The organism is Desulfospira joergensenii DSM 10085, from assembly GCF_000420085.1.
Taxonomy (GTDB): domain Bacteria; phylum Desulfobacterota; class Desulfobacteria; order Desulfobacterales; family Desulfobacteraceae; genus Desulfospira; species Desulfospira joergensenii.
The window spans coordinates 1,552,883-1,668,225 of the sequence record NZ_ATUG01000001.1 but is presented as its reverse complement, the minus strand read 5'-3'; the positions used below and the strand labels follow the sequence as shown (position 1 = coordinate 1,668,225).

Below are 115,343 nucleotides of genomic sequence, written 5' to 3'. Positions count from 1 at the left end.
GCTTGCTTATCTTTATGGGCATATTGGTATTTCCTTTGATATACGGCCGATGAAGGGAGATGGAGAGCGGGATTTTCCATTTCCCTTCATTTAAATTCCCTTTGCCCGGCATGGGTGCGAATGGACAGGGCAGAGGTCCCCTTTGAGCTTTGTCCCTAGGATTATGGTTAACACAAGTATGGGCTGAAAACAAGGGCCGGGGATGGGCGGCGGCCGGCCGGGATTTCATGGCTCCGGTCTCCTTCTTGGCCTTGCAAAAGGACCCTTTCCAAAAAAAATAATATTATTTCACAAATTGCGAAACATTCGATATAAGCAGTAGTTACAGGGAAGATATCATGTTGAATCGAACGGGTGAAAGCCTATATGGATTTTTAAGGGAAAACGCATGGAAACCCATCCCGGAGAAGACAAAAAAAGGGCAGATGAATCATCTTGTTTTCCATACAGGAATGAAGTCGACTATGAACGGATAAAACTCTTATACCAGGCCGGCCGGCACGGTCTGATCAGCGGTATTTTAATCATTTCCTGCTTCCCTTTTTTCATGATCAACCGGGTGGATCATACCATCCTGACAATATGGACCCTTATGATCCTCGGGGTTAATATCCCCAGGTTCTTTCTTATGCGCTCCTTTTACCGGGGCCTGGCCGACAAGACCATTACACCCCAAAATATAAAGCGCTGGGAACATTATTTTATTTTGGGGTTCTGCATTTCCGGTGTTGCCTGGGTCGTCACCGCTTTTCTCCCCTATTCCGGAGATATTGTCCTGTGCCTCTTTTTTGTGGTGGTCGTACAGGTGGGAATCAACGCCGTGGTGGTGACCATGTATTCTTCTTCAAAAAATATGGTCTTCCTTTATCTGGCAATTACCCTCATTCCAACCGATTTAAAGATCTTTATGACGGGAGAGAGGCCTTTGATCGTCGTCGGGATTATCGGCATTATTTTTTTTATTATCCTCATCCGTGCGGTAAAACTCCACAACCAGAAGTTCATTAAGATCATCCGTTTGAAAATAGAAAATGACGAGCTGTCCAAAAAAGACAGTCTCACCGGACTATGGAACCGCAGGCTCTTGTACAGTGCCGTTGAAAAATTAATATCCCGTAGCATAAGACATAATGAATCCTTTTCGATTTTACTCATGGATGTTGATTATTTTAAGAAATACAATGATTCCAAAGGGCATGCGGCAGGAGATGCCCTATTGCAAAAAATATCAGGATTGATTCAGAGAACCATCCGGGAAGAGGATTTTGCCGTCCGGTACGGGGGAGAGGAATTCTTATCCATTCTCCCCCTGGCAGGGATTCATGAAACCTATGCCATCGGAGAGAGAATCCGCAAGGCCATTAAATCGGAAACCAATGTAACCATCAGCGGCGGCGTTGCCTCCTTTGAACCCTCCAAATCCTTTGATGAGATCCTGGTTGAAGCGGATAAACGACTCTACAAAGCCAAAAAATCCGGAAGGGACAGGATTTTTCCTCCGTTTATGGTCCAGGAGATGTGTCAATCCGCAGGCTGATCCCTTTCCCTTCACCGTTCCGGCAGTGACCCCTCAAAGTCTGAATACTATTTGGGAACGCTTTTTTTGCCCAAGGGTGCAAAACAGACCCCGGCCAGCCTGAAGTGGGCAAATCCAAAGGGGATGCCGATAATGGTCAGGCAAAGGCTTATCCCGGCAATGACATGGGATACGGCCAGCCAGATTCCGGCCAAAATAATCCACAGAAAATTGGCCAGAGAGGTGCCGGTAATTCTTTTCTCACCCAGGACCCGTGCATCCACGAGTTCTTTGCCAAAGGGAAAAGCCGCAAAGCCGGCAATCCTGAAGGCGGCATAGCCAAAAGGAATCCCGATCACAGTGATAAAGAGAAGGGAGCCCAGCAGGACCCAGAGCAGGAAGGCCAGAAATCCGCCGCCAAGGATGAACCATAGAATATTGAGTATCAGTGTCATTTTTTCTCCGGATAAATTGTTTGTATGATGCAAATTCAAACCGGTCTTACCGATCTTATGGATAAGGTAATACAAAATACGTCCGGGGCAATAAAAGAAACCAGGGCCGGATCCTGAAACCGCTTTTTTGAGTCGTCCCATGGGAATGTAAAGGGGGATCCGGGTCTGGGAACTAGGCTTTTTTCAGCAGTAATTTATCCAGGTTTGCCGCAAATAAATTTGAATTTTTCCGGCTGAGGGGTGGAGGCCCTCCCGTTTCAATGCCGCTGGACCGAAGGGTCTCCTTAAAATCCCTCATCAAAAGGACGCCGCGAATGGTGTCCATGGAATAGAGGTCTCCCCTTGGATTCAGTGCATGCCCTTTTTTTTCCAGCACCTGGGCCGCCAAGGGGATATCCCCTGTAATGACAATGTCGCCAGGGCAGACCCTTTTTACGATTTCATTGTCGGCTTCATCAAAACCGGGGGCCACCCGAATCAGATGAATCCATTTTGAACGGGGGATATGCAACTGCTGATTTGCCACAAGGGTGAGACAAATTTTAAGCCGTTGGGCCGCTTTGAACAAAATATTTTTTATAACCACAGGGCATGCATCCGCATCAACCCATATCCTTCTATCCCCCATTAAATCCTCCGGATGTTATATTTTCGGCATCCCCTTGGCTCGGTGTGCCGTATTCTACCCGCTCATCTGTCTTTCTCTTGTCCTTGGACCCCCAAGAGACCCGGTCACCGTGATGATATGCAGTTTCCAGGAACTCCTTTTTCTTACAAGAAGGACGGTGCCCTCTCTTTTGCATGAGAATCCCGGCAAAATTTTTTTCTGTATTCTTTGGGCAGAAGATGGGTATGTTTTTTAAATATTTTTCTAAAAAACCGGGTGTCTTCATATCCGGCCATATAAGCGATCTCATTGAATGTCTTAGACGTTTGTTCAAGCAGGGTTTTCGCGATTTCAACCCGCGAACGCTGGAGATAAACAAGAGGCGTAATCCCTGTTGCCTTTTTAAATCTGCGTTCGAAAACCCTGCGGCTCAGTCCGAATTTTTCGGACAGCTCCCGGAGATCCACCCGGCGATTGTAATTTTTTTCGAACCATTGCTGAATTGATTTGATTTTAGAGTCAGCATGATCTTTTGCAAACGGAAACGCACAATAGGGTTTTTGAGAGTTCCGGCCGATATCGTGAAGTACGGCCTTTGAAGTCTCAAGGGCAATGTGCCTGCCGCAATATCTTTCAACCAGATAAATGGAAAGGTCAATATAGGAATTACAGCCTCCCGAGCATAATAAATTCCCTTCATCGACGATTATCTTTTCAGGCTTCAAATGAATTTTCGGATATCTTTGTTTAAAATCCTGTGCAAACCCCCAGTGGGTTGTGGCGGTTTTCCCATTGAGCAGCCCTGTTTCTGCCAGGATATAGGTCCCTGCACACACACCGGCCAGGGTTGTTCCTTGCCTGTATTGTTCTTTTAACCATTCAATGGCCTGTCCGCTGGTCTCCAATGTGCGGAAATCAGAAAATGAAGAGACAACAATCAGGTCTGTGGAGTCAATATCCCGGATGGAGCCCTTTGGATATAGGGCTGTCTGATGTTTGGTTCGGACAGGCTTCCCGTCCTGGGTCGCTATGGAAATATCAAAATAAGAGACTTCCTCCTGGCCGGCTATACAATTCCATGTCGCACCGGTCTGGCCCAAAATATCCATGGTTCCCATTACTGAAGAGGCCAAAACATGATCCAGTGCAAGCAGGGTCACTTTTATCATCGTGTCACTCCAAATTGACGCAATCGACTCATACTTAGTCGTTTTTGCCGCTTTCCCCATTTTTGTCAAGTGATAAGTAGATGTCAGGGAATGGGAAAAACAACCCCTTCCTTTTTACGGGTGATCAAAACCCACGACCATTTGAAAGGAGAAACTATGAAATCAACCTTGAAAGAAACCTATTATTGTGATTATTCCCACCCGGAAATTCAGAATCTTGCCGGGAAACTGTCCGAACAGGCCGATGATCCGGTAAAGATTGCAAAAAGAACCTTTTATCATGTCCGGGACAGTATCGTGACCGGATATGATCTGTACAGAATGAAAGCATCGGATATATTGAAAAAGGGCTACGGCATCTGCTGGGGAAAATCGACTCTTCTGGTTGCATTGCTCCGGTGCAACCAGATTGAAGCCCAGTTCGGTACAATACCGGTTCACAAAAAGTTTATCAAACCCCTGATAGGGAATTTTTATCATCTGGCAAATTCACCCTATAATCATTGCATTGTCCATGCTTTTTTAAATGAACGGTGGACGATTCTGGACCCGGTCCTTGATAAAACCACATATGAGGTCTTTTTTGCCCCTGAAAATGTTCCATGGGGCATCGACTGGAATGGAGAAGATGACTGCAGGTTATATACAGAGAGCGTTGTCGGTCAGCCCATGATCCATGGAGATCTGGATCTTACAATCGAAAAAAAAGCCGGGAATACCGAACTTCCGGAATTCCTGGCCGCCGGGGTAAACCGTTTTTTGAACCGGCGGATATGGAAAAAAACCCATTTTTTTAAACATCTTCATAAAGATCTTTCCTGAAAAGGATTTACTTTTTTACGGACACATTCTACATAAATCCTCAGATGCAAAATCCTAGGAGCGGCCATACAGACTCGGTGATCAGACGGAAAAATCCAGGGGGCAGGCAGATATGGAATCGGAGAACAGCAGCAAGATCAGCGGACGGATAGCAGGGGTAAATATCTCCTCCTTTTTGCAGATGATCGAAATGGAGCAGCAAACCTGCACCGTTAATGTGTTTATAAAAAAAAATATGGGGCAGATCTTTTTCCACAATGGTGTCATTGTAGATGCCTCCACAAGGAACCTGAAGCAGGTCGACGCCCTCTACGATATCCTTTCCTGGAAGAATTTCATCCTGGAGGTGGAAGAGAACCGGGACAGAAAACATAATGTCGTCAACCTGCCCCTGATGCATATCATCATGGAAAGTGCGCGCCGGGAAGATGAGAACGGCCAGGCAGATGCCGATCAGGCCGAAACCCTGACGGCAAAAAACATCCCCTTAAAAACAATGTCATCCAAAGAGTTCTGCCTGGAGATCGGCATCAAACTCCTGGTTGATTTTGAAGATCTTGACCTTTGCCTGCGCAGCACCCTCGTGGGGATCGAACATGGAAAATACCTGCTTTTAAAGGCCCCGGTCCCTTTTGAATCCCTTGAAAGGGACGGGATCCAGGGAGGAGAGCTGATCATCAAATCCCTGTACAAGGGAACCATCTACGCATTCCGCTCCAGGCTCATGGCCCTGATCTCAGAGCCTTCCAGGCTGATGTTTATCCAATATCCGGAAAGAATCGAGCATCATGAACTCCGGGCCCATAAACGGTTCAGATGCAGCATTGTGGCCCAGGCCCGGGTGGATGAATCCGAAAGGGGAGGGGTGATTGAAAACATCAGCATGGGCGGATGCCGTTGCGCCATTGAATCCTTTTCCTCGGATCAGGAACCGGCAAGAACCCTTTTGCAGGAAACCATCCCCTTCCGGTGCCGGTTTCCGGGAACCCAAAAAGAAGTCCGGTTCATGGGGCAGGTGAAAAACACCCAGCAAAAAACCGATGAGGTGGCCGTGGGTGTTGAATTCATGTACAGGGAGGATTCCGATGAAACCCGGGCTGTTATTGATGATTATATCCGGCTCATTGAGTACTCCAGCGAGAATGTATAAACGCGGCCAAAAATATCCTGGACCAGGACCCTGGAAAAAAGGGTTTTGTCCCGGAAGGTGAATTGACTTATCAACGCGGAGGATGCCCAGCGGCTTGACCCAGCTTAGAGGGAACCTGGAAACAGAAATAGGGGACACAATTATATAAATATGAACCTGAGCATTCAGAAGTTCTCTGTATGTTTCAATGGATTCTGTTGCCAGTGTTATAAGATCCTGGTGATCCCACGTATCGATCAGCGCATATGCAAGATAATCCGGACCATAACCGCGAATTCGAGATTTTTGATTCTCTCCCGGACAGGCTCAAATACATCTCCGGGCTTCTCTTGGAAGGTCAATACAAAATTTTGGTTCAAAAAAATAACTGGCCGGCCATAACCGGGATGCGCAATTCATAAAAAGAGCATACTTGACCGGAATTTTTTACCAACGTATATTGGCATATGTTTTCAACTATTTAAGGCTCTATTGATATTATCAAAATTACTGCCGTTATTTTCAGCTGTCTCAGCCTATGGATAACACCTTAACCCGAAAATAAAGCAGCAAGGAGAGTGGCATGCAGCGCGATTTCCAGCTGAACCAGATCAGGCAGGATCCGGGCAGGCAATGGGACATCATTGTCATCGGAGGAGGGGCAACCGGTCTTGGGATTGCTCTGGATGCATCATCCAGGGGGTATGAAACCCTTCTTCTGGAGCAATCGGATTTTGCCAAAGGCACCTCCAGCCGAAGCACCAAATTGGTCCATGGCGGAGTTCGATACCTTGCCCAGGGAGACGTCTCCCTGGTGCTGGAAGCCCTGCACGAAAGGGGATTGCTGCGCAGGAACGCCCCCCATCTTGTGAAAAATCAGGCCTTTATCATTCCCAATTATGACTGGTGGGAAGGGCCTTTTTACAATATCGGAATGAAGGTCTATGACATGATGGCAGGCCGGCTGGGCCTGGGGCCGTCGGAGAAAATTTCCAGGGAAGCGGTATTGAAGGCCATCCCGAATCTGGATGAGGCGCATCTGAACGGAGGGGTCATCTATTATGACGGCCAGTTTGACGACTCCAGACTGGCGGTCAACCTGGCCCAGACCGCAATTGAAAACGGGGCTGTGGTCCTTAACTATATGCCGGTCACAGGCCTGGTCAAGGATAAAAACAATATGGTCTGCGGAGTTGAGACCGTGGATGCAGAGTCCAGAGAGTGCCACACCTTGCTCTCCAAGGTGGTTATCAATGCCACAGGGGTTTTTGTGGATAATGTTCTGTCCATGGATGATCCAAATACTCCTGTCCTGGTCAGGCCCAGCCAGGGCATTCATTTTGTTCTGGACAAGTCCTTTCTCCAGGGTGACGCTGCCATCATGATCCCCAAGACATCGGACGGCCGGGTCCTGTTTGCGGTGCCCTGGCATGGAAAAGTGGTGGTGGGCACCACAGACACTCCCCTGGGACCGGATAAGATCAGCCTGGAGCCCAGGCCTCTGGACGAGGAGATTAATTTTATTCTCAAAACCGCAGCCCAATACCTTAAAAAGGATCCCAAAAAAGAGGATGTGCTCAGTGTGTTCGCCGGACTCAGACCCCTGGCAGCCCAACTGGACGGTCAGAGCCATGAAACCAAGGAAATATCCAGAAGCCACCGGCTCACGGTTTCCCTGTCCGGCCTGATCACCATTACCGGAGGCAAGTGGACCACATACCGGAAAATGGCCGAGGATACCGTGAACAAGGCCTGGATGGTGGGAGGGTTTCCTGAAAAAAAATGTGTCACCCAGACCATGCCCATCCATGGGTATGTTAAAAATATCAATTTTGATCTGCCGGATTATTTTTACGGGGCCGACCGGGTATCCATCAACGATCTTATTCAGGAGGATCCGGACCTGGGTAAACGGCTCCACCCGGATTACGAGTATACAAGGGCCCAGGTGGTCTGGGCGGTTCACCACGAGATGGCCAGAACTTTAGAGGATGTCCTGTCCCGGCGAATCCGGATGCTCCTGCTGGATGCCAGGGCCAGCGTGGCCATGGCCCCGGAGGTGGCCCGGATCATGGCCCGGGAACTCAAACGGGATGAAGGGTGGATACGGTCCCAGCTCACCCAATACCGGTCACTGGCGGATGGGTATATTCTAAAATGATCCTTAACCCCAAAAAACAGACTGATTTCCGCCGGATGCAGCACAGGCTCCATGAGATCATCTTTGAGGCCGATACCCGGGCCGGCAAATGGTTTGATGTAATCCTGATCCTGTCCATTCTCTCCAGCGTCCTGGTGGTCATGCTGGACAGTGTGGCAGCGGTTAAGGTCCGGTACGGGATTTTTTTGCATTGGATGGAATGGACCTTTACCCTATTGTTCACCCTGGAGTATCTTCTGCGCCTTTCCTGCGTCAGGAAACCGGGCCGATACGCCATCAGCTTCCTTGGGATTGTGGATCTTCTGGCCATATTGCCCACCTATCTGAGCCTGATGCTTCCCGGCAGCCAGTATATGATTGTGATCAGAATCCTTCGGGTGCTCAGGGTGTTCAGGGTGCTGAAACTGGCCCCCTATGTGGGGGAGGCCTCCATACTGATCCAGGCGCTTCTGGCAAGCCGGCGAAAGGTCGCCATTTTTCTACTGACCATTCTCACTCTGGTGGTTATCTTCGGCTCTCTCATGTATCTGATTGAGGGTGCCGGGAATGGATTTACCAGCATTCCCAGGAGTATCTACTGGGCCATTGTGACCATGACAACCGTGGGATACGGGGACATTTCCCCCAAAACAAACCTGGGCCAGGCCCTGGCATCGCTCATCATGATCCTGGGGTATGCCATCATTGCGGTTCCCACAGGGATTGTCACGGCTGAATTGAGCCGTGCCGGTCACAAAAAAATCTCCACCCAGGCCTGTCCGGCCTGTATGGCCCATGGACATGATGCAAACGCCGTGTTCTGCAAGTTCTGTTCGGAACGACTCAATCCTGAGAAGGAGAGCAATTGAAACACAAGGAAGAGGCCCTGATCGAACGGGGTCTCAAGTCACCTGGCCAGGGCGGTCCCAAAGCCGAACGGCTGAAGTTCCGTCTCCCCAAGGTATCAACCGAAGGGAGAAAGAGATAAACAAGGCAGGTCCTGAAATCACCCATAAGGCCATGGTTCAGGACCTGCCTTTGTCGTTTACAAGACCGCGGACAACCCATGGAGTGCTCTACCATAAGCAGATGATTTTTTTCCCTTCTTGAAGTTTTGCCCTCACCTTTTCCATATGCCGAAGGGTGGCGATTTCCCTTTCAAGGTCAGGCAGACTGATCTGAATCCTGTCCGAGATGACTTCCGGTTCCGCCCCTTTGCTTTCCTTTAAAAATTTGAGTATCTTTGCCTGGGTTTGGGTAAGGTCAATTTTGCGCTTGCTTTTCTCTGAAAAGGATTTCGCACTGTGCACAGCCCAGGGATCACAGGCTTTGGCAGGTGAAAGGGCCACCATATAGCAGTCTTCGCACAATGTCTGGCCGTGGAAGTCTCTTTCTTCGTTGTTTTTTATATTCTCTTGGCAGCGGTCACATTGCATGGGTTCTCTCCCTGATTTGAGGTAAAAAAATCCTGGGATTTAAAAATTTCATGCCCGGCATAAAAAGTCCATTTATATTAGAAACTGGCCAGTACACAATGAAAAGTCAATGGTCGTTTTTTCTTTTTCAGATCAGAGGTCCCTCTGCGGCAGGATTCTCCCCTTCTTCATCCGGCACTATCTTGTAATTTTCAGGATCGTCCTTATTTTATACATATCACAGCACGTAATGTATGATCCCTACGGCTGTTTTGAAAATGCCAGACGATAAAAGGAGGAATCATGAAATTCAATCGATGTGTTCTCCAAAAGGTATCCAAAAACATGCTGGCCGTTTTGATGCTGATCGCCACCATCGGCTTTGCCGTATCCGGCTTTACCATTGTTCCGGGTTTCGGCCTGGTCCTGGCCCTGCCGGTATCGGCCCTTTCACTCTATTTTTTCGGCGTCCATCTCAATGACCAGTGTGAAATAGATCTTTCAGCGCACTAAGCCTTAAGATATATCTTTTCAGGAATAGGGCTTTCCAGGGATGATCCCTGGAAAGCCCTTTTTGTTGGGAAATCCTGTCAGGCCTGTTTTTCGATTCTGACGGCGCAGGCCTTGTACTCGGCGGTCAGGGTGATGGGATCAAAGGCCGGATTGGTCAGCCAGTTGGAGTTGTTCTCCCGGAAATGGAAAGCCATCCAGACCATGCCCCTGGGAATCCGTTCCGATACATTGGCCTTGACCAGGACCTCTCCCCGCCGGGAAAGGACCCGGACGGTTTCTCCATGTACAATATCAAGATCTTTTGCATCCACAGGGGAGATGTCGGCGGTCTCCTCTCCCAGCAGGTCGTTGAGCCCTTTGCACCGGCCGGTCTGGGTCCGGGTGTGGTAGTGGTAGAGGCGCCTTCCCGTGCTCAGGACCAGGGGATATTGTTCGTCTGCCACCTCTGCAGGCGGGGTCCATTCGGCAGGGAGGAACTGGCCTTTGCCCCTTGTGAACTGGCCGTTGGTATGCAGGAATCCCGTTCCCGGATGGGTTTCGCTGGGGCAGGGCCATTGGAGGCCGTCCTGCTCGATTCTATTGTATTTTATGCCGCCCAGGCTGGGGGCCAGGACCGAGATCTCATTGTCCCAGATTTCCCGGGCGCTGTCAGACTCCCATTCCGCTCCAAAGCGCTTGGCAAGCTCCCTGAAGATCCACCAATTGGGCTTGGCCTCCCCGGGCGGGGGGCTGGCCGTCCTGACCCGGCTGACCCGGCGTTCGCTGTTGGTAAAGGTGCCGTCATTCTCGCTCCAGGCCGCGGCCGGGAAGACCACATGGGCGAATTTCGTGGTTTCATTGAAAAAGATGTCCTGGCAGATCAGGAACTCAGCCGAGGCCAGTTCGTGCTCCACCTTACGGATGTCCGGCTCGGTATTGGCCATGTTTTCGCCGAAGATGTAAAAGGCCCGGACCTTTTTGTCTATCAGCCCCTCCATCATCTGGGGGATCATGAGTCCGTTTTTATCGGCCAGATCCGTAACCCCCCAGGCAGCCTCGAATTTTTCCCTTGCCTTGGGATCGATCACGGCCTGGTATCCGGGAAAGACATTGGGCAGAGCCCCCATGTCGCAGGCTCCCTGGACATTGTTCTGCCCCCGCAGGGGATTGACCCCCCCGCATTCCACGCCCATATTGCCCAGGAGCATCTGGAGATTGGCCACGGAAACCACGTTGTTCCGGCCGCAGGTATGCTCGGTGATCCCCAGGGTATAACAGGCCATGGCCGGTTTGATGCCGGCCAGGAACCTTGCCGTTTCAATAATCTTTTCTTCCGGGACCCCGGAGATCTCAGCGGCCCGTTCCGGAGGATAGGTATCGGTTACGGCCTTGAGTTTTTGAAAGTCCTCGGTATGGTTTTCGATGAAGTCTTTATCGTATAAACCCTCTTTGATGATCACATGCATGAGCCCGTTGAGCAGGGCAATGTCCGATCCCACCTTGAGACCCAGGTGGATATCGGCAAAATCCGCCAGTTTATGGCGTCTGGGATCTACAACAATGAGCCTGGCCCCGTTCTGCACCGCATTTTTCAGGTAGGTGGCGGCCACGGGATGGGCCTCGGTCATGTTTGATCCGATCACGAAAAAGAGCTTGGCCTTTGAGAATTCCCCAAAGGAGTTTGTCATGGCGCCGGAACCGAAAGAAGCCGCAAGACCTGCGACAGTCGGCGCATGTCAAGTGCGGGCACAATGGTCGATATTGTTGGTCTTGAACACGGCCCGGAACAATTTCTGCATTTGATAGGAATCCTCGTTGATGGACCTGGCGCAGCTGACCCCGGCCAGGGCATCGGGCCCGGATTCCCGGATGATCTTTTTCAGGCGGTCGGCCGTATAGTCCAGGGCTTCGTCCCAGGAGACCTCCCGGAACCCGTCCTTTTCCCGGATGACCGGTCGTTTGATCCTCTCCCCGGAATAGATGAAATCATATCCGAACCTGCCCTTGACGCAGAGCCGGCCGTAATTGGGCGCCCCGTCCTCGGCACCGGTGACCTTGAGGATTTTCCCCTCCTTGACATGGAGGATCTGCTGGCACCCCACCCCGCAGTAGGGGCAGGTGGTCCGAATGGTTTCCGCATCCCAGGGCCGCCATTCTTTGCCCGGCTTTTTTTCCGTGAGAGCCCCCACCGGGCAGGCCTGGATGCATTCCCCGCAGAAAACGCACTCCGATTCTTCCAAGGTATTTCCCCGGGTGGTGACCACGGTTTCCTTTCCGTTTTGGGTTTCCATGGCAATGGCGTTGTTTACCTGGATTTCGGTGCAGGCCTTGACGCACCGGCCGCACCGGATGCACCGGGAAAAATCCCGGATGATCATGGGATTGGCCATACGGGGCATCTCATCCTTCCAGGCCGTATCAAAGATCTCCACCCGGGCCTGGTATTCATAGGCCAGATCCTGGAGCCGGCAATCCCCCCAGGAAGGGCAGAGATCAAAGGAAGTTTCCACTTTTCCGGCATCCATCTGGAAATCGGAAAAGCTGGTTTTCATCTTTCCGGCCACTCCGCAATTGTGGTTTCCCGAGGCCACCAGGGCCTCAATGGATTTTTGCCGGCCCTGGATGACCCCGGGGGAATCGGTCCGGATCTTCATATTGTCCTGGGCCGGGGTGGAGCAGGCCGGGACCAGACTGCCGTCGGCCTCGTCCTCCACCAGGCAGACGTTGCAGGTGCCGGTGGGGCTGGTTCCCTTAAGAAAGCAGAGGGTGGGAATGTGTATGGAATGGGCCTGGCAGACTTCAAGAAGGGTCTGGCCGGTCTGGAATTCAAGGGTACGGGTATCAATTTTAATGGACGCCATATCTGTCTCCTCATTAGAAAGTCGAATCATCCAAAATAGGAGATGGATATCATGGCAGATCCGCTATGTCAATATTGACATAGCGGAAAACATCCTTGTTTTTCAATCGGTTTTTATTTTGCCTATTCTTGGATCCGGGTGCCCAGCCCCTGGGCCCGGGTCAGGGCAAAATCGGCAATGGCCGTATCCTGGACACCGGTGCCGGACAGATCGCAGATGCTGATCTGGTCCTCGGCCTGCCTCCCCTCGGCCTTGCCCGAAACAATCTCTCCCAGTTCCAGGACCCGGGTGGCGTCAAGGTCAATGCCGGCCTTCCGGGTATTGTACAGCTCTCCCACGGAAAAGCTCTGGGCCCTGACATCGCAGGCGATGATGTCGGCTTTCAAGAAAACCTTCGGCATGATTTCCTGCTTTTCAGGCAGGTCGCCTCCCATGGCCGTGATATGAAGACCCGGGTGGAGAAAGTCGGGATCCATATAGGGAATTTTTGAGGGGGTGCAGGTGATGACTGCCTGGCTCTGGGCCACCAGTTCCCCGACATCTCCGGCCACAGCAACCGGGACCTTCAGCATCCGGGTCATGTCTTCGGCGTATTGATCCGCCAGGGACCTTTCCCGGTCATAGACCAGGACCCGGTCAAACTGCCTGACCTGTGCCAGGGCCGTGATCTGGTATCTTCCCTGGGCCCCGGCACCCACAACGCCGGCACAGGTCACGGTTTCAGGGGCCAGGTACCGGGCGGCCACCGCCCCTGCCGCCGCCGTCCTCACATCGGTAAGATAGGCATTGTCCAGGAGCACGGCCTCGGCCATTCCGGTTTTTGCGCTGATCACCACCATCATGGCCGGGGAAGAGGGAAGTCCCAGCCGGGCATTCTTAAAGAACCCGGCTCCGATCTTCACGGCAAACCGGTCCAGACCCTTTACGTAGGCGCTTTTGATGTCCACATCCCCCCCATGCTCCGGGATTTCAATATGCATGATGGGGGGCATGGAAACCTGTCCCGCCGAAAGCCATGCAAAGGCCTTTTCAACGGCATCAATTGAGGGAATGTCGATGTCCAAAATGGTCCGCAAATCTTTTTCCGTGAGAATGAGTACACCCATAATTCCTCCTTACATATACCCGTCATAGGTCCGGGGGACCAGGGCAGAAAACATCGTGTTGATCATGGTGGCATAGTCGAATACAGGCAGGCCGGTGGCTTCATGCACGGTAGCCGCATAGGGGGGCAGGACGCTGCATTCCAGAAGGATGGCCTTTACCTGCCTGTCCCGGGCAAGGTCAAGGGCCGCGGCGGTCACCTCTTTTTGAATTTTTCCGGGATCCAGGCTGCCTTTTTCCTCCAGGACGGCCGAGCTGAATTCCGGACAGGTTTCAAGGCCCCGGATCTTCAGATCTTCCCCCGGGGCAATGGAGATCTCTTCTAAAAAATCAGGGGTCAGGCTCTGGGCGCTGGCCGTGAGAATTCCTATCTTGGCCGATTCGGGCAGCAGAAGGCGCATAAAAGGGATCTGGAGCAGGGAGGATAAAAATACGGGGATGGTAAGTTCCTGTTTGAGCTTTTCCTGGTGCAGGGCCATGAACCCGCAGTCTCCGGTCACGGCCCTGACCCCGTTGGCCTCAAGGTCAAGGGCCGCGGCCAGCAAAAAGGGATAGATCCCCGGATCCTTGGCCAGGGCCTTTTCAACGGTGAATCCCTCCACCTTTTTGAACCGCACCGGGAAATCGTAGGAGGTTGCATTGGCCACATCCCCGGGGATAAAGGGAATGGGAGAATCCAGGAGAAGGATGCCGATGGCTTCCCCGTAGGAAACCTGGCTGTTTCTCCGGTGATAGATCATGGGGGCCTCCTTGGGTTATTTGATAAAGAGCTGTCTCGGGACCCGGGAAAAGGTCTCGCACCCGGTCTCCGTGACATAAACGGCTTCGCTGCATTCAAACCCCAGGGTGTCGGTCCAGATCCCCGGCATGACGTGAATGGTCATGCCCGGCTCCAGCACGGTGAGGTCCCCGGGCCTCAGGCTGATGGTATGCTCCCCCCAGTCCGGGGGATAGTTGAGGCCGAATGCGTACCCGATGCGGGATTCCTTGACCACCCGGGAGCCGGCAATGGATCTGCGCCACTCTTCCTCAATCTCCCGGGCCTGGATCCCGGGCCGGATAAAATCCACCACCCGGTTCAAGCCCTGGATAACGGTTTTGGAGATTCCGTCCAGTTCCGGGTCGGGACGCCCGGTGATCACGGTCCGGGACAGGGGCGCATGGTACCGGTGTTTGCACCCGGACAATTCCAGGAGTATGATTTCGTTTTTTTTATATCTTCTGTCGGTCCAGGAGAGATGGGCCGTGGTGGTCCGTTTCCCCGAGGGCATGATGGGAATGATGGCCGAATAATCCCCGGTAAATTCCGGGGTGCCGGAAATCATTGCACGGTAGACCTCGGCGGCCACATCCCCTTCTCTTACCCCGGGTTCAATGAGGCGGACCGCCGTGTCCATAACCCGCTCCAGGATCTGCCCTGCCATTTTCATATAATTTAATTCCGATGGGCTTTTTACACACCTGACCCAGTTTACAATGAGTTCTCCGTCCAGGAACCCTGCGTTGGGGAGACCTTTTTTAAGGTGCTCAAGGCATCGGGCCGTAAAATAGTAATTGTCCTTTTCCACACCGATTTTTTTGCTGCCAAAGCCTTTTTGTTGAATGAGATCCGCCACCACGTCATAGGGGTGGACGGTCCGGGACTGGACATAATGATCCTCGTAGCCCAGGATATGGTCCTCGTCCAGCCAGGTGGTGATCCTGGCCCCGTTGCTGTCCTGCTGCCGGCCGAACCAGATGGGCTGGTCCCGGTCCTGAAAAAGGACCAGGCCCTGGTGGACATAAAAGGACCATCCGTCGTAGCCGGTCAAATAGTTCATATTGGCCGGATCTGTGACAATGAGGATATCCAGCCCTTTTTCTGCCATGGCTGCACGGGTTTTTTCCATGCGCCGGCAATATTCGGATAATTTGAACAGCAAGGGGAATTCCTCCTAAAAAAGTACGGCCCTATTTTTTATGGCGGGACAGGATATCAAAGAGCAGGTCCGTATCCACGTTGCCTCCGGAAAGGATGCCGACAACACTCTTCCCTGCATCCGGATTTTTCAGCAGCCAGGCCAGGGTTACGGCGGCGGCCCCTTCAATGAGGATGCCCAGGGTGTCATGGGCAAAGATCATGCCCTCTTCAATCTCATTTTCAGAAACCAGGTCAATGCGGTCCAGATATCTTTCCACCATGGGATAGGTGTATTGGTTATCCAGGCCGATGCCGCCCAGAAGGGCGTCGGCCAGGCTGTCCTTTTCTTCGATTTCCACGGGTTTGCCGGCCTTTATGGAATGGTACATGGCCGGAGCCACTTCCATGGAAACCCCGATGACCCGGATGGCCGGGTCGGCCGCCTTCAAGACCCGGGCGACTCCTGCGGCAAGCCCGCCCCCGGACACCGGCACCACCAGGGTATCGATTTGCGGAATCTCCTCCAGGATTTCCAGACCCATGGTGCCCTGGCCGGAAATGATCTTCGGATCATCAAAGGGCTTGATCAGGGTCAGTCCCTGATCCCGTTCAAGCTTCAGGGCGACCTCGTAAGCCTGGTCCTGGCTGACACCCTCCTGGACCACCTTTGCCCCGAATTGTTCCATCACCTTCACTCGGTAGGAAGGCACCCGCCGGGACAGGCAGATTGTGCAGGAGATACCCATTCTTCCGGCCATCCAGGCCACGGCCCGGCCGTGGTTGCCCGTGGAAAAAGCCAGAACCCCTTTTTCTTTCCGGTCAGGGGGCAGGCCCAGCAGGGCATTGGCAGCCCCCCTCAGTTTAAAGGAACCGGTTTCCTGGAGATTTTCCAGTTTCAGGTAGACCGGATTCTCCTGTTTTTGGTCCGGGAAGGGGATCAACGGTGTCTTCCGAATGACAGGGGCAATGCGCTTCCGGGCCAGGTATACGGATTTCAGGGTGATGTCTGTTTTATTCATCTATCTGAAAGCCACATCTCTTAAATAGAGAGCAATTTCCGGGAAAAATATCAATGCCACACCTACGCTTAAAAGGATAAAAATAAATGGCGGCGTCCCTTTGATCACTTCAAGGTAGGGACGCTTAAATATGGCAATCGCGGTGAAAATGTCACAGCCAAAGGGCGGTGTTGCAGACCCGATGGCAACCTGAAGTGTGATAATCGTCCCCACCAGCACAGGATCGAGTCCCACATTTCTCACCACCGGTGCGAAAATCGGTACCAGGATCAGAATCACCACAATGGGATCAACAAACATACATCCGATGAAAAAGGCAATGGAGATCACAAAGAGAACGCCGTATTGGCCCATCTCGTCAATACCGATCATCCCTAAGATTTGCTGGGGGACCTGGGCATAGGACAACACCCAGGCAAATGCGGCCCCGGCACCGACCAGAATAAAGACAACGGCGGTGACCAGTCCGGTGGATAAAGCCGTGGCATAAAAGTCGCCGAGTTTCATTGTCTTAAAGACAAAGCCCTCCAGCAGGATGGCATATGCCACGCTGACGGCTGCGGCTTCCGTGGGGCTGAAGATCCCGCCAAAGATCCCGCCGATGATAATGACCGGAAATCCCAAGGGCCAGAGTGCGTGATAGACTGCCAGTCCCCGTTCGGCCCATGAGGCTTTCGGTTCGGTGGGGATCTTGTTCAGGGACGCATGGATCACGCTGTAGATGGAAAACAACAACAGGATCAACAGCCCCGGGCCGATCCCTGCGATAAAGAGTTCAGGTATGGATGTTTTTGCGACAATTCCATAGATAATCATCCCGATGCTGGGGGGAATCAGAAAAGCGATATCACTGGAGTTGACAATGAGTGCCAAAATAAATGAATCCTTATACCCTCCTTTGAGAAGCTCGGGGCGAAGGGGGGATCCAATGGCCACAACCGTGGCCTGGGTTGAACCGGAAACGGCACCGAATACCGTACACGCAGCAGCCGTACTCACGGCTAGCCCGCCTTTGATATGCCGGACAAAGGCCATGACCAGATCGATCAGTTTTTCAGCTGATTTGCCCCGGGTCATGATATCGGCGGAGAGGATAAACATGGGGACGGCAATGAGTGCGGCCGGGCGAATTCCGGCCATCATCTGCTGGATCATAAACTGTGTCTGGGACAGATCCCCCTCGTAGAGAAGGTAGACCCCAAGGGTTGCGCCGGCAATCAGGGGTATTTTCATGGGAAATCCGAGCAGCAGCAGCACGATCATCAGCAGGAAGATGGAAAGGGCAAAATGATTGTTTATAAAGTCCCTGAGACTGAAGCTGGTATCCAGGACCACAGAGGAAGCGGTTTGCGCCTGGATGTTTCCCCGGTCATCTTTTACCTCTGCCGTAATCTTGATCTGACCGTCTGCAAGGGTGCTGATGTCAAGGCCCTCAACCTCCCAATTGCCGAGTTTATTGATCCTGGGGGCCCGCTCAATAATTTTACCCTTCCCATCGGCCAGGGTGAGGGTGACCCTTTCCCATGGCTCCACATCTTCTGCAAATCCGTATACGGATAGACGCAGCTCCTGGTCAATGACCGTCTCTTCAATCACGACTCTGGCATTCTCTGAAGCAAAAACAGAAGATGCCCATATACAGCAGAGAATACATAACACCTGTATTTTATTTAATCGTTTCATTGTTCCTGGATCTCGATTGCCGCGTCAGCGTATCCGTCTTTAACATGGGTGGAAAGATAGACATCGGGTTGTGTCAGGTTCTTGACAGCCGTAAACCCATACTGCAGTCCTGTCATGATAAAGCCCACAGGCACCCACAGATAGATATAAAATACCGGCAGCCCCAGGGCCGGCAGAATCCGTCCGCTCTCGTACACCTCAGCAATATAGCGGCAGGCGTAAAAGGAGAGAAAGAACATAAAGGCTGAGGTCACCGATGTCATCAACACCATTAGAAATTTGCGCGCCTTTTCAGGCATGGCGTCATAAATGGCGGACATCCGGATATGACGGCCGTTTCGAGCGGCATAGCTCAGGCCCGCATAGGTCACCAGGACGATAAATATCACGTTCAGTTCATCGGTGAAAACAATCGCGCTGTTAAAAACGAACCGGCTGACCACTGCGGCAATGGTGTTGACCGTCATGGCGATCACCCCGACAGCCAGCATAAACCCTTCAATTCGGCTGATCTGCATATCAATAAAATCAAGGGCTTTGAGTAAAGGATTGCCGCTTTTTATTTCTGCTTCCTCCATTTTTTCTCCCGAACAGCAAAATAGATCGCCTGCAAAAGGCTCAATCTATTCTGCTGTTCTCAGGTTTTTTGGGGATTATTTTGTTTTTGCTTCAGCTTCTTTCAGGTCTGCCATCATTTGATCCAGTATTTTTTTGTTTGAAGCGCTCTTGGATGCAAAAGACTTTTGTACCGCCTTGGCCGCTTCCTTGAAGGGGGCACGTTCTTTTTCAGTGAGGGTCACAATTTTATAGTCCGGGTTGGTTCTGACAATACGGCCGATGCCGTATGCATCCAGTTTTTCAGCTTCTTCCAGGATAATCTTGTGTGCATGCTCAGCAGCGGAACGGATTAACTTTTTATCCCTTTCGCCAAGTTCGTCAAAAAACTTTTTATTGGCAGATGCCGAGGCGTTGAAGTGTCCATGGCCGGTATAGGTCAATACTTTTGTCAGGTTGTCCAGATCATAGGCTTCGATCCAGACCGTCGGGTTTTCCTGGCCGTCCACCATATTGGTTTTCAGTGCACCGATCAGATCGCCCCAGGTCATGGGAACCGGAGAGGCGCCAAAGGCCTTATAGGTTTCAACCAGGATGGGGGAACCGGGCATAACCCGCATTTTTTTGCCCTTCAGGTCGGCCGGGGAATGAAACTCTTCAAAGGTGGTCACGGCCATCTCGCCTTCCGGGAAGATGGAGAGCAGCTCCAGCCCGTGTTCGTTGAAAATCGGAGGAAGCATTTCGTTTATGGCTTTTGAATGTTTGAAAAAATAATCCAGTTGTTTGGTATCCGTCGGCATCACATAGGGCAGGGTAAACAGGTCCATCTCAGGAATCGTCCCCCCCATATATCCGGTGGATTGTCCTAGAAACTGCAGGATGCCGGCTTTGGTCTGTTCCATCATATCGGTCTCTTCGCCAAGGCTTCCCACGGGATAAATTTTGATTGTATGCCTGGAATTTTCCTCAATAAAATTTTTAAAGGCCATAGCATAGATCCCCTGGGGATCACTCTCGCCCTCTCCCATGGCATATTTCCACTCTGCCGCATAGAGGCTGATACTTGTTGCCGCAATCAGCAGGACTGCTGCAGTCAATGATTTTAACGCTTTTAAATTCATCCGTTTTTTCATTGTCCAACTCCTTTTCTCTTGGGTTAACATATGGTTTTATAATTGCATCGGTTTACAATAGTTTATTTTACCCGCTCTTTTTGGTTCTGTTTTAAAAATGACAATTGGTCTGCCTTTTCAAAGAAATGGAAGGCGCTCCGGACCAGCATCTCCACTCCCTTGGGGAGGATCGTCTCATCGATATTGAATTTGGGATGGTGGTGGGACAGGTTCGCCCCAAGGGCGTCATTCCCCGCACCAAGGAAAACAAACACCCCCGGCACCTGTCTGCTGAACTCTGAAAAATCTTCACTGGCAATGGTCTGATTGTCGATGAGATCTTTTTCAGAAGGGAAGACATCAAGGGCGGTTTCCCTGGCCAGGGCCGTCATTTCTGCATGATTGATCAAGGGTATGTTTTCATGGATGATGTCGATGTCACAGGTGCATCTGTGGGTTAAGCATACCTGCTCGGCAATACGGATGAAGCGCTGGGTCGGCTTTTCCTCACTCTCCGGACCGCCCGGGTAGAGAAAACGGATGGAGCCTTCCAGTTCCACTTTATCCGGGATAATATTGCTTTTGGTGCCCCCTTTGATTTTTCCGAACATGATAACCGTGGCTTTCAGGTTGCTGATCTCCCGGGTCTGGATGATCTGTGCGGTCTGTATGAGATTGGCCGCGGCAATAACCGGATCAACGGCGTCTTCGGGGACCCCGGTATGACCCCCTTTGCCGTGGATGGTGATCTTAAAAACATCCAGTCCCCCCATAACCGGACCCGGGGTGATGGCTATTTTACCCGAATCAACGGGTGTCCAGACATGGAGTCCCATTGCGGCATCGACTTTGGGGTTTTCCAGGACCCCGTCTTCGATCATATGGATGGCACCGGCGATCTCCTCGTTGGGTTGAAATACGAATTTGATTTTACCGGTTACAGGTGCTTTATTCTCTTTAAGTACCTTGGCAGCCGTCAGAAGCATGGCCATGTGGGCATCATGACCGCATGCATGCATGACCCCTTTATTTCTGGACTTGTACGGCAGATCCGTTTCTTCGGTGACGGGCAGTCCATCCATATCGGCGCGAAGCATCAGGCAGGGTCCGGGCCTGCCGCTGTCCAGGACGGCGACCACCCCTGTCTGGGTCATCCGCGTCGTTTTCAGCCCGATATCCTGAAGGAAATTTTCAATTTTGTCTGCGGTCTGAAACTCCTGGAACCCCAGTTCCGGGTTCATATGAAAATGCCGTCGGAGTTCCAGGGTTTCATTTTTAAGTTCCAGAATTCTTTTTTGAATATGGTCCATAAAATGTAAGCTTTTCCCTATTCAATGATAAACAGCTTGCGTTCAAAATCGGCAAAGGTCCGGGCTCCGGTATCCGTCACCCGGAAGGATTCCGAACATTCAAATCCGAAATCATCCATCCACATCCCTAAGATCATGTGAAAGGTCATGTTGGGAGCCAGCACGGTCTTGTCCCCGGGCCTTAAGGAGGCTGTATGTTCTCCCCAGTCCGGCGGATAGTTGAGACCCATGGAATAGCCGATGCGGGATTCCTTTTCAAATCCGTGTCTGGCGATGTGCTTTCTCCAGATCTTTTCCACATCCTCTCCGGTCATTCCGGGTGTAATGGCGTCCAGGGTGAGGTTGAGGCCGTCCACGGTGATGGCTGCCAGGGTGTTGAGTTTTTCGGGCGGGGTGGTGCCGATATAGGCGGTCCTGGCAATGGGGCAGTGGTACCGGTTGCGGCAGGCGGCAAGCTCCAGATTAACGGCCTGGTCGGGCTTATAGGGATCGTCGGTCCAGGTGAGATGGGGAGCGCTTGTCTTTTCCCCTGTGGGCATCATGGGCACGATGGCCGGGTAATCTCCGCCGAATTCCGGGGTCCCTGTCATCTGGGCCTGGTAGACCGCAGCCACGGCGTCGCATTCCCTGCGTCCCGGTGCCAGGTTGGACAGGGCCGTGGCCATGACCTTTTCTGCGATTTTACCGGCCTGCTCCATCATTCCGATCTCGGCATCGGATTTGACCAGCCTGACCCAGTTGACCAGGAGGTTTGCATCGATAAACTCGGACCGCCCCAGGGTCTGCTTGAGTGCACCGTCGCTTCTGGCCGTGTAATAGTAGGCATCCGTTTCAACACCCACGGCTTTTTGCCCCCATCCCCTTTCCTTGATCAGGTCTCCCATGTAATTCATGGGATGCTTGACTGTGGTCTGGATATAGTCTTCAGGATAGCCCTTCATGTTGTCCGGGCTTAAAAAAGCGGTATGGCGTGCGCCGTTGACATCCATTTGCCGGCCGATCCATACCGGTTCTTCCTGATCGTCGACAACCAGGACCGCCTGGGGCACGTAAAAGGACCATCCGTCGTATCCGGTAAGATAGTTCATGTTGGCGGGATCGCATACCACCAGGAGTTCAATGCCTTTATCTGCCATGGCGACTTTGGTATCGGCGATCCGCTCAAGATATTCTGCTCTGGAAAAAAGTGCCATTTTCCCTCCAAAAATTTCAGGTAAGCCGGGCCGTAAGAGGTTTTTTCCACGGCCCGGCACGGGCTATATTAATTGATAATTGAGGTTGCTTGGCACCCGTTACCAATGCCGGCCCGGAGGCCACCCTCAATTACTCATTCTCAATTCAAAGACCTGCCACACCCCTGGCAAGGCGTTTAAGTGCTTTTTCCAGGTTTTCCGAAGAGGTGGCAAAGGAGATGCGGACATACCCTTCTCCGTTTTCTCCGAATATGGATCCCGGCACCACGGCCACCTTGTGTTCCCTGGCCATATACTTGGCAAAATCCCAGGAACTCATCCCCAGGGACGAGATATTGGGAAAGGCGTAAAAGGTGGATTCCGGTTTGATGCAGGAGATCCCCGGAATGCTGTTCAAGCCTTCATAGACCAGTTCCCGGCGCCGGGCATACCGTTGGACCATCTGCTCTACACAGTCCTGGGAGCCTGTGATGGCGGCCAGGGCCGCCCGCTGGGCCACAGCGGTCACGCCCGAGACCATGTGCTCCATGAGTTTTTCCATCTCAGAGATAATGGCCCGGTGTCCGGCCACGTACCCTACCCGCCAGCCGGTCATGGCATAGGATTTGGACAGGGTATAGATGGAGACGGTCAGATCTTTCATCCCCTCAAGGGATCCCATGGATACATGTTCATTTCCGTCAAACAGAATATGTTCGTAGGGTTCGTCCGAGATTACCACGATCTCGTGTTCCCGGCAAAGCCCGGCCACCTGTTCCAGGATATCCCGGTCAAATACCGCACCCGTGGGATTGGAAGGGGTGTTGAGGATGATGGCCTTGGTTTTGGGGGTGATGGCCGCCTTTACATCGGCCGGGTCCAGCTTGAATTTATTCTCCTCCCTTGCCGGAATCCGGACGGGAACACCGCCGAAAAGCCGGATCTGGGAGTAGTAATCATAGCCGGGATCCACCACCATGACCTCGTCTCCGGGGTTGACCAGGTGGAGCATGACGTTGAAAATTCCCTGCATGGCGCCCACGGCGATAAATATCTCCGATTCAGGATCGGCCTTGATCTTGTTTTCCCGTGCAAGTTTTTCGGCCACGGCATCCCGTAAATCCTGGAAGCCGGCTGCCGGCGGATACCGGGTGTATCCCTGGTCAAGCCCTTTTTTGGCTGCATCCCGGATATGAACCGGGGTGTCGAAATCCGGCTGGCCTATTCCTAAGTTCACGATGCCGTCGATCTGGTCGGCCATGGCGAACATGATGCGGATGCCGGACCATTCCACGCCGGCATTCCTTTCTGCAAATAATGACTCAATGCTCATAGTATCACACTCGCTTTAGGGTTTGGCCAGTACCAGGTCTGCCGGCCCTTGGGGTGAGGTTTTCAGTTCAGGTGCATGCTTATCCATGATTTCCATGACAATGGAGGCGATTTTGACTTTTTCTGCGATAAATCCCTCATGCCATTCTTCGCTGATCCAGGGCATGTAGATTTCGTCCTCGGCCGTGCCCGGTTCAAATTTAAAATAGCAGGGTGAAGCCACTTTTGCAATTTCCGGTGCTTCCCAGGCCCTGAAGTTTCCCCCAAAGGAGTTGACTACGATGGTGTAGACATCCAGCGGGATATTGATGGCCTTGCGGATGGAGGCAAGGATGGGCCGGGAAACGTCTGAAATGGGATTCAGGGAGTTGGCCCCTAAACTTTCAACCACCTTGGCCCCGGCTGCAGAGCAGTAGCCGCCGAATACGGAGAATTTAAAGATGGTCTCCGCCGGGATCAATCCTTGTTCTCTCATCTTGTTCAGGATGAAGAGAACCCCTTCGTCATAGACCAGAAATCCCCTGAAACCGGCGTCAATGGCCCTCATGATGTCGGCGATGTGATAGGAGATATTGTCCGATCCCCTGAGGCGGAATCCCTGCATGCTGCCCTCGCGGGTGTTCATTTCCTTGGCTGCGGTGTCCCAGCCCTTGCGGTGTCCCACGGTGATGATGGTTTCGATCTTTGCATCCCTGGCCATCTGGGCCATTGACCGCAGTTCTTCGAAATCGCAATAGGTGCAGCCGCCCACCGTGGCAATGGCCCGGTGGATGGAGATCTGCCGTTTTTCCGCTTCCTTGATCATGGCTTCCATGGTGGAGGCCCGCTCCACCCCGGCAATCTCGATCCTGAAATTGGCGCCGTCGGGAAATGCCTTGCCCGAAGGAGCCAGATCATATCCGTCCCGTCCCGGGATGCCCTGTTTTTCCATGAAGTCTCTGATGGATGTAAGTCTGTCGCTCATTTGAGTGTCCTTTAATTTAGTTTGGTTTGTAGTTTTTCCAATTCACCTTCAACCATTTTATAGGTATGCTCCGGGGCCGGGAACCGGCCTTGTTTCACATCCTCTTTATAGGCTGAAAATGCCTGAATGGTTTTTTCCGCAAGGTTTTCATATTTTTTAACAAACTTAGGGGTAAAGGCCTGAAAAACCCCTGCTACGTCGGAAGAGATCATCAACTGGCCGTCGGCGTCAATGCCGGCACCGATACTGTAAACCGGTATGGTCAGCGTTGTCCTGATGATATCACATACTTCCGGAGGGACTGCTTCCACCAGGAGGGCAAAGGCGCCTGCCTCCTGGATGGCTTTGGCATCTTCGATGAGCTCGTAAGCGGCCCGGGCGGTTCTGCCCTGGGCCTTGAAACCGCCGAGCTGGCCGGAACTCTGGGGGGTGAGCCCGATATGTCCCATAACCAGCATGCCGCCGTCGCAAATGGCGCGGATCTGGGGGCAGACCCTTTTTCCACCCTCCAGCTTGATGGCATCCACACCGGCTTCTTTGTGGAACCGGCCGGCGTTCAATACCGCGTTTTCAACACTGACCTGGTAGGAAAGAAAAGGCATGTCCCCAATGATAAAGGTGGATTTTGCCCCCCTGCGAACGGCTTCACAATGACAGATGCACTGGTCCATGGTCACGGGAACCGTGCCCTCGTACCCATATACACACATGCCCAGGGAATCTCCCACCAGGATCATGTCCATTCCGGCTTTTTCGGCAAAGGATGCGTTCCAATAATCATAGGCCGTGATCCATACGGCTTTTTCTCCGGAATCCTTCATCTGCTGAAGATCCCACCGGGTCAATTTTTTCTTATCCATCTTGCCTCCTTCTGGAGTAAATCAGTGTTGAATCGGATTGTCACAAATAGCGTGACATATGTTGTTTATGTGTGACACTATTTTGAATAAAAGAATTACCCGGATATTGTCAAGGGTTTTTTGATTTTTTTTAAAGGAGGGGAGGGAAAATCGTTTCAGGGGGTTCCCAGCATCTTGGACAGCTCGTCCGAGGCGGTTAAAATGGTGTCTTTTATCTCTTCCAGGGCCCGGTGGGTCAGGCGCATGGATGGACCTGATATGCTCAGGGCATAGGCGGGATAGGAGTTGTGGTCGAAAATGGGGACGGCGATACAGCGAAGGCCCATGGCCATTTCCTCGTCGTCAACGGCATACCGGTTTTTTCTGATCCGGGTGAGTTCCGCCAGGAGTTCCTCTTTGTCCGTGATGGTATTGGGGGCCATCTCAGCCAGGTCCGTGTTCTCTAAATAGTGATCCAGCTCGTGTCCGGGCAGAAAGGCCAGGACGGCCTTGCCAAGGCCTGTACAATAGGCAGGCGCCTTGTCCCCCAGGGCGGAATCCATCCTCAATACCTCAAGGCTGTCGATTTTATCAATGTGAACGATCTCCCCGCCTTTGAAAAGACCCAGGTTGATGGTTTCCTTGAACATCATGGACAACCGGTGCATATAGGGTTTTGCGATTCTTCGGATTTCAAACCGGTTGGCCACCTTTGTGGCCAGGGTCATGATTTTGAGGGTGGGCTGGTATTTGTTGCTGGAATTTTTTTCCACATATCCCAGGTCCTTGAGGGTGGAAATGAACCGGTGGCTTCCGGCCCGGTTGGTCTCCATGAGCCGGGCCGCTTCGCTGACGCTCAACTCCCCGTGCTGGGCCAGAAGTTCCAGGATGCGGATGCCCTTTTCCAGGGAGGCTATTTTATAGTACTTTTTCTCGGCCATGACTCTCCTCAATACAATTGTCACACATACAAGTACACAGTTTTTTAATGAGAGACAGAATAGTAGGAGATTCCTCCGGGGATGTCAAGGAGGAAGAGAACCCGGAAAAAATAGGCTATGATTCTTCCTGCACAGGCAGGCCCGGCCATGGGAAAGGCCTTAAAATCAGAGGCCCAAAATGGTGGTTTTATGAGTTTTAAGGTTGACTTTTTTTGCTCTAACCCTCTATAGATTAAAGATTGTGATTTCTTAGGATAAAATTGGGGGGGAGGCTGAAATGAAGATACTCAAGATCGATCATTTGGGAATTGCTGTATCAAGCATAGACGAAAAGAAGAATTTCTGGACCGATGCCCTGGGGCTCACCTTTGAAGGAACGGAAACCGTGGAGGCCCAGAAGGTGACCACGGCCTTTCTGCCAGTGGGGGAAAGCGAAGTGGAACTGCTGGAATCCACGGCCGACGACGGGCCCGTGGCCAAGTATATCGAAAAAAAGGGAGAGGGCATCCAGCATGTGGCCTTTCGGGTGGAAAATATTGATGAGGCCCTGGAAGAGCTCAAGGCCAAGGGGATTCAGCTCATTGATCAGACCCCCCGCCAGGGAGCCGGCGGCGCCAGGATCGCCTTTCTGCATCCCAAGGCCACATCCGGAGTGCTGGTGGAATTGTGTGAACGAAAATAAGGTTTTAGATTCCAGGCCTGTTTGACTTTGGACCAAGCAATTGAAAAAAAGCAAAGCTGCTGTTCCCGCTGATAACCGTTCTCGCCGATAACGAAAGACTTTATAATTATAAATAGATAGACCGGAGGATAACCATGTCTCAAATGTCTGATATTCAAAACTGGGAAGAACTGGCTGCCAAACAACTCAGGGGAAAGCCCCTGGAGGCGTTGACGAAAAAAACGGCCGAGGGCATTGATATCAAGCCCCTGTATACGGCAAAGGATCTGGAAAAAGTGGAGTTCACGGACACGCTGCCCGGATTCGAACCCTATGTGAGGGGGCCCATGGCCACCATGTATGCGGGCCGGCCCTGGACCATCCGCCAGTATGCCGGGTTTTCCACGGCCAAGGAGTCCAACGATTTTTACCGCAAGAATCTGGCCGCGGGTCAAAAGGGATTGTCCGTGGCCTTTGACCTGGCCACCCACCGGGGATACGACTCAGACCATCCCCGGGTGACCGGGGACGTGGGCAAGGCCGGTGTGGCCATCGACTCGGTTGAGGATATGAAGATCCTCTTTGACCAGATTCCCCTGGATCAGATGTCTGTGTCCATGACCATGAACGGTGCGGTCCTGCCCATCCTGGCCGGGTTTATCGTGGCCGCCGAGGAGCAGGGAGTGAAACATGAGCAGCTCATGGGAACCATCCAGAACGACATCCTCAAAGAGTATCTGACCCGGAACACCTATATCTACCCCCCAGGACCGTCCATGCGGATCGTTTCCGACATCATCGGGTTCTGTTCCAACCACATGCCCAAGTTCAACACCATCTCCATATCCGGCTATCATATGATGGAGGCCGGAGCCGATTCGGTCCTCCAGGCCGCCTTTACCCTGGCCGACGGATTGGAGTACGTTCGGGCGGCCCTGGCGGCCGGCCTGGACATTGACAAGTTTGCCCCCAGACTCTCCTTTTTCTTTGGCATCGGCATGAACTTTTTTATGGAGATCGCCATGCTCAGGGCGGCCCGGTTTCTCTGGGCGGAACTCATGGACCAGTTCAATCCCAAAAACCCCAAATCCAAGATGCTGAGGACCCATTGCCAGACCTCGGGCTGGAGCCTGACCCAGCAGGACCCTTACAACAACGTCATCCGGACCACCCTGGAATGTCTGTCCGCAGTGCTTGGCGGCACCCAGAGCCTGCACACCAATTCCTTTGACGAGGCCGTGGGCCTGCCCACGGAACTCTCCGCCCGGATTTCACGGAACACCCAGATCGTTGTCCAGGAAGAATCCCATATCTGCGATGCCATCGATCCCCTGGGCGGATCCTATTATGTGGAAAGCCTGACCCAGAGCATTGTGGACAGGGTAAGGGAGATTTTAAAGGAGATCGAGGACCTTGGCGGCATGGCCAAGGCCATTGAGTCGGGCATGCCCAAGATGAGAATCGAAGAGGTGGCGGCCCGGCGCCAGGCCCGGATTGACCGGGGAGAAGATGTTATCGTCGGGGTCAACAAGTACCGGGTTGATGAAGAGACCCCTATTCCCGTGCGGGAAGTGTCTGAGACGGTCCGGGAAGAGCAGGTGGCAAGACTGAAGCAGATCCGGCAGGATCGGGACAGCCAGGCGGTTCAAAAAGCCCTGGATGAGATTACCAAGGCCTGTGAGACCGGGGACAATCTTTTGGAGGTCTGTCTGCCTGCCGTCCGGGCCCGGGCCACCGTGGGAGAGATCTCCGATGCCATGGAAAAGGTCTTTTCCCGGTACGTGGCCACCACCCAGTGCATCTCCGGTGTATATGCGGAGAGCGCGGATCCTGTCATCATGGAGTCCCTGAGAAAGCGGACAAATGATTTCAAGGAAAAGACCGGGCGAAGACCCAGGATCCTTCTGGTTAAAATGGGCCAGGACGGCCATGACCGGGGGGTCAAGGTCATTGCCACGGCCTATGCCGATTTCGGATTTGACGTGGACCTGGGACCCATGTTCCAGACCCCGGAGGAAGCCGCCAAAATGGCCGTTGAAAACGACGTTCATGTTGTGGGGGTTTCCAGCCTGGCCGCCGGCCATAAGACATTGGTTCCCAGGATTATTGAAGAGTTGAAAAAGCAGGGGGCATCTGATATTAAAGTCGTGGTCGGGGGAATCATTCCGCCGGGGGATTATGAATTTTTAGAAAAGGCAGGTGCGGCAGGGATCTTCGGACCCGGGACCGTGATCACGGAGGCTGCCAATCGAACGCTCAAGATCATGGAAGCGTAAAAGATATGGTCGTTAATGACCCGGACAGTCTGATCCAGGGGATTTTGGATCAAAACAGGCGGATGATTGCAAAGACCATGACCCTGATCGAGAGCAATCTGCCCGAACATAAGCAGGTTGCCTTCAAGATCATGGAACAGATTCTTCCCAGGACCGGAAAGAGCATCCGCCTGGGCATCACCGGGGTTCCCGGGGTGGGAAAAAGCACCTTCATCGAGAACCTGGGGGTTGAGCTTATCCGTGCCGGCCACAGGGTTGCGGTTCTGGCCGTAGACCCCACCAGCCAGAGAAGCGGAGGCTCCATTCTGGGGGATAAGACCCGGATGGAAAATCTGTCCGCCCATGAAAATGCCTTTATCCGTCCCTCCCCGGCAGGTGAGACCCTGGGAGGTGTGGCCGCCAAAACCCGGGAGATCATGCTGGTCTGTGAAGCGGCCGGCTTTGACGTGATCCTGGTGGAAACCGTGGGTGTGGGACAGTCTGAAACCAGTGTGGCCTCCATGGTCGATTTTTTTCTGGTGCTCATGATCGCCGGGGCCGGGGACGAACTCCAGGGCATTAAAAAAGGGGTTCTGGAACTGGCCGACGGGATCGCCATCAACAAGGCCGACGGCGACAATCTTCCCAAAGTGGAGCGGGCCCGGCTCGACCTTGAAATCGCCATGAAGATGATCTGCTCGGAGACCCCCACCTGGCGCACACCGGTCATGACCTGTTCTTCGGTCATGGACCGGGGAACCCTTCCCGTATGGGAGACGGTCCTGGACCACAGGTCAAAATTCAAGGAGACCGGCGAGTTTGATCAGAGAAGAAAACGCCAGGCCCTGGAATGGATGTGGACCCTGGTCAACGAGGGTCTCAAACAGCGATTTAAAGACAATGCAAAGATAAAGGAACAGATTCCAGTGGTGTCCCGGCAGGTGGAGAACGATAAGATCTCTCCTTCGGCCGGGGCTGAAACCCTGTTATCCTATTTATAAGCAAAGGAAAAATAATGAAGATACACGAATATCAGGCAAAGACGTTGTTCCGGCAGTACAATGTCCCCGTACCTGAGGGCAAGGCTGCCTTTTCCGTTGAAGAGGCCGGACAGGTCGCATCGGGCCTGGGAGGATTTCCCGTGGTGGTCAAGGCCCAGATCCATGCCGGGGGCAGGGGCAAGGGAGGCGGCGTCAAGCTGGCCCATTCCATGGAAGAGGTAAAGAGTCTGGCCGATGAGATTCTGGGAATGACCCTGGTCACCCACCAGACCGGTCCTGAAGGCAGACTGGTTCAAAAGCTTCTCATCGAGGCGGGCCAGAAGATTGAAAAAGAACTCTACCTTTCCCTGCTGGTGGACCGGGCAACGGCCACTGTGGTGATCATGGCCAGCCGGGACGGAGGCATGGACATCGAAGAGGTGGCTGAAAAGACCCCGGAACGGATCATCAAGGTCCATGTGAACCCGCTCATGGGGCTTTCGGGATATCAGATCCGCCAGGTGGGGTTCGGCCTGAAACTGCCGTCGGCGGCCATGAAGAAATTTTCCGGTCTTCTATCCAATCTATATAAATTCTTTGTGGCCAATGACTGCTCCCTGGTGGAGATCAATCCCCTTATCCTCACGGCCGACGATGATGTCCTGGCCCTGGACGCCAAGGTCGATTTTGATTCCAATGCCCTTTTTCGGCACAAGGATCTCCTGGAGCTGCGGGATCTTGACGAGGAAAACCCCCTGGAGGTGGAAGCCTCGAAATACAATCTCAACTATATCAACCTGGACGGGAATGTGGGCAATATCGTCAACGGGGCGGGCCTGGCCATGGCCACCATGGACATCATCAAAAACGCCGGGGCCACCCCGGCCAACTTCATGGACGTGGGCGGCGGGGCCAGTTCAGAGCAGGTGGAAAACGCCTTTCGGATCATCCTGGCCGATGAAAAGGTAAAGGCGGTCCTGATCAACATCTTCGGCGGGATCCTGCGGTGCGACATCTTTGCCCAGGGCGTGGTGGATGCGGCCAAGAAAACCGGGATCAACATCCCTGTGGTGGTCCGCATGGAAGGGACCAATGTGGATACGGGCAAAAAGATCCTGGCCGATGCCGGGCTCAACCTGACCAGTGCAGTCGATCTTTCCGATGCCGCCCAGAAAATTGCCGAAGCCGTCAAATAAAACCGGGAATTCCAGTCATTATAGGAGACTATTGTTTTGAGTATATTTGTAGATAAGAACACCAAGGTCCTGGTCCAGGGAATTACCGGCAACGAGGGCAGTTTCCATGCCAGGAATTGTATTGAATACGGCACCTCCGTGGTGGCCGGGGTGACCCCGGGCAAGGGGGGACAGAAAATGGATGATGTCCCGGTATTCAACACCGTGGCCGAGGCAGTCTCGGAAACCGGGGCCGATGCCTCCCTGATCTTTGTTCCCCCGCCCTTTGGGGCCGATGCCGTCATGGAGGCGGCCGATGCCGGCGTAAAGCTGATCGTGGCCATTACAGAGGGGATTCCCATCCTGGACATGGTCCGGGTGAAAAATTTTCTTGAATCCAGAGAATGCCGGCTCATCGGGCCCAACTGCCCGGGAATCATTACCCCGGAAGAGACCAAGATCGGGATCATGCCGGGAAATATTCATAAAAAAGGAAATATAGGAGTGGTATCCAGATCAGGAACCCTTACCTATGAGGTGGTGGACCAGCTCACCAAGCTTGGCATGGGCCAGTCCACCTGCATCGGTATCGGAGGCGACCCTGTGAACGGAACCAATTTTATAGATGTGCTGTCCGCTTTCCAGGCCGATGACGAGACACAAGCCATTGTCATGGTCGGGGAGATCGGGGGCAGTGCCGAAGAAGAAGCAGCAGCATATATCAAAGCAAACATCACCAAACCGGTGGTCGGCTTTATCGCGGGACTGACAGCACCGCCCGGCAGAAGAATGGGGCATGCCGGCGCAATCATTTCAGGTTCCAGCGGTACAGGCGAAGCAAAGCTCGCAGCTTTCAGGGACAATGGAATCCATGTCTGTGAAAACCTGGGGGAAATCGGCCGGATTTGCAGGGATGTCTTTTAAATGTTTAAGGAGATTACTAAATTGGAAAGTTATATCATTGAATCAAACCAGAAAAAGAGCTCCAGGATTCCTGCGTGGCTGGACCTGACCCAGAGCGGTACAGGTCTGATTCTGGGGCTGTTCATGTGGGTGCACATGCTCCTGGTGGCCAGCATTATCCTGGGAAAAGGCTCTTTTAATTTCGTGGCAAAGACCATGGAGCTGTCCTTTTTGTCGGACACGGGACACGGGTATCCCATTGCCGTCTTCTTTGCCGTTTCCGGCGTGTTTACCCTGTTTATTCTCCATGCCCTCCTGGGCATGAGAAAATTTCCCATTTCCTGGCAGCAGCACAGGATCATCCGGGACCAGATGGGCATGATGAAGCACCAGGATACCAATCTCTGGTATATCCAGGTGGTGACCGGATTTATCATGTTCTTTGCAGGCTCTGTCCATCTTTATACCATGCTCACCCACCCCGGCTCCATTGACCCTTATCTGTCCGCAGACCGGGTGGTCTCGTCCAACTTCTGGTTTCTCTATCTCATCCTCCTGGTCTGCGTGGAGCTCCACGGCACCATCGGGCTGTACCGGCTCTGCATGAAATGGGGATGGTTCCAGGGAAAAAATTTCAAGAGTGCACGGGAAAACCGTAAAAAACTCAAACAGCTGAAGAACCGGCTGGCCATTTTCTTTTTATCCATTGGTGTACTGGCCCTGCTGATTTTTATCGTCATCGGCATCGGGCACAGGGACAGGGTCGGGGAACCTTACCAGGCTGCTTCCCTGACCGGGGAGTCTGCCCTGCATGAAGAACCTGCCGCAGATGAGGAACCCGCTGTTGAAGAGGACGCGGTCCAGGAAGAGCATGGGACTGAAACCCATGAAGCCCTCCCGGTGGAAGAGGTCCATGAAGAAGAGGTTATTCCGGTGGAGGTCCTCGAAACCGAAGAATCCCATATGGCTCCCGAAGTCCATGAATCAGAGGATGCCCACGGGGAAGCGGACCATTCTGAACCCGAAGCCCATGACACCGGTCATGCTGCCGAAGAAACAGTACATTAAGAAGGGAAAATTCAATGAAAGTCATATATACGGATTCACTTGTTATCGGTGGCGGCCTGGCAGGACTGAGGGTGGCCATTGCTTCCATGCAGAGGGGGTATGATACCATCGTCCTTTCGCTGATCCCGGCCAAGAGGTCCCATTCGGCCGCGGCCCAGGGGGGCATGCAGGCAAGTCTCGGCGCCTGTATCAAAGGGGACGGAGACGACGAAGATGTCCACTTTGGGGACACGGTAAAGGGAAGCGACTGGGGATGCGACCAGGATGTGGCCCGGATGTTTGTCAATACATCCCCCAAGGCCATCCGTCAGCTCTCTGCCTGGGGCGTGCCCTGGTCCAGGGTCAGGGGCGGAGACCGGGAGGTCATCATCAACGGTGAAAAGGTCACCATTTCGGAAAAACATGAGGCCCAGGGCCTGATCACGGCCCGGGATTTCGGGGGCACCAAGAAATGGCGGACCTGCTACACCTCGGACGGCACCGGCCATACCATGCTCTATGCCATGGACAACAAGGCCATCCAGATGGGTATTCCGGTCCACGAGAGAAAAGAGGCCATTGCCCTGATCCACGAGGATGATACCTGCTACGGCGCCATTGTCCGGGACCTGATCACAGGAGAACTCATCGCCTATGTGGCCAAGGCCACCACCATTGCCACCGGCGGTTACGGAAGACTTTATTCGGTTTCCACCAACGCGGTCATCTGCGAGGGCATGGGTGCGGCCATTGCCATGGAGACCGGGAAGGCCACCCTGGGCAATATGGAGGCGGTTCAGTTTCACCCCACTGCCATCGTGCCCGTGGGGATCCTGACCACGGAAGGCTGCCGGGGAGACGGCGGGCTTCTTCTGGACAAGGACGGGTACCGGTTCATGCCCGATTATGAACCGGGCAAGAAAGAACTGGCCTCCAGGGACGTGGTGTCCCGGCGCATGACCGAACACATGAGAAAGGGCAAGGGCGTGCCTTCCCGGTACGGAGATCACCTCTGGCTGGATATCACCCTGCTGGGACGGGAGCATATTGAAAAGAACCTGAGGGAAGTCAAGGAGATCTGTGAGTACTTTCTTGGCATTGACCCGGTCAAGGAGTATATCCCGGTCCGGCCCACCCAGCACTACTCCATGGGCGGGGTCAGAACCAAGGCCACGGGGGAAAGCCCGACCCTGAAAGGCCTGTTTTCCGCCGGCGAGGCAGCCTGCTGGGATATGCACGGGTTCAACCGCCTGGGCGGCAATTCCGTTGCCGAAACCGTGGTGGCCGGCATGATCGTGGGTGAGTTTGTGGCGGATTACTGCGGGGCCAACTCCCTGAACGTGTCCACCTCCACCATTGAGCATTTCATGAAAAAGGAAGAAAAGAAGATCACAGACCTTCTGCTCCGGGATTTCGGAGAAAATCCCTTTGAACTCAAGGCCGAGATGCAGAAGATCATGATGGATAAGGTAGGGATCTTCAGGAATGGCGAAGACCTGGAGCAGGCCGTTGAGGAACTCAAGGTCCTGAACCAGAGGGCCAGGAGCATTGCCCTGCGCAACCGGATTTCTTCATCCAATCCGGAACTGGTGGAAGCCCTCAGGGTGCCCAAGATGATCAAACTGGCCCAGTGTGTGGCCTATGGTGCCATGCTCCGGACCGAGAGCCGGGGGGCCCATGCCCGGGAGGATTTTCCCGAGCGGAACGACCGCGACTGGCTCAAGAGGACCCTGACCACCTGGAAGGACGACCATGCCGATCTACCTGAAATTTCCTATGAGGACCTGGATGTCATGAAGATGGAAATGCCTCCGGGATCCCGCGGGTACGGGGTGGACAACACCATTCATCATCCGGACACGGAAAAACGGGTGGCCGAAATTGAAGAGATACAAAGAGCCAACCCAACCGCAGACCGGTTTGAGATGCAGGAACTATTGAATCCGACTCCCATTCCGGAGAAGTTTAAAGGTAAAAATGAGCGTATAGGCAGGGGGTTTAAATAATGAGCGACCAGGAAAGAGTATTAAAGATTCAGGTATTCAGATACAATCCCCAGAAGGCGGGGGACAAGCCCCGCATGGTAACCTACGAGGTCACCGAAGCACCTGGGATGACCATATTCATTGCATTGAACGAGATCCGTGAGCACCAGGACCCCTCCCTCCAGTTTGACTTTGTCTGCCGGGCCGGGATCTGCGGATCCTGCGCCATGGTGATCAACGGCCAGCCCGATCTGGCCTGTCGGACTCTGACCTCAAAGTTTGAAGATGGTCAGATCAAGCTTCTGCCCCTGCCCGGGTTTGAACTCATCGGGGACCTGTCCGTGAACACGGGCAAATTCATGCGGGCCATGAGCGAACGGGTGGAATCCTGGATCCATGACCAGAATGCAGACGATGTCAACTTTGACAAGCTGGAAGAGCGCATGGACCCGGATGTGGCAGACGAGATCTACGAACTGGAACGGTGCGTGGAATGCGGGGCCTGTGTGTCTGCCTGCGCCACCAAGCGCATGCGCCCGGATTTCCTTTCTGCCGTGGGCTTCATGAGACTGGCCCGGTATGCCCTGGATCCCAGGGACAAACGGTCCGATCAGGAGTTCTATGAGATCATGGGCAATGACGACGGCGTGTTCGGCTGCATGACCCTGCTGGGGTGTGAGGACTATTGCCCCAAGGATCTGCCCCATCAGACACAAATCGCCTATCTCAGAAGGAAGATGGCATTAACCAGGTGATGCTTGAACGAATATTCCCCCATTTGCGGCGTTGCTGCAAAATTTCAAGATCCCCACGTACTTCAGTACGCTCTGGTCTTAAAATTTCTTGCGCCTTGCATATGGGCAAATTCTCGCTCAAGCCTGAGTGGCAATACTATTTAATAGTCGGAAAATAAGACAATATCAACGGGCAGCAGGCGGATTACTGCCTTGCTGCCTGTTTGCATAAAAAGGTGGAAAAATGAGTGAATTTAAATATGAATCCATGTTCCCCCTGGGGAAAGACGAAACCGAGTATCGTCTTTTAACAAAGGAGCATGTACGGGTCAGGGAATTTGAGGGGCAGGAGGTTCTCATGGTGGAACCCCAGGCTTTGAGTCTGCTGGCCTCCCAGGCCTTTAAGGATGCGGCCCATCTTTACCGGCCGGAGCATCTGGAAAAACTCAAAATGATCATAGATGATCCGGAGAGTTCGGACAATGACCGGTACGTGGCCCTGGAACTCCTGAAGAATGCCGCCATTGCAGCGGGCAAGGTCTATCCCATGTGCCAGGATACGGGCACGGCCATTGTCATGGCCAAGAAGGGTCAGCAGGTCTGGACCTGGTCCGATGATGAAGAAGAGCTTTCCAGGGGGGCCTTTGAGGCCTATACCCAAAATTATCTGCGGTATTCCCAGAATGCGCCCCTGACCATGTACAAAGAGGCCAACACAAAGACCAATATGCCGGCCCAGATCGATATTGCCGCCATCCGGGGGGAGGAGTACAAGTTCCTCTTCATGGCCAAGGGCGGGGGCTCTGCCAATAAGACCGCCCTGTTCCAGATGACCAAGGCTGTGCTCAACTCCGAAGAAAGTCTTCTGGATTTCATGACGGACAAGATGAAGGCCTTAGGTACGGCTGCCTGTCCCCCCTACCACATCGCCTTTGTCATCGGAGGGACCTCTGCCGAACTCAATTTAAAGGCGGTAAAACTGGCATCTGCCCGGTATCTGGACTCCCTTCCTGAAACGGGCAGTGAGACGGCCCATGCCTTCCGGGACAGGGATCTGGAAGAAAAAGTCCTGGTCCGGTCCCAGGAACTGGGCCTGGGCGCCCAGTTCGGGGGTAAGCATTTTGCCCTGGATATCCGGGTCATCCGCCTGCCCCGCCACGGGGCCTCCTGCCCCATCGGTATCGGGGTATCCTGTTCCGCGGACCGTCAGATAAAGGGCAAGATCACCCGGGACGGGATCTTCCTGGAACAGCTGGAAGAAGATCCGGCAAGGTATCTGCCGAAAACCGAGCCTGAGATGAAGCCGGCTGTGGACATTGATCTTAACCGGCCCATGGACGAGATCCGGGCGGAATTGTCCCGGTATCCCGTTTCCACCCGCCTCTCTCTGACCGGAAAGATCATCGTGGCCCGGGACATTGCCCATGCCAAGTTCATGGAGCGGTTCGAGGACGGTAAAGGCCTGCCCGATTATCTCAAGAACCATATTATCTACTATGCAGGGCCTGCCAAGACCCCGGAGGGAGAAGCCTCGGGTTCCTTCGGCCCCACCACGGCCGGAAGAATGGATCCCTATGTTCCTGTGTTCCAGAAAGAGGGGGCCTCCATGATCATGCTGGCCAAGGGCAACAGAACCCGCCAGGTCACCGACGCCTGCAAAACCTTTGGCGGATTTTACCTGGGCTCTCCGGGCGGTCCTGCGGCCCGGCTGGGCAAGGATTTCATCAAAAAGGTAGAGCTGGTGGAGTACGAAGAACTGGGCATGGAAGCCGTCTACATGATCACCGTTGAAAATTTCCCGGCCTTTATCATCGTGGATGACAAGGGCAATGATTTTTACGCGGACCTTCTGTAAGGTTTTTGCCTGGCAAGATCCTAATAGAATGCCGGGCCGGAATGAATTTCGGGTCCGGCATCCCTTTCAGACCCGTATGGGGAACCCAGTTGGATATTTAAATCAGGTGTGAACAGGGGGATTGACAAGAGGATATGAACACCGGAGGCAGCCCTTTGGGGGAAAATACCGGCAGCCGGGAGAAGAAAAAGAAGAATTTTCTTCTCCGACTGCTGGCCTGGATATCCAGGGGAGCTCAAAGGGCTGAAAAAGACGGCAGTCAATGCCGGTCCTGAGCCAGGAAAGGGTAGCCGGTCCGGCTGACACAATTAAAAATCAACAAAGAAAAATGGATGATGGTTAAGAACCTATGAACAATAGAGTCAAAGGGATTTTACAGAAGATCAATTTTATTGAAACCGATATGGAACTGCACAAACAGATCCTGGTTTCCATCCCCTCGGATCAGAAAGAGGAAATTGAAAAGACAGTGGCCGTCATTGCCGGCATGAAGAACCAGATCCATGAACTGCGCCAGGAAATCCGGGCCATTGATGAGACCGAGTATAACCGGATCATTGCCATTGAACGGGCCGCTGAAAATTTTAAACTCCTGGCCAGGGATAAAAAATTTATCCGGGTCAACACCCTGAATGAGACCGGGGAATGCTTTGTCACCCTGAATGACGGGACCCGGCTGGACTGCCTGGTGGCCGCCCAGGAGGAAAACGGTAACTGGACCCTGCTGACCCTGGAGGGGGAGACCAGGGAGTTTCCATCCGGCCTCATTAAATAGGGTTTGAATGAGAATTCACCCATCTGCGGCGTTGCTTCAAAATTTCAAGGTCCCCACGTACTGCAGTACGCTCCGGCCTTAAAATTTCTTGCGCCTCGTATATGCTTACGCCTTTCTCCAAACATGAAACACGTAGAACAAATCCATGGATACAATAGACATTCTGATCATAGCCCTGGCCCTGGCCATGGACGCGGCCGCCGTGTCTCTGGGCGCGGCCTCAGCCGGATATGCCGGGAATAAAAGGGCGGTCTTCCGGCTGGCCTTTCACTTTGGCCTGTTCCAGGCCCTCATGCCCCTGCTGGGATATTTTCTGGGGATTTCCTTTGTCTCCTATGTCCAGGCCTTTGCCCATTGGATCGCCTTTGCCCTGCTGCTCTTTGTGGGGGGGAGGATGCTGATTTCCGGCATGGACAAAACCGGAGAAACCCTGAAAAAAGATCCTTCAAAGGGGATGACCATGGTGGTCCTGAGCATTGCCGTCAGCCTGGATGCCATGGCCGTGGGCGTAAGCTTTGCCATGATGGAGGTCAGGATCTGGATGCCGGTCCTGGTCATCGGCCTGGTGACTTCGGCAGTTTCCTGGCTGGCCATCATGATCGGAAGGCGGCTGGGAGATCTTTTCGGCAAATCCATGGAGATTGTCGGGGGACTGGTTCTTGTGGGGATCGGGATCCGGATCGTTTTGGCCTGAAAATTGGAGATCCTCAGTCAATTTTTGATTCTATAGACCTTAATTTGCCGGGTTCCTGTTAGGCGATCGAAAAGAGCTGATAAAGTATAAAATGTAATTTATGACGGGGAGCTGAGAGGCCAGGCTTTTTAACCCCAAACTCCGATAAAAAGATAAATTTTCCTAGACCAGAAACCTCCGAAAAGGCCGCTCAGTAGGCCTGGTCCAGCTCGAGAGTTTTGCTCTGTCATTCATCCATAATGTGTCCACATGCGGAGGACTTTAACAGTTTTATCAGGATTTATGACTTGGTATACGATTCTATGTTGAATATTTAATCTTCTAGAATATGCACCAGATAAGTCACCTGCAAGTTTTTCATAGGAAGGAGGAGTTTGGAATGGGTCTGTTTTTAAAATATCTATGATTTCCTCTGCTTTTGATTTTAACCCCGATTTTGATAGTTTCTTTGCATCCTTCTGAGCTTGTTTTGTATAGACAACTTTCCAAATCACCAGTCAAGATCCTCACTGCAATCTTCGACTGGAGTTGACATTCCATCCTGTATGGATTCACGCATTCCAGGGATGTTGAGTAAAAACATTGTTTCTTGAATTGATTTCCAGTCTTCTTCAGAAAGAAGGACCGCATTCCCTCTCTTTCCTGTGATTATAATTGGCTCATGGGATGATGATGTCTGATCAATAAGCCTGTAGAGATTGGAACGGGCTTCTGTTGCAGATAAGATTGTCATATTACCTCCTTGTGTCTTGAATCAACATAATTGTACGGCATGGCGTACGCTTTGTCAAGGTGGTAGTTTTGAGACAGAACATTAATGGAAGAGCGATCGCTTTTCCTGAAATTGTCCAACCACAAGATCTGGTGGCAGGACCAAACAACCAAAATTCAGGTTTATACATAGTATGTGATCCCGGATATGACAACGGATCCTAAAACTCCTCGTCTCCTGCAGCAAAATGTTTTTGACTGCCTTCCTTACAGATGGGATCGACAGGCCCTGGCTCTCGCAATGGAAACCAGCGTTGAAAGCATCCCGAACACGGTAGAACTCACGGCCCGCATCCATAAACACAAAAGCGGTTACTGCTGCAAGGTTTTCCACTTCGGCCCCCTCTATTTCATAGGTGGTTGCCGGACCGAAAGAAAAATAATAAACTTTCCCTCCCCCCGGAAAACACCCTGCATATACCAAGGCCGCCCGAATGTCTGAAATTACATACAAATTAGACATTGCATCCCATCTTTATTCAGGATAATTTGAATCAATCTGGTTCCATCATTAATATATATAGGCCAAGTTCAGTTCGATTAATTCTTTTTGAGAAGTACAATATTATGAAAAAGTTTATATTAATTTTATCCATAGCCATTCTTCAGTCATGTACTTCCAGTTATATTGGATCACGTGTCAATATGGCAGATTCTGCCGTCTGCCCATGTTACAAACTTCCAAAAACATGTGAGTGGGAAGATAATAACTTCAAAATCTCTGCCAGGATCAGCAGATTAGAAGGAAAGAATGAATTTATAATCGATGGAACAGTTACATATATAGGATCTGCTACATGGGAGGCGTTCAAACAAGCTAATTTTACACTATTCCTGATAAATTATGGAAAGATTGTAGATACCGTAAATATCCAAGGAGGGCAGGGCTCATTAGGAAAAACTATAAAATTCAAAAGAGCATTCACAACCGAAAAAGAATTTATAGCTTCTCTTTTTTCATACCAAATGAATGTCAGAGGATAGTCAGTTTCGATATAAAAAACATGGAATCGCCTTAAAAATTCCCATAAAAACCGAGCATTAAAAATAAACTTGGAAACGGATATTAACTTAACATATTGTAATAACTCTTTAACCAGTTTTTAAAAATCTGACATTATGTGCAATATCAAATACATTCAGCCAATTTCCCTGAGATTGAAATCGAGCGTTGTTTTTTGCCTTCTCCACATTCAGAACCCTTGTCAGTCCCACGGCTTCCCGTCAAATCCCACCTAATCCCGCCCTCTATCCAAAAACCTCACATTCCCTGCTAATTCACACATAGGTCTATTTTTGACAACAGCGTACCCGGATCAACAGTCACGAAAGAAAATTCTGGGCAAATCATCACGATGAATTCCCTTGGCCCGCTGTTTCGTTCCCCAGCGCTGTTATGTAATAGGCAGACGCTTTCCAGCTTTTCCCCCATGGTCAACGGATTTGAGATAGCCGTTGCCGGTTTTGTCCCTAATCCCCTGCCAAATTTTTTACAAGCGTTTGCCCCGGATCAGGGATAAGGAATGATTTTTGTTGTCAGAATTTTTCTGGTATAGTGGCTCCTGTTTTACTTTTTGGAGGAGATGCGCCATGCTCAAACCGGATCTGCCCTGTTATGACGACCTTGAAGGAGATTCTCTTCCCAAGGGGTTTTCCAGAGTCATTGACGCCCATGTTCATGTTTTTCCGGATCTGATCTTTCAGGCGGTGAGGGACTGGTTTGATGAGCATGCCTGGAAGACCCGGTACCGGGAAAAGAGTCAGGATTTGATCGCCTTTCTCCTGGATCACGGGGTCGGCCATGTGGTGGCCCTTCAATACGCCCACAAACCCGGGATTGCCGATTTTCTCAACGAGTATATGATCGATATCCAGAACCGTTTCCCGGGCAGGGTGACGGGAATGGCCACGATATTCCCGGGGGAGGACCGGGCCCGGGAAATTCTGGACCGGGCTTTTGAAAAGGGTCTGGGCGGAGTCAAGCTCCACGTCCATGTCCAATGTTTTGACATGGACTCTTTTGAAATGGATGAAGTCTGCGATATCTGTCGGGACCAGGGCAAGCCCCTGGTCATCCATGCCGGAACAGAGCCCAAAAGCGAGCAGTACCGCTGCGATCCTTACGAACTCTGCCGGGCGGACAAGGTCGAACGGATTCTGAAAAATTTTCCAGGGCTTAAGATCTGCGTTCCCCACCTGGGTTTCGGTGAAATCACCGAGTATAAACACCTGGCAGAGAGATACGACAACCTGTGGCTGGATACGGCCATGGTTCTGACCGATTATTTTCCCCTGCCGGAAAAACCGGACCTGTCGACCTATCGAAAAGACCGGATCATGTATGGCTCCGACTTTCCCAACATTCCCTATGCCTGGGACCGGGAATTGATTTGGCTGAGGGATTCCAAAGTATCATCAGAAGATCTGGAAAAGATCCTGTACAAAAATGCGCTCCGTTTTTTTGATATTCAGCGTATCCCGGAAAACGCCTGACGTCCAGGCCCCGGGCGGTGAATCCCATTGAATCCGGTTTTTTAAAATCCATGTTTGCCGGGATGCTGCAAAAAACGAAAGATTTCCGCTTTTTTGCCGGTTTTTTACCTGGGGGGATCCCCCTTGCCATCCTTTTCCTCTTTACTTGAATGTTTGCTAGAAGAAATTCATTCTATAATGGCTTTGCCCTTCAAGAGTATAGTAAAACTCCTAGATAAATAATGGGTTCCGCATCTCCCCTGATTGTATATAAAATGAATTTATGAAATCTTTTTAATTCGTACCTATTTTTATATTCTCTTGACTCAGACCAAGTTCTTATTCTATTATAATAGAGTTTCTCAATAAATTGATTTAGGGTAAGGGAATGAGTAAAAAATCAAATTCCGTCAGCTCTCCCCCACAGGCTTTTGTGGACCGGAAAACCCGGGAAGAAGTGATCAATGCTGTTTTGGGCCCTGATTCAAAATCAATAACTGAAAAAAAAATTCTTGTAATCCCCGCGTCAAGATCCTTAAAAGCCGATTTCGAAGATATCGCAAAAAGCATGAACGCCGACCCCGGTTCGATCCAGTACCGGATTTTAAAATTATATTGTGAAGAAAAAAGAGCCAAGGTGGTCGACGTAAATGTGCTGATGCACAGAATAGAAAACTGGAGCAACGAGCAGCTAAAAGTTCTTGAATTGATCTGCACCTCGGAAGATTTTACCGCCAATGATATTTTAAAATTTGCTGAATCCTTAAAAAGATTTGGAACCAGCCGGATCCTGACGCTTCGCGCGTTTATCGATTTGGAGGGGGTGACACCCGGCTCCCTTCATCAGTTTTTCATGATCAGTATCCCCCAACTCAGACCGGACGATTTAGATCAGGAAGCCTATGAGGAAGAAGTCCGGGAAAAGATGATGACTTCCGATCAAGTCAATGTCTTTTATAATATCTGCAGCCGGATACCGGACATCCCCACGAAAACGGCCATAGCCCTTCTTCCCAAAGCCCGTCAGATGAAACAGCAGCACGCCCAGGTAATGAACACCTTTTTAAAAGAATCTGTTTTTTTCGGGGATAAGCCCATCACCAGCGAAAACATAGTGGGACTGGTCAATCTGTGGCTGAGCCTGCCCGAGATTATCGACACGGTCAGGTTCAATAATCTGCTCAAGAGGCTCTCCCGGAAACCGGATGCAAAAAAAAGCGATTTCCAATTTCTTATCCAGTCCTATAAAGAAGAAATAGAAAGGGAAACAGGGAAAGGCGGCGGAAAAAAAGGCTTTGGCCTTCACACTTTTTTCTCCTGAAGTCAATCCAAACAATTATCGGGAAATTGTTCCTGCCGGTTTCAGATTCCTGGAACATTCCGGCAGTAATCCACGCTTCTCCTCAAAGCGGCCCGTTCCGTTTCCAACGCCGGGTTCATATCATCCAAGGGCGGCAAGCTATAAAAAACGGCCTGAAAAGCCATCCCCAAATTTAAAATTAAACATTCATTCCCCCTGAAAAAATTAAGTTTATATATAGTTTGCATGTTTTGCCCCTGACCCAATCCATGGATGAATTGACTTTATATGCCTGCCCGGGTAATAAGGGGCATGAACATCATCAATACCATCCGCCGGGAAACCGGACTCAGGGAAAAACAGATAGGGGCGGTTCTGGATCTGCTGGAAAAGGGAGGAACGATTCCTTTTATTGCCAGATACAGAAAAGAGCAGACAGGGTCCATGGATGAGGTGGCCATATCCGATATCCGGGACAGGGCAAAGGCCTTAAAGGAACTGGGGGAACGCAAAGAGTCCATTCTCAAGTCGCTTAGGGAAAGGCAGCTTTATACGGAGGACCTGGACCGTCAGATCCGGCAGGCCCCGACCATGGCAGCTCTTGAGGATGTCTATGAAAAATATCGGCCCAAGAAAAGAACCCGTGCCATGGCCGCCCGGGAAAAGGGCCTGGAACCCCTGGCCCGGATGCTCCTGGAACCGGGCCCTCCCGGGGATCTTGAAAAAGAGGCGAAAAGGAGAATCGGACCGGATGTTCCCACCGGGGAAGAGGCCTGGGCCGGAGCCCGGGACATCATCGCCGAGATGATCAACGAAGATGCCCGGGTCCGGGCCGGAATAAGAGACCTTTTCATAAAATCCGCTCAGATCCGGTCGGAGATGATCAAGGGGAAAGAAGAGGAGGGTGCCAAGTTCAGGGATTATTTTGACTGGAACGAACCGGCATTCAAGGCCCCCTCCCACAGGATCCTGGCCATGCTGAGGGGATCAAGGGAAAAGATTCTCCGGGTCCATGTGCTGCCCGATGGGGACAGGGCCATGGAGATTATCCATGCCTCTTATCCGGGGAAAAAACAGGTCTGCCCCAAAGCCCGGGACCAGGTGAGGGAGGCGGCCCGGGATGCCTATAAGCGCCTGCTGTCCAAATCCATTGAAAAGGAGAGCCTGGGACTTCTCAAGCTCAAGGCCGATGAAAAGGCGGTTGCGGTTTTCTCCGATAATTTAAGACAGGTGCTTTTATCCCCGCCCATGGGGGAAAAGCCGACCCTGGCAATAGATCCCGGGTTCCGGACCGGATGCAAGGTGGCCTGCCTGGATGCCACGGGAAAGCTTCTCCACCACGATGTGATTTTTCCCCATACGGAAAAAGGCCGTGGGCGGGGCGGACAGCTGATCCAAAAACTGGTCACCCAATACGGGATCCGGGCCGTGGCCGTGGGAAACGGCACTGCCGGCCGGGAAACCGAAGATTTTGTCCGGGAACTGGATCTGCCCGAAGATGTGGATGTGGTTATGGTGGATGAAAGCGGGGCATCTGTTTATTCGGCCTCGGAAACGGCCCGGCAGGAATTTCCCGATCATGATATCACCGTGCGGGGGGCGGTTTCCATCGGCCGTCGTCTCATGGACCCCCTGGCGGAACTGGTCAAGGTGGAGCCCAAATCCATTGGCGTGGGGCAGTACCAGCACGATGTGGATCAGAATCTTCTCCAGACCGCCCTGGACGATGTGGTGGTCTCCTGCGTCAACCGGGTCGGGGTGGAGGCCAATACCGCTTCAAAGGAGCTTCTGGCCCGGGTGTCGGGGCTGAACAAGACCATTGCCGCCAACATGGTTCAGTACAGGGACGAAAAAGGATCCTTTTCATCGAGAAAGGAATTTTTAAAGGTTCCCCGGCTGGGTCCCAAGGCCTTTGAACAGGCAGCCGGGTTCCTGCGGATTCAAAACGGGAAAAATCCCCTGGATAAAAGCGGAATCCATCCCGAGTCCTACCCCATTGTAAAGCAGATGGCCGGGGACCTGGGGTGCGGGATAGATCAGATCATGATGAATCCGGCCGGGATCCGGAACATCGATCTTGAAAATTATGTAACGGATACCACGGGATTGCCCACCCTGAAAGATATCGTCTCGGAGCTTGCCAGTCCTGGAAGAGATCCCAGAAAGCCTTTCCAGGTCTTTTCCTTTGATAAAAGCATCCATGAGATGAAAGACCTGATCCCGGGCATGGAAGTCCCGGGTATCGTCACCAATGTCACGGCCTTTGGCGCCTTTGTGGACATCGGGGTTCACCAGGACGGTCTGGTCCACATCAGCCAGCTGGCCGACCGGTTCGTCAAGGATCCCAATGAGATCGTCAAGGTGAGGCAGCAGGTCCGGGTCCGCATCCTGGAGGTGGATATTCAGCGCAAGCGGATCTCCCTTTCCATGAAAGATCAAAGAAAAATTCGTTGAAAAAAAAAGATATCATGGTAGAGTATTCATGGTATCGTTCCTGATCCGAGACAATTTCATCTTGCATCGGCTCTGTTCAGGACCCATCTTAATATGTGATACCGCAACAGGTATTATGTAAGACGAAATTCATAGCATGTAAAAATCAATTTGTCACAATAGATTGTTCGGTTTCACGGACTGAACAGATGACAGGGGAAGTATCGATTTACAAGGAGATAACCCAATGAAGACTTTGATGAAATGGGGACTGATTGCAGGCGTCGTTGTCGTCCTGCTCATTGTGGGGGCCATTGTTCTGGTCCCCAGGTTTGTGGATGTGAAACAGTATAAACCCAAAATTGAAGAGCTGGTCTCCGAGCAGACCGGACGGTCCTTTTCCATGGGAGATGAGATCGATATTTCCGTTTTCCCCTGGGTCGGCGTCAGGCTTTCAGACATCCGTCTGGGCAGCCCAAAGGGATTTACCTCCCCGGACATGGTAAAGGTCAAGGGGTTTGAGGTCAGGCTCAAGGTGATGCCCCTGCTGAGCCGGCAGGTGCAGGTCAAGACCTTTGTGGTGGATTCACCTGAAATTTATCTGGAAAAGAACAAAGCCGGAACCGGTAACTGGGAAGGTCTGGGAACCGCCGGCAGGGATAAATCCGCTGAAAAGAAAACTGAAGAATCAGGGGAGGACCGGAACGCTTCCGGGGAACTGCCCATCAAATCCCTGATGGTGGACCGGTTCTCCATCATCAACGGCCTGGTGGTTTACTCGGATCCCGGCGCAGGCCTGACAAAAAAGCTTACGGACTTTAATCTGGATCTCACGGAGATCAGTCTGGATAAGCCGTTTTTAATGGAATTGTCCGCCAAACTGGATGAGAAGCTCTTTGCCCTTAAAACAAAACTTCAGGCAAGCCCGTCGGCCATATCCCTGTCCGACGGAACTTTTACACTGGACGATTCCACCCTTTCTTTTGCGGCCGGAATTAAAGAGTTTGAAAAGCCCAATATCTCATTTGACCTGAACCTGGATCAGATTGATCTGGACCGGTATCTGCCTGGGGCAAAGGCAGGAGAAGGGGAAAAGGCAAAGCCGGGAGAGAAGAAAAAAGCAGAATCCAAACCGGCCAAGGCCGGAAAAAGCTCTTCTCCGGATTATACGGCCCTGAGAAAAATGGTGGTGGACGGCCAGGTCAAGGTGGGCCGCCTCAAGGCGTCCAATATCACCATCCAGGATTTTACCGCCCATGTAACGGGCAAAAACGGGGTGTTTAACCTGGATCCCCTCTCCCTGAATCTCTACCAGGGAAGTGTGGCTGCAAAAGCCGGCCTGGATGTGAGGAAAAACAGGCCCGCAACTCGTCTCAGCCTGGATGCCAAGGGAATCCAGGCAGGTCCCTTGATCAAAGACGGGGCTTCCATGGAGGTCATTGAAGGCACCCTGGCCGCCGGAATGAATCTGGCCATGACCGGGGATACCCCGGAGATGGTCAAAAAGAGCCTTACGGGCAAGGGCGAAGTCTCCTTTACCGACGGGGCGGTCATCGGTGTGGACCTGGCCAATATGGTCAGGAATGTGGGCAGCAAACTGGGGGTTTCCCAAACCCCGGACCAGAAACCCCGGACAGACTTCAGCGAACTGAAGATCCCCTTTTCCGCGGGAAACGGCCTGGCAAATGTCCAGGATGCCAGCCTGGTATCCCCCCTGCTCAGGGTCCTGGTAAAGGGCAGCGCCCACCTTATCAAAGAGACCCTGGATTTCAGGGTGGACCCCAAGTTTGTGGCTACCCTGAAGGGACAGGGAGATACCAAGGAACGCTCCGGCCTCATGGTCCCGGTTCTGGTGACCGGAACCTTTGCCGAGCCCAAGATCCGGCCGGATCTGAAGGGTATGCTGGGCAAGGACATCACGGATCCCAAGAAACTGCAGCAGCTCATCCAGGGCGATGGCTCCGGCCAGGATGGCAAATCCATTGAAGAGGAGGCCAAGGGCCTTCTGAAAGGACTTCTGGGGAACTGAGTATGAAACAGGCAAAGAGATACGCTAGAAATATAGTGGCCGGGGCCTGCATGGTCCTGGCCCTTTCCTGGACTGCCGGCATTTCCCGGGCCGGAACTTCCTGGCTGGACAAGGGGTCTGACCTTCTCAAGTCCCTGGGGGGCGGAAACGATCAGGCAGAAACATCATCCGGGCTCAGTTCCGGGCTTTCCCTGGAAGAGATTGTGGCCGGCCTGAAACAGGCCCTGAAAATCGGATCTGAAAACGTGGTCAAACAGCTGGGAACCGTGGACGGATTCAACAAGGACGAACTCATCCACATCCCTTTGCCGGAAAATCTTTCCATGGCCAAGAATCTGCTGGACAAGGCCGGATTCTCATCCCTGACCCGGGATCTGGAACTGAAACTCAACCGGGCGGCCGAGGCAGCAACTCCCAAGGCAAAACAACTCTTCCTGAACGCCATATCCCAGATGAGTTTTGAGGATGCCAGGTCCATTTACAAGGGGGCGGACGATGCCGCCACCCAATATTTTAAGGAAAAGATGTCCCCGGACCTGGCCCAGGCCATGGAGCCGGTGATTGAAGATGCCCTGTCCCAGGTCCAGGCGGTCCAGGCCTATGATACCATGATGGAAAACTATAAGAGCCTGCCCTTTGTGCCGGACGTAAAGGCCGATCTTACCGGCCATGTCATTGACAAGGGCATGGAGGGCATCTTCTATTATATGGCCGAAGAGGAGAAGGCCATCCGGCAGGATCCGGTCAAACGGACCACGGAATTGCTCCGGAAACTCTTTAAATAGTATCAAACCCTATTTGTTTTTGGCGATCACCCATATCGCATGAACGATTCCCGGAATATATCCCAGCAGGGTCAGCAGGATATTGAGCCAGAAATGTTTTCCGATTCCCACCTGTAAAAAAACCCCCACCGGCGGAAGAATAATAGCTATGATAATTTTAACCAGTTCCATAATAATGCCTTTTTCTGAGGTTCAAAATTGGGATAACCTTATTCTAAACACCGGCCGGGAAAAAACAAGGGCAAATCTCTTTTTCTTCCCCGGGGAAAGGTTTCAGGCTTTGACATAAAAAAATGGCGTGGACCATCTCCAATTGTCCACGGTCAATCCCTCATTTTCAATTGTTTACATTGCTTTTTTAGAAGATTGCGTTATGTTAAGAAAACATGAATTGAACCTCAAGACTGGAGTGAATATGAGTAAAGTAATCGCCATGGCAGGCAAGGGCGGGGTGGGCAAGACAACGGTTTCCGCCCTGGTGGCCAGGCATTTTGCGAAAAATTCGAAAAATCCGCTTCTGGCAGTTGACGCAGACCCGAACAGCAACCTGGGGGAGACCCTGGGGTTGGAAATAGAAAAGACCGTGGGAGATATCCGGGAAGATTTTATGAAAGATCCCCAGGGGGTTCCTTCGGGAATGGACAAGGTCCTCTACCTTGAGATGCTCATGAATCAGGTGCTCATTGAGCAGCAGGCCTTTGATCTCCTGGTCATGGGCCGCCAGGAGGGCCAGGGCTGCTATTGCATGGTCAACAATATCCTGAACCGGTTCTCCGATGAACTGGAAAAAAATTATGCCTATCTGCTGGTGGACAATGAGGCCGGAATGGAGCATTTAAGCCGCCGTACTTCGGGCAAGGTGGATATCCTGGTCATGGTCAGCGACTATGCCCTGAGGGGGCTCCGTGCCGTGGGCCGGATCAATTCCATGCTGGACGACCTCAAGCTCGAGGTCAGGAACAAGGGACTTGTCGTGAACCGTGCCCCGGAGACCTTAAGCCCCAGGTTCCTGGAAGAGGTGGAGAAAATCGGGGTTCCCATCCTGTGCACCATCCCCGATGACAATAACCTGCTTGAATTTGACATGGAGCAGCGCTCTCTGCTGGACCTGCCCGACGACTCAGATGCGGTTAAGGCCGTGGACGGGATGATGGCAAGGGTCAAAGAGATGATCGGGTAAGGAATGGGATATGTATTTGATTTCAAGGATGCCGATTTATACGATGCCGGTTTTGATAAACCGGGCAGTCAATACCGGCTCGAGCTTGAAATCAGATTGATCCTGGGTCTCATGGACCCCAAAAAGGGAGAGAGAATCCTGGATATCGGTTGCGGTACCGGGATCAGTCTTGTGCCTCTTCTGGACAGGGGCTTGAACCTCACCGGGATTGATGCTTCCCCCTATATGCTGGACAAGGCCCATGACCGCCTGGGCGACAGGGTGGATCTGCACCGGGGAATCGCAGAGGATCTGCCCTTTGAGGACAATGCCTTTGATACGGCCTTGCTTTTCACCAGCCTGGAGTTTACGGACCGGCCTGCCAAGGCCATTGAAGAGGCCTGCAGGGTGGCCAAGGACAGGGTGGTCATCGGCGTACTCAACCGGTACGCCCCCCTGAACATGGCCAGGAGGATCCGGGGATTTTTTTCACCTGATGTCTATTCAAAGGCCCATTTTTTCAGCATCGGTGAGGTCAAACAGATGCTCTTCAGTATCCTGGGGAATGTGCCTGTGCTGTGGCGGACCACCCTCCAATTCCCCTTTCTGACCGGCCGGGTGGTCTCTTATATAGAGAATATCCGCCTGGTGCAGAAATCTTACTACGGCACGATGATCGGCATGCGCATCAAGCCGGTGCCCAAGTTCCGGACCCGGCCCCTGGCCCTGAAGATCCAGAAGAGAAAGGCCTATAAACCGACTCCGGGGATGGCAACTAGGCAATTTATAATTAAGAATTGATAATGAACAATTAAGGATGCTTGGCAGCATTTTTTGGGATCCACGGAGATGAAGGAAGCAGCGTTTTATGACAAACTGGAGGAAAAGGCGGTCCAATGCCGGCTCTGCAGCCATTTCTGCAGGATAAAGCCGGGAAGGAAGGGGATCTGCCGGGTCAGGGAAAACCGGGAAGGAACCCTGGTCTCCCTGGTTTACGGGAGGGTCATTGCCGAGAATGTAGACCCCATCGAGAAAAAGCCCATCTTTCATCTGAAACCGGGATCCTTGTCCTATTCCATTGCTGCGGTGGGGTGCAATCTAAAATGCCGGTTCTGCCAGAATTCCCAGATTGCCCACTCCCTGTCGGATTCTTCCCACCATGATTCCAGGGGCCTTACCCCGGGCCGGGACATGGAGCCCCGGGACATTGTGGACCAGGCCCTGGCAGCCGGATGTGCGAGCATCTCCTATACCTATACCGAGCCCACGGTGTTTTTTGAACTGGCCCGGGATACGGCCCGGCAGGCCCGGCAGGAGGGCCTGCTCAATATCTTTGTCACCAACGGATTCATGGGTGAGGAAGCCGTTGATGAGGCCGCCTCGTTCCTGGATGCGGCCAACGTGGACCTCAAGGCTTTCAGGAATGAGTTTTATGAAAAATACTGCGGGGCAAGGCTGGAACCGGTACAAAAGAACCTGATCCGGATGAAAAAGGCCGGGATCCTTGTGGAGGTGACCACCCTGCTGATTCCCGGGCTCAACGACGACGGGGAGGAATTAAAGGCCCTGGCCGGATTTATTGCAGAGGATCTGGGGACGGATACCCCCTGGCATATTTCCCGGTTTCATCCGTGCTATCAGATGGTTGACAGGGGAGCCACTCCGGTGACTTCCCTTGAAAAGGCCTGCAATATCGGGAAGAAGGCGGGCTTAGATTACGTATATATGGGAAATGTTCCCGGATCCGAATACGAACATACCTGCTGCCCTCAATGCGGAAGCATTCTGGTGGAACGGAGGGGCTATCGGATCCGGAACCTCCTGGCCCCGGACGGATCGTGCCGGACCTGCGGGGCATTGTCAGGAATACGGAACTAGAAAAAATGAAAGTGTATATGGATTTCAGCATAAAAAAGAAAACCCTGGAATACGGGAAGATGATCAAGTTTTCCCATACGATTTTTGCCCTTCCCTTTGCCCTGTCCGCCGTGGTCCTGGCCTGGCAGACCCATGCCCCGTCAATGGTCGATCTGGTCTGGATTCTGGCGGCCATGGTGGGGGCCAGGTCCGCAGCCATGGGGTTTAACCGGATCGTGGATGCCGACATTGATCTGAAAAATCCCAGGACCGCCATCCGGGAAATCCCGGCCGGGATCCTATCCAGAAAAGAGGCTGTCTTTTTTGTGGGGATATCCTCCCTGGTGTTCATCTTTTCGGCGGCCATGCTCTCCAGGCTCTGCCTGTTCCTCTCTTTTCCGGTTCTGCTCTTTCTGCTCTTTTACTCCTATACCAAGCGGTTTACCCCGTACTGCCATGTCTACCTGGGCGCAGCCATATCCCTTGCGCCCGTAGGAGCCTGGGTCGCTTTGACCGGAGGACTGGCCTGGGGCGTCGTCTTCCTGAGCCTGAGCCTGATGACCTATATTGCCGGTTTTGATATCCTCTATGCCTGCCAGGATATTGATTTTGACCGGAAACAGGGCCTTCATTCCCTGCCGGCCCGGCTGGGACCTCGAAAGGCCATGCAGATATCCACCTTCCTCCACATCCTGACCATGGGGTTTTTGGGGGCCATGTACATTAATTTTGGCATGCATCCCGTTTTTTTAGGCTTTCTGGCCGCCATCGGCATCCTTCTGGTGGTTGAGCACCGGCTGGTCCGGCCCGATGACCTGAGCCGGATCAACATGGCGTTTTTTCATATTAATTCTATTGTATCCCTGCTTTTGTTCGCCGGGGTATTGGCAGAGTCTTTCTTCAGATGAATTCAAACAATGAGGTGAAATCATGAATCAGGATAAACCCGGAGCAACCAACAGCGATAAAACCTATGTGGTGGCCATCACAGGCGCCTCCGGTTCCATTTACGGGATCCGCCTGATCAAGGCGCTGATTGAACAGGGATACCAGGTTCTGGCCATCGTTTCCCATGCCGGACTCCAGGTCCTGGTCCATGAGATGGGGTATGACCCCAAGGATTCTTTTTATGATTTTCTGGAGCAATACGGGGTGAATTTCAGCAAGGGATCCAGGCTGGAGGTTTTTACCCAGGATGATATTGCATCGGCCCCGGCCTCGGGTTCCTTTGTTCACAGCGGCATGGCCGTGATGCCCTGCTCCATGAAGACCCTGGCCGCCGTGGCCTCGGGATATGCGGACAATCTAATCACCCGGTCCTGCGATGTCTGCCTCAAGGAAAAACGGACCCTGATCCTGGGGCCCCGGGAAAGCCCCATGGGCATCATCCATCTGGAAAATATGACCCGGGCGGCCAGGGCAGGGGCTGTGATTCTTCCCCCCAATCCCTCTTTTTATACATTCCCGAGGAATGTCGAAGCCCTGGTGGATACCGTGGTCGCCCGGACCATGGATCACCTGGGGGCCGAACATGAACTGGGTCCAAGGTGGGAATCCTGAAATTCCCAGATCACCGGATGGATAATCTGACAGAGAGCCTGGGAAAGGCCGGCCCCATTCTGGCCAAACTTCGTGAAAACGGGCACAGGGCCCTTCTGGTGGGCGGGGCGGTCCGGGACATGCTCCTTCATATGCCCCCCCAGGACCTGGATATCCTGACCGATGCCTCCCCTGAACAGGTTTTATCCCTGTTTGCCGGTGAAAATTCCAAACTCGCGGGCAAGGCCTTTCCCGTCTGTCTGGTCAAGGGCATCGAGGTCTGCTCCGGCCAACCCCCTGCCGAATCAGGGGCGGTCTTCCCGGAGAACGACCTGGGCAGAAGGGATTTTACCATCAATGCCATGGCCTTTGATCCCGGGACCAACACCCTGATGGATCCCTTTGGCGGGAAATCTGATCTGGACCGGGGCATTATCCGGTTTACCCGGAACCCCGGGGACCGGATCCTGGAAGATCCGGTCCGCATGATCCGGGCCTGCCGGTTTGCGGCCCGGTTCAAGGCGGCCCTGGATCCCTCTTCCCGGGAGGCAATTTCAGCCCATGCCGGTCTCATGGATTCCAGGATCCCGGGGGAGAGGATCCGGGCCGAGATCATCAAGGCCATGGCCATGGAAAAACCTTCCGGGTTTTTCTTTCTCCTCCATTCCCTGGGTCTTCTCAGGGGGATGCTGCCCAGCCTTAACCGGTGCGCCGGCCTTGACGGGGGGCCATTTCATTCGGAGACCGTGTTTGACCACTGCATGCTGGTGGGGGACGACCTGCCGGCCCGGTCCCCCCTGCTCCGGTTTGCCGGCTATGTCCATGACACGGGTAAATTTGACGCCATCGGGATCAAGGAGGGCAGGATCACCTTTCACGGCCATGAGACCCATTGTACGGCCCTGGAAAAAGATCTGGAGGCATTGCGGTTTTCCAGGCAGGAAAAGGAATATATCCTCTCCCTGGTCAAGGTCCACATGAGGCCCCTGGTTGAAAAGACAACCCCGAAGTCTGTCCGGAAACTCCTGGTTCTGCTGGAGGAATCCGGCATCTCCTACCGGGATTTTCTGCGCATGAGAATTGCCGATAAAAAGGGCAACCTGTCCAAATCCCCCTATACCCTCTCCCAGATCCGGCTCCGCCTTCAGAAAATCAGGGATGAGATCACCACCCGGGCGGCCTTTAACCTCAATGACCTGGCCGTTGACGGGGAGGACATCATCGAGGTATTGGAGATTGAACCGGGGCCTGAAGTGGGCCGGATCAAAGAGCTTCTCTTTGAAAAAGTCCTGGAAAATCCGGCCCTGAACAGCAAAAAGTATCTGGTACACCTGCTGACAACCTTGACAAAGAAAGATGACTGAACATGAGAATGCACAATGACTGCCTTCCCTGCATTGCCAGGGGGGCCCTGGATGCAGCCCGGCTTTCCACGGATGATGAACTCATCCAGCAGAAAATCGTAAAAACCGTATTGGCCAGGCTCTCCCAGGTTGAAATGGACTGCCCCCCGCCCCTCATGGCCCGGTTCATCCAGGAAAGCGTAAAAGAGCTGGCCGGTGTGGACGATCCCTTTAAAAGACTTAAAAAAGAGTACAATGACCTGGCCCTGGATCTCTATCCTGAACTTAAGGCCGAAAAAGACAGGGCCGGAACCCGGTCCGGCCGGTTTGAAACCGGGGTCCGCCTGGCCATTGCCGGTAATATCATCGATTTCGGGGCAACCTCCCAGGTGGGGCGGCAAAAGGTTTTGGATACCATTTCCCACGCCCTTTCCACAAGGGTCAACGGAGAGATCCGGCTTCTGGAGCAGGCCGTACAAAAGGCTGAGAATATCCTCTGGCTGGCCGACAACACCGGAGAGATCGTATTTGACAAGCTGCTGCTGGAGGAAATGGACAGGGACAAAATCATATATGTGGTCCGGGGCGGAAACGCCCAGAACGACGCCACCATGGAAGATGCCCAGTATACGGGAATCACGGAACTGGTCAGGGTCATGGATTCCGGAGCCGCCATCCCCGGGACCCTTGTTTCCATCTGCTCAAAGGAGTTTCAAAGGGCCTATGAAAGGGCAGACCTGATCATCTCCAAGGGCCAGGGCAATTTTGAAACCCTGGATCACCGGGACAAGAGAATCTTTTTCCTGTTCAAGGCCAAATGCCCCATCGTGGCTACCCATGCCGGATGCGAACCCGGGGATGTGGTGATCCGGACCTCGGGAGACCTGTCCCCCCGGGATTAACTTCTTGCAAATTGCTGCCGGCCATGGGTATAAAATACACTTTTGAATGGGGTCTGCCCCAAGGGGCAGGCCGGCAACAAGGCTAAATTCAAGGATTCCATCATGGGTGACATCGTTCTCATCAACATCTCCGGCAAAGACAGAAAAGGGCTGGACGCCCGGTTTACCGAAATCCTGGGCAACTACAGGGTAACCATCCTGGATATCGGCCAGGCCGTGATCCATGAGCACATCTCCCTGGGGATTCTGGCGGAGATCCCCTGTTCCAGTGATTTTTCCCTGATCTTCAAGGATATGCTCTTTGAGGGGCACAAACTGGGGCTTTCCGTGGATATCAAACCCGTGGACCATGACAGCTACGAAAAATGGGTCCTGGCCCAGGGCAAGGAACGGCGGATCATCACCATCCTGGGGCAGACCATAACCGCCGGGCAGATCTCTTCCGTGGCCTCGGTAATTGCCGAACAGGGCCTGAACATCGATGCCATCACCCGGCTCACCGGCCGGATTTCCTTTGTAAACCCCCAGCCCCGGCCCCGGGCCAGTATCCAGTTTTCCGTATCCGGCACCCCCGGGGACATCCTTAAAATGCGGGGCAGTTTCATGGAGATCTCCCAGAAACGGGGGGTGGATATCTCCTTTCATGTGGACAATATCTATAGAAAGAACCGGAAACTGGTGGTCTTTGACATGGACTCCACCCTGATCCAGGCCGAGGTCATTGTGGAACTGGCCAAACTGGCCGGGGTGGGGGACCAGGTGGACCGGATCACGGAATCGGCCATGGCCGGGGAAATTGATTTCAAGGAGAGCTTCAGGCAGCGGGTGGCCCTGCTCAAGGGGCTTCGTCAGGAAGAGCTCGAAGGCATTACCCGGAGCCTTCCCCTTACCGAGGGGGCCCATCTGGTAACCAAGACCCTGAAGCAGCTGGGGTATAAACTGGGCATTCTGTCCGGGGGATTCACCTTTGTGGGAGAGTACTTAAAGGAGAAGCTCGGATTTGACTATGTCTATGCCAATGAACTGGACATGGAAGAGGGCGTGGTCACGGGCAAGGTCCGGGGCGAGATTGTGGACGGGGAGAAAAAAGCCAGCCTGCTCAGGGAACTGGCCCAGAAAGAGAACCTGTCCATTGAGCAGACCATTGCCGTGGGGGATGGGGCCAATGATCTTCCCATGATCTCCATCGCAGGCCTGGGCGTGGCGTTCAATGCCAAACCCGTGGTCCGGGAAAAGGCCAGCAACGCCATTTCAACCATGGGCCTGGACGGTCTGCTTTATCTGATCGGGATCCATGAGCGGGAAATCAAAATCATTGATACGGTGTAGGATCAATAATCCCTGCCTCCTCAAATCCTTTTTTCCGGTGGAGGCAGGAGTCGCAATGGCCGCAGGAGCGCCCTGTTTCATCCGGATCATAGCAGGAGATGGTCAGGCTGTAATCCACACCGAGGCTGTATCCGGTCTGAATGATCTGAGCCTTTGACATTTGGATCAAGGGGGTTTCTATTTTCAGGGAGACTTCACCGGTGACCCCGGTTTTGGTGGCCAGGTTTGCCATGGTTTCAAAGGCCCGGATAAACTCGGGCCGGCAGTCGGGATATCCCGAATAATCCACGGCCGTTACCCCGATATATATGGAAGATGCCTTTAACACCTCTGCCCAGGCCATGGCATAGGAGAGGAAAATGGTATTCCGGGCCGGGACATAGGTAATGGGGATTTCATCTTCTTTAAGCTGGTCTGCGTTTTCATGCTTGGGCACATGGATGTCATCGGTGAGGGCGGAGCCTCCGAACTGCCTCAGGTCAATGTCGATGATCTTATGGGCTTTGACCCCCAGGGCCTTGGCCACTTTTCGGGCCGATTCCAGCTCGGCCGAGTGGCGCTGGCCGTAGCTGAAACTTAAGCTGTAAATTTCATTTCCCCTCTCCTTTGCCATGGCCATGGCCGTGGTGGAGTCGATGCCTCCGCTGGAAAGGACCACGGATTTTTTTTTGCTCATGGTTGATTCCTTAATTTTTATAAGCCGGAAGTCAAAAGCTCAAACCCAGAAGCCATGACCCGGATAATTCAGTTATTCTTTTTATATTCAGACCCCTCTTTGGTCCGGGTCCCAGATGATCTTATGCTGCTGGATGGACAGCCTGGCTTTGAGCCGGTCTTCCAGGATCCAGACGGCCAGGTCTGAGGGCCGGATCCGGCCGAACACCGGGGATATATGGATTTTCTCCCCGGATACCCGGTCCAAAGAGTCCTGTATGAATTTTCGGGCATATTCATAGTCCCGGCGGGAGCCCACGACAAATTTGATTTCATCCTGCCGGGTCAGGCGGTCTATGTTTTCAGCTAAGAAAGAGCCAGGCTCTCCGGAGGAGGGGCATTTGACATCCAGGATCCGGATGCATGCGGGATCAACCAGGCCGATATCCCGGCTTCCGTTGGTCTCCAGGAGGACCTGGAATCCTTTTTTGAGCAGTTTTGATACAAGATCCGGGGTCTGGTCCTGGATCAGGGGTTCTCCCCCGGTGATTTCAACCAGGGGGCAGGCATAGGATTCAACCCTTTCCAGGATTTTATCCAGGGACATGGGCCTTGACTCGGTTTTGGAATAAAGGGTGTCACACCAGGAGCAGTTGAGGTTGCAGCCGGACAACCGGACAAAAACACAGGGCAGTCCGGCAAATGTGGATTCCCCCTGGAGGCTGAAAAAGATTTCACAGACGTTCAGGGACAATCACTCCTCCCTGTAGGAAGACCCGCATCCCGGGCTTTCAAAGACCATGATCTTGGATACCTTGATATGTTCGGTATTCAGCCTTCTGGAAAGCTCTTTGTAGAGAAACTTCGCCAGATTCTCAGAGGTGGGATTGATGCTTGAAAACTCCACCACCTCGTTGAGATTGGTGTGGTCAAGTTTGCTTAGAACATCCTTGACCACTCCCTTTACATCCCGGAAATCAATTCCAATACCCAGTTTGTTGAGTTTGAAGCATTGGATATGGGCCTCCACGATCCAGTTATGGCCGTGGAGGTTGGAGCAGTTGCCGTCATATCCCTTAAGGGCATGGGCCGCTGCAAAATGATCTGTTACACAGATTTCATACACGCCTGGCATAATAAATCCCCTTGTATCATAAATGCGTCCTGAACCGACTCCTTTAAGTGTATCATAAATTTGGGTCTGAATCCAAAAAGTCAAGCTAGGCCCTTGTCAATTCCTTAAATATAGCTTTTAAATTGGAACTTTGGGGAGAAATGGGGTACCATAAAGGATCTTATTTGAAAATTCGGACGAAAAAAGGGGGAACTATGCAGGGGGTGAGATGGGTCATACTATTTCTGGCAATGGTTTTATCGGCCGGGTGCAATACTTTTTATATGGGCGCCGGTGATCCGGTTTCGCACCGGTATGAGAAAAAGGAAAAGGGGAAGGGTCCGCCTCCCCATGCTCCGGCCCACGGATACCGGCACAAGCACCAGGGATATGATCTTGAATACCGAGACAAGGCCGGGGCTTATATCGTGTTGAATGTACCGGAAACCTGGTTTTACGACGATCTCTACATCCGGGTTTCTTCCGACGGTGAATGGTTTGTTTCCGCAGACCTGGAAGGCGGCTGGCGGATTGCCGCCGGAAATGAAGTGCCCTATTCCCTGAAAGAGTACAAAAAGAAGGGCAGACATAAGAAAAAGAAATCCCATAAGAAAAAGAAATAGCCGGCCGGAAAGGTTTGCCGGATATCCCGGTCAGATATTTGCCATCCATTCCGGGAGCTTCAGATCCTTCACGGTCAGGTAATGGGGGGAATAGGGTTTGATGTCGATCACCGGGCTTTGGTTTACGGCCTCAAGTCCCTGAACCTGTAAAATATTTTCCCTGCGTTCCAGCAGCCTTACCGCCGAAACCAGAATCGGATTGGGCCGGGCCGGGCTGCAGGTGGCAAAGATTCCCTGCTTTGGGATATCCTTTCTTCCCATGGGATGGACCTGTTTCAACTGCCTTTTTTCAGGATCAATGAGATGGGGCCAGTACAATACCAGGATGTGGGAAAAATCTTCGATCCCCTTGAGCAGAGGGGTCCAGGGCTCAAATATGCGAATCCGGCTGACAGTGTTCTTGACCTTTTCACACTCTTTTTTAACCGTATCCCGGGAAAGGTCTGACTTGAGTCCGTTTTTATCTGTTTTCAGGGTCGGATTTGCAAGGGGGCTTTCCACTCTCCCCACAGGTTCCAGTATCATTTCAGGCCGGAGTTCTTCCATTATATTTCCTCGCAGTTCAATTTTTCATTCCGTATCCGGATCAGGCGGCTTGTTCCTTTCTTGCCTCCTCTTCAATGGGAACCACCAGGGGAAGCCCCCTGTGCTCCATGATGTCCACCCTGACCCCGTAGACATCTTCCACCATTTCCGGGGTGATGTCTTGAATACGGCCGGCAGAGTATATGGCCCGGTCTTTTAAAAATATATACTTGTCCGCATACCGCATGGCCGCACTCAGATCGTGCATGGTCATGATGGCCGACATCCCGTGCCCTCTTACAATGTGCCGGATGAGTCCCAGGATCTGGGTCTGGTTTTTCAGGTCCAGGCTGGCCGTGGGCTCGTCCATGAGAATGACGTCGGTTTCCTGGACCAGGGCCCGGGCAATGCAGACTTTCTGGAGTTCTCCCCCGCTCATGCAGTCCAGGGTTTTGAGACTGAGATCCGACAGGTCCAGCTGCCGGATCACCGCATCCACTTTGGTGAGATCCTCTTTTCCGACCCGGTACCCCATGTGGGGTTTTCTGCCCATGAGGATGGCGTCAAAGGCGGTGATTCTGGCGGTGGCGCTGCTCTGGGCCACATAGGATATTTTTCTCGCAATCTGACTGGGCGTCATGGTCCGGATTTCGTCTCCCTTTACCAGGATTTCCCCTTTTGTGGGAAAGAGAATCCGGTTCAGGCATTTTAGCAGGGTGGTTTTCCCCACCCCGTTGGGGCCCAGAATCGCCACGGTCTCTCCTTCACCGATGGAGAATCGGATCCTTTCCAGGGCAGGCTGGCCCTTGTAACTGAAACAGAGATTATTGACATGAAGAATCATTTTTATTTCCTTTGAATGATCAGAAAGATGAATACCGGCGCCCCGAGAAAAGCAGTCAGGATGGACACGGGCAGGACATGGGGCAGCAGGATGAGCCGGGCCCCAATGTCTGCCGCCAGCAGGATCAGGCCTCCGGCCAGGATGGACCCGGGCAGCAGGAAGCGGTGATCGTCTCCGATGATCTTCCGGACGATGTGGGGAGCCACAAGACCGATAAAGCCGATAACGCCAACAAAGGAGGTCACCACAGAGATGGCCAGGGAAGCGGCCATCATGCCGAAAATCCTGACCCGCTCCACCCGGACACCCAGGCCTTTGGCGGTTTCGTCTCCCATATCCATGGTATTGTAATTCCAGGCGTTCCCCAGAAAATAGATCAGGATGAATGCCGTAACCCCGGATAAAACGGCCAGGTCCTGCCAGTCCGCCCGGGCCACGTCTCCAAAGGTCCAGAAGACCATGGCAGCCAGCTGCACATCATCGGCAAAGAACTGGAGCAGCATGGTTCCTGCCAGGAACAACGCGTTCAGGGCCACTCCGGTAAGGATCATGGCCTCCGGAGATGCATTCCGTATCTTTGCGACCCCTGTAACCACAAAGGCCGTTGCCATGGCAAAGAAAAAGGCGGATCCCAGGGTGAGTACGGGATTGGAAATGGATACGGCATCCCCCATACTGGAGGACATGACCCCGGTTCCCAGGATCATGATGGCAAAGGCGGCGCCAAATGCGGCGGCATGGGAAATGCCCAGGGTAAGGGGGGAGGCCAGGGGGTTTCTGAGTACCGACTGCATCACCGTGCCGGCTCCGGCCAGACCTGCCCCGGCCACCACGGCCGTCAGGGTCTGGGGCAGGCGGATATTCCAGATGATCAGCTCAAACTGCCGGACGGAACCGGACTGGAAGAGTGTCGAGAATACGTCGGGAAACGGGATGTGTACGGCTCCCAGGGAAATTCCGGTTATTACGGCCAGACCCAGGGCGCCCAGCATCAGGCAGTTAAAAGCGGTTTTTCTCCGGATATAGCGGGTGTAGTTTCCCGGCACCCTTCCGTTGTCAAAATGCATGACTTGACTCCTAGTTGAGTTCCACGGGCTGAAAGGCCATGTTTTGAAAGGATGCGTTCAACTGCCCGAATACAGGCTTGGAAACCAGGAATTCATAGATTTCATCCGCCTTTGTTTCCGGATCAATGTCTGCAAATTGTTCCGGGTAAAGCACTTTGCCGATATACCAGGCATTTGCCAGAACAGATCCATGGTTCTGGGTATACCAGTTATAGGGAAGAAGGCCAAAGACCTGCCCCTTTTTTACGGCGGTCATTTCCCGGTAAACCGGATCGGTTCTCAGTTCAAAGAGACCTCCCTGGTCCCGGCCCATCTGGAGGGTTGACAGGTCCAGGAACAGAACCTCGGGATCTGCCACCAGAAGCTTTTCCTTGGAAAAGATGGAGTGGCGCAGGGCAGGGCCGGTGTCACCGGGACAGGCGATGTTTTGGGCCCCGACAAATAGAAAGGGGGGATACCCGGGCTCGGTGGACTGGAATCCGTGGGGACCGCGAAAGGCTATCCCGCCCACAAAACAGGTTTTTCCCCCGGCAGGATCCCGGGTCCGGTCTTTGAGCTGACGGATCTCTTCCTTAAAAAAGGAGATTACCTGTTCCGCCCTTTCCCGGCGGTCCAGGACCTTTCCCAGGAGGGTCAGGGTGTGAAAATACTGCCCGATGCTTTTTCCCAGATCTCCGTACTCCAGAATGATCACCGGGATTCCGGTCTTTTTCTGCAGCTTGACCGGATCGGTTCCGGAACCGCTGTAGGTCTTGAAGATCACCTGGGGCAGGGGAGAAAGACTGATGATTTTTTCCGGATTGTCCCTTCCCCTGAATTCCCCGAAAACCGGGAGATCCCGGAACTGGGGATTGGCCAGGAAATAAGGTCTGGCATCAAAATCCCACCTTCTCTTTTCCATATCATCCACCCCGACCACCAGATCCTGGGCCCCAAGATAGGTGATCAGCCGGAGGCAGCCCGGGCCCGAGCAGATGATGTGTTTGATATTTTCCGGGATGGTAAGGGGCCTGCCTGCGGAATCGGTTATCTGCCTGGTGCCGGCGTGGACTGCTGCCGCTCCAAAGATTCCAAAGATCAGGGTCAGGCAGACGGTTAGTCTGAACAGGGATCTTGCCATGGGTCCTCCCAAAATAAAAAAAGCCACGAAAACCGCTCCCGTAAAAAGGAGTCCTAGGCCTTCGTGGCTCGTCTGTTTTGATAATAAAAAAGGTCTTACTATATCCTGCCTTCTGGCAAGGGTTGGTTTCGGTCTATTCGATTCTCCGGCTCCTGTCAAGGAAATTTGAAAATAGCAGAATTATAAAATTATACTTGGAAAATCGGGGAACAAGGGGGTAATATATTCCTTTGCTAGTGGGAAGGGATTAAAAATAAACAGGTGAAGCATGTACAAAATATTCATTGACGGGCAGGAAGGAACCACGGGACTCCAAATAAAAGAGCGTTTGGAGGCAAGGGAGGATATTGAACTCATCGAGATCCCCGGGGACAAACGAAAGGATATAGAGGTCAAGCGGGAGATCATCAACCATTCCGATCTGGTTATCCTCTGTCTTCCCGATGCCGCGGCCCGGGAGTCTGTGAGCCTGGCGGAAAATGAAACCCCCCGGTTTATCGATGCCTCAACCGCCCACCGGACCCATGAAGACTGGGTTTACGGCCTGCCCGAGATGGAGCCGGATCACCGCAGGAAAATTGCCGAAGCAAGGTTCGTGGCCAACCCGGGATGCTATCCCACCGGGTTTATCCTGGCCGTCAGGCCCCTGATCCGTCTCGGGATCATGCCAAAGGATTATCCGGCAACGGTCCACGCCCTGAGCGGATACAGCGGAGGCGGGAAAAAACTGATTGCCGCCCATGGGAGCCGGCCCCTTGAAGAAGTGGACAGGATCGCCTCCCGGCCCTACGGATTCAGCCTGAAACACAAGCATATCCCTGAAATGCAGAAATACGCAGGACTCACCCATGCCCCGGTTTTTTCACCCCAGGTGGGCCATTTCTACAACGGCATGCTGGTGAATATCCCGCTCTTCCCCCATCTGCTGAACCGGAAATCCACACCGGATCAGATCCGGGACGCCCTGATCCGGTACTATGAAAACGAACCCTTTGTAAGGGTCATGGAAGGGCCGGACGAGGACCATCTGGAAGGACCTTTCCTCTCCCCCCTGGGATGCAACGCCACCAACCGGGTGGAGATCTTTGTCTTTGGCCATGAAGACCAGATCCTTCTGACATCCCGCCTGGACAACCTGGGCAAAGGCGCATCCGGGGCTGCGGTTCAGAATCTCAACATCATGATGGGCGCCGGGGAGGATACGGGACTGATTGCATGATCAGGGGGTTTCCTTTACGCCTCCTTAATTATTGTATGCAGCAAAAGCTAAAGTTTTCTATCCACGGACTCCCGCTCCAAACTATTGAATTGATCCTTTGTAATTTTGAGTAGGCTGAAAGGCATGCATTCAACCACGCTCAGTGTTTCTGAAAGATAAATGCATCAAAATTTAATCCTTCAATCTTTTTAGAAATCAAACTGAAAGCATGGATATATTTGTTCGGATCCGCTGCGTCAGGATGTGAGGGATCAGTTTTCCGTATCATGTTAATTGCCCCTTGATTCGGTTCAAAAAAACAAAGAATCGCATTCGCTTTGGTTGTTCGGATAAACTCCTGAAAAACTTTTATCCGCTCGGACTCAGCAATATGGTGAAATGTACCATGGCAAAATATGGCATCAAAAGTACCGTCTGCATGTGGTATGTCATTCGCATTAAAAGGCTGGAACTCAATTAAATGATCGACTTCAACCTTTTTTGCATTTTGAAGCCAGTTCTGATTTGCATAAATGGTGTCATCATCACTCGGTTCTCCGGTTAGCACTTTATATCCATTTAGTGCAAGTGTTATTGACAAACTGCCCATGCCCGTTCCGACTTCTAAAATTTTTGCATCTTTCGATAATTGCAATTCTTTGATCACTTTATCGATATCTACAGCTGAAAACCCATATTTTTCCCCCAGAATCTCAATCGCTTTTGTGATACTCAAATCCGGCACCTCCGTTTTAGATACATGGTAAGTAATTATTTTTTATTATATTATTATAATTGTTTTATGATAGCTTTTCATCCCCCAAAAGGGTGATTGATTTATAAAAAAATTGACTTTATAAATCAACAAGGTTAGGAAAAAATTTAATCTTGGCGATACTCAAATGGGCTGTTTTCTTTGAAAAATCGTTGGGTAATAATAGCTGAAACGCATAAAAGAGATAATAAAGAGAGGGATACATGGGCATTGTTTTTCATGAAGACCATTATAAAGACTACTGCCGTCAAATTTCAGAGCATGATCTTTCATCCATTAAAGATACCCTGGGCATAGAATTACAGGACGAGAGTGCCATTGTTCCCCTGTTCGGTGAGGAATATTTGGTTTCTGGGAAAGGAATAACGGATAAATCGGGCAATCGACCTGGATATCTGATTTGTGTTGTGCTTGCAAAATATCTATTGTTATGCCCTCAGGCACCTTCTGTGAACGAGGAGTGGTCAACTCTCACAGATTTAAACTCGCAGTTTACAAATGTAAATGTTTTTAAAAGTGATGCGGAACGTCCCATCATTCAAAGTTTTACCGGCAAGGTTAATGCTTTGATTGAGGCAGCGGGAAAATTAGGGTGCAAACCATCTAAGATGGACACTATATATGATGTTTCGATGGAAATTAATGCACTGCCGAAAATCAAAATTCTTTTGTTATTTAATGATGGTGATGAAGAATTCCCCGCATCCACTTCAATTCTATATCAGCGGCATGCCGGGGAATATCTTGATCCAGAATCCCTTATTATGATCGGAATGACATTTACAAAACTATTAAAAACGCTTGCGGAATAGACTGACAGTTCGGTCCGGTGTTTTTAAAGATCATCGCATTGAATTATTTTATTGCAGAAACGATATGGGAGCCAGGCCGTAACCATTCATATTTAAGGTTATCCAAATAATCAGCCCACCCTTGCATCATTTTCAGCCCTGCCGGTATTGCATGCCGGAAAATTTGACCGCAAGTTTGCCGGAGCCGGTGGGCTGTTTCCACGGCCTCCCGGTTCTCTACCCGGCGAAGTACCGGAAGCAGGTCTAAGGATGCAATAGAGGCAAGATCTCTTCCTCCCAAAGGATGAAAACAAAAAACCCCCGAAGTCTTATTCTTCGGGGGTTTTATAACCAGGTTGTATCTCCCTGGATTATTATCTGGTAGCGACGCAGGGACTTGAACCCCGGACTCTGCGGATATGAGCCGCATGCTCTGACCAACTGAGCTACGTCGCCAAAAAACCCAAGCAAGATAGCATAGGCACGATCTTTCTGTCAAATGTTATTTTTTCGTCTGCCCGGCCTTTGAAAATCCTTCCACTTCCACGGTAAAGTTCTGGAGGTTCTCCGGCAGATCGGAAAATACGAGCATGAACGGAACGGATCCCCCGGGTTTGATATTGAGGTTGGCGTTGTTCATGCCGTCCCTGACGGAAAGCTGTTTGCTGATGTCGGCGATGTTTCCGGTCTTTAAGATCTCTTCGGAGATGATATTGCCGCAGAAGGCCGTCTGGGTCTTGGCCTTGACCTTGCCCTTGGTGAGCAGGGTTCCCCTGACCTGGATATGCTGATAGGTAATTTGGGCCGGATTATCCACCTTGCCGGTGATGATGAACAATTCCCCGGCCGTATCGTTGGAGATGAATCTTCCGTTGATGTTCTTCTGGCTGGGCACGGGCTTGGGTGGAGGTGTCTGGGCTTTGTCCGTGCCCATGAACTGTTCGATAAAGGGTATTTTTATTTCCGAGAGATAGGGGATCTTGTATCCCATGAATATGCTGGCGATGTAGGCACAGGCCGTGATCAGAAAGATCAGGAGAAGCAGGATAACCGGTGCACCCATGGCTGATTTTTTTCTCCGGGTCCTTCTGGGCGGTTCAAGGGTCAGGCCGGGCTCCACGGTTTCTGTTTCCTCTTTCAGGGCCGGATCTGCATCGGGCTCCGGGGAAGCATCCTCCTGGACGACTTCAGGCTCAAAGGGTTCTTCCATGTCTTCGAGTTCCGGTTCCGGTTCTATCTCCTGATCCAGGACCTGGTCATAGGCGGAGAAGTCAGGTTCTTCCTCTTCAGCCTGTTCCAATTCTTCCGGCTCTTCGGAATCCGTGTCCAGGGTCATCTCCCGGGAGGGGTCAAATTCCAGGGAGCTCTCATCCGGCTCGGGGAAGCCGGTGTCCGGTTCCAGATCCAGGTCCTGGTCTTCCTCAAAGTCCAGGTCGAATTCCGGTTCCTCCTCTTCCAGGAACAGGCCGCCCTCTTCATCGGAATCGGGAATGTCCGGAACAAGGGATTCGATTTCTCCGGATCCGGTATCCGGATCTTCGGAAATGATGTCTGGTTCTTCTTCCGGATCTTCCATGGGGGATTCCATTTCCAGGCCGAGATCTGCTGAAGGGGGAGTCTCTTCCAGAGAAAGGGAATCCTCGAAGTCAATATCTTCGGTATCAAATTCCAGTTCATCCGGGTCACCCCCGGCCCCATCCCTTTCTGCCTCGTCCTCATCCATACCCGGATCAAAATCCATTGTCAGGGAGGAATCATCGTCCATTTCAAGGGTCAGGCCGCCGGTATCAATTTCCAGGCCGCCGTCCGAGTCACCAAAGCTGATCTCGATATCTGCTTCTTCCTCCGGGAGATCCCCGGTTTCCAGGTCGGTTTCGCCTGAGTCTATTTCCAGGTCGGATTCATCAAATTCCTCGTCAAACTCCCCGTCGGAAAAATCGAGTTCATCCCCTTGTAAAGACATATCCTGGGAATCTTCATCCAGGTCAAAGTCCATGTCTGCACCCATGTCCCCGTCCAGATCCGCATCCGGTCCGGTCTCCATGTCCGCTTCAATGCCGGGGTCGACCATGGGAACAACAGACTCCTGTTCCGGTTCCGCCGGGGCCTCTTCCCCGGGGGGGAAGGCCGTGAAGATGCTCCGGCACTTGCTGCACCGAACCTTGGAACCTTCCGGCTTCAAAAGGGAGTCATCAAGATGAAAGCTTGTTGAACATTCCTCACAGGTAATTATCATTGGTCTTCCCCTCTTCGGTTACAATTTCAGATCATAGATCGCAGGCAGATTCCTGTATCTTTCATCGTAATCCAGTCCATAACCTACAATAAAGCCTTTTTCAAGTGAAAAACAGGAGTAGGCAACATCGATGTGGACCTGTCTGCGTTCTTTTTTATTGATGAGACTGCAGATTTTTACCGACCTCGGGTTGAGCAGGTTTACGAACTCTATGATCTTCAAGAGGGTTCTTCCGGTATCCACAATATCCTCCACCAGGAGGATGTCTCTGTTCTTCAGCTCCAGGTCCGGCTGTTTGGTAAACACGATCTGGCCGGTGGTGCTGGTGCCTTCGTAGGATGAGGCCCCCATGAAGTCAATTTCATGGTCAATGGAGATATGGCGGGTCAGGTCGGAAAGAAAGATAAAAGATCCTTTTAAGATACCCACAAGGACCAGATCTTTTTCCTTATAGTCCATGGCAATCTCGTTTCCGATTTCTTTGATCCGGGTCTGGATTTCCTGTTCCGAGATAAGGGGGATGAATTCAGGCATGCTTATAATCCTGTTTTTTCCAGTTCCTGAACGAGCTCCTTTTGCCTGTCTGTCAGTCTCTTGGGCATGTCTATATTAACCACAACAAAGAGATCTCCGCAACCATTTCCTTTCATATGGGGGATCCCAAAGCCGGGAAGCCTCATTTTGGCCTTGTTGTTGGTGCCCGCCGGAAGGTTGAGGCTGACGGTTTTCCCGGCCGGGGTTTTGACCTCTATCTTGCCTCCCAGCAGGGCCTGGGAGAGTTTTACCGACTGGTTCATAAGGATATCGTTTCCCTCGACAGTGCACCCGGCAGAGCCCAAGGGGGCTGACCGGATATAGAGATTCCCGGCCGGACCGCCGTGGGGACTCGGCTCTCCCTTGCCCGGAAGGCGGATCTTCTTTCCCTGGGTCAGCCCCTTGGGGATCTTGACTTCAATGGCCTTGGTGGTGTTGCCCTGACTGATGGTGATGGTCTTCTGGGTGCCGTTGATGAGTTCGTCCACGGTGAGGGGGATCTCATACTCGATATCCTTGCCCTTCATGGCGGCCTGCTGCTGCCCGAAGCCTCCTCCTCCCATGTTCTGGAAAAAGGGGTTTCCGCCTGAAAAACCTCCTGACCGGCCCCTCTGTCCGAATGAGCCGGAAAATCCGCCGCCCCTGCCTCCGCTGAATCCAAATTCCTTGAGGATATCTCCCAGGTCAAAGTTCCTGAAGATGTCCTCCTGGGAAAACCGCTGCTGAAAGTCGGCGGATCCATAGGTATCGTACTGGTTCCTTTTTTCAGAATCGCTCAGTACGGCATAGGCTTCGCTGATTTTTTTGAATTTGTCTTCCAGGGCCTTGTCCCCCTGGGTCTTGTCAGGGTGGTATTTTAAAGCCAGTTTTCTATAGGCTTTTTTGATTTCCGCCGCGCTGGCGTTTTTTTCAATCCCAAGTATCCTGTAATAGTCATCGGCCATGTTTTATTCCCTTTATTCAATCATTCCAAGATTTTGTATAGTACAATGATAAGTGTCAACAGGGGTTAGTCAAGATCCTCCCTGTTTCCCAAGGGCGGCAATGGCCACCATGAGCACCGAGATGGCCGCCGGGGTCATGCCGTCGGTTCTGGAGGCCTGTCCCAGGGATTTTGGCTGTATTTTTGAAAGCTTTTCCCGGATCTCGTTGGACAGCCCATGGGCCTTTGAGTAGTCAAAGAGGTCCGGGATGCGGATTTTTTCCAGATCCTTGAATTTTTTGATCTCATTGAGCTGGCGCTGGATATAGCCCTCATACTTGACTTCAATTTCAACCTGCTGCTCGGTCCGGGCATTGAGAAGCCCAGGCGGCGGGCTTATCTGCTTGAGGAGCTCATAGGAAAGTTCGGCCCGTTTTAAAAGCTGTTCCAGTTTCACCCCGGTGGAAATGGGATTGGTCCGGTGTTGTTCAAGGAATGCATTTGTCTCCGGGCTGGGTTTGACCACGGCTGTTTTTACCCTCTGAATCTCTTTTTTTGTCTGCTTTTGGATCTCCCGGCAGAAGTCCAGCCTCTCCCTGGGGATCAGTCCGTATTCATATCCTTTCTGGGCCAGCCTCAGGTCGGCGTTGTCTTCCCTGAGCAGGAGGCGGTACTCGGCCCTGGAGGTGAACATGCGATAGGGTTCCCGGGTTCCCCGGGTCACCAGGTCGTCGATCATCACCCCCATGTATGCTTCGGACCGGTCCAGGACAAAGGGCTCCCTTTTCTGGACCCGGCAGGCTGCGTTGGCTCCGGCCCAGAGCCCCTGGGCTCCTGCCTCTTCATACCCGGAGGTGCCGTTGATCTGGCCGGCCAGAAAGAGTCCTTTCAGGCGCTTGGTTTCCAGGGCCGGGGTCAGTTCCAGGGGGCTGACATAGTCGTATTCAATGGCATAGGCCGGCCGCACGATCTTGGCCTGCTCCAGGCCTTTCACCGATCTGACCACCTGGTACTGGACTTCCAGGGGCAGGCTGTTGCCCAGGCCCGAGGCATAGATCTCCTTGGAGTCGATCCCCTCGTACTCCAGGATGACGTGGTGGCTGTCCCGGTCCGGAAATTTGACGATTTTGTCCTCAAAGGAGGGGCAGTACCGGGCCGACTGCCCCTTGATATGGCCTCCGTAAAGGGCGGAAAATTTCAGGTTTTCCCGGACGATGTCATGGGTGGCGGTATTGGTCTCCCCCATGAAGCTGGGGAGCATGGGGGTGGTGATCTCCCGGGTCAAAAAGGAAAAGGGCTTGGGCTCGGTTTCCGAGCCGTGGAGCCTGAACTGCTGAAAGTCAATGGAGTCCGCGTGGAGCCGGGGAGGGGTCCCGGTCTTCATCCGCCCCATGTCCAGGCCGAGATCGGAAAGGCATTGGGCCAGGCTCACAGAGGCAAACTCGCCGGCCCTTCCGGCCTGGATTCTGGATGATCCGATATGGACGGTTCCCTTTAAAAAGGTTCCCGTGGCAATGACCAGGGACGGGGCAAAGTACTCAAACCCGGTATGGTCCAGGACGCCCCTGACCTGATCGTCCTCCATGAGGATCTCCCTTGCCATGGCCTGCTTCAGGTCCAGGTTGGGTTCCTTTTCCAGGATTGCCTTCATGTTTCTGGAGTAGAGGGCCTTGTCGTTCTGGGTCCGGGTGGAATGGACAGCAGGGCCTTTCCTTGTGTTCAGGGTCCGGTACTGGATGGCGGAAGAGTCGGTGATCCTTGCCATCCATCCCCCCAGGGCGTCGATCTCCTTGACCAGCTGTCCCTTGGCCATGCCTCCGATGGAGGGGCTGCAGGGCATGGAGGCGATCTTGTCCATATCAATGGTCAAAAGCAGGGTGGAACAGCCCATGCGGGCTGCGGCCAGGGCGGCCTCGCACCCGGCATGGCCGGCCCCGATGACAATGACCTCGTATCTGTTTTCGGTAAAATTCATAACCGCTTAATATACGATGACAGAGGGTTTTGGTCAAGATCGGGGAAGCTGAATTTTAGGGCGGTCCCATGGGAAATATTCATGTCAGATTTATGGCCGCATCTTCCAGGGGGAGAATTTTTTGAGTTGGGCCACGGCGAGTTCATGATCGGCTTTTCTTAAATCTATGATGTGGTAAATCGGGAAGAGGGGATGGTTCAGGCGGTTTTTTGATCCTGGAGCATTGACTCTCCCCAAGGTTTGCACTAGATTGTCGGCACACCTGAAATAAAGGTATACACCGTGAAAAAGAGATACACAGACTATAATTCCCATTTAAGATCCATGTTTAAAGAGCGGGTCCAGAAGATCAGCGTGGATGCGGGACTGACCTGCCCCAACCGGGACGGGAAATTGTCCGGGACCGGATGCATTTACTGCAATTCCAAGGGGTCGGGGACCAATGCCTCTGCCCGGGGCCTTTCCATAAAAGAGCAGATCGAGGCCGGGAAGATCGGGGCCCGGATCAAGTACAAGGCCAAGAAATTTCTGGCCTATTTTCAATCCTATACCAATACCTATACCAGTTGTGCCCACATGAAAGAGATCTTTGATGAGGCGCTCTCCTGCGATGGGGTTGTGGGCATGGCCATCGGCACCCGGCCCGACTGCATTGATCCGGAAAAGCTGGACCTGCTGGAGGCCTATGCAAGGGATTTCCTTGTCTGGCTGGAATACGGGCTTCAGTCGATCCACGATGAGACTTTAAAGAGAATCAACCGGGGCCATACCTTTCAGGATTTTCTCGATGCCGTGGACATGACAAAGGGGCGGGGGATCCATATATGCACCCATGTGATCCTGGGACTGCCGGGCGAGGACAGGGCCATGATGATGGAAACGGCTGATCGACTGGCCCGGGCCGGGATCAACGGGATCAAGCTCCATCTGCTCTATGTGATCCGGGGGACCCCCCTGGATGAGATCTATCTCAACGGGGAGTATACCTGCCTGGAGCAGGAAGAGTACGTAAACCTGGTATGTGATTTTATAGAGCGGCTGCCAAAGGATATGATCATCCAGCGTATCACCGGAGACCCCCATTCGGACGAACTCCGGGCCCCGGACTGGGCGGCCCGGTATAGGCAAACCTTTAACATGATCCAGCATGCCATGGAAGAACGGGATTCCTTTCAGGGGAAAAAATTCAAGCCTTAACCCGGGAAGGGGTCAGGATTTGGGGCTGTACTGCCGTTTGAGCCAGGAACCAAGCCCGTCCAGCCCCGGGAAAAGAACCCGTTCGGTGATGTTGCATTGATCCAGCTTATCCCGGCATTCCCATTTCAGATCCGCCGGTATGACCAGGCGGCGGAACAGATCCTGGTTTTTGGACAGCCAGTCATCCATGACCCGTTGGGAATTGGGCATGACGGAAAAGAGGGCAAACTGGTTGACAATCCGGTCATTGATGGAAGGGGGCTCCAGAAAAAGCAGGAATTCTTCATTTTCGGCCAGTTCGTCAAATTGGGTCAGGGTTTCCACAAAATTCCGGAAGGCCTTTTCCCTGGAAGGAGGTTCGCATTCCCTGGAGCGCAGGCGGGCAAGAAGTTCCAGGGTAAATGCCTGGGCTCCCTCTTCCCGGAGAAGTTCCCCCAAGGTATGGGGCAGGCGGTCATGGGCTTTTTCATAATCCACCACCCAGATGACTCCGTCAATATTGAACTTTTCAATATTGGCCGTTGTAAAGTGCAGGGCCACATAGGGGGAGTAGGTCCAGTCCATCAGCCGCGTGGGAAGGCCGTGATGCTGGGCCACGGCCAGAAGATGCCAGAAGGACTCTATTTCCCCGGGCTCGGCCTGCATGTATTTTCTGAAATTCCTTAAAATATGCCTTTCCAGCTGCCAATAGGGACCGCCCAGCCGCATCAGGGAAGTCTCTAAACGGTAATGGCTGTCGGACAGTCCCCGGAATACATAGGGAGATCGGTAGCGGCAGAGGGTTTCATTCCATGAGCCCCTGAACAATTCCTCCTGGAGCTGGCTCCAGGAGGAGATGATGATATCTGTCATGACGTTTGCCCTTTATTTTTTAACCAATTGTCCGGTCTTCTGGGAACCCGGGGTCCTATTGTTCAAAATTCCGGAATCCGTCAGACCGGAGATTGACGAATGCTTCCCCCTGTTTTTTGATGATCAGACATTCCACTTGATCGATGTGGTTGATCATCTCGATCCCCCTGTCAACCTCCATGACCATGAGGGCCGTGGCCAGACCGTCGGCAAAGGTGCAGTCCGGTGCGATGACCGAGGCGGAGACCACCCGGTTTTCAACCGGATACCCGGTCTTGGGGTCAATGATGTGGGAATAGGATTTTCCGTCTTTAACGAAAAAATTTCTATAGTTGCCGCTGGTGGCAATGGCCATGTTGTCCAGAGAGATGATTTCATAAAGTCCCTGGGCCGGTCCTTTTTTCTCCGGCCGGCTGATGCCCACGGCCCAGGGTTTCCCTTTTTTATTCTTTCCGGACCCGGACAGCTCTCCCCCGACTTCCACCAGAAAATTTTCAATGCCGGATGATTTAAGAAGACGGGCAAGGATATCCACCCCGTACCCCTTGGCAATGGAGCCCAGGTCCAGGGTGATATGGGGAGCCGTGGCCGTAAGGGTCTGGTTTTTTAATATGAGCTTGTTGAATCCGGTCTGTTCCAGGGCCTTTGAAACGGCTTCGGGGGTGGGGAGATCATCGGCCCGGTCCCGGGTGCCGAAACCCCAGAGATCCACCAGGGGTTTGACCGTGCCGTCCCATGCTCCGGAGCTTAAATCGTAAATTTGCCGGGAACGCGTCAGGACCTCGGAAAAGTCCCTGGAGATTTTAAACGGCTCATGGGCCGGGTGGCGGTTGAACCGGGAAATTTCGCTTTTGGGGTCATACATGGATAACCTGGCGTTGACTTCCTTGAGGCAGATATCGATTTTTCGTTTCCATAGATCCGGGGATTCTTTTTTCCGGGAGATGAATTTGACCGTGTAAAAGGTTCCCATGGTCCTGCCGCTGAGAACGGTCAGGTGTCCCGATGCCCGGGCCGGGTCTGAAAAAGGGAAGAAAAAGATCAGGAAGAGAACCGGCAGCAAAAACTTTATCCTCATGGATGCATTCCTTATATTACGGATTTCAATCATCCCGGGTATTGTATACAACCTTCAGAAAATATCAATCAAGGCCGGCTGTAAAAATTGTCTTTTGCCTCTATTTTTATTCCTTGAACCAGAGCCCATATCCTGATTTTAAAAATATTCTTAAATCGGGATAAAGATCATGCAGATCACATCGTTGGCGTATCCGTCCCTGAGTTTGTATTCGCGATAGCCCTCGGAAACCTGGAATCCCATGGCATAGGACTGCTCTCCCAGGGTTACGATTGCAGCGTCTCTTTCCCCTTTTTCATGGTTGAAATATTCGTCTCCCAGGGGAATTTTGCTCCCGATGTGATAGCCGGGGTGGGTGCTGGAAAGGATGGTCTTCTGCTTGTCAGCAAAGATGCCAAAGCTGCCGGAAATAATTTTTTTGTTTTCATCTTTGGGCAGGATGTCCGAGAGCATTGCCCTGAACTGGGGGTCGGAATCAAAAACGATGAGGATGGCGCCGACAACTTTTTTCATGTTTTCCGGGTCCCGGACCGCCGTGGCATAGATATAGGTATGTCTTCCCCCGTAAAGGGGCGTGGGGGCGAATTCAGATACCACATAGTCCTGGCTGGAGACCAGTGAGACGGCAGAATCCACCAGGCCGGCGTCCAGGGACATGCCGATAAATTCCTGTCCTTTGGGCATCCCGTCTCGGATAAACCGCTCTTCCAGTTCATCCGGGGGATCGGATGCCGCGATCACCAAACCTGCGGGATCCACGAGAACGAGCCTCAGGTAGGGGGTGTAAAGGTCGTTGATATACTGGAGATTTTCCTTCAGGGCGGTTTTGTCTTTTTCCTCCAGGCCTTTGTCCCGGTGCCGGGCCAGCGATTTGCGGAATAAGGGGGTCAGGGCCCACCAGCAGACATCATTGGCCCGTTCGTAAAGATTTCGGTCGGCAATGTTGTTGCCCTGAAAGGCGCGGAATTGTACGTCGTTGAACAATGCAGTGACAACGGTCTGCTGGAGATTTCCAATGGCGGAGTTGAAAAGGGTGTCAATATCCCTGCCGATTTCTTCCACAAAATGGAGGATTTCGATAAAGGTCTTGTCCCTGAATTTTCCCGCCTGGACGATTCCGTTTAAACCGTCGATTTTCATGTCGCTGAGCAGATTGTCGGATTCCTTTTTAATGGCGGAAAGTTCTTTTGAAAAATTCTGGACCTGCCGGATCACCTCCATGTCAAAGCGGGGTCCCCCCTGTTCCTCGGCAAAAGCCTGCCCGGTTTCGATCATGGCCATGCCGTACCAGGTAAGCCCGTAAAATCCCTGGTATCCGTCTGTGGGAACGGTGCTGATCAGATATTCCCGGTTGTCCAGGGAAAGGAAAGTGAAATCCGCTTTTGGATCCAGGGGGATTTTTGTGGACAGGCCAAGGATCCGGGGCTGGCTGGTGCTGACAACCCTGCCTTCATGGTCCAGGATGGCGGCGATGATGTTTTCATTGCCCTGGTTCAGGTCCTTGAATATGCGCTCCATTTCATCTTCAAAGTCAAAGCAGAGGCAAAGGGTGCCCAGGGGCGTCCCGGTTTCAGGATCCTCGATCTTCTGGGAGTAGACCAGTACATTCCCGTGGCCGGGCATCAGGTCCGTGGGCCTGAAGGTTTCAATGTATTGATCTTCTTCCGTATCACTGTGAAGGTCGACGGCCTGGGTGTCGGCCAGCAGGGGGTCGCTGGATTCTCGGATCGGGTTTTCCGGGTCGAGATTGGCCAGGACCCGGCCCTTGAGGTCAAGTATGATGATCTCATTGTACACCGTATACTCATGCTGGTATTCGCCCAGCCTGCTCCGGATCTCTTCCACCCGGCCGGCCATGGCCTCATCATCCCCCCTTTCTTTGGCTGCCTTAAGAAAGCGGACAATCTCTCCGTCCGTTGCCAGGTAGCCCACATCGGCTGTGCGCTCAAAAAGATTTCGTTTCAGGATATTGATGGTAAATCCGGCAGCATCGGATACTTCAAACACCACTTTTTTGACCATTTCAATTAAAATGGCATTTACCAGGCGGGTCTGGATCTGTTCATAGTTGGTAATGGTGGATCGCATATCCTGGATAAGGGGTTCAAAAAGTCTGGCCGCTTCCTTTTTCATCCGGCCGGTCTCAATCATTCCGGAGGTGATGGCCCCTCTCCACCGCCGGTTGATCTGGCGGAACAGGTCAATGTAGTTTGAAATTTTCGGGGCGAACCCCAGGAATTTCTCTTTGTGGCTCAGGAGGAAATCGTTGTCCATATCGTGCAGCTCTTATCGCGGTACAAGGTTAAAATTACAAAAATGTATAGCTAAAAAGTATAGAATTCGTATTATTAAGAAAAAATCGTAAAAAGTAAACAAAAAAATCAGAGAAAATAATCCCGGCGGTTGATCCTGTATTTTTTCAGTTTGTAGTGGAGAAGCTGGGGAGAGATGCCCAGGGTCCGGGCGGCGGCGGACGGCCTTCCGAAATGTTTTTCCAGGGCGGTTCGGATGAGGAGGATTTCGTTTTCCCTGCTTTTTTCCGGGAGGGTGGCAGCGATTTCAGGTCCCGGGGCCTGGAGCCCCGGGGAAGAGGAAAGGGGGAAATAATAGTTGATCCTTCCCGCGCCTGCGAAAGACGAATTTGAGCCCGGATTCTTTTCATCCTCGTTGCCGGCAAAAAACAGGGTCAGATGGGCGGGAAGATGGCTGACCCTGATGGTGGCCTCCCTGCCCATTATATTCATGGCCCCTTCAATGACATGTTCCAGTTCCCGGACATTGCCCGGCCAGGGATACCTTTCAAATAAGTTCATCACATCCCCTGAAATGGAGTTGACGTTCTTATCCAGCAGGGTGTTGATCTTTCCCAGAAAATGGGTGATGAGCCCCGGCAGATCTTCCTGGCGCTCTTTCAGGGGCGGGATCCGGATAAAAACCACGGCAAGTCTGTAGAACAGGTCTGCCCTAAGGCTGCCCCGGGCAATGGAGGTATGGGGGTTCTCATTTACCGAAGAGATAAGCTTGAGATCGATGCTGATTTCCCTGACCGAGCCCACCCGCCGGATCTTCCGTTCCTGGATGAACCTGAGAAGCTTGGCCTGGAGCCCCACGGTCATGGAGTTGATTTCATCCAGAAACAGGGTCCCTCCGTTGGCCCTTTCAAATAGACCGGCCTTGTCAACAGCCCCGGTAAAAGCTCCCCTGGAGGTGCCGAAGAGAATGCCCTCCAAAAGGTTCTCCGGAATGGCCGCACAATTCACGGCCACGTACTGCTGCCGGCTCCGGGCGCCGGCATTATGAATGGACTGGGCAATGAGTTCCTTTCCCGTACCGGTTTCACCGAAGAGCATGACCGGCGATGCAGACCGGGCAGCAAGCCTGGCCGTTTCCAGGGTTTCCAGGAATTCCCTGGATTCTCCGATAATATCCCGGAACCGAAACCTTGTCCCGTTGTCCCGGCGGGGACTTCGGTCCGGTGCGGTCGGCCTTTTCTGGAGGTCTTTTATCTTTCCCGGTTTGAATACCGCCTCAAACCGCTGCTCGATGATGGAAAAATCCTGGATAAAGCAGATGGTGCCCTTCAGTTTCCTGCCCTCATACAGGGGGAAGATATTGTGGATGGAGTTGACGATTTTTCCCGAGGATGTCCGGTAAAAACAGGCCAGACCCTTGACGGGCTTCCCGGTCTGGATGCACTGCATGGTTGGGCTTTCACCATCGTCCACATGGTAGATCTCGGTGACTTTTTTCCCCACCAGTTTGTCCGGGGAGGTGTCGTCGATTCTGGCCTGCTCTTCATTGACGAAGAGAACCCTTCCCCGGTGGTCGGTGAGAAGAATCCCTTCAAAGAACTCTTCCAGGAGGGGCAGAAAAGAGAGTCTGTTCATGTCCAGGCCGGGAAAGAGCCTGGACATCTTATTTTCAATTTTTTTCATTGCGGGTTACACATGGCCGGGTTGTGGTTTATGTTTGGGCGAAGGCTTTTTCATATGCAAGGCGCAAGAAAATTTTAAACCGGAGTGTACTCTAGTACATGAGGATTTAAAATTTTTGCAGCAACCTGGCAGATGGGTAAGATTTCGTCCAAACATCATTATTTCCAGGAAGCCTGCATCCTGTCCAGCTCCCGGATGATATCATCGGCCAGGGGTTCAGGTCTATGCTTCATCTTTTCCAGGGTCAGGTCCTGGAGGCGCTGCTCCAGTTTTTTTGATCCTCCCTTTACCCATATGTCGTGGACCTGGCGTTCAAAGAGATCCGAATACCTGATTTTCCTGAAGTGATCCATGGTATGTTTTTCCTGGAGATAGTGTCCCCCGGGGCCGACCTTGTCGATGAGATCCAGGGCCAGGGTTTCCCGGGTTACGGGAATGCCTTCCATATAATGCTTGATTGATTCCACAATATCGTTGACCAATACCATGAACTCCGGGGAGACCAGGTTGCCGTGGTCCATCCATGAGCTGCAGTCATGGACCAGGCCGGATCCGATGGCTGCGGAGCTCAGGCATTGGAGGGCTGCCTCGGCACCGGCCTGGGCATCGCAGAACTTGGCGTCCGTGGCCCCGGCTGTCCCGAAAAAGGGAAGCTGATAATGCTGGGCCATCTGCCCCAGGGCCCCGGTCATGAGACTCATTTCCACTGCGCCGTAGGAGAAGATGGAGGTTTTCATGTCCATGATGGTGGCAAAGGCCCCGTAGATAAAAGGGGCGCCCGGGCCGGCCAGCTGGTGCATGACCAGGCCGCTCAAGGATTCGGCGCTGGCCTGGACAATGGTTCCGGCAAAGGTGGCCGGAGAAGATCCGCAGGCCTGGGGCGCCGGGAAGTTGATCAGGGGAATCCCTTTTTCCGCACAGAACAGGACCTTGTCCACGGCAGGATCATAGTAGACCAGGGGAGAGATGGGCTCGGAGTACTGGACCACATAGGGGGTCTTGTCAAAGTTTTCTTTTCCCCCGCACAAAAGAAGGGCCATTTCGTAAATGTCGTTGACCGAGTTGGCGTCCTTGCAGCAGAAAACCAGGGGTTTTTCGCAGAACTGCATGGTATATCTGGCCACCACCCGGTCGGCAATGTCCGGGGGCATGTCATCGGCCATGCCGATGGTCATGCACCAGTCAAATCCGGGCAGGGCGTCGCACAGGGCGGCCGTGGTTTCCACGTGACGGCTTTGAAACCGGGTTCTTTCATGGGTGGCCGGGTCCATGTAGTCGATACAGTCCAGGCTGGGGCCGAAATAGGATTTGTCCCCCTCCAGGGTGACGCTCCTTTCCCCGGTCCGCTTGCCCAGGACAATTCGTTTGGGCGCCTTCTGGATGGCCTCTTCCACCATCCAGGAGGGGATGCGGACCCGGTCGCCGTCCACCCTTGCCCCGGCCCCGGACATGAGTTCCAGGGCCTTGGGATGGGTCAGCTTGATTCCGGTCCGTTCCAGAACATCCAGGGTTGCCATGTGGATCTGCCGGATCTGTCTGTCATCAATGACCTGGAGCCGGGGTTTGAAATAGAGTTCGTCCGTGTACATGCCCATCTGTTTTCTCCCTTTTGGGCCGGTCTGAATCTTAAAACAGGCCGGCGGGTTCTAAATGTTAATGTTTTAGCGATCTGGTCGTCATCTTTATATGGCAAATTGCAACAAGTGCGCCAGGGGTCCCCAACACTTTTGATCTGGTTCTAAGTTGCTGAATTTCTGTAAATTTTGTTTTGTGTATCATGTGTGGCGGCCTGTTTTGGGGGATAAAAATTTAAAAATATTTTTAAATATACGAAAAATTGTAAAAAAATATAGGCAGAATTTAAAAAATATTTTAATCAAGCCCGGGAAAATTAAAATTTTCATGGATGCCTTCCCTGGCCGGAAGGTTCAAATCATTGGAAATCGTCGGTAAAAATGGTATGCAGAAGAAAACCTTGAATGAGAGGAGGCGTCATGTCCATATTTCTTGTCCAGCACGGCCTGAGCCTGCCCAAGGCCGAAGATCCTGAAAAGGGGGTATCGGTCCCGGGCCGGGAAGAGACCCTGAGAATCGCCCGGGTGGCGGAAAATTATAAGATCCGGCCCACAAAGATCCTGCATTCGGGAAAGAAAAGAGCCGGGCAGACCGCAGAGATCTTTCATGAAATTCTCAAACCTGAAAATTCGGTAGAGACTCTGGCCGGGATCATGCCCATGGACGATGTCAAACCGTTTGGAAATGATCTTGACCCGGGTTCCGGCCACATGATCGTCGGCCATCTGCCCTTCATGGAAAAACTGGTCTCCTATCTGACGGCGGACCGGGAGGAGCCCCGGGTCCTCAAGTTTCAAAACTCGGGGATCGTCTGCATGGATCAGGATGAAAAAGGCTGGTTTATCAAATGGACCCTGAACCCCGATATTTCATGAAAATGGAAAAATTTGAAGATAAGCTGGTCACCATCCTGAACTATGGAGCGTTGAACCTGGCCCTGGGGATCGGATATAAACACCGGATCTTCGATGTCATGGAAGATCTGAACCGGCCAATGACGATTCCGGATCTGGCCGGAAAATCCGGTTTGGATGAACGGTATCTGAGGGAATGGCTGGGGATCGTGGTGACCGGAGGGATTATTGAATTGTCCGCTGATTCTTCCGGGGAAGATCACTATTTTCTTCCCCCGTCCCATGCCGGAGTTCTGACCCGGAAGGCCGGGAGCAACAACCTGGGGGTATACACCCAGGAAATTCCTTTGCTCACACTTTCGGCCCTTCAAGGGGTGGAGCAGGGATTTATCACGGGAGAGGGAGTCCCGTTCTCCGCCTATCCGGATTTCCAGGCCTTTATGTCTGAACTGGCCGATGCCAAGCATGAGCAGACCCTGATTCAGAATTTTCTTCCCTCTGTGGATGGGGGGAAGCTGATTTCCCGCCTGGAAAAGGGCATCCGGGTCTGCGATCTGGGCTGCGGCCAGGGAGTGGCTCTCAACCTCATGGCCCGGGCTTTTCCCCGGTCCGAGTTCATGGGCATGGACAACCATGGAGAGGCGATTCAGCGGGCCCGGTCCTCGGCACAGGATCTTTCAAACGTAAACTACCGGGTTCTGGACGCGGCCCGGCTAAAAGAGGATCAAGAATTCCGGCATCAATTTGAGTATATCACGGCCTTTGATGCGATCCACGACCAGTCCCATCCCCTGCAGGCCCTGGAATCCATCCGCCATATGCTGTCGCCCGGGGGGCTTTTTTCCATGGTGGATATCAAGGCCGGGTCCCGGCACCGGGACAACCTGGATCATCCCATGGGGCCTTTTCTTTATACGGTCAGCCTGATGCACTGCATGCCCGTGGGCCTCAATGACCGGGGCAGGGGCTTGGGCATGATGTGGGGAAAGGAAAAGGCCCTGGCGCTTCTGGCCCGGGCCGGGTTTGACCGGGTGGAAGTCCTGGACATCCCCAATGACGGGTTTAACCTCCATTTTTTATGCAGGGGATAGAAGATGGATTCTCCCGTATCTATACACAAGCTATCAGCCAGGGGGATCTAAGATGGCCGAAAACGGCAGGTTTTCAAATCCAGTGATTTCAAAAAGAGTGATTCACCTGGGGATCGGGCAGCCGGACCCGGATCTGCTACCTTTGACTGAACTGGAAGAGGCGGCATCTTTGGGCCTGAAAACGGATGACCGGTCCTTTCTCAACTACGGCTCCGGAAAAGGGAATGAGGATTTTCTGGAACTTCTGGCCCGGTTCCTCACCCATCAGTATCCGGATCCGGTTCAGCCGGACCAGCTCTTTGTCACCAATGGAAATTCCCAGGCCCTGGATCTGATCTGCACCCTGTTCACCCGGCCCGGAGACACCGTTCTGGTGGAAGAGCCCAGTTTTTTCCTGGCCTTTAAGATATTTGGAGACCACGGGCTGAACCTGGTCAGCATCCCAGTGGATGAAAACGGACTGGTCATCCATGAGGTCAGGGAAAAACTCAAGACATCAAATCCGGCCTTTCTCTATACCATTCCCACCTATCACAACCCGGCCGGCGTGACCCTGTCCAATCAGAGGCGAAGGGAACTGGCTAGGATCTGTTCGGAACACCAGGTTTTAATTGTGGCGGACGAGGTATACCATTTTTTAAATTATACCGGAGAAGAGATCCTTCCCATGGGAAGCCTCTGTGGTGACTGCCCCCTGATTTCCCTGGGTTCCTTTTCCAAGGTACTGGCACCCGGGCTGAGGCTGGGGTGGATTCATGCCCGGGCCGATCTGGTGGAAAAACTGGACCGGTCCGGGCTGGTTCTCAGCGGAGGAGGCCTGAATCCCTTTACTTCCCGGATCGTCAACGCATTTATGGAGAAGGGATTCCTGGCTGCCAACATTGAAAAATTGAAACAGATATATTCCCAAAGACGGGATTTTTTATGCGGGCAGCTGGAGCAATATCTAAAGGGCCGGATCCGGTTTTATGTTCCCGGAGGCGGATACTTTGTCTGGGTGCGGCTGCCCGATCATGTGGATGCTTCTGCATTGCGAAAAATTGGTCTGGAATGCCGGGTGGATTATTTTGCCGGAAAATTGTTCTCAAGCCGAAACGGACTGCACAATTATATCCGGCTTTGTTTTGCCTATTATCCTGAAAAGGATCTGGCAAAGGGGGTGCGCCGTCTGGCAGATGCCTTTGCCCGGTTCGATGAATCCTTAAATTAAAGGGAAAAGAATGGATATCCCCATAGATTTTGATTCCATTACCCGGCTTTTGGAAGGGTCGGCCCGGCAGGGACGGTATTTCCTGTACGAAGATGAGGTATATCGCCTCCTGGCCCGGTCCGGAGCGGAGACTCCGCCCGGGAGCCGGATGATTCAAAAGGGGGACCGCCTTTCCGACGAGGATCTGACGGCCATTCCCGGCTCCCGGACCGTGCTTAAAATCGTTTCCCCCATGATTGTCCACAAGACAGAGGTGGGTGGGGTCTCCATCGTGGAAAAGGATGCCCATAAGATCCGTTCCGCGGTCCGGCGGATGTTCCATGAAGTCCCGGAAAATTACGCCCGATGGATCCGGGATCAGCCCCGGGAAATTCCGGATTCCTACAAGGGTCTGGACCATGACGGACTGGTCCGGGCCGTGGACCGGGACATCAAGGGAATCCTCCAGGTCCAGTTCATGCCCCCGGATTCCGAGGCTTTCGGCAATGAACTCATCGTTGGGCTTCGCCATACCCGGGAATTCGGCACCATTCTGAGCGCGGGCCTGGGAGGGACCGATACCGAACTCTATGCCCGGCGGTTCAGAAAGGGGCAGGCCATTGTGGCCTGTTCCATTCATATGAACGACGGCAGGAGGTTTTTCGAAATCTTCAAGCAGACCATCTCATACCGGAAGCTTGCCGGGCTGACCCGGGGACAGAGGCGGATTGTCACCGACGGCCAGCTCATTGAATGTTTTGAGTCCTTTATCCGCATCGGCAGGTTCTATTCCCCCCTGAACCCCAAGGCCCCTTTTGTGATTGATGAGTTGGAGATCAATCCCTTTGCTTTTACAGATTATCTCATGGTTCCCCTGGACGGACTGTGCCGGTTCTCAGACCCGGGTTCCCGGCCGGCAGGAAGGCCCGTGGCCGGGATTCACAGCCTGCTCCATCCCCGGACCATGGGAATCATCGGGGTATCTGTCAGGCGAAGGAACTTCGGCCGGATTATCCTGGACAATGTTCTGGCCGAGGGGTTCCCCAAAGAAGACCTGGTCATTTTCCGGGAGGGGACAGAAGAAATCAAGGGGATTTCCTGCCTGCCCCGGCTTTCGGATCTGGACCGGAAATTGGACTTATTGATTGTGGCTGTGGGGGCCAAAAAGGTTCCAAACCTGGTGGAAGAGATTCTCCGGCTGGATGCGGCAAGGTCGGTGATGCTCATCCCTGGGGGCATGGGGGAGACTGAAGAAACCCGGGGCAGGGCCGAACAGGTGGGGCTGAAAATTGAGAAGAGTCATTCCCGGGACAAGGGGGGGCCTGTATTTCTGGGGGCCAATTCCATGGGGGTGATTTCCAAACCGGGCAGATACGATACCTGGTTTATTCCGGAGGAGAAATTGCCCAAGCAGAGGGGGAATCCGGCTTGCCGGGCCGCCCTGATCAGCCAGAGCGGGGCGTTCATGCTCCTTCGCACCCACCAGAGACCCGAGCTTGCCCCGGCCTATATGATCTCCATGGGCAACCAGACCGACCTGACCCTGGGGGATATGATCCATTATTTTAAAGATTCCGACCAGGTGGATGTGATTGCTGTTTATGCCGAGGGGTTCAAGGACCTGGACGGTCTTGAATTCTGCCGGGGGGTTCGGCAGGCCGTGCTGGCGGGAAAAGAAGTGGTTTTCTATAAGGCGGGGCGTACCCCGGAGGGAAAGGCGGCAACGGGGAGCCATACCGCATCCCTTGCCGGGGACTATATGGTCTGCGAAAGCTGCGTGTCCCAGGCCGGGGCCGTGGTGGCCAGGAACTTCACGGAATTCCAGGACCTCATGCTCCTGGCCGAAACCCTGGGCCGAAAACAGATCCGGGGAAGGCGTCTGGCCGCCGTGTCCGGGGCAGGATTTGAGGCTGTGGGTATGGCAGATTCCATCCAGTCCGATGATTTCCAGATGGAATTGGCTGAATTCGGGGGCAAGACCCGGGAGAGAATCGCCAAGGTCCTTGAAGCCAAAGGCCTGGAAGATCTGGTGACCCTGGCCAATCCCCTGGATATCAATCCCGGTGCCGACGATCTCACCCATGCCGAAATTACCGGGATACTGGTCCGGGATCCCAATGTGGATGCCGTGGTTCTGAGTCTGGATCCCATGTCGCCTGCCATGAAGACCCTGGAAAAAAGCCGGGGGTATGACATGAACCATGAAAACGGGATTCTGAACCTGATCACAGACCTTGCCCAAAGGAGTTTGATCCCCATTGTCACGGTGGTGGACGGGGGCCGCCTCTACGATCCCCTAAGGGATGGAGTCATGGCCCGGGGGGTGCCTGTATTCACGACCTGCGACAGGGCCGTGGCCGCCCTGTCTCTTCATATCCAGGGCCGGCTGAGGGCCCATGCCATCCGGTCCTGCCGGGACAAGCCCGGAGCCTGATCCAAAAGAAGTTGGGACACAGATTTTATATTTTAATTGATTTCAAACCTATCCATTGTATAATCGGGCCATGTTTGACTCGATAAAGAAGTATTTGGAAAAGGCCAAAGAAGAGGCATCAAAAGAGTATGTTATCCGTGGAGCCCGGTCCGGACCGGATCCCTCAAAGGGGGAATCCGATGACAGCCTGTCCGGGCCCTGGATCGGTGTGGACCTGGACGGCACCCTGGCCGTCTATGACAACAGCTCATCCCTTGATACGGTGGGAGAGCCTGTTCCGGCCATGGTGGCCCTGGTCAGAAAGATGATCAACAACGGGATCCGGGTAAAGATCTTTACGGCCCGGGCCGTTGATCCCGAGCAGTTGCCCATTATCCGCAAATGGCTGAAAACCCATCAACTGCCTGAGCTTGAGATTACCAATATCAAGGACTATCATATGCTCAAGCTTTATGATGACAGGGCTGTCCAGGTGGAGAAAAACACCGGACGCCTCATTACCGACACCGGGCAGGAATAGATTGGCCTGTCCGGAAAAAAGAATCGGAGATATTTAATTTATGCCGAAAAATATAATTTTTCAGGGAGAACAACCAGGATGAGGTATATTTACTATATTGCCGGGATCATCGTCATCTTTTCCGGGCTGGCCGTCTATGGTCTCATCACCCCCCGGGTAGAGATTTCCAAGCCGGCCGTTGTGATCAATGACAGGATCATTACCGAGTCGGAACTTGAGGGACTGATGAAAACCAAACCCTATTACATGACCCGGGATGAGTTCATTGACTCGGTCATCACCCGGCAGCTTTTGATCCAGGAGGCGGTCAAGGAGGAGATCAATAAGGAGGAGCCCTTCCGCAGATCCGTGGAAAATTATTATGAGCAGTCCCTGATCAAAATTCTTCTGGATAGAAAGCTGAACTCCCTTGAGGTGGAGGTCGGGCAAGGGGAAATCGAAAAATATCAGAAACTGGCCGGCAGCCGGGTGGTCATCTCTAAATTCGGGTATAAATCTGTTGAGGATGCAGAGGCCGGCAAGGATCAAACCCCCCAGAAAATAGAATCCGATTTTGTCGATATTTCAGATGAACTGAAATATATTGTTTTGGGGCTGGACAAGGGGGAGTCGTCAAAACCCGTGGTGTCGGGTATGGGCGTCATGGTTTACCGGCTTGACGAGATTATTGCCCTGGAAGAGGTTTCCTCCGGGATCCGGGAGACGGATGAGAAGCACATCTCTGACTTTATCCGGGATAAGAAAAGGGAGGCTCTCATGGAAAAATGGACCCGGAAATTAAAAGAGAACGCCGAAATCTGGAGGGAAAAATGAACGGCCAGCAAAAACGCAAAATTTATTTTATCAACAAGGACCTCCAGGGAAAGTTCATCTTTAATTACTTCATACTCCTGACCCTGGGAAGTATTCTTTTTGTGGGGATATTCAGTTTTTTTTCCTCAAATACCCTTTCCATTGTCTATGAGAACTATCATCTCCACCTGGGGACAACCCCGGGGATCCTGTTCAAAAAAATCCTGAGCACCCAATGGCTTTTCATTGTCATCGGCGGGGTTCTGATCTGTTTTATCACCCTGCGTTTGACCCACAGGATTGCCGGTCCCTTTTACCGGTTTGAAAGGGCCCTGGATGAGATGATCGGGGGAGATATTTCAAGAACAGTGGTTCTCAGGGAAAAGGATGCGGGAAAAGACCTGGCGGAAAAGATCAATGCCTTTAATTCAAGGCTTTCGGAAAACCTCTTTTTTATCGAGGAACTCAATTCAAAGATCGCCATTTCATCCCGGCAGATTGAAAATGAACTGGGGGAGGATGACAGGGAAAAATTCGCCCAACTCCTTGAAACCATAAGGGAAAGCCAGAAAAATATTGAAGTCACGGTAAATGAGTATTCATTCAACACCAGCCCCAGACTCTGAAACGGGTCCTGCCCCCGGAGGCCGATCTGTCTTAAAGCTCTGCAGGATGGTTCTGTTCCTGGTGCTGGCCTGGGCATCCCAGGGCTTTGCATTTGAGCTTCACTCCAGGTATGCCGTCATTACCTACGATGATCCGGCTGACTTGAGACGGTTCAACGATGAACTTTACATGGGCGGAGAGCTGAGAAGCCTGGTCAAGCGTCAGGGAAGCGAAACCGTTGAACAGGAGGTGGCGGCCAAGTTCAATGTCATCGTTGAAAAGGCCATGGCGGTCCTGGATATGTATCCTGCCCCCCTGAAATTTTCCATCGTGATCCTTCCCCATACCCGGGCCGTGAAAAAGGCCTTTAAGGAGATTTACAATGTGGAGGTGGATTATATTGCCTTTTATTCCCCCCATTTGAACCGGGTGTTTTACTCGGCCAATAACGGCCGTTTACGGGTTACCTGCCACGAGATCGGCCATGTGGTGGTGGAGAATTATTTCAAGATTTCTCCTCCCCAGAAAATTCATGAAGTTATGGCCCAGTATGTGGAGAAGCATATCAACGACTAGGTCTTTGAACGAATCTTCACCCATCTGCGGGGTTGCAGCAGGATTCTATAACTGTTTTTAAAATAAAATTCCGATTACCGCCGGGAGGAGCAAAAATTTTGCGCTCATTCTCGAAAATCATCCATGATTTTCTCCGAGGAGGGATCCCTTCTCCTGGGTTGTCCTGCCGCCCGATCCAATCCGCGAAAACCTTCGCTCTTCCCTGGAACTGCGCAGAGTCCAAATATACGAAAAAAATAAAGGACATATTTTTGAGAACAGCTATAAGATCTTCACGTACAATAGCACGTTCCGGTCATAGAATCCTTTGGGCCTTGCACCTGGGCAAGTTTTCGTTAAAATGGTCATCAATTTGTTTTTTCTAATTTCCGGATTCTCTGCCGGGCCTTTTTATTACCCGGATCAACATAAAGGGCCTGTTCATATTTTTCACGGGCCTTGTACAGGATTCCCTGGCGTTGATACAGATCGCCTAGGGTGATTTTTATACCCGGATTTTCCGGCATGGCCGTTTCCGCCTTTTCCATGACGGCCATGGCATTTTTCATATTGTTCTGGCGCATAAAGAACTGAAGGATTTTATAGTAGGCCCAGGGACCTTCATCCCCCTTTCCCAGAAGATCGAGGATATCCAGATGGATCCTGGCGGCCTCCTGTTTTTTGCCGATGGTATATAAGAACTGGGCAAAGGAAATCATGGGGCCGGGCCGGTCGGGAATGGCTTCTCTCATCCTGTCCAAATCAATGCCGGACAGGATCATGGCGCTCAATACCTTGTCCACGTATTTTTTATCCAGTTCCAGGGTGGTTCTCATGGCCTGGATTCCCCTGCCGGCCTGGCCGTTCTTCAACAGCCATGTACCGTATTGAAAGGAAAACTCAGGAAGGGTGGGGGTGTATTCTGCACTCAGGCGGAATGCGGTCCCCGCCTTTTGGGCCAGGCCCTGTTCATTATAGAACAGGCCCAGTCGTTTCAAATACCAGGAATTTAAGGGATCAAGGCGGACTGCGGCCCTAAAGTTTTCCCGGGCAGCCGGAATGTCCTTTTTCAGCCAGGCCGTATTGGCCAAGATGAACCTGGGCTCTGCCCGCAGAGGATCGTACCTGGATGCGGACCGGGCAAGATTCTCGATTTTTTCCAGGACCCTAGGATTGGGTTTCTTGTCCATGTCCATGCCCCGGATGGGATAAAGATAAACCAGTCCCAGGAGATGGCAGATCTGGAAGACAATTACGGCCAGGGCAAACAGACTCCCCGTAAAGATAAACAGGTTTTTTCCAAAACCGGGGCCGACAACGGGAAGGCGGGTCAGTGCGTTTCTCTGCCTGATATTGGTGTGGGCCGCAGACACGGCCAGGCCGGCCATGAAGAAAAACCAGAGGCCGTTGGCTCCCACCTGGAGGTTGAAATCCGTGAAGCTGTGAAATAGAATGGAGACCATTCCTGTCAGGCTTCCCATGTAAAGGTAAATGGAAAATGCATCCCTTCGTTTTAAAAAAGCCCTGTAGGTTGTCGTGAAAAGGGTGATCAGGAAAGCTGCGGCCAGGCCGAAGCCCAGGATCCCTCCCTCCACCAGCAGTTCAATATAGTCGTTATGGGCATGGCTCAATGACATCCTGTCCACCAGGGTTTTGTACGGGGGATAGATATGGATGAAACTGCCCATGCCCGAGCCGGTCAGTTTAAAGTCCCTGATGATGCGGCTGCTGTCTTTCCAGAAATCAAGACGTCCCTCATGGATGACGCCGCTTGATTTTTTCAGGACGGCAAAACGCTCCAGGATCTGGTCCCATCCAAACCATCCCACTGACAGGGCCGCAATCATGATGACCAGGATAAGGAGAAGGCTGTTTTTCCGGCTGATTTTCCGCTTGATCATCAGGCAGGCAAATACTCCCAGGGCAAGAAAGGTGGAGATCATCCCCCCCCGGGACAGGCTTACAAAGATGGATACCACGATCAAAAGGGCGGAAGTTCCGATAAGAATATGGATGTTTGCCTTTTCCTGGCTCAGGATTTCGACGATTCCCCGGAAAAAAGAGGTCTTGCCGATCCTGGGCCGGTAAAAGAAAAACAGGGCCAGGACCACGGGAAAGATCATCTCCATGAGCCCGGCATAGTGGTTGTGGTTGATATACGGCCCCATGACAATGGAGTTGTCAGGCGTGTATCGGAACCAGAGGGCCATGTCCTGGGTAAGGTAGAACTGGAGGATGGAAGAAAAGGCCAGGAGCCCGCCGAAAACGGCCATGGAAAATGTCATGGCCTGGAGGTTTTCCTTTTCCTTGAGTACCTGGACGGTAAGAACATAAAAGGCCGCATAGGTGGCGTATCGGAAAAATTGGAAGAGGGTGGCCTTGGGATGAACGGAAAGACTCATCCAGGTCTGGGCCTCCATGAGGCCGGCAGCTTGGGAGTGAATGGAAAAGGCATGGGGGGAGAGCATTTTCAATAGACTCGGGGGGAGGGGGACAAGCTGGAAAAGAATGAAAAAAAGGAAAATCAGAAGGGGAATAAACCCCGGTACCCTGTAAAGGTCCTCCTGTTTCCATAGAACCGGGAGGAAAAAGAATAAAAGACCAATGGCGGTCAGGATTTCCATGACGGCATAGGACCAGGGTTCCCTGGATCCAAAGGCCAGGGGGGTAAAGATGACAAGGAAAAAGAGTAGAAATCTGGGAAGTCTGGGAATGGTACGGATCAAAAAAATCATTTCCCTGGGCTCACAGCCATGTGGATTGGAAGCAAGGGGCGTTTCACGGTTTAACCCTCGGAAGAGTAATAATAATCCCCGTAGTTGTAATAATATCCGCTCTTCTTTGCGCTGAACCGGTTCAGGACCAAACCGGTGATCGGGGCTGAGATATCCGTAAGTTGTTTTAGGCCCTTTCCGAGTATCTCATGGGTGGTCTGGCCGGCCCAGGTCACGATGATGACACCATCCACGTATTGGCTCAGAAGCACCGGGTCTGTAACACTGGCCACGGGCGGGGTATCGATAATAACCATGTCATACCGGGCGCAGGCTTTATCCAGAAGGGTTTTTACCCTGGAAGAGCTTAAAAGCTCGGACGGGTTGGGCGGAATCGGACCTGAGGGGATGATGTTCAACTGGGTTTCCTTGTACGGAACAGCGATCTTTTCATCTTCCCCGTCGATTCCGGCCAAAAGGGAACTGAGTCCCGTGCTGTTTTCCAGACCAAAGTTCTTGTGCTGGGTGGGGCGTCTCATGTCCGCGTCAATGATGAGAACCTTTTTGCCGGCCTGGGCAATGGTGGCCCCCAGACAGGAACAGACAGAGGATTTTCCCTCGGACGGGGTCATGCTGGTGACAAGGATGATCTTGGGAGGCTTGTCTGCAGAGGAGAGAAGGATGGATGTCCTCAATCCCTTGAAATTCTCCGCTGCCATGGAAGAGGAATCATTGAGAATATTTTCCACAAGACTCTGTTTTTTGTGTTCGAACAGATCAATGGTGGCAATGACCGGGAGATCAAAGTTTTCCTCCACATCTTCGGGGGTTTTAATGGTGTTGTCCAGGTACTCCAGGAAAAAGGCCAGTCCGATGCCGCCGAAGAGTCCCAGAATCAGCCCCAGCAGGATGTTTCTCTTTTTCCTGGGGGTGGCGGGAAATTCCGGGATCTCGGCCTCTTCAATGACCCAGACATTGACGGGCTGGCTCTGCTCGGTAATCCCCTTTTCCTTCATCTTTTTGACCAGGGCATCGTAGAGGAACCGGTTGGTTTCCACCTTTCTTTTCAGAATCTCCAGCTGGATGGATTTTTCTCCCAGTTGAGATGCCTGGAACTTGGTCTGGTCCAGGAGTTCCTTTAAATCCCTTTCATTGGAGACGGCCAGCTGATATTCGTTTTTAATGGTCTGGACCGCCTTTTCCAATTCCTTTGATTTTTTCTTTTCCAGGCTGGAAAACTCGTTTCTGGCCGTGATCATCCTGGGATGTTTGGGACCGTATTTCTTTGAAAGTTCGGATATCTTTTGTTCCGCTGCCAGGATGGCCTTGTTGATGGATTCCACAGAGGTATTTTCAACAATGAGCGGTATGGTTTCCAGTTTTTCTCTGGAGATGTTCCGGATCTGGCTGTAAACGGCGGAGAGTTCTTTTCTCCGGGTCTCTGCCTGGGTCAGATTTTTTGAGAGATCAGAGAGCCTTTCCGGCAGAACCGTGAGCCGGTCTTCAACGGTGATAATATCATGTTTTCTCTTGTAATCGTTGAGATTTCTTTCGGATTCTTCGAGATTTTCCCGCTGAATCTCGGCCTTTTTCTTCATCCAGCCGATGCTGTATCCGGACACCTCCATCTGCATTTCCACAAGCTCGTCAATATAGGCCTGGGCAACGGAGTTGATCACCTTGGTGGCAACGGCGGGATTGGCAGACATGAAACCGATCTCCACCACCCTTGAATTGGCCACAGGCTCGGCAGAGATCCCCGCCTGGATCACCTGCTCCAGCTGCTGGGCCTTGGTCAGGGGAACCCTTCCTTCAACCGGCGCCCCCTGACCGGGCTGGTCAAATATCTTTTCCAGGCCGGCCATCTCCTTTAAGGAGGAGATCTTTTCCTTGACCCATGTCTTGAACATGGCCGTATATGAGGGTTTTTCCTCTGTTTTGAATATGAGTCCGTAAAAGGATTCCGGGTTCAGGGATTTGACCACTTTTTTCACCACGGCCGCGCTCTTGATCAGCTGGTACTGGGTTTCCAGAAATTCCGGATCATAGGGGGAATACCGGTAGGAACTGGTCAGGGAACTGGAGGTGTCTTTTTCGATCAAGACCTTGGTGGATGCCCGGTACATGGGAGTTGCCGTGAACGTGGCAATCACAACCACCACCAGGGTTAAAATGAAAAAGGTCAGGATGGTGGCCTTTCTTTTTTTGACAATCCGAAAATAATCCCGTAGGTGGATCTCTTTTTCAACCATGGCTACCACAGGCTTTCAGGGACAACGATAACGTCATCCGGGAGAACCGGCTCGTCCATTTTCACCTGCTCAAAGATTCGTTTTTCATTGTTTACGGTTCTGATGATTTTCACCTTTCCCTTAGCCGCTATCTTTGAAAATCCCCCGGCCTTGGTAATGGCCTTGATTACCGTGACATCGGATTCGTACTTGTATGAGTCGGGTTTATTGACCTCTCCGGAGACATAGTAGGTTCTTGCCTTGGAAATATAAATAGAGTCGTCGCCCTGGATCTGGAGATTCAAAGAGGTGTCCCCCTTTTTAATGAGTTTTTCCAGATCCACCAGGATTTCATCCTTTTGGGAGCTTCCCTTTCGGGTCCTCTTGATAATGGCTGAGGAGCCTGCATCCGGGGTCAGGCCCCCGGCTTTTGAGATGAATTCCAGGAAGGTGACTTTTCCCCTCAGCTCGTACTGGCCCGGATTCCTGATCTGGCCGAGGATAACGGCCTGTCTGCTCCTGTGTTCTTTGATAAATACATCCACCTGGGGGGCCACCAGGTAGCCGTCGGCCAGAAGTTCTTCGATTCTCATTGAAATCCGGGACACGCTCATGTCCCGGACATTGATCTCCCCGATCAGGGGAACCCGTATGGTCCCGTCCGAGGAGACCCTCACCGTTGTGGACAGGTCTTCGTTTTCATAGACCTTGATCTCCAGAATATCCCCTTCGCCCACCTGGTAGTCCTGGGCATGGGCATCCAGGGGAACCAGGAAAAAAGAGATGAATATGAAGACCTTGAATATGAATCTCATCATCATTTCTAACTATAGGGAGAGGCTGGCTCTCAGAATCAGGGTATGGCTGGTATAGTCATTGAACTGGATATTGGAGTCATTGGTCGTCCAATAGTAGGCAAAATCAAAGAACATCCATTCCCTGGGTTTATAGCGGAGAACGGGGCCAATGGTCAAATAGTTGTCTTCCCGGTCAATGCCGTTGTACTCATCCCTTTCCAGGCTGGCGTTCAGGGTTCCTGTCCATTTTTCATTGAACCTCTGAACAATCCCGATATCCACGCCGGTGGCATAAAAACTGGTGGCTCCGGATGTATCCGATTCGTTGAACTTTCTGAAGGCATTGACCTGGATACTTCTTTTGGCGCTTAAATTGTGCTGGGCCTGGAGTTCAAAGGAAAACCCGTCCTGGTCCGTTAAGCCTCCGTTGTCGAAATCCTTATTGATATATCCCAGTTTGAGGCGGCCCCGGGTCTTGGCCGTCATGGCCCAGTTGACGCCGGCATAGTACCGGTTCTCTGAACTGTCAAGGAGATCGTCCTGGTCAAAATCGATCAGGGCATGGGCATATTGGACAAAGAGGGAGGTCTTGGGCCAGAATTTGTAAAAGGCATAGAGGTTGAAGGAGTTGTCCATCCTGTCCCTGTACCGGTTGACATCTTCTTTATAGTCCAGGTAGTAATTGGAATAGTCAAACCTTAAGGTAAGCTTTTCAGACGGATCATAGGTGGTGATAAAATCGAGCAAATTGCTCTGGTATCTGTACAATGTGTCGGTGAGGCCGTCTCCGCTGATATCCTCCTTGTCTTTGAACAAATCGATCAGATCAAAGGAAAGGCCGTTGTTTAAATTGTACTGGTACATGGCCTCTGCCTTGTGGTTGAAGTGGTCGTGTTCGGAATTATTTCCATAGAGGACCACTTCCGGAGAGTAGAGGGCGTATGCCTGGTATCTTCTGGCCGCCTTGGGCTTCACCCGGCTGAGCTGAAGCCCGCCCGGAGATGTGGTCCGGGTGTCAATGGATAAAAGTTTTTCCCGGTTGGCCGGAACAGCCACCCAGAGCCCCGGTGTGATCGTGGTAATAAAGTCGTCTTTTTCATTGGACTCAGTGATAAACAGGTTGTCTGTCCATCTTTCTTCGACGGTTAAAAACGGATGAAAGGTTCCGCCTTCCCGGCCGAAAATATCTGCGGTAATTCCTTTTTCATCGGTGACCGGAGTTCCTTCCGACTGCCCCGTAGGGATGGATGCGGAGGAATCTGACTGGCCGACCGGAACCGTCTCTGATGCTGCCTGGCTTGCCGCAACCGGAAAAAAGAGCGCCAAGAAAAGCAGGGCCATTAGCTTTGGATAGATTCTTTTTTTCATCATAGAGTTTCCTGACAGGTAAATGATTATAGCAATGGGAGTATCTTATTTAAAACAAAGGGCAAATGAGCCAAGTTTTGATAATTACTTAATTCAAATGTCCGGGGGTGTCAATAGAAAAACCCTGCATGAATTTAGGAATTCAGAAAGCAGGGTTTTTCTTAATCAAAGAATCGGTACAGCGGGCAAAGGCTATCCGCCTGCTGAATATTTGGGCTGCTTTTCCTTTTCGTCACCCCGTTCAAGGGGCTCGGCAAGGGTAAAACCCAGTCCCTGCTGGAGGCATTGAGCCTGGGTAACCTCATCCCGGGTCAGAAGATTGCCTTCAACCGCGGCATTGGCGGCCTGATTCATGAGGCTTTTGGGGATGGGGCTGTCTCCGGTCTCTGTGGCACACTGGCATAAGAGCTCCAGGTCTATTTTGGCTTTTGAACTGAAAATTCCGGAAAGTACGGAATAGGGATTGAAGTTAAAACCGGGGCCTGCTGCGGTCTTCAAAATTTCGCAGGCAGGGGCTTTCTGGTCCATGGCTTTTTTTATGGCGGTTTCCAGTGCCTCTTCTTCACTGAGGGTGTAGCCGTAGGCATCGGTTTTTTGGGGGGATCGGATGGCCGTCAGATCCTTTATAAAAGATTCTTCCCAGCTGTTTTTTTCTTCCTGGGCCAGGCCTGAAGAACAGAAAACCGTCAAGACCACAAAGATTGCCAGAACCGGTAGTAAATGCTTCATTTTATCCTCCAATGAACGATAGTGTATCCGTTTTGCTGTTAATAGCTTATGTGAAGTAGCAATGCAACATCGGTGCCAGAGCATTTTAAGATTTTTTTTCAGCATCCCCTTCCAGATTCTCCAGGAAAGACAATATCTCCATGGGGTTATTGTCTTTTCGGGTGCCGAATGGGTTAAAGGAAATCCCGGTCTGGTAGCGGTAGCTCTGTTCGGGGTTTTTCGAGATCCATCTAATGCTGGCATTGATTTCCCAGGTTTTGTCATTGCCGGGAATGTTCAATTTGACAATCACGGCCTTGCCCGGGGTGAGGCGCTCATGGCAAAGGAACTTTGCCCCTCCTTTGCTCAGGTCAACAACCGGAAAGTAGTCGTCAGAGTATTTTTCCTTAAATGAGAAAAATGATCTTTCCCTGTAAAAAAGCGTGGTTCCGGGAATGCTGAACCGCTTGCAGTCTCTTTTTTTCAATTCATGACCTCTCAACTATTCCATAATTTTCCATTATCTGTATCCCTTTGCCTGGGTATTGTAAAGCCGGGCGTATTTTCCTTCCATCCGGATCAGGTCCTCGTGGCTTCCCTGTTCAACAATCCGGCCCTGGTCCATGACCAGTATCCGGTCGGCCATCTTTACCGTGGAATACCTATGGCTGATGATCAGGGCGGACCGGTCCCGGATCAGGGCCCTGAGAGTGGAAAATATGGCCATTTCCGTTTCCGGATCCAGGGCGCTGGAGGGTTCATCCAGAATCACGATCTCGGCATCCCTGAAAAAAGCCCTTGAAATGGCCATCATCTGCCACTGGCCCATGCTGAGTTCTTCTCCGGATGAAAACCAGCGGCCCAGGAGGGTTTCATATCCCCGGGGCAATCCGCAGATCTTTTCATGGATATTGGTCTGCCTTGCCGCAGACTCTATCCGGTCCGGGTTTTTCCCCTGACTGATATCCCCAAGTCCGATATTCTCTTTGGCGCTCAGATAGTAATGGATATGATCCTGGAAAACCACACTGATCTTTTTTCTGTACTCAGCCGGATCGAAATTTTTGATGTCCTCCCCGTCAAGAAAAATTTTTCCATGGCAGGGATCATAAAGCCGGGTAAAAAGTTTTACAATTGTAGATTTTCCTGAACCGTTTTCGCCGACCAGAGCAATTATTTCCCCAGGCTTTAAGAAAAAGTTTACACAATCTAGGATATTTTTTCCATAGTTTTGGTAAAAAAAGTTCACATTTCGAAATTCAATTCCGGTTTTAACTTTTCCCGGAATCGCAGCGGGAGACAGCGGAGATTTGATGGCCGGTTCCAGTCTGAGAAACTCATAAAGATGGGACAGGAAAAGATTGTCCTCATACATCTGTGCCCCGGTTTCCAGAAGGGTTTTCAAAAATCCAAGTCCCCGCTGAAAGGCCTGAAAATACATGACCATATCACCCAACGTGATTTCCGCCCGGGCGGTCTGCAATGCAATATAGGCAAAGGAGCCAAAGACACAGATAACCGAGCTGGCCTGGGCAATGAAGTCTCCCATGGCCCGTCTTTTTTCCAGCCGGAGTTTTTCCTTTTTCAGAATTTTCCGTATGGCCCTGAAGCGGTCAATGAAATGGGGGCCCAGGTTGAAGAGCCTGAATTCCTTGGCATGGGCATCCCCGGTGAGCATCCAGTTAAAATAGCTTGCCCGCCTCTCCTCTTCGGTCCGTTTTTCCTGCCAGGCATAGATTTTTTTAGAGTATTTCAGCCTCAGGAGAATGCCGGGGATGGAGGCCAGGACCAGGATAACAGGAAGAACAGGGTTGAACAGGAAGAGGAGCCAGAAAACAGCGGCAAAGGAAGCTCCGCTCTGACCTGCGGCAAACAATCCGTTGACAATGTTTGTGGGCCGAAAAGGCCCCTCCTGCTGGGCCCTGAACAGGGTGTCCCGGTACTGGGGAGATTCGTAAAAGTCAAGATCCACCCGGATGGACTGTCTGTGAATGACGGAGTACATATGATCGGCAACGGTGAGGCTCTGGGCCTTTTTCAGGTAATCGGCCGTGAAGTTGAACAGGGCCGTCAAAAGGCCGATGCCGCAGGCAAGCCCGACATAACCGAGCACCTTTGCAAAAGCCGGATCGAACAGGCCTGCCGGGGGAGATGAAATCAGCCCGGTCACCGAATCAATGATCAACTTGACCAGGTAAAGGGATGCCAGGGGCAGAAAGCCCAGGACAATGACCGTACAGCCGGAAAGCAGGGCATGCCGGGGAGATGCCTGCCAGACGAACCTTAAAGCCCTGTCAATCCGGACGGCATTTTTAAGCTTGGTCTGTAAAGAGTTGATGCCCATTTGAGGTAAAAAAAAGGAAGGAAAAAAGACAGAGAGTGCTATGCACTCTCTGTCTTCAGAAGAACCGCTAAAATAAATTCAGGTTAAAATGCTAAACAGTTTTTTTCCGTCCCAAGGCTCCCAGGCCCAGCAATCCAAGACCGAAAAGAACCATGGTTGTTGGTTCCGGGACAGGAGACGGATCAAGATCGCTACTTCTATCTGTATCCAGGCGGAATCTGAAGGAAGTTATTAGCTCATCAAAGTTAATATCCAGCCGACCCCATAGATCCCCCACCGGATCATCCGGGGTTACTGAAATTGCATTTGAGAATTTCCAGGAATACCCGTCTGAATCTCCTTCGGAAAGGGCTGTATCCGGGTCTGGATCCTTATTACCGTCCCACCAGCCTCTGAAAGATCCCTCTGTATCAGCAAAGCCGGTAGAATCGTTGCCGTCAAACCAGTCAAATATATCGAAAAAGATCAATGCCCCGGTAGTGTCATATGAAGCATTGTATGCATCAATATAAATGGCTGAAACCGCCTGTGTTGAGTTGAAAGTCCAGGAGCCGCTGAAGGTATCGTCTCCGGTGTAGCTCAGGGACCAATCTGTTCCGTAGTAAGCGCCTCCTGCATTCCCGGATGTGGTCGTCCAAGTTGCTGTTTGCCAGGTCCCATCTGCAAGCTGTACTCCTATCCCCATCCCGGTCATATCATCCCCGCCCACTGTAAATGAAGAGATTCCGTTAACCGTGGAAGCATGGAGATGAGTCGCAAAAACGGATATACCTAAAAATAGAACAAGTGCTAATTTTTTCATTTTCATCCTCCTGTTAACTTCCGATATTCTGAAGGGGGGCTCCGGTTTCACTGCTGCATGAGGCCATACTGGCATCACACGCAAACAGGACGCTCTCTTCCGGGTTGCTCTTCGAAATTACAATGATTTTTGGTGTTTCCCACTCTTTCTTTTCTTTCATTGCGGTCTCCTTTAACGAGTTCCTTTTATAATTTAGATCATATTTAAAACATTTTTTCTATAAATTCAATAATTTTTAAAGCAATAAACATGCCACTATTTTTGAGGAGGGTCTTTTCTGTATTCATGGTATCGTTTCAGGGTCATGTCGCAGAAATAGTTTATATGACCGTCCAGTTTTCCTGTTTCAAGGTCTGCATGGGCAGGGCACCACATGCAAAGCGAGGTGAAACTGCATTTCCCGCAGGTTTCTTTGAACTCCTGTTTGTCCGTCTTCATGGAAATCACTTTAGGGGTGAATATATTCCAGGCTTCTGAAAGTGTTCCCTTTCTCAGGTCATATGTGCACCCCCCGTTTACAAGAGAAGTGCACAGTTTGAACGTGCCGTCATAACCGACACAGCATTCATTGACTCCTGCATTGCATTTGAATATTCTATCCTTGTTCTCTTGGGTTGCACCATCCAGGCGCTGGCATTTTTTTTCAAGAGCTTTGAGTCTGACAGGATCATTTTTTTCAAGGTCAATAATTTCTTTAAAAGTAAGCCGTTCCGAGATGATTTGCCTGTTTTTTTGGGGGTTGCGGTCCAACCGTAAATGTAGAAATGGACTGAATCTGAAAGATGATTTTGACTTTTCTTGGCACCAACGTGCAATTTTTTGAAGTTCCTTGTGGTTGGATCTAAGGATAGTGGCCTTTAGCCTAACGGGGAGCCCGGCGGTTAGTAGTTTCTCAATACCTTCACAGGTTTTGTCGAAATGATTGCGGCGCGTCACAAGGGCGTGAACTTTTTTTGAGACTCCATACACCGACACCTCAATTCCCCTGGGAGGATACTTTTTGAACAATTTGATGTGTTCATTCGTAATCAGGGCCGCATTGGTATATATGGTGATTAATGCTCCTTTTTTTTTCAAATACATATAAATATCCGAAAAATCTTTCCTTAAAAGAGGCTCACCACCGCTGATCAGAAACCAGAGAGCTCCAAGTGAGACCGCTTCATCAACAATCTTTTTGATCTCTTCAAAGGATAGTTCCGATTTCATGGCTTCAACATCATCTTCAGGCAGATTGATGTAGCAGTGGGAACAGGCATTGTTGCACCTTGCAGTCAGTTCCAGAACCATAGACAAAAGGGTTCTTTTTTTAGCTGCTTTTTCCCATAACCCGTACTCTGAAAGTGAAACGGGTGTTTTAATTGTTGACCTATCCATGGGGCAGAATAATTTTTTTCAAGTGTTTCAGGACAGGAAACAAGATCCGATTAAACAAACCGGTTCTGGACCCAATGGCTGCCGGAATATTCACCAAGGGGGTGTACTTGAAAATTAATCCTTTTCCTATTATCCCATCGACAATACCTAAAACATCCTGTTTCGAATACCATCCGTCCGGACGGATATTATTATCTCCTTTGATCAGAATTCGGTTCTTATTTTTTCCTATGACCCTGTGAATCAGTATTCTGGTCTGATCCTTATTAAAAATGGCCACAATATCTCCAAATTTAATTTGTGTATCACTGGTATTGGGTTTAAGTACAATAACATTGTGGTCACGGATAAAAGGACTCATACTTAGTCCATGTCCTTTGACCTTAACCCTGTTGGAAGGGTCTGCTGCCAGAACCGCGTCCATTAACTCGTGTAATTGATATCCCGTAAGGCAGAGATCTCTCATTTGTCAGGCGTTTAAATCTTCAACAATCCCCATTCCCAAGAGCTCTTCAAGTAGTTGAACTACATCCTTTTCAATTGTGTCTGCCGGGGCTTTGTACGACTCCGACAGTTTTTCGCAGATGTATTTTACCGTTTTTTTTTTATCCAGCAGATTCCATACTGCCCGTCCTGTTTCATTCAGCGAGTATAGAGTGTCGTTGAAGTCGGCAAATCCGCTTTCAATTGGAACAATAATCAATTCATCCTCAATCTCCCTTGCAACGATTTTGTCAGAAGGCAGATAAACAGAGTCCATATTTATTTTTTTATTTGTCATGGCATCCTCACTTGATCAAACATAACCATCTTTTTTATTTTAACAACTTATCGATTAAGGGAACAATCCGACCGCTTTTATCGAACATAAGGTTATAACAGGGAATTTGCCGGGCCATATTCTCCATCAAAAGCAAAGAGCTGATCCACCAATCCTTTGTCACTATCGGCCTGACAATATATGAAAACAGGTTATGAACAATGCTTTTTATATCATCAACCGGAACGATACGATTGTCCTTCGATTTAGTAATAAAAAATAAAGCATTTAGGGAAGATGAATCTGCAGAGAATATTTGTTCCTTTCCGTGGCACCAATTCCCGTATATCTTTATTCCCGCTGGATATTCTCTGGCTATCATCCGATCATCACAGAGGATTTTACCGCCATCTGATTTAAGCATTTTTGCAAGGGTGGATTTCCCGAAACCGGAATGTCCCAGAAAAAGCATCCCTTTATTGTTAAAAACTATACCGTTGGAATGGAAAAAGCAGCCCTTGCGATCTGCAAGAAGCCTGGCAAGAAGAACCTGATCCGTCGGGAAAAGCGTTAAGGATTCAACATGACCCTTTTTATATCGATTCTGATTCATGTCGTTATGGTAAATGTCGACGCGAGTGTGGGCGTGGTTTAGAAAAGCTGTACAATATGTTTTCAGAACACCGCTGTGGATATGTATCCTTTGATATATCCATCCGTTTTTATGTCGGTAAATAGTCCAGGGAATTTTGTGATAAATTTTTTCAAAACCTTTTTTGTTGGGGGGGGGTTGTGTTTTGAAACAATGGTTGATGATGACCATATCACCACCTGTTCCCGGTTCATTTGTTTCAAATACTTTAAATTTAGGTGCAAATGTATCTTCAAAAATAGGCAGATCAGAGTTGATTTGAAAGGTCAAGCCAGCGACTTTAAAATATCGGGTATTGATTTCCACTCCGAATCTATCGTCCCGCCCCGGTCAAAACCGCCTTGGCCGTTAAAAACAATATTTTGAAATCCATTAACAGGGACCAGGTGTCAATATACATTAAATCCAGTTTCATCCACTGTTGGAAGGTGAGTTCGTTTCTATTGGGTGCGATCTGCCACAGGCAGGTCATGCCCGGCTTCATGGACAGGCGCCGCCTCTGCCAGACCGAGTATTCATCCACCTCTTTGGGGATGGGAGGTCTGGGCCCCACCAGGCTCATTTCCCCCTTGAGAACGTTGATGAGCTGAGGCAACTCGTCCAGGCTTGTTTTTCTCAAAAATCCGCCGATATGGGGGATGATCCTGGGGTCATTTTTGATTTTAAATACAGGACCGTCCGCCTCGTTCATTTCCTCCAGCTCTTTTAATAATTCATCTGCATTATCCACCATTGTCCGGAACTTGTAAACTTTAAACCGCCTGCCGTTGAGTCCCAGTCTCTCCTGGGTATAGAGGATCGGGCCCTTTGAAAAGATCTTGATGGCCATTCCGATTGCCAGGAAAATCGGGATGGATACAATCGATATTATCCCGGCACCGGCATAATCAAATATATTTTTAATGAAGAGTTCCCCCTCGTTCTGGGGTGTGGACTGGAGAACCATATTGTAAGTCCCCAGGAACTCCTCAAACCGGATGGTGGCAATATCCGGACTGTACATGAGATAGTGAATCTCCCAGTCCGGGATAATCCGGACTCGGATACCCATGCTCTCGGCCAGGGCAATATGCCGATCCCCTTTCTCAATCATCTTCAGTGGCATGGCAAATATCAGCTCGTCCACAGTATGATTTCTCAGAAATGATTCAAGATCCTGAATCAGGCCGATGACCCTATGGCCGTTTGCCACTTCCCGCCCAAGGGTTTCTTCCTGAATATCAAAACAGCCCAAGATCCGGTATCCGGTCTGCCTGTTTTGTTCCACTACTTCAATGAGATCCCTGGCCCGGGCCTTGCTGCCGATGATGAGTATATTCCGGGTATTGAGCCCGCTTTCCCGCATCTTTTTCAAAGTTTTGAAAACAAGGAATTTTGACAGACTCAGGAGACAAATGTTTAAAAGTAGGAAAATTCCCATCAATAGGCGGCTGATCCCCTGGATGTGCATCAGGTACATGGCGACGCTGACCAGGACGATTCCAAGAAAACAGGATTTTAGTATGGCTGTAAAAAACTGCCAGAAAGGCTTCTGCCTGTAGGACATGTACATGCCCGTCCATTTGAAGGCGATATACCAGGCAATGATGATCAGGAGCAGGACGATATAATAATTGGGATCGGTTGTAAGGCCCCTTAATGAGGAGGGTAGTAAAAATAATTTAATGTGGTAGGCCAGGATAAAAGATATCCCGGTAAGGGCAATATCAATCCCTTTTTGAAAATCGAGGATAAGGGGACTGTGTTCCTTAAGCATTTTTTTGTATGAATCCTTCCTTCAAGAGCCTGATGGGCCTTAATCCGTAGTGGAGAAAAGAGAGCCGGGCCGGCAGGGGGAAATGGATCCATTCCTTTGATGTGGGCTGGAAAATCAATCTGGCAGCATAGGAAAGTTTTTCCATGAATGAGTCCCTTACAGCCAGATGCAATGGGGAGAATCTTCCCGGGGCAGGTGTTTCCGGCGCAGCTGAAGTTTCCCCAAAGAAACGGTCAAGTATCGTTTCCAAATTCCTTTGAATGTCCCTGTCATTCCGTCTCTTGTGGACAAGGGGCTCCGGAACGGGGGTTGAAAAAATCTGTTTTGCGAGCAATAATCCCAAGTCAAGCATTTTCCGGCAGCGCCATCTACGGGACAGGTTTTTTACAATCTGCCAGTCAAGATCTTTTTTTCGGCTGATCAGCCGGGAAAGGGAAAAGATCTGTTCCAGGTACCACCAGTTTTCTTTTGCCCCGTGGATGCAAAGGTAGAGCAACAGGATTTCCGGAGAAAGGTTCAATACCTCCCTGTTGAGAATGGGCAATGGATGCAGATGACCAGCTATCTTTTCCAGGCCCAGAAAAGGGGAAATATATCGGCCTGACATTTCCCAGTGAAGTTCAACGATGATTCCATTGTTTTTGTGGGAAAAAATCATATGGTCTTCGGTTTGGATATATTTATCCTTTTTTTTGTCATCCAAAGAGAGTTCAGGTATCAACCCTTTATCCGTAAAAAGGTTCCAGGCCTTTACCGCATCTTTGAGGTGGACAAGAATATCCAGGTCGGAAAAAATTCGGAGCCCGGGATCCCCATATATATCCTGGGCCAGCACCGGGCCTTTAAACGGCAGCACTTTTATTTTATGGGTGCTTAAAATTGACAGGATGGAGAGCAAGAATGCCGTAAGGGATAGATTCCTGCGGGTATTGGATACGTATGCTGATTTGAATTTTGAAAGAGTATCTTTAGGAATTAAGTCTGGTATGGCTTTTTTTATGCTGAGATATACAATGGGAAGCATTCTCTGGTGAAGGGAAAATGAAAAGAATGTTTCCCAGTCCAGAGAGGGGCAAAAGCCTTGCCGTATCTGGGCACATCTTTTCTCATCCGGATCAATGCAGGAGCAAAGCAGCATAAATTGAATTTCAGGAGCCAGTTTAGGCAAGGACTTTGAATGACTATGTTGGTTTTTCCCACCTGGGTTGCTGTCAGCATAAAATTTTCTAATTGTTAGAGCCATTATTTTTGTTGAGATCCCATTTACCCAATGGAGATTATTTTATTCTCTGCTTTAATAGACTAGGCTATCTGTTTAAAAGCTCTTCAGCTAATCTATAAATTCGGCGAACAGTGCCTCTCCATAGACCACTGACATCACCTATCAGTAAAAAGAAAGAATAAGATAGTACCCCAGCCAAAATGGAACAGATCAGTTTTAAGTAAATATTGTTGATTTCTGAAAAAGGGCCAATATGGTGAAACCAAAGGACTGTAATGCACATAGCGCCAGCACTTAACAAAGGTGGTAAAGCTTCTATAAGTAAGTTCGGCCATAATCCAGGGATCCTTTCAGTTAGTACGCGAAAGTATCCTATGGTAATTAAATACTGCACGATAACCAATCCTATCACTACATGGACTATTTCATAATGGGAGAGAATGGTTACCACAGCTCCTATAAGAATTATTTTTGCAAAAGCGAGTCGGGTAACCGGAATCATGTCACCAATTGCCATCATAGTAGGTGGCGCGAACTGTATCATCGGTACTAAAAAAAACATAATACAAAGTACTTGTAGAATTATGGCACTCCCTGCCCATTGATCACCAAATGCAATAAAAATCAGTTCGTCAGATAATACTGCCATGCCAGTAAATGCTGGAAAAATAACTATCGCAGCAATTTGAGACAACTTTAAATACCAAACCCCAAGTTTTTTTTTATCATTTTGGTAGTGACGAAAAACAGCCGGGAGAACGTCCGAAACGGGATGAATAATTGTTATTGATATAAACTCAAACATTTGATTGGCAATTCTTAATAAACCCAATGCATAAACGCCTAAAAAATACCCGACAATCATATCAGTCAGTCGAGGGGAGAGCCTATTTGAAAGAACATTATATACAACTGATTTCCCGTGGGATATAAGATATACACTTTCTTTTTTATCGAAGATCATTCGTGGCCGCCATCTGGCAAAAAGAAGGATTGATACCGATGATATAATCGCAAAGCTCAACCTTTGCCCGATAAGTGCCTCTATTCCATAATCCAAGTGGACTAGAATGATCGAGAGGGTCCCGCTGACAATCATAGCCGTGATATTTTTAGTTGCGATAAAGTGAAATTTCATATGCCGCCTGAGTATCGCTTCGTGTACCGCTCCTATAGTACTGAGAGCCGGTAAGGGGGCTAACCAGAGTAAAACCCGTTTTAAGTCGGGTTCACCGTAAAAGTTTGAGATGATACCGGAAAGTGCACTTATTAATAAGGTTAGTGCGACTCCCCATCCGCATATAATCCAGAACGCTGTGCTGAGAACTCTTTCATGCGTCTTTTCAAGCCTGACAATCGCGTTGGTTTGGCCGAACCGACAAATAATTGTGGCTATTTCTGTGAAAGCGATTGCCATGGCCATAATCCCAAAGGTCCGGGGAGATAATTCCCTGGCAAGGTAAACAAAAATAGCAAAGTTGATTAGTTGGTGCCCTGTATTCCCAGTTAACGTCCACAAAGAACCTGATAGAAAAGCTCGTTTTATGTTCATGGGATTATATGGAAATTTATTTGCATTATATCCAGGATGCTTTTAAAGTGACGATCAGTTTTTCAACTCTGTAAAAGGCGGCGGTTAGTCAGTCCTGTATCCGAAAATTCGGTAATCATCAGCATATAAATTATAAACAGTTTTTTTAATTTCGTCAGCCAGCTCTTCCTTATTAATTCCCCTCCGATTATCTATTCGATTAGTTATTGGAAGCGGTCCTTTGATTTTTTTTTTTTTCATCATAACTTTTTCAAATTCAGTAAAGTTTTCTATCCGGAAAATTTTGTCAACCAGGATATCCCCGAATTTATCGCAGACAAATTGATGCTGGGGCCATAGGACATAATCGTATTTTTGAATCTCAAAGAAATGTTTAGTCAACCAATACGTCACAAAGGTAGGAAATGTTTCAAACGCTTTGCTTCTATAATAATTTTTTTCCGTCACTTGAACATCTGTTGTCCCACCGTTTTTCAAAAAAAGATAAGCTGAGATAAGACGGTCCAAAGGTTCTCTTACAACTGCAAAAGAATATGCAGAATTCCATAGGTTTGGATCTACTTTTTTAAGGTAATGGGCTGGTAAATGACCGACAGATCTGTTGAAAAGAGAACGGGAAACGGAAGTGCCTGCTGCCTTTGGGACATGGACAAATATTAGGGATTGACTATAAAATTCATCTGGTACAAAACTTATGAAACGGCGGTTTAAGAAGCCAAGTACCGGAGAAGGAAGTTTTTTTGCCATTAAACGTTTGAAGTCTGCAGTTTTTCGATGACCTATTAGGTCTGCAATATAGGATTTCATAAAGTTGTTGTGATTAAAATTGGATAAAAGATAGGGAAGTTTTCTGAAAAAATTCTAATTTATTTCGATGGAGTTACATGCTCAAAAACGGCTTACTTAACTTGGGGAGCGCGGTGGGATTAAAGGGCCTAAAATCAGGCAGAGGCATCTAACGATAGAACTTTTGATTTTTTGTTTGTCCCATCGGATTATACCCTGGAACAGCCAAAAGCCAACTCTTAAAAATTCATATAGATACCAATAATAATAACCATTTTTTACCAGAACATAGCCATTGCCCAATGAATAATAAAAAATTCTGTTGATGTTAGTTTGATCGTCATCTGCCAGATCAGGGTGGTACAGTATATAGTTATGCCTCTTAATTCCAAGACGCCCGTCGCCAATAAGGCGGGCCCCAAGGTCAAATCCTTCACTGGAACCGTGGATGCATCCCACCCCTAAAGAATCATCAAAACTATGGATGTCATAGAGTTTTTTGTAGATGAGCAATCCAGGCTCTGAAAAACGACCTCTTAAAGTGTTTTTGTTTATTGCAACATCTTGAGCAATTGACTCAGAAGCTTTGTTTTCTCCATGGCATACAATATTGGCAATTATGAAATCCAAGTGCTGATCCTCTAAAACTGACATAGCTTTTTCAAGGGTCTCTTCGGATTCTGGGATAGTATCATCGTCTATAAACCAGATTAGGTCTCCATTTGCTAAACTAGCACCAACATTGCGAGCCCTAGATACAGCACGAATTTGTTCATACTGAATATTCACGATATCAGGAAGTGATGCAGTGAATTGGGGTGCCCTTTCTCCTTGCCAGACAATGATGACTTCTAAAATTTTATAGGATTGGCTCTGGATTTTTTCAATAATTTGTTTTAGGCGCGGACGTGAGGATGGGTCTCCTGTTGTTGGAATCACAACGGAGATCGATTTGTTGTGCTGCATTTAATAATCCTTGAAAATTATTGAACTGGCTGACCCGCAGTTTCTGAAATTTGTGCACCTGAGCTCATAGCGCCGATGAAGAAACCTAATAGAGATGCCGTTTTTATTGAAAAACAAGCCCCCCCGAAAAGAGAAGCGACCATTAAAAATAGCATTGAAAAGAAAACAAGGGGTTGGTTCATAGATTTTCCACTGATCAACCCGGAGCTTGTTATATAAAACAGGAAGGCACCGATAACGCCGGCACCGTCAATCAATTCTAAAATACCGCTGTCACCGGAATATACGGTATGAGCTTTTCCAAATAATAAATCGGGAATCGATGCTTTTATAAGGGTGTTTGTTGTTATCCCTATTCTGAATTTATACTCAGACCATCGGTTTAAAAAACCAAATTTATAAATTATTAACAGGAGCACTATGAAAAGTATTGGGAAAAAATAGAACATTTCCTTTGGAAGTTCTTTCATAAAATACATTGTTGGAATTAAGATAACAAGAAGTAAAACTGCACTACGTGTGTCTGAGAAAAGTGCAAGCAGAAAACAAACTATCAACTGGGGAATGAGCTTTTTCATTTTGCCCCAGTATGCATGACAAATAACCATTGAATAAATTACACTGAAATATCCAAGAGAAAGTGGTTCGAGAAAGATGGAACTCACTCTGTGCCCGGCAAACCCGAAGATGCTTCCAAACGATCGATTTACACCGACATAAAGACCATGAGATATTCTCAGATGGTGCCTTGAAGCAAATCGGTTGACCCAATCCCTGGTTGAGACGTAATAGTCGAAAGGATTCACAATTCTCTGATAAATTGTGGGAAAAATCGCTTCAAAAATAGCAACGATGAGTATGAAATATAAAAACCATTTTAAATATCTAATATTTATAGTTTTAACGCTTGCTCCAAGTAGAATAAATGTTTGGATGACAAATAGCTTGTACAAAAATTGGAAATTAGAATTTTCCTTATAAATCATTGCAATTATCGCAAAAACTAATATAGAGGCGCAACTTAGATAAAATTTGTCAGGAATTTTAGGCTTGCTTTGCAGGAAAACGATTAAGGCGCCTGCAGTAATCAATAATTGAACTATGATTACTTTAGTTTGATTCATAGGCAAGCCATTGTTGTTGAGAATTGAAAGTACAAAATTCATTACCATAGCGGAAAGGACAATAAAGATCGCCATTTTATCTGGATCAATGTTTTTAATTCTCATGACTTTTTCTTATTGAAAGAAGGAGGGCTGCAAATACTCAGATTTGGTTTTCCAAGCCTTGTTTTAAATTTTTTCAAGATTTGTTTTAACTTTTTTTGCAATGGCTTCCCAGGAATAGTCTCTCTGGAGTCTCTGTGACTGCTTTGCCAGCAAGTCTAAACGGGCTTGAGATGAACTATATTTTGTGACAAGCTTTTGTATGGCCACCTTGTCTCCAGCTTTAAAAACAGCCTTTTCTCCAACCAGGTTAGGGATAAATCCTGTGTCACTCCCTATGGCAGGTGTCCCGCAAAATACACTTTCTACGATGACTCTTCCAAATTGTTCAGTCCAGTTCGGGGAAGGAAGACTGGGCAGCACGAACAGGTCTATATAAGAGTAAAACTTGGTCAGATCATCACGACCCAGCTTGGGCAGAATGGTTACTTCATTATCTTCTAGTTTCGTTGCCAGGTCTTTTTCCCATACGGGACCGCAGGCCACGACATCAATATTGGGTAAATTTGCTATATCAATAAGGTTTTCCACACCCTTCCATTGCCAGATCCGTCCAGCATATCCAACAATCATTCGGCCCTGTTTTTTGGCTGGAAGACGTTTAAGTTTGCCGGCCAGACGGATGGTATCAATTTTTCGAAATGTCTTTTTTGACACGCCATTGCCCAGCCGGCATCTCATTTTCCGATCAGAAGCACCTCTCTTGAGAAGGATTTTTCTTACGTCATCATTTCTATAAAAGATTCCAATCAGGCGGTGGTATACAAATCTTTCAAAAATATTAAGTCTGTTGAAGTTAAGCCGTCTGTTTATAACAGCAGCATCGATAACGACTTTTGCATTTTTGGAAAAAATGGCTGTTAAAAAGGCCAGCAATGAGTGTGGTTCTTCATGGATATAAATATAGTCAAAACGGTTTGAGATTAATTTTTTAACTAAAGTTGTCGAAAAAACAGTCAGCCAGTGGAACGACAGGTATGATTTAAACAAAAAAGCACGAAATTTTTCATTTGTACGTATTTCTTTAAAGCCAATCCCCTGGAAGCGGTCAAATCCAAAAACAGTTAATTCAAATTGTTCAGAAAGAGCATAAAAGCGGTCCCAGTACAACGGGTTTCCGGCTTCATGCCAGATTAAAAGCAAAGTTGGTTTGACACTGTTTTTAGCCAATTTTTTTGCTATTTCGAAACACCCATAGGAATATTTCTAAATTTTTAATATATCTTTTTACCATTCGTTCGGGTTCTGTAAGAATTCTATGAAACCATTCCAGGCCAATATTCGACATCCATTTAGGCGATCGCTTTACATTGCCTGCCGCAAAGTTAACGGCATTGCCGCAGCAGATTGCGACGCCATGCTGGATTCGATCTCGTAATTTTATAGCAAGAACTTCCTGCCTAGGAGAACCCACAGCTAAAAAGATAACATCGGCTCCTGCAGCAATAATCTGAGTCAAAGTTTTTTCAATTTCTTCAGGTTGGCCGGAAAATCCCATGGGCGGAGTGTAAACATCAACGGATGACAGTCCATATAGATTTTTTATTTCGGTTTTTAGCTGATCAGAATTCCCGATAATCGATATTTTCAGATTTTTTGGCATCGATTTAAGCAGATGAACGACTAAATCACTTCCTCGTACAACTTTTTTGACAGGCGTTCCCATAAAAATTCTGCTGATATACTGCAGAATTTTGCTGTCGCACACACACAAGTCGGCGTCGGAATACAGCTTTAACATACGGGAATCCTTGTAAAGGCGGCACATATGATCCACATTCGGTGTGACAATATATCGATACGGCCCTTTTTGAAGACAGTATGAAACAACTTCCTCAAGATCAAGCGCATCAAATTTAATAGGAAATGTTCTGCTTTTGGGCATTGTGAATGGCATCCTCCAATCTATCTACCGCTTTTGGCCAGGTGAATTGGGCAGCCCTATCTTTTGCCATTTGTTTTATCTTTTTTAATCTTGGCTTATTATCTATGAGTTGTGTTATTTTTTTACACCAATGGGCCGGATCATATTCTGAGATTAAAATGCCTGCGTCTCCAACAACTTCTGAGATAGCTGAATTATCAGAAGCAATCACAGCCTTCCCCTGTGCCATGGCTTCCACAAGTGGGATGCCAAACCCTTCCTCTATAGATGGAAATAAAAAGAGCCAGCAGCCATGATAGAGATCCGCCAGTGTTTTGTCATCTGCATCATGGAATAAGCGAATTTTGGAAGCATTCGGGCTGTGGGAAATTCTGTTAATAAGCGCTTTATAGCCCCATCCTTTTCTGCCGCAAATGAACAATTTTAAATCAGAGCGAGTTTTAACAAGCTGGTCAAACACATCGACCGCAAAGTTGAAGTTTTTCCTCGGCTCAATTGTGCCGACACAAAGCAGATAGTTTCCTTCTGTTTTGTGTCTGGTAGGATGCATTTTTTGAAATGTGTCACTGACACCATTCGGCACAACCCAGATTTTTTCCTCAGGAAATCCCAACGCTTCAACAATTTTATTTTTGGAATAATTAGAAACTGTAAATAGGTTTTGGTATCGACTCAACCAGAATTTTTCCAAAGGTTTAAGGTACCATACAGCGTTTTCTGATAAGGTTTCAGGGCGCTGCCAGTAAACGATATCATGGAGAACACGAAATATTTTTACTCCTCGAAACAATGCGACATAAGGTGCCGGTGGGAAAGCTGGGAAAAGAGCTACATCCGGGGCGATCTTTTTTAAAATCCATGGCACATGTAAAAAATGGTTCAAGGATTTTAATGTAGATGGCAAAAGAATATTCTCAACATCTGTATTGATTGCTTCAAATCCTTTTGGCAAGGCACAAAAAAAATTCATTCCCCTGCTGTTTTTCAGATGATGATAAATTTCAAGGGAAAATCTTTCTATGCCAGAGATCCTCCCATCCCCGATAAACGATATGTCATAGAATATTTTTAGGGTAGTGTTTTGTCCCGCCATGGCTGATCCGGAAAAGATGAAAGTATTTAAATATTATCCTGGCAACTAAATAAGCAACCATTTTCTAAACATTTGTCAGTTGTTTTTTTGTGACGGATAATTTAAATGCTTATTGAAAATTGATTTAAATTTTAGATTTGAGCGTATTAAACGACCTGATTTTCTTAAAAATTTCAATTGGGTATTGTGCTTAAATTTCAAGATTGAGAAGCGTATTTGAACCTACCATCGGCAAAAATATTTGTTAGTGATGAAAAATATTTTGCAATGACTATTGATATAGGGAAAGCAATAAAAAGCGATGTCAATACGCCTGTGTTTACTCCTGCATACTCCTGTAGAATTTTATTTGATAGAAGAAACAAGAGCTTGTGCAGTAGGTATAGCTCATAGGAAATTTTACCCATATAATTGATAAAAGATCTGATTTTGCGACAATTTGAAACGAGTAAATACATTACAGCGACAGTACTTAGATAGCCAATTGAAGCCGGCACATCATTAAATGTTTGCCCTGCTTGCCCTCCTTTGAGCGCCAACAAGGCCATTAGAGAAAGCCCTGCTATGGAAGTCGAGAATAGAAGAACTATGTTTGTATCCCAAAAACATTTACCTTTCTGAATATACACTTCGGCAAAAACAAGGCCTAAGTTAAATTCCCATAAATATTGAAGAAAAAAGCTGTTATAGACTCTTAAATGCGATATCTTTAATAGGGATATAGTTACCCAATAAGCCAAAGAAAGTAACAGTGAAAATACCAGGAACCTTTTAACTAATATTTTATTTTTTATTGTTATTATTAATGGGAAGACGATATAAAATTGTATAATTGTGGAGATAAACCAGAAGTGGTCCCCAAAGCTTTCTATTATACTTTCATCAAACATTTTATACAAAAATAAATGTCCACCAAGCGCATACAGTCTATTTTCGGTATAGATTGGGAATATTTCATTTATAAAAAAAATTAACAGAATTGCAGCATAATATGGAATAAAAATTTTAGTAAATCTCTTTTTATAGAAAACAGTAAATTTCATTTTTGTTGACGATAATCCCAGCCCAAATCCTGATATGATGAAAAATACATGAATTCCTGTTCCGCCAAGCATTATGGTTTTTGACCAAAGACCGGTTGCATAAGGTTGAGAATAATGGAAAATGATTATTGATAATATTGCAAATCCTTTTGCAAAATCTAAAAAATCAATTCTATGATGACTCATTGAGACCTTTGCACGACTATATTGATTTTTTCCGTCCGGCCTGCTACCGGTATCAAATTTTTTCATCAATCGAGTCATATATTTTTTGTTAAAATTGCTCAACTCATTGAATTTATTTAATAACTAACTACAGAATTCTCACAGACTTTTTTATTTCCTTTTTAAAAAGAGCATTACTCGTTTAAGGGATCCATAATATTGGGGGGAAATAAAACCCTTCAACCTGTTTTTAAAATTTATTCGTGTGATTTCTTTAAGTATTTCAGGATCAAAAAAATTCAACGTAAAATCATCACTTGGTTCTATAAGCTTGTAGTCAATAGAATCCTTCCAGTGATATTTTACAAACCATAGGCGTTCAGCTCCCATATAAAAACGGCGAAAATCTGAATTATAATTAAATAGATAGTCCACAAGGTTGCCCAAGCCTGCATAATCTTCAAGCCTTTTGGGTTTTAAAATGAGCATACCATCTATCAAATTCACAAGCCATTTATGGTAATCTTTTCTACTGTTCAATCTTTCATTTAGTTCAGACGGACATTCTATATAACCAGCTTTAGAAACCCTTTGCATCTCCTGTAACATTTTATTGGGATCATCAGCGTGTTCCAATACATGTCTTGCTATCACAAAATCAAAAATTTTATCGTTGAAAAAAGATAAGTCTTCTGCATTCGCGATTATTGACGGGATGCCCTCATACAGATCCCCCCCCCTTTCTGTATTATCAGTAGATTTATCAATGATTAACTCTGTTCTACTGTCAGGGTTGTGGCCAGCGCCAATTTCCAAGACCTTAAAATCCCTGCGATTTGCTTTGTTAATTAGTTTTTCTCGATTATAACTATCCATTATGAGTACTCATGCTATAAAAATTAAACTTACGAGGATCTCCTTTTGTTAGCACACAGCTCCGCCCTGTCGGTTACATGGTTTTCATAACCGACCTTTTGGAAAAGGTTGATCATAAGTAATCCATAATGACTGAATTATAAAGTTTTTTTTAAAATAATTGAATATCTTATGCGTTTTTCCAGGTTTGTAATATTCTCTGTTCTGACTGTCACTGGGCAAGTGCATCTTTTTCTGTCTGAGGTTTCTGTATAAGGATCGGAAGGTGCCGAGTCGGTTAGGGTTGCAACGGCACCCCGGGAAAAGGGCCGGAACCTTGAATAACTGGGGATTTGCTGGTATGAATGAACAGTATTTTCCTTACCAATCCGATCAAGGAGTCATGAATGCCTGAGTTTGATTTATCCAATTGGGAAGACAGCCTGGTACCGCCTGAAAGGGTTC

111 protein-coding genes and 1 tRNA gene (2 of these 112 running past the window's edge) are annotated in these 115,343 nt (G+C 50.5%); 46 read left to right on the top strand and 66 right to left on the bottom strand.

The window, feature by feature from the left end:
- Nucleotides 1-22: the 5' end (the start) of a cupin domain-containing protein gene (locus tag F608_RS0108390; protein ID WP_027362585.1), read on the bottom strand. 344 nt of this gene lie to the left of the window's left edge; 22 of the gene's 366 nt are visible here — the first part of the coding sequence; its start codon is at nucleotides 20-22; its stop codon lies off the left edge, out of view.
- Between the two features lie 366 nt (nucleotides 23-388).
- On the opposite strand from F608_RS0108390, the gene F608_RS34540 reads away from it, so the two are divergent.
- Nucleotides 389-1,537: a GGDEF domain-containing protein gene (locus F608_RS34540; RefSeq protein ID WP_022665184.1), complete on the top strand. Its 1,149-nt coding sequence runs from the start codon at nucleotides 389-391 to the stop codon at nucleotides 1,535-1,537.
- Between the two features lie 47 nt (nucleotides 1,538-1,584).
- Here the strand turns inward: F608_RS34540 and F608_RS0108380 are convergent, their stop codons facing one another.
- From F608_RS0108380 to F608_RS0108365, 3 genes are all read right to left on the bottom strand, one after another.
- A complete protein-coding gene (locus F608_RS0108380) occupies nucleotides 1,585-1,971 on the bottom strand; it encodes a YccF domain-containing protein (protein WP_027362584.1) in 387 nt (128 codons plus the stop codon).
- A gap of 172 nt (nucleotides 1,972-2,143) precedes the next feature.
- A complete protein-coding gene (locus tag F608_RS0108370; protein WP_022665182.1) occupies nucleotides 2,144-2,599 on the bottom strand; it encodes a YaiI/YqxD family protein in 456 nt (151 codons plus the stop codon).
- A gap of 143 nt (nucleotides 2,600-2,742) precedes the next feature.
- Nucleotides 2,743-3,747 carry a GlxA family transcriptional regulator gene (locus F608_RS0108365; RefSeq protein WP_022665181.1) on the bottom strand — a complete coding sequence of 335 codons (1,005 nt, stop codon included), beginning with the start codon at nucleotides 3,745-3,747 and terminating at the stop codon, nucleotides 2,743-2,745.
- Nucleotides 3,748-3,903: 156 nt separating this feature from the next.
- Between F608_RS0108365 and F608_RS34535 the strand changes: the two genes are divergently transcribed.
- The 5 genes from F608_RS34535 (at nucleotide 3,904) to F608_RS37110 (ending at nucleotide 8,826) form a co-directional block, all read left to right on the top strand.
- On the top strand, nucleotides 3,904-4,569 hold the full coding sequence (locus tag F608_RS34535; RefSeq protein ID WP_051148510.1) for a transglutaminase-like domain-containing protein: 666 nt from the start codon (nucleotides 3,904-3,906) through the stop codon (nucleotides 4,567-4,569).
- Nucleotides 4,570-4,681: 112 nt separating this feature from the next.
- Nucleotides 4,682-5,719 (top strand): DUF4388 domain-containing protein, encoded by a 1,038-nt coding sequence (locus F608_RS0108355; protein WP_022665179.1) that lies wholly within the window; start codon nucleotides 4,682-4,684, stop codon nucleotides 5,717-5,719.
- A 562-nt stretch (nucleotides 5,720-6,281) separates the two neighbouring features.
- Nucleotides 6,282-7,859, top strand: coding sequence for a glycerol-3-phosphate dehydrogenase/oxidase (locus F608_RS0108345; RefSeq protein ID WP_022665177.1), 1,578 nt, complete (start codon nucleotides 6,282-6,284; stop codon nucleotides 7,857-7,859).
- Nucleotides 7,856-8,707, top strand: coding sequence for an ion transporter (locus F608_RS0108340; RefSeq protein WP_022665176.1), 852 nt, complete (start codon nucleotides 7,856-7,858; stop codon nucleotides 8,705-8,707). The genes F608_RS0108345 and F608_RS0108340 overlap by 4 nt, the downstream gene beginning before the upstream one ends.
- Nucleotides 8,704-8,826, top strand: coding sequence for a hypothetical protein (locus tag F608_RS37110; protein ID WP_022665175.1), 123 nt, complete (start codon nucleotides 8,704-8,706; stop codon nucleotides 8,824-8,826). Before F608_RS0108340 ends, F608_RS37110 begins: the two co-directional genes overlap by 4 nt.
- Nucleotides 8,827-8,914: 88 nt before the next feature.
- Here the strand turns inward: F608_RS37110 and F608_RS0108330 are convergent, their stop codons facing one another.
- A complete protein-coding gene (locus tag F608_RS0108330; RefSeq protein WP_022665174.1) occupies nucleotides 8,915-9,274 on the bottom strand; it encodes a hypothetical protein in 360 nt (119 codons plus the stop codon).
- A gap of 282 nt (nucleotides 9,275-9,556) precedes the next feature.
- On the opposite strand from F608_RS0108330, the gene F608_RS0108320 reads away from it, so the two are divergent.
- Nucleotides 9,557-9,766, top strand: coding sequence for a hypothetical protein (locus tag F608_RS0108320; RefSeq protein WP_022665172.1), 210 nt, complete (start codon nucleotides 9,557-9,559; stop codon nucleotides 9,764-9,766).
- Between the two features lie 77 nt (nucleotides 9,767-9,843).
- Here F608_RS0108320 and fdhF read toward each other — a convergent pair whose 3' ends face one another.
- The 14 genes from fdhF to F608_RS0108245 form a co-directional block, all read right to left on the bottom strand.
- A complete protein-coding gene (gene fdhF, locus F608_RS35645) occupies nucleotides 9,844-12,606 on the bottom strand; it encodes a formate dehydrogenase subunit alpha (RefSeq protein WP_084681022.1) in 2,763 nt (920 codons plus the stop codon).
- Between the two features lie 122 nt (nucleotides 12,607-12,728).
- Nucleotides 12,729-13,712 carry a cyclodeaminase gene (locus tag F608_RS0108305; protein ID WP_022665171.1) on the bottom strand — a complete coding sequence of 328 codons (984 nt, stop codon included), beginning with the start codon at nucleotides 13,710-13,712 and terminating at the stop codon, nucleotides 12,729-12,731.
- A gap of 9 nt (nucleotides 13,713-13,721) precedes the next feature.
- Nucleotides 13,722-14,450: an aspartate/glutamate racemase family protein gene (locus tag F608_RS0108300; RefSeq protein WP_022665170.1), complete on the bottom strand. Its 729-nt coding sequence runs from the start codon at nucleotides 14,448-14,450 to the stop codon at nucleotides 13,722-13,724.
- A gap of 15 nt (nucleotides 14,451-14,465) precedes the next feature.
- Nucleotides 14,466-15,632 carry a M24 family metallopeptidase gene (locus F608_RS0108295; RefSeq protein WP_022665169.1) on the bottom strand — a complete coding sequence of 389 codons (1,167 nt, stop codon included), beginning with the start codon at nucleotides 15,630-15,632 and terminating at the stop codon, nucleotides 14,466-14,468.
- Nucleotides 15,633-15,660: 28 nt separating this feature from the next.
- Nucleotides 15,661-16,629 (bottom strand): threonine ammonia-lyase, encoded by a 969-nt coding sequence (locus F608_RS0108290; RefSeq protein WP_022665168.1) that lies wholly within the window; start codon nucleotides 16,627-16,629, stop codon nucleotides 15,661-15,663.
- Complete coding sequence (locus tag F608_RS0108285) at nucleotides 16,630-18,225, bottom strand: TRAP transporter large permease subunit (RefSeq protein ID WP_244154255.1); 1,596 nt, start codon at nucleotides 18,223-18,225, stop codon at nucleotides 16,630-16,632.
- A gap of 83 nt (nucleotides 18,226-18,308) precedes the next feature.
- Nucleotides 18,309-18,890, bottom strand: a complete 582-nt coding sequence (locus tag F608_RS0108280) for a TRAP transporter small permease (protein ID WP_022665166.1) — start codon at nucleotides 18,888-18,890, stop codon at nucleotides 18,309-18,311.
- Between the two features lie 75 nt (nucleotides 18,891-18,965).
- Nucleotides 18,966-20,000, bottom strand: a complete 1,035-nt coding sequence (dctP, locus tag F608_RS0108275) for a TRAP transporter substrate-binding protein DctP (RefSeq protein WP_022665165.1) — start codon at nucleotides 19,998-20,000, stop codon at nucleotides 18,966-18,968.
- A gap of 62 nt (nucleotides 20,001-20,062) precedes the next feature.
- Complete coding sequence (locus tag F608_RS31165) at nucleotides 20,063-21,289, bottom strand: M20 metallopeptidase family protein (RefSeq protein ID WP_022665164.1); 1,227 nt, start codon at nucleotides 21,287-21,289, stop codon at nucleotides 20,063-20,065.
- Between the two features lie 17 nt (nucleotides 21,290-21,306).
- A complete protein-coding gene (locus F608_RS0108265; RefSeq protein ID WP_022665163.1) occupies nucleotides 21,307-22,482 on the bottom strand; it encodes a M24 family metallopeptidase in 1,176 nt (391 codons plus the stop codon).
- Between the two features lie 145 nt (nucleotides 22,483-22,627).
- A complete protein-coding gene (locus F608_RS0108260) occupies nucleotides 22,628-23,755 on the bottom strand; it encodes a pyridoxal phosphate-dependent aminotransferase (RefSeq protein WP_161626838.1) in 1,128 nt (375 codons plus the stop codon).
- A 54-nt stretch (nucleotides 23,756-23,809) separates the two neighbouring features.
- Nucleotides 23,810-24,757: a hypothetical protein gene (locus tag F608_RS0108255; protein WP_022665161.1), complete on the bottom strand. Its 948-nt coding sequence runs from the start codon at nucleotides 24,755-24,757 to the stop codon at nucleotides 23,810-23,812.
- 11 nt (nucleotides 24,758-24,768) lie between these two features.
- Complete coding sequence (gene panB / locus F608_RS0108250; RefSeq protein WP_022665160.1) at nucleotides 24,769-25,617, bottom strand: 3-methyl-2-oxobutanoate hydroxymethyltransferase; 849 nt, start codon at nucleotides 25,615-25,617, stop codon at nucleotides 24,769-24,771.
- Between the two features lie 155 nt (nucleotides 25,618-25,772).
- Complete coding sequence (locus tag F608_RS0108245) at nucleotides 25,773-26,537, bottom strand: IclR family transcriptional regulator (RefSeq protein ID WP_022665159.1); 765 nt, start codon at nucleotides 26,535-26,537, stop codon at nucleotides 25,773-25,775.
- 277 nt (nucleotides 26,538-26,814) lie between these two features.
- Between F608_RS0108245 and mce the strand changes: the two genes are divergently transcribed.
- The 12 genes from mce to F608_RS0108180 all read left to right on the top strand — a co-directional run bounded on the left by mce (nucleotide 26,815) and on the right by F608_RS0108180 (nucleotide 39,601).
- Nucleotides 26,815-27,219 (top strand): methylmalonyl-CoA epimerase, encoded by a 405-nt coding sequence (gene mce / locus F608_RS0108235; protein WP_022665157.1) that lies wholly within the window; start codon nucleotides 26,815-26,817, stop codon nucleotides 27,217-27,219.
- Nucleotides 27,220-27,353: 134 nt separating this feature from the next.
- Nucleotides 27,354-29,474, top strand: a complete 2,121-nt coding sequence (gene scpA / locus F608_RS0108230) for a methylmalonyl-CoA mutase (RefSeq protein WP_022665156.1) — start codon at nucleotides 27,354-27,356, stop codon at nucleotides 29,472-29,474.
- 5 nt (nucleotides 29,475-29,479) lie between these two features.
- Nucleotides 29,480-30,454: a methylmalonyl Co-A mutase-associated GTPase MeaB gene (gene meaB, locus F608_RS0108225; protein WP_022665155.1), complete on the top strand. Its 975-nt coding sequence runs from the start codon at nucleotides 29,480-29,482 to the stop codon at nucleotides 30,452-30,454.
- Between the two features lie 14 nt (nucleotides 30,455-30,468).
- Complete coding sequence (gene sucC, locus F608_RS0108220) at nucleotides 30,469-31,629, top strand: ADP-forming succinate--CoA ligase subunit beta (RefSeq protein ID WP_022665154.1); 1,161 nt, start codon at nucleotides 30,469-30,471, stop codon at nucleotides 31,627-31,629.
- Nucleotides 31,630-31,665: 36 nt separating this feature from the next.
- The gene (gene sucD / locus F608_RS0108215; RefSeq protein ID WP_022665153.1) at nucleotides 31,666-32,532 is read left to right on the top strand and encodes a succinate--CoA ligase subunit alpha; all 867 of its coding nucleotides are present in this window, start codon (nucleotides 31,666-31,668) and stop codon (nucleotides 32,530-32,532) included.
- 21 nt (nucleotides 32,533-32,553) lie between these two features.
- Complete coding sequence (locus F608_RS31160) at nucleotides 32,554-33,579, top strand: fumarate reductase cytochrome b subunit (protein WP_022665152.1); 1,026 nt, start codon at nucleotides 32,554-32,556, stop codon at nucleotides 33,577-33,579.
- Between the two features lie 14 nt (nucleotides 33,580-33,593).
- Nucleotides 33,594-35,564: a fumarate reductase flavoprotein subunit gene (locus F608_RS0108205; RefSeq protein WP_022665151.1), complete on the top strand. Its 1,971-nt coding sequence runs from the start codon at nucleotides 33,594-33,596 to the stop codon at nucleotides 35,562-35,564.
- Nucleotides 35,564-36,298, top strand: a complete 735-nt coding sequence (locus F608_RS0108200) for a fumarate reductase iron-sulfur subunit (protein WP_022665150.1) — start codon at nucleotides 35,564-35,566, stop codon at nucleotides 36,296-36,298. Before F608_RS0108205 ends, F608_RS0108200 begins: the two co-directional genes overlap by 1 nt.
- 223 nt (nucleotides 36,299-36,521) lie before the next feature.
- A complete protein-coding gene (locus F608_RS0108195; protein ID WP_022665149.1) occupies nucleotides 36,522-38,132 on the top strand; it encodes a fumarate hydratase in 1,611 nt (536 codons plus the stop codon).
- Between the two features lie 134 nt (nucleotides 38,133-38,266).
- Nucleotides 38,267-38,407: a hypothetical protein gene (locus tag F608_RS36135; protein WP_022665148.1), complete on the top strand. Its 141-nt coding sequence runs from the start codon at nucleotides 38,267-38,269 to the stop codon at nucleotides 38,405-38,407.
- A gap of 74 nt (nucleotides 38,408-38,481) precedes the next feature.
- Nucleotides 38,482-38,907, top strand: coding sequence for a hypothetical protein (locus F608_RS0108185; RefSeq protein ID WP_022665147.1), 426 nt, complete (start codon nucleotides 38,482-38,484; stop codon nucleotides 38,905-38,907).
- A gap of 145 nt (nucleotides 38,908-39,052) precedes the next feature.
- Nucleotides 39,053-39,601, top strand: coding sequence for a manganese efflux pump MntP (locus F608_RS0108180; protein WP_022665146.1), 549 nt, complete (start codon nucleotides 39,053-39,055; stop codon nucleotides 39,599-39,601).
- Between the two features lie 230 nt (nucleotides 39,602-39,831).
- Here F608_RS0108180 and F608_RS0108175 read toward each other — a convergent pair whose 3' ends face one another.
- The 3 genes from F608_RS0108175 to F608_RS0108165 all read right to left on the bottom strand — a co-directional run bounded on the left by F608_RS0108175 (nucleotide 39,832) and on the right by F608_RS0108165 (nucleotide 40,835).
- On the bottom strand, nucleotides 39,832-40,095 hold the full coding sequence (locus F608_RS0108175; protein WP_022665145.1) for a Txe/YoeB family addiction module toxin: 264 nt from the start codon (nucleotides 40,093-40,095) through the stop codon (nucleotides 39,832-39,834).
- A complete protein-coding gene (locus F608_RS0108170; protein WP_022665144.1) occupies nucleotides 40,092-40,334 on the bottom strand; it encodes a type II toxin-antitoxin system Phd/YefM family antitoxin in 243 nt (80 codons plus the stop codon). Before F608_RS0108170 ends, F608_RS0108175 begins: the two co-directional genes overlap by 4 nt.
- 81 nt (nucleotides 40,335-40,415) lie before the next feature.
- A complete protein-coding gene (locus tag F608_RS0108165) occupies nucleotides 40,416-40,835 on the bottom strand; it encodes a hypothetical protein (RefSeq protein WP_022665143.1) in 420 nt (139 codons plus the stop codon).
- Between the two features lie 104 nt (nucleotides 40,836-40,939).
- Here F608_RS0108165 and F608_RS0108160 point away from each other — a divergent pair, with 104 nt between their 5' ends.
- The 6 genes from F608_RS0108160 (at nucleotide 40,940) to F608_RS0108125 (ending at nucleotide 49,391) form a co-directional block, all read left to right on the top strand.
- A complete protein-coding gene (locus F608_RS0108160) occupies nucleotides 40,940-41,356 on the top strand; it encodes a hypothetical protein (RefSeq protein WP_153307467.1) in 417 nt (138 codons plus the stop codon).
- Between the two features lie 606 nt (nucleotides 41,357-41,962).
- Nucleotides 41,963-42,865: an amidohydrolase family protein gene (locus tag F608_RS0108155; RefSeq protein ID WP_022665141.1), complete on the top strand. Its 903-nt coding sequence runs from the start codon at nucleotides 41,963-41,965 to the stop codon at nucleotides 42,863-42,865.
- A 367-nt stretch (nucleotides 42,866-43,232) separates the two neighbouring features.
- Nucleotides 43,233-44,165 carry a hypothetical protein gene (locus F608_RS0108145; protein WP_022665139.1) on the top strand — a complete coding sequence of 311 codons (933 nt, stop codon included), beginning with the start codon at nucleotides 43,233-43,235 and terminating at the stop codon, nucleotides 44,163-44,165.
- A gap of 291 nt (nucleotides 44,166-44,456) precedes the next feature.
- Entirely contained in the window at nucleotides 44,457-46,598 is a 2,142-nt protein-coding gene (locus F608_RS0108135; protein WP_027362578.1) for a Tex family protein, read from the top strand.
- 226 nt (nucleotides 46,599-46,824) lie between these two features.
- Nucleotides 46,825-48,606, top strand: a complete 1,782-nt coding sequence (locus tag F608_RS0108130; protein WP_022665136.1) for an AsmA family protein — start codon at nucleotides 46,825-46,827, stop codon at nucleotides 48,604-48,606.
- A gap of 2 nt (nucleotides 48,607-48,608) precedes the next feature.
- A complete protein-coding gene (locus F608_RS0108125; protein WP_022665135.1) occupies nucleotides 48,609-49,391 on the top strand; it encodes a DUF4197 domain-containing protein in 783 nt (260 codons plus the stop codon).
- A gap of 9 nt (nucleotides 49,392-49,400) precedes the next feature.
- Here the strand turns inward: F608_RS0108125 and F608_RS35640 are convergent, their stop codons facing one another.
- Complete coding sequence (locus F608_RS35640) at nucleotides 49,401-49,562, bottom strand: YqaE/Pmp3 family membrane protein (RefSeq protein ID WP_022665134.1); 162 nt, start codon at nucleotides 49,560-49,562, stop codon at nucleotides 49,401-49,403.
- A gap of 244 nt (nucleotides 49,563-49,806) precedes the next feature.
- Between F608_RS35640 and F608_RS0108110 the strand changes: the two genes are divergently transcribed.
- The 8 genes from F608_RS0108110 (at nucleotide 49,807) to serB (ending at nucleotide 57,520) form a co-directional block, all read left to right on the top strand.
- A complete protein-coding gene (locus F608_RS0108110) occupies nucleotides 49,807-50,571 on the top strand; it encodes an ATP-binding protein (protein ID WP_022665133.1) in 765 nt (254 codons plus the stop codon).
- A 3-nt stretch (nucleotides 50,572-50,574) separates the two neighbouring features.
- On the top strand, nucleotides 50,575-51,351 hold the full coding sequence (locus F608_RS0108105) for a class I SAM-dependent methyltransferase (RefSeq protein WP_022665132.1): 777 nt from the start codon (nucleotides 50,575-50,577) through the stop codon (nucleotides 51,349-51,351).
- A 48-nt stretch (nucleotides 51,352-51,399) separates the two neighbouring features.
- Nucleotides 51,400-52,428 carry an AmmeMemoRadiSam system radical SAM enzyme gene (amrS, locus tag F608_RS0108100; protein WP_022665131.1) on the top strand — a complete coding sequence of 343 codons (1,029 nt, stop codon included), beginning with the start codon at nucleotides 51,400-51,402 and terminating at the stop codon, nucleotides 52,426-52,428.
- A gap of 5 nt (nucleotides 52,429-52,433) precedes the next feature.
- On the top strand, nucleotides 52,434-53,315 hold the full coding sequence (locus F608_RS0108095; RefSeq protein ID WP_022665130.1) for a UbiA-like polyprenyltransferase: 882 nt from the start codon (nucleotides 52,434-52,436) through the stop codon (nucleotides 53,313-53,315).
- A gap of 22 nt (nucleotides 53,316-53,337) precedes the next feature.
- A complete protein-coding gene (locus F608_RS0108090) occupies nucleotides 53,338-53,967 on the top strand; it encodes a UbiX family flavin prenyltransferase (RefSeq protein WP_022665129.1) in 630 nt (209 codons plus the stop codon).
- A gap of 17 nt (nucleotides 53,968-53,984) precedes the next feature.
- Nucleotides 53,985-55,310, top strand: coding sequence for a CCA tRNA nucleotidyltransferase (locus F608_RS31150; RefSeq protein WP_033398353.1), 1,326 nt, complete (start codon nucleotides 53,985-53,987; stop codon nucleotides 55,308-55,310).
- Between the two features lie 2 nt (nucleotides 55,311-55,312).
- The gene (locus F608_RS0108080; protein ID WP_022665127.1) at nucleotides 55,313-56,191 is read left to right on the top strand and encodes a damage-control phosphatase ARMT1 family protein; all 879 of its coding nucleotides are present in this window, start codon (nucleotides 55,313-55,315) and stop codon (nucleotides 56,189-56,191) included.
- Between the two features lie 102 nt (nucleotides 56,192-56,293).
- The gene (gene serB / locus F608_RS0108075; protein WP_027362575.1) at nucleotides 56,294-57,520 is read left to right on the top strand and encodes a phosphoserine phosphatase SerB; all 1,227 of its coding nucleotides are present in this window, start codon (nucleotides 56,294-56,296) and stop codon (nucleotides 57,518-57,520) included.
- Here the strand turns inward: serB and queC are convergent.
- The 3 genes from queC to queD all read right to left on the bottom strand — a co-directional run bounded on the left by queC (nucleotide 57,504) and on the right by queD (nucleotide 59,309).
- On the bottom strand, nucleotides 57,504-58,196 hold the full coding sequence (gene queC, locus F608_RS0108070; protein ID WP_022665125.1) for a 7-cyano-7-deazaguanine synthase QueC: 693 nt from the start codon (nucleotides 58,194-58,196) through the stop codon (nucleotides 57,504-57,506). The genes serB and queC overlap by 17 nt on opposite strands.
- Nucleotides 58,197-58,283: 87 nt before the next feature.
- Complete coding sequence (locus tag F608_RS0108065; RefSeq protein WP_022665124.1) at nucleotides 58,284-58,928, bottom strand: 7-carboxy-7-deazaguanine synthase QueE; 645 nt, start codon at nucleotides 58,926-58,928, stop codon at nucleotides 58,284-58,286.
- Complete coding sequence (gene queD / locus F608_RS0108060) at nucleotides 58,929-59,309, bottom strand: 6-carboxytetrahydropterin synthase QueD (protein WP_022665123.1); 381 nt, start codon at nucleotides 59,307-59,309, stop codon at nucleotides 58,929-58,931.
- Nucleotides 59,310-59,503: 194 nt separating this feature from the next.
- Here queD and F608_RS0108055 point away from each other — a divergent pair, with 194 nt between their 5' ends.
- Nucleotides 59,504-59,911 (top strand): hypothetical protein, encoded by a 408-nt coding sequence (locus tag F608_RS0108055; protein WP_022665122.1) that lies wholly within the window; start codon nucleotides 59,504-59,506, stop codon nucleotides 59,909-59,911.
- A gap of 30 nt (nucleotides 59,912-59,941) precedes the next feature.
- On the opposite strand, the gene tsaA is transcribed toward F608_RS0108055, so the two are convergent.
- The 4 genes from tsaA to F608_RS0108035 are packed head-to-tail and all read right to left on the bottom strand — an operon-like array spanning nucleotide 59,942 to nucleotide 63,467.
- Nucleotides 59,942-60,457 (bottom strand): tRNA (N6-threonylcarbamoyladenosine(37)-N6)-methyltransferase TrmO, encoded by a 516-nt coding sequence (tsaA, locus tag F608_RS0108050; RefSeq protein ID WP_022665121.1) that lies wholly within the window; start codon nucleotides 60,455-60,457, stop codon nucleotides 59,942-59,944.
- 40 nt (nucleotides 60,458-60,497) lie between these two features.
- Nucleotides 60,498-61,280 (bottom strand): ABC transporter ATP-binding protein, encoded by a 783-nt coding sequence (locus F608_RS0108045; protein WP_022665120.1) that lies wholly within the window; start codon nucleotides 61,278-61,280, stop codon nucleotides 60,498-60,500.
- Between the two features lie 2 nt (nucleotides 61,281-61,282).
- Entirely contained in the window at nucleotides 61,283-62,347 is a 1,065-nt protein-coding gene (locus F608_RS0108040; RefSeq protein WP_022665119.1) for a FecCD family ABC transporter permease, read from the bottom strand.
- Between the two features lie 10 nt (nucleotides 62,348-62,357).
- Nucleotides 62,358-63,467, bottom strand: a complete 1,110-nt coding sequence (locus tag F608_RS0108035) for an iron ABC transporter substrate-binding protein (RefSeq protein WP_027362573.1) — start codon at nucleotides 63,465-63,467, stop codon at nucleotides 62,358-62,360.
- Between the two features lie 268 nt (nucleotides 63,468-63,735).
- On the opposite strand from F608_RS0108035, the gene argC reads away from it, so the two are divergent.
- The gene (argC, locus tag F608_RS0108030) at nucleotides 63,736-64,686 is read left to right on the top strand and encodes an N-acetyl-gamma-glutamyl-phosphate reductase (protein ID WP_022665117.1); all 951 of its coding nucleotides are present in this window, start codon (nucleotides 63,736-63,738) and stop codon (nucleotides 64,684-64,686) included.
- 139 nt (nucleotides 64,687-64,825) lie between these two features.
- Here argC and F608_RS0108025 read toward each other — a convergent pair whose 3' ends face one another.
- Entirely contained in the window at nucleotides 64,826-65,401 is a 576-nt protein-coding gene (locus F608_RS0108025; RefSeq protein WP_022665116.1) for a class I SAM-dependent methyltransferase, read from the bottom strand.
- Nucleotides 65,402-65,643: 242 nt separating this feature from the next.
- Here F608_RS0108025 and F608_RS0108020 point away from each other — a divergent pair, with 242 nt between their 5' ends.
- The gene (locus F608_RS0108020) at nucleotides 65,644-66,252 is read left to right on the top strand and encodes a DUF3786 domain-containing protein (protein ID WP_022665115.1); all 609 of its coding nucleotides are present in this window, start codon (nucleotides 65,644-65,646) and stop codon (nucleotides 66,250-66,252) included.
- Nucleotides 66,253-66,295: 43 nt separating this feature from the next.
- Here F608_RS0108020 and F608_RS37335 read toward each other — a convergent pair whose 3' ends face one another.
- The 6 genes from F608_RS37335 to mnmG form a co-directional block, all read right to left on the bottom strand.
- Nucleotides 66,296-66,532, bottom strand: a complete 237-nt coding sequence (locus tag F608_RS37335; RefSeq protein ID WP_425248190.1) for a phage integrase central domain-containing protein — start codon at nucleotides 66,530-66,532, stop codon at nucleotides 66,296-66,298.
- A gap of 78 nt (nucleotides 66,533-66,610) precedes the next feature.
- Nucleotides 66,611-66,687: transfer RNA gene (locus F608_RS0108015), tRNA-Met, on the bottom strand.
- Between the two features lie 46 nt (nucleotides 66,688-66,733).
- A complete protein-coding gene (locus F608_RS0108010; RefSeq protein ID WP_022665114.1) occupies nucleotides 66,734-68,467 on the bottom strand; it encodes a DUF3426 domain-containing protein in 1,734 nt (577 codons plus the stop codon).
- Nucleotides 68,468-68,485: 18 nt separating this feature from the next.
- Nucleotides 68,486-69,001, bottom strand: coding sequence for a hypoxanthine phosphoribosyltransferase (hpt, locus tag F608_RS0108005; protein WP_022665113.1), 516 nt, complete (start codon nucleotides 68,999-69,001; stop codon nucleotides 68,486-68,488).
- A 2-nt stretch (nucleotides 69,002-69,003) separates the two neighbouring features.
- Nucleotides 69,004-69,945, bottom strand: a complete 942-nt coding sequence (locus F608_RS0108000) for a DnaJ C-terminal domain-containing protein (RefSeq protein ID WP_022665112.1) — start codon at nucleotides 69,943-69,945, stop codon at nucleotides 69,004-69,006.
- Between the two features lie 69 nt (nucleotides 69,946-70,014).
- Nucleotides 70,015-71,898, bottom strand: a complete 1,884-nt coding sequence (gene mnmG / locus F608_RS0107995; protein WP_022665111.1) for a tRNA uridine-5-carboxymethylaminomethyl(34) synthesis enzyme MnmG — start codon at nucleotides 71,896-71,898, stop codon at nucleotides 70,015-70,017.
- Between the two features lie 282 nt (nucleotides 71,899-72,180).
- Between mnmG and mnmL the strand changes: the two genes are divergently transcribed.
- Nucleotides 72,181-73,095 carry a tRNA modification radical SAM protein MnmL/YtqA gene (mnmL, locus tag F608_RS0107990; RefSeq protein WP_022665110.1) on the top strand — a complete coding sequence of 305 codons (915 nt, stop codon included), beginning with the start codon at nucleotides 72,181-72,183 and terminating at the stop codon, nucleotides 73,093-73,095.
- A gap of 12 nt (nucleotides 73,096-73,107) precedes the next feature.
- On the opposite strand, the gene F608_RS0107985 is transcribed toward mnmL, so the two are convergent.
- The 5 genes from F608_RS0107985 to F608_RS31145 form a co-directional block, all read right to left on the bottom strand.
- Nucleotides 73,108-73,947 carry an FRG domain-containing protein gene (locus F608_RS0107985; RefSeq protein WP_022665109.1) on the bottom strand — a complete coding sequence of 280 codons (840 nt, stop codon included), beginning with the start codon at nucleotides 73,945-73,947 and terminating at the stop codon, nucleotides 73,108-73,110.
- Nucleotides 73,948-74,002: 55 nt separating this feature from the next.
- Entirely contained in the window at nucleotides 74,003-75,025 is a 1,023-nt protein-coding gene (locus F608_RS0107980; RefSeq protein ID WP_022665108.1) for an FAD:protein FMN transferase, read from the bottom strand.
- A 150-nt stretch (nucleotides 75,026-75,175) separates the two neighbouring features.
- Nucleotides 75,176-77,299, bottom strand: a complete 2,124-nt coding sequence (locus F608_RS0107970) for a cache domain-containing protein (protein ID WP_022665106.1) — start codon at nucleotides 77,297-77,299, stop codon at nucleotides 75,176-75,178.
- 107 nt (nucleotides 77,300-77,406) lie between these two features.
- Nucleotides 77,407-78,960, bottom strand: coding sequence for a sigma-54 interaction domain-containing protein (locus F608_RS0107965; protein ID WP_022665105.1), 1,554 nt, complete (start codon nucleotides 78,958-78,960; stop codon nucleotides 77,407-77,409).
- 158 nt (nucleotides 78,961-79,118) lie between these two features.
- Nucleotides 79,119-80,555, bottom strand: a complete 1,437-nt coding sequence (locus F608_RS31145; RefSeq protein ID WP_022665104.1) for a trimethylamine methyltransferase family protein — start codon at nucleotides 80,553-80,555, stop codon at nucleotides 79,119-79,121.
- Nucleotides 80,556-80,954: 399 nt separating this feature from the next.
- Here F608_RS31145 and sixA point away from each other — a divergent pair, with 399 nt between their 5' ends.
- The 8 genes from sixA to F608_RS0107915 all read left to right on the top strand — a co-directional run bounded on the left by sixA (nucleotide 80,955) and on the right by F608_RS0107915 (nucleotide 88,597).
- Nucleotides 80,955-81,410 carry a phosphohistidine phosphatase SixA gene (gene sixA / locus F608_RS0107950; RefSeq protein WP_022665102.1) on the top strand — a complete coding sequence of 152 codons (456 nt, stop codon included), beginning with the start codon at nucleotides 80,955-80,957 and terminating at the stop codon, nucleotides 81,408-81,410.
- The gene (locus F608_RS0107945; RefSeq protein WP_022665101.1) at nucleotides 81,383-82,480 is read left to right on the top strand and encodes a class I SAM-dependent methyltransferase; all 1,098 of its coding nucleotides are present in this window, start codon (nucleotides 81,383-81,385) and stop codon (nucleotides 82,478-82,480) included. Before sixA ends, F608_RS0107945 begins: the two co-directional genes overlap by 28 nt.
- Nucleotides 82,481-82,532: 52 nt before the next feature.
- Nucleotides 82,533-83,690, top strand: a complete 1,158-nt coding sequence (locus F608_RS0107940; RefSeq protein WP_022665100.1) for an aminotransferase-like domain-containing protein — start codon at nucleotides 82,533-82,535, stop codon at nucleotides 83,688-83,690.
- A gap of 10 nt (nucleotides 83,691-83,700) precedes the next feature.
- Nucleotides 83,701-86,103, top strand: coding sequence for an acetate--CoA ligase family protein (locus F608_RS0107935; RefSeq protein WP_022665099.1), 2,403 nt, complete (start codon nucleotides 83,701-83,703; stop codon nucleotides 86,101-86,103).
- 94 nt (nucleotides 86,104-86,197) lie between these two features.
- Nucleotides 86,198-86,623 (top strand): hypothetical protein, encoded by a 426-nt coding sequence (locus tag F608_RS0107930; protein ID WP_244154254.1) that lies wholly within the window; start codon nucleotides 86,198-86,200, stop codon nucleotides 86,621-86,623.
- Nucleotides 86,624-86,701: 78 nt separating this feature from the next.
- Nucleotides 86,702-87,436 carry a hypothetical protein gene (locus tag F608_RS0107925; RefSeq protein WP_022665097.1) on the top strand — a complete coding sequence of 245 codons (735 nt, stop codon included), beginning with the start codon at nucleotides 86,702-86,704 and terminating at the stop codon, nucleotides 87,434-87,436.
- A complete protein-coding gene (locus F608_RS0107920) occupies nucleotides 87,433-88,041 on the top strand; it encodes a methyl-accepting chemotaxis protein (RefSeq protein ID WP_022665096.1) in 609 nt (202 codons plus the stop codon). Before F608_RS0107925 ends, F608_RS0107920 begins: the two co-directional genes overlap by 4 nt.
- Before the next feature lie 46 nt (nucleotides 88,042-88,087).
- Nucleotides 88,088-88,597 (top strand): hypothetical protein, encoded by a 510-nt coding sequence (locus F608_RS0107915; protein WP_022665095.1) that lies wholly within the window; start codon nucleotides 88,088-88,090, stop codon nucleotides 88,595-88,597.
- A gap of 347 nt (nucleotides 88,598-88,944) precedes the next feature.
- Here F608_RS0107915 and F608_RS0107910 read toward each other — a convergent pair whose 3' ends face one another.
- From F608_RS0107910 to F608_RS31140, 24 genes are all read right to left on the bottom strand, one after another.
- Nucleotides 88,945-91,302 (bottom strand): O-antigen ligase family protein, encoded by a 2,358-nt coding sequence (locus tag F608_RS0107910; protein ID WP_161626837.1) that lies wholly within the window; start codon nucleotides 91,300-91,302, stop codon nucleotides 88,945-88,947.
- Between the two features lie 59 nt (nucleotides 91,303-91,361).
- Complete coding sequence (locus F608_RS0107905) at nucleotides 91,362-93,542, bottom strand: GumC family protein (RefSeq protein WP_027362567.1); 2,181 nt, start codon at nucleotides 93,540-93,542, stop codon at nucleotides 91,362-91,364.
- 2 nt (nucleotides 93,543-93,544) lie between these two features.
- Entirely contained in the window at nucleotides 93,545-94,336 is a 792-nt protein-coding gene (locus F608_RS0107900) for a polysaccharide biosynthesis/export family protein (RefSeq protein ID WP_244154253.1), read from the bottom strand.
- Nucleotides 94,337-94,348: 12 nt separating this feature from the next.
- Nucleotides 94,349-95,689, bottom strand: coding sequence for an outer membrane beta-barrel protein (locus tag F608_RS0107895; protein WP_022665091.1), 1,341 nt, complete (start codon nucleotides 95,687-95,689; stop codon nucleotides 94,349-94,351).
- 189 nt (nucleotides 95,690-95,878) lie between these two features.
- Nucleotides 95,879-96,415, bottom strand: coding sequence for a hypothetical protein (locus tag F608_RS0107890; protein WP_022665090.1), 537 nt, complete (start codon nucleotides 96,413-96,415; stop codon nucleotides 95,879-95,881).
- 85 nt (nucleotides 96,416-96,500) lie between these two features.
- The gene (locus F608_RS0107885; protein WP_022665089.1) at nucleotides 96,501-96,881 is read right to left on the bottom strand and encodes a PilZ domain-containing protein; all 381 of its coding nucleotides are present in this window, start codon (nucleotides 96,879-96,881) and stop codon (nucleotides 96,501-96,503) included.
- 33 nt (nucleotides 96,882-96,914) lie between these two features.
- Nucleotides 96,915-98,738 (bottom strand): ABC transporter ATP-binding protein, encoded by a 1,824-nt coding sequence (locus F608_RS0107880; protein ID WP_022665088.1) that lies wholly within the window; start codon nucleotides 98,736-98,738, stop codon nucleotides 96,915-96,917.
- Between the two features lie 91 nt (nucleotides 98,739-98,829).
- The gene (locus F608_RS0107875) at nucleotides 98,830-99,540 is read right to left on the bottom strand and encodes a PEP-CTERM sorting domain-containing protein (RefSeq protein ID WP_022665087.1); all 711 of its coding nucleotides are present in this window, start codon (nucleotides 99,538-99,540) and stop codon (nucleotides 98,830-98,832) included.
- Nucleotides 99,541-99,553: 13 nt separating this feature from the next.
- On the bottom strand, nucleotides 99,554-99,700 hold the full coding sequence (locus tag F608_RS36465) for a hypothetical protein (RefSeq protein WP_022665086.1): 147 nt from the start codon (nucleotides 99,698-99,700) through the stop codon (nucleotides 99,554-99,556).
- A gap of 95 nt (nucleotides 99,701-99,795) precedes the next feature.
- A complete protein-coding gene (locus tag F608_RS0107865; protein WP_084681018.1) occupies nucleotides 99,796-100,917 on the bottom strand; it encodes a radical SAM protein in 1,122 nt (373 codons plus the stop codon).
- Nucleotides 100,910-101,278, bottom strand: coding sequence for a S24/S26 family peptidase (locus F608_RS0107860; protein ID WP_022665084.1), 369 nt, complete (start codon nucleotides 101,276-101,278; stop codon nucleotides 100,910-100,912). The genes F608_RS0107865 and F608_RS0107860 overlap by 8 nt, the downstream gene beginning before the upstream one ends.
- 108 nt (nucleotides 101,279-101,386) lie before the next feature.
- Nucleotides 101,387-101,698, bottom strand: coding sequence for a PqqD family protein (locus F608_RS0107855; RefSeq protein ID WP_022665083.1), 312 nt, complete (start codon nucleotides 101,696-101,698; stop codon nucleotides 101,387-101,389).
- A 34-nt stretch (nucleotides 101,699-101,732) separates the two neighbouring features.
- Nucleotides 101,733-102,635, bottom strand: a complete 903-nt coding sequence (locus F608_RS0107850; protein ID WP_022665082.1) for a hypothetical protein — start codon at nucleotides 102,633-102,635, stop codon at nucleotides 101,733-101,735.
- A 7-nt stretch (nucleotides 102,636-102,642) separates the two neighbouring features.
- On the bottom strand, nucleotides 102,643-104,085 hold the full coding sequence (locus F608_RS0107845) for a sugar transferase (RefSeq protein WP_022665081.1): 1,443 nt from the start codon (nucleotides 104,083-104,085) through the stop codon (nucleotides 102,643-102,645).
- The gene (locus F608_RS0107840; RefSeq protein ID WP_022665080.1) at nucleotides 104,078-105,223 is read right to left on the bottom strand and encodes a nucleotidyltransferase domain-containing protein; all 1,146 of its coding nucleotides are present in this window, start codon (nucleotides 105,221-105,223) and stop codon (nucleotides 104,078-104,080) included. The genes F608_RS0107845 and F608_RS0107840 overlap by 8 nt, the downstream gene beginning before the upstream one ends.
- A gap of 169 nt (nucleotides 105,224-105,392) precedes the next feature.
- The gene (locus F608_RS0107835; RefSeq protein WP_022665079.1) at nucleotides 105,393-106,859 is read right to left on the bottom strand and encodes a lipopolysaccharide biosynthesis protein; all 1,467 of its coding nucleotides are present in this window, start codon (nucleotides 106,857-106,859) and stop codon (nucleotides 105,393-105,395) included.
- An 84-nt stretch (nucleotides 106,860-106,943) separates the two neighbouring features.
- Nucleotides 106,944-107,606 (bottom strand): sulfotransferase family 2 domain-containing protein, encoded by a 663-nt coding sequence (locus F608_RS35635; protein ID WP_161626835.1) that lies wholly within the window; start codon nucleotides 107,604-107,606, stop codon nucleotides 106,944-106,946.
- A gap of 156 nt (nucleotides 107,607-107,762) precedes the next feature.
- The gene (locus tag F608_RS0107825; RefSeq protein ID WP_022665077.1) at nucleotides 107,763-108,611 is read right to left on the bottom strand and encodes a glycosyltransferase family 2 protein; all 849 of its coding nucleotides are present in this window, start codon (nucleotides 108,609-108,611) and stop codon (nucleotides 107,763-107,765) included.
- Nucleotides 108,612-108,628: 17 nt separating this feature from the next.
- Nucleotides 108,629-109,840 (bottom strand): hypothetical protein, encoded by a 1,212-nt coding sequence (locus F608_RS0107820; RefSeq protein ID WP_022665076.1) that lies wholly within the window; start codon nucleotides 109,838-109,840, stop codon nucleotides 108,629-108,631.
- A 63-nt stretch (nucleotides 109,841-109,903) separates the two neighbouring features.
- The gene (locus tag F608_RS0107815; protein ID WP_153307464.1) at nucleotides 109,904-111,007 is read right to left on the bottom strand and encodes a glycosyltransferase family 4 protein; all 1,104 of its coding nucleotides are present in this window, start codon (nucleotides 111,005-111,007) and stop codon (nucleotides 109,904-109,906) included.
- On the bottom strand, nucleotides 111,000-111,722 hold the full coding sequence (locus F608_RS0107810; RefSeq protein WP_161626834.1) for a WecB/TagA/CpsF family glycosyltransferase: 723 nt from the start codon (nucleotides 111,720-111,722) through the stop codon (nucleotides 111,000-111,002). The genes F608_RS0107815 and F608_RS0107810 overlap by 8 nt, the downstream gene beginning before the upstream one ends.
- A complete protein-coding gene (locus tag F608_RS0107805; protein WP_022665073.1) occupies nucleotides 111,694-112,815 on the bottom strand; it encodes a glycosyltransferase family 4 protein in 1,122 nt (373 codons plus the stop codon). Before F608_RS0107805 ends, F608_RS0107810 begins: the two co-directional genes overlap by 29 nt.
- 197 nt (nucleotides 112,816-113,012) lie before the next feature.
- Nucleotides 113,013-114,110 carry an acyltransferase family protein gene (locus F608_RS0107800; protein ID WP_161626833.1) on the bottom strand — a complete coding sequence of 366 codons (1,098 nt, stop codon included), beginning with the start codon at nucleotides 114,108-114,110 and terminating at the stop codon, nucleotides 113,013-113,015.
- 84 nt (nucleotides 114,111-114,194) lie between these two features.
- Entirely contained in the window at nucleotides 114,195-114,899 is a 705-nt protein-coding gene (locus F608_RS31140; protein ID WP_022665071.1) for a class I SAM-dependent methyltransferase, read from the bottom strand.
- 386 nt (nucleotides 114,900-115,285) lie between these two features.
- On the opposite strand from F608_RS31140, the gene F608_RS0107790 reads away from it, so the two are divergent.
- Nucleotides 115,286-115,343: the 5' end (the start) of a bifunctional acetyl-CoA hydrolase/transferase family protein/GNAT family N-acetyltransferase gene (locus F608_RS0107790; protein WP_022665070.1), read on the top strand. It continues 1,808 nt past the right edge of the window; the window shows 58 of its 1,866 coding nt (coding positions 1-58); its start codon is at nucleotides 115,286-115,288; its stop codon lies off the right edge, out of view.

Bases quoted from the DNA above. Each gene is read 5' to 3' on its own strand.
- F608_RS36135 (WP_022665148.1), top strand. From the start codon at position 38,267: ATGAACACCGGAGGCAGCCCTTTGGGGGAAAATACCGGCAGCCGGGAG.
- F608_RS0108160 (WP_153307467.1), top strand. From the start codon at position 40,940: ATGAAAAAGTTTATATTAATTTTATCCATAGCCATTCTTCAGTCATGT.
- F608_RS0107940 (WP_022665100.1), top strand. From the start codon at position 82,533: ATGGCCGAAAACGGCAGGTTTTCAAATCCAGTGATTTCAAAAAGAGTG.
- F608_RS0107880 (WP_022665088.1), bottom strand. From the start codon at position 98,738: ATGGGCATCAACTCTTTACAGACCAAGCTTAAAAATGCCGTCCGGATT.
- F608_RS0107835 (WP_022665079.1), bottom strand. From the start codon at position 106,859: ATGAACATAAAACGAGCTTTTCTATCAGGTTCTTTGTGGACGTTAACT.
- F608_RS0107905 (WP_027362567.1), bottom strand. From the start codon at position 93,542: ATGGTTGAAAAAGAGATCCACCTACGGGATTATTTTCGGATTGTCAAA.
- queD (WP_022665123.1), bottom strand. From the start codon at position 59,309: ATGCCAGGCGTGTATGAAATCTGTGTAACAGATCATTTTGCAGCGGCC.
- F608_RS0108280 (WP_022665166.1), bottom strand. From the start codon at position 18,890: ATGGAGGAAGCAGAAATAAAAAGCGGCAATCCTTTACTCAAAGCCCTT.
- F608_RS0108045 (WP_022665120.1), bottom strand. From the start codon at position 61,280: ATGATTCTTCATGTCAATAATCTCTGTTTCAGTTACAAGGGCCAGCCT.
- F608_RS0107825 (WP_022665077.1), bottom strand. From the start codon at position 108,611: ATGCAGCACAACAAATCGATCTCCGTTGTGATTCCAACAACAGGAGAC.
- F608_RS31165 (WP_022665164.1), bottom strand. From the start codon at position 21,289: ATGGACCATATTCAAAAAAGAATTCTGGAACTTAAAAATGAAACCCTG.
- F608_RS0107800 (WP_161626833.1), bottom strand. From the start codon at position 114,110: ATGAAAAAATTTGATACCGGTAGCAGGCCGGACGGAAAAAATCAATAT.
- F608_RS0108135 (WP_027362578.1), top strand. From the start codon at position 44,457: ATGAACATCATCAATACCATCCGCCGGGAAACCGGACTCAGGGAAAAA.
- F608_RS0107890 (WP_022665090.1), bottom strand. From the start codon at position 96,415: ATGAAGCATTTACTACCGGTTCTGGCAATCTTTGTGGTCTTGACGGTT.
- panB (WP_022665160.1), bottom strand. From the start codon at position 25,617: ATGGATAAGAAAAAATTGACCCGGTGGGATCTTCAGCAGATGAAGGAT.
- F608_RS0107855 (WP_022665083.1), bottom strand. From the start codon at position 101,698: ATGACAAATAAAAAAATAAATATGGACTCTGTTTATCTGCCTTCTGAC.
- hpt (WP_022665113.1), bottom strand. From the start codon at position 69,001: ATGCCTGAATTCATCCCCCTTATCTCGGAACAGGAAATCCAGACCCGG.
- F608_RS0108195 (WP_022665149.1), top strand. From the start codon at position 36,522: ATGAGTGAATTTAAATATGAATCCATGTTCCCCCTGGGGAAAGACGAA.
- tsaA (WP_022665121.1), bottom strand. From the start codon at position 60,457: ATGGAAGAACTCCGGCCTGAAATGATACTGGAACCTGTGGGGAGAGTG.
- F608_RS0108330 (WP_022665174.1), bottom strand. From the start codon at position 9,274: ATGCAATGTGACCGCTGCCAAGAGAATATAAAAAACAACGAAGAAAGA.
- F608_RS0107925 (WP_022665097.1), top strand. From the start codon at position 86,702: ATGAGGTATATTTACTATATTGCCGGGATCATCGTCATCTTTTCCGGG.
- F608_RS0108255 (WP_022665161.1), bottom strand. From the start codon at position 24,757: ATGAGCGACAGACTTACATCCATCAGAGACTTCATGGAAAAACAGGGC.
- F608_RS0107895 (WP_022665091.1), bottom strand. From the start codon at position 95,689: ATGATGAAAAAAAGAATCTATCCAAAGCTAATGGCCCTGCTTTTCTTG.
- F608_RS0108165 (WP_022665143.1), bottom strand. From the start codon at position 40,835: ATGTCTAATTTGTATGTAATTTCAGACATTCGGGCGGCCTTGGTATAT.
- F608_RS36465 (WP_022665086.1), bottom strand. From the start codon at position 99,700: ATGAAAGAAAAGAAAGAGTGGGAAACACCAAAAATCATTGTAATTTCG.
- mce (WP_022665157.1), top strand. From the start codon at position 26,815: ATGAAGATACTCAAGATCGATCATTTGGGAATTGCTGTATCAAGCATA.
- F608_RS0107820 (WP_022665076.1), bottom strand. From the start codon at position 109,840: ATGAGAATTAAAAACATTGATCCAGATAAAATGGCGATCTTTATTGTC.
- F608_RS0108305 (WP_022665171.1), bottom strand. From the start codon at position 13,712: ATGGGTGTACTCATTCTCACGGAAAAAGATTTGCGGACCATTTTGGAC.
- F608_RS0107875 (WP_022665087.1), bottom strand. From the start codon at position 99,540: ATGAAAAAATTAGCACTTGTTCTATTTTTAGGTATATCCGTTTTTGCG.
- F608_RS35640 (WP_022665134.1), bottom strand. From the start codon at position 49,562: ATGGAACTGGTTAAAATTATCATAGCTATTATTCTTCCGCCGGTGGGG.
- F608_RS0108010 (WP_022665114.1), bottom strand. From the start codon at position 68,467: ATGATAATTACCTGTGAGGAATGTTCAACAAGCTTTCATCTTGATGAC.
- F608_RS0108200 (WP_022665150.1), top strand. From the start codon at position 35,564: ATGAGCGACCAGGAAAGAGTATTAAAGATTCAGGTATTCAGATACAAT.
- F608_RS0107845 (WP_022665081.1), bottom strand. From the start codon at position 104,085: ATGCTTAAGGAACACAGTCCCCTTATCCTCGATTTTCAAAAAGGGATT.
- argC (WP_022665117.1), top strand. From the start codon at position 63,736: ATGTACAAAATATTCATTGACGGGCAGGAAGGAACCACGGGACTCCAA.
- F608_RS0108205 (WP_022665151.1), top strand. From the start codon at position 33,594: ATGAAAGTCATATATACGGATTCACTTGTTATCGGTGGCGGCCTGGCA.
- F608_RS0108080 (WP_022665127.1), top strand. From the start codon at position 55,313: ATGAGAATGCACAATGACTGCCTTCCCTGCATTGCCAGGGGGGCCCTG.
- F608_RS0108170 (WP_022665144.1), bottom strand. From the start codon at position 40,334: ATGACAATCTTATCTGCAACAGAAGCCCGTTCCAATCTCTACAGGCTT.
- F608_RS0107810 (WP_161626834.1), bottom strand. From the start codon at position 111,722: ATGCCCAAAAGCAGAACATTTCCTATTAAATTTGATGCGCTTGATCTT.
- F608_RS0108345 (WP_022665177.1), top strand. From the start codon at position 6,282: ATGCAGCGCGATTTCCAGCTGAACCAGATCAGGCAGGATCCGGGCAGG.
- F608_RS0107805 (WP_022665073.1), bottom strand. From the start codon at position 112,815: ATGGCGGGACAAAACACTACCCTAAAAATATTCTATGACATATCGTTT.
- F608_RS0108095 (WP_022665130.1), top strand. From the start codon at position 52,434: ATGAAAGTGTATATGGATTTCAGCATAAAAAAGAAAACCCTGGAATAC.
- F608_RS0108320 (WP_022665172.1), top strand. From the start codon at position 9,557: ATGAAATTCAATCGATGTGTTCTCCAAAAGGTATCCAAAAACATGCTG.
- F608_RS0108130 (WP_022665136.1), top strand. From the start codon at position 46,825: ATGAAGACTTTGATGAAATGGGGACTGATTGCAGGCGTCGTTGTCGTC.
- F608_RS34540 (WP_022665184.1), top strand. From the start codon at position 389: ATGGAAACCCATCCCGGAGAAGACAAAAAAAGGGCAGATGAATCATCT.
- F608_RS0107980 (WP_022665108.1), bottom strand. From the start codon at position 75,025: ATGAGGATAAAGTTTTTGCTGCCGGTTCTCTTCCTGATCTTTTTCTTC.
- F608_RS0107865 (WP_084681018.1), bottom strand. From the start codon at position 100,917: ATGGATAGGTCAACAATTAAAACACCCGTTTCACTTTCAGAGTACGGG.
- meaB (WP_022665155.1), top strand. From the start codon at position 29,480: ATGGTCGTTAATGACCCGGACAGTCTGATCCAGGGGATTTTGGATCAA.
- F608_RS0108290 (WP_022665168.1), bottom strand. From the start codon at position 16,629: ATGAATAAAACAGACATCACCCTGAAATCCGTATACCTGGCCCGGAAG.
- F608_RS0107970 (WP_022665106.1), bottom strand. From the start codon at position 77,299: ATGGACAACGATTTCCTCCTGAGCCACAAAGAGAAATTCCTGGGGTTC.
- F608_RS0108145 (WP_022665139.1), top strand. From the start codon at position 43,233: ATGAGTAAAAAATCAAATTCCGTCAGCTCTCCCCCACAGGCTTTTGTG.
- serB (WP_027362575.1), top strand. From the start codon at position 56,294: ATGGGTGACATCGTTCTCATCAACATCTCCGGCAAAGACAGAAAAGGG.
- F608_RS0108355 (WP_022665179.1), top strand. From the start codon at position 4,682: ATGGAATCGGAGAACAGCAGCAAGATCAGCGGACGGATAGCAGGGGTA.
- F608_RS35635 (WP_161626835.1), bottom strand. From the start codon at position 107,606: ATGGCAAAAAAACTTCCTTCTCCGGTACTTGGCTTCTTAAACCGCCGT.
- F608_RS0107915 (WP_022665095.1), top strand. From the start codon at position 88,088: ATGGTTCTGTTCCTGGTGCTGGCCTGGGCATCCCAGGGCTTTGCATTT.
- F608_RS0107840 (WP_022665080.1), bottom strand. From the start codon at position 105,223: ATGCTGCTTTGCTCCTGCATTGATCCGGATGAGAAAAGATGTGCCCAG.
- F608_RS0108040 (WP_022665119.1), bottom strand. From the start codon at position 62,347: ATGCATTTTGACAACGGAAGGGTGCCGGGAAACTACACCCGCTATATC.
- F608_RS0107935 (WP_022665099.1), top strand. From the start codon at position 83,701: ATGGATATCCCCATAGATTTTGATTCCATTACCCGGCTTTTGGAAGGG.
- F608_RS0108300 (WP_022665170.1), bottom strand. From the start codon at position 14,450: ATGATCTATCACCGGAGAAACAGCCAGGTTTCCTACGGGGAAGCCATC.
- F608_RS0107900 (WP_244154253.1), bottom strand. From the start codon at position 94,336: ATGAGATTCATATTCAAGGTCTTCATATTCATCTCTTTTTTCCTGGTT.
- F608_RS0108090 (WP_022665129.1), top strand. From the start codon at position 53,338: ATGAATCAGGATAAACCCGGAGCAACCAACAGCGATAAAACCTATGTG.
- F608_RS0108035 (WP_027362573.1), bottom strand. From the start codon at position 63,467: ATGGCAAGATCCCTGTTCAGACTAACCGTCTGCCTGACCCTGATCTTT.
- mnmG (WP_022665111.1), bottom strand. From the start codon at position 71,898: ATGAATTTTACCGAAAACAGATACGAGGTCATTGTCATCGGGGCCGGC.
- F608_RS0108180 (WP_022665146.1), top strand. From the start codon at position 39,053: ATGGATACAATAGACATTCTGATCATAGCCCTGGCCCTGGCCATGGAC.
- F608_RS0107965 (WP_022665105.1), bottom strand. From the start codon at position 78,960: ATGAAAAAAATTGAAAATAAGATGTCCAGGCTCTTTCCCGGCCTGGAC.
- F608_RS31145 (WP_022665104.1), bottom strand. From the start codon at position 80,555: ATGGGCATGTACACGGACGAACTCTATTTCAAACCCCGGCTCCAGGTC.
- F608_RS0108340 (WP_022665176.1), top strand. From the start codon at position 7,856: ATGATCCTTAACCCCAAAAAACAGACTGATTTCCGCCGGATGCAGCAC.
- F608_RS0108380 (WP_027362584.1), bottom strand. From the start codon at position 1,971: ATGACACTGATACTCAATATTCTATGGTTCATCCTTGGCGGCGGATTT.
- F608_RS31150 (WP_033398353.1), top strand. From the start codon at position 53,985: ATGGATAATCTGACAGAGAGCCTGGGAAAGGCCGGCCCCATTCTGGCC.
- F608_RS31140 (WP_022665071.1), bottom strand. From the start codon at position 114,899: ATGGATAGTTATAATCGAGAAAAACTAATTAACAAAGCAAATCGCAGG.
- F608_RS0107985 (WP_022665109.1), bottom strand. From the start codon at position 73,947: ATGACAGATATCATCATCTCCTCCTGGAGCCAGCTCCAGGAGGAATTG.
- F608_RS0108245 (WP_022665159.1), bottom strand. From the start codon at position 26,537: ATGGCCGAGAAAAAGTACTATAAAATAGCCTCCCTGGAAAAGGGCATC.
- F608_RS0108000 (WP_022665112.1), bottom strand. From the start codon at position 69,945: ATGGCCGATGACTATTACAGGATACTTGGGATTGAAAAAAACGCCAGC.
- F608_RS0108265 (WP_022665163.1), bottom strand. From the start codon at position 22,482: ATGGCACTTTTTTCCAGAGCAGAATATCTTGAGCGGATCGCCGATACC.
- F608_RS34535 (WP_051148510.1), top strand. From the start codon at position 3,904: ATGAAATCAACCTTGAAAGAAACCTATTATTGTGATTATTCCCACCCG.
- F608_RS0107860 (WP_022665084.1), bottom strand. From the start codon at position 101,278: ATGAGTCCTTTTATCCGTGACCACAATGTTATTGTACTTAAACCCAAT.
- scpA (WP_022665156.1), top strand. From the start codon at position 27,354: ATGTCTCAAATGTCTGATATTCAAAACTGGGAAGAACTGGCTGCCAAA.
- F608_RS0108105 (WP_022665132.1), top strand. From the start codon at position 50,575: ATGGGATATGTATTTGATTTCAAGGATGCCGATTTATACGATGCCGGT.
- F608_RS0107945 (WP_022665101.1), top strand. From the start codon at position 81,383: ATGGACCCTGAACCCCGATATTTCATGAAAATGGAAAAATTTGAAGAT.
- F608_RS0108370 (WP_022665182.1), bottom strand. From the start codon at position 2,599: ATGGGGGATAGAAGGATATGGGTTGATGCGGATGCATGCCCTGTGGTT.
- F608_RS0108155 (WP_022665141.1), top strand. From the start codon at position 41,963: ATGCTCAAACCGGATCTGCCCTGTTATGACGACCTTGAAGGAGATTCT.
- amrS (WP_022665131.1), top strand. From the start codon at position 51,400: ATGAAGGAAGCAGCGTTTTATGACAAACTGGAGGAAAAGGCGGTCCAA.
- queC (WP_022665125.1), bottom strand. From the start codon at position 58,196: ATGAGCAAAAAAAAATCCGTGGTCCTTTCCAGCGGAGGCATCGACTCC.
- F608_RS0108020 (WP_022665115.1), top strand. From the start codon at position 65,644: ATGGGCATTGTTTTTCATGAAGACCATTATAAAGACTACTGCCGTCAA.
- sucC (WP_022665154.1), top strand. From the start codon at position 30,469: ATGAAGATACACGAATATCAGGCAAAGACGTTGTTCCGGCAGTACAAT.
- F608_RS0108185 (WP_022665147.1), top strand. From the start codon at position 38,482: ATGAACAATAGAGTCAAAGGGATTTTACAGAAGATCAATTTTATTGAA.
- F608_RS0108365 (WP_022665181.1), bottom strand. From the start codon at position 3,747: ATGATAAAAGTGACCCTGCTTGCACTGGATCATGTTTTGGCCTCTTCA.
- F608_RS0107920 (WP_022665096.1), top strand. From the start codon at position 87,433: ATGAACGGCCAGCAAAAACGCAAAATTTATTTTATCAACAAGGACCTC.
- F608_RS0108110 (WP_022665133.1), top strand. From the start codon at position 49,807: ATGAGTAAAGTAATCGCCATGGCAGGCAAGGGCGGGGTGGGCAAGACA.
- F608_RS0108125 (WP_022665135.1), top strand. From the start codon at position 48,609: ATGAAACAGGCAAAGAGATACGCTAGAAATATAGTGGCCGGGGCCTGC.
- F608_RS0108055 (WP_022665122.1), top strand. From the start codon at position 59,504: ATGCAGGGGGTGAGATGGGTCATACTATTTCTGGCAATGGTTTTATCG.
- dctP (WP_022665165.1), bottom strand. From the start codon at position 20,000: ATGAAAAAACGGATGAATTTAAAAGCGTTAAAATCATTGACTGCAGCA.
- sixA (WP_022665102.1), top strand. From the start codon at position 80,955: ATGTCCATATTTCTTGTCCAGCACGGCCTGAGCCTGCCCAAGGCCGAA.